A 114,014-nucleotide genomic window follows, 5' to 3' on the forward strand; every position below is an offset into this window, starting at 1 on the left:
AGGTCCTCGACGCTCAACTTCGCGTCGCCCTCGAACTCGAACGCCGTCCACTCCTCGCGGGTCTCCTCGGCCGTCTCGCCCGCGACCGTCGTCGAGCCCGTTTCGTCCGCTTCGTACGTGGAATCTGTCATGGATGGTGTGGGTCGGGAGCCACGGCCGCTCCGACGTTGTGACTTGCCAGCGACCACGGCGGGAGGGGTAATAGAACCAGTGACTCGCGCAGTCCTGGGCGACTACCGGAGGAACGGGACGTGCCGCCAGAGCTTGAGGCCGGCCGCGAGGACCTTCGCCTCGAGGTCGGTGGGGCCGGTGACGGGGTCGAACGGGAGGGTCTTCGAGGTCGAGATGGCTTTCTTCTCGGTGAACCGGACGACGCCGTCCTCGCCGTGCCGGCGACCGAGTCCGGAGTCCTTCATGCCACCCATCGGGGCGTCGTGAGCGGCCCACGAGGTGACGTACCCGTCGTTGATGGAGATCGTGCCGGCGTCGATGTCCCGTGCGATGGCGCGAGCGACGTCGACGTCGCCGGAGAGGATGCACGCGTGCAGGCCGTAGTCGGTGTCGTTGGCCTTCCGGACGGCTTCGGCGTCGCTCGAGACGGGTTCCATCCCGACGACGGGCCCGAACGTCTCCTCGCACGCGGCGGTCGCGTCGTCGGGGAGGTCCGTGAGGACCGTGGGTGCGTAGAAGTACGGGCCGACGTCCGGGAGCGCCTCGCCTCCGGTCTCGACGGTGGCGCCGCGGTCGCGAGCGTCCGCGACGTGGGTCTCGACGCGTTCCAACTGGGAGTCGGAGATGAGCGAGCCGACGGGGACGCCGTACGCGTACTCGGCCCCGGGTTCGAGCGCGGCGACGGCGTCGACGAACCGCCGGGAGAACTCGTCGTAGACGTCCTCGTGGACGTAGAGTCGCTCGGCGCTGATGCAGAGCTGGCCGGCGTTCGTGTAGCACGCACCGATGGCTCGGTCGACCGCGGTGTCGACGTCGACGTCCGGACGGACGTAGACGGGGTTCTTTCCGCCGAGTTCGAGCGAGCAGTCGACGAGCTCCTCGCCGGCTTTCGCCGCGATCTTCCGGCCGACGGCGGTGCTCCCGGTGAACGAGACGTAGTCGACGCGCTCGATGAGCGGGTCGCCGAGCGTCGCGCCGTCGCCGGTGACGACCTGGAAGGCGTCGTGGGGAAGCCCGGCTTCGCGGAGGAGCGCGACCGTTGCGAGCGCCGTGTACGGCGTCTCCTCGGCGGGTTTCAGGACGACGCTGTTCCCGGCGAGGAGCGCGGGGAGCGCGTCGCCGACGGCGAGCGTGAGGGGGTAGTTCCAGGGGGCGACGATGCCGACGACGCCGACGGGGTCGTAGTGGACGCGAGCGGTGGAGAGCAAGGGAAGGGCCGCGCGACGGCGTTCGCTCGCGAGCTGGTCGGCGACGCGCGTCGCGTAGTACCGCGACGTCATCGCGACGTCCATGACCTCCTCGTAGGCGTCGCCGCGGGCCTTCCCGGTCTCGAGTTGCATGAGGTCCAGGAGTTCCTCGCGGCGGTCGAGGACGAGGTCGTGGAAGCGCTCGAGGACGTCGGTGCGCGCGTCGAACCCGCGGTCGGCCCACCGGGACTGGGCTGCGTCCGCGTCAGCGACAGCCGTCGCGACGTCGTCGGGCGTCGATTCCGGAGCAGTGCAGAAGGCGTCGCCGGTGTACGGCGCGACGACCTCGCGGTCACCGCCGTCGTCGCTGGCGGTGACGAGGTCGTTCCAGTGGTCGAAGTCCCGTGGCGTCAATCGCGCGGGCAGCGAACTGGCGTCCGGCAACTCTGGCATGCCTCCACGTGCGAACCGAACCGCCCTAACGGCACCGGTCGGCGCACCCCCGAGATCGACTCAGTCGGCCTTGTCGTTGCCGTCGACGTCTCGCATCCGGTCGCCGTAATCCCACGCGTACGCTCGCTCGACGTCGACGGTGACGTGCACCTCGTCGCGTTCGTCGCGCAACAGCCACTTCGCGAGGCTGGAGTCGCGGTCGCCGAGGTAGTCCTCGACGAGCGTCCGCAGGAGCGCCTTGTCCTCGTCGGGTTCGAGCGTCGCGGTCCCCTGGCCGCGGACGCCGCGGTACGGCGGGTGGTTCGTCGACACCTCGAACGCGACCTCGGGGTCGGCTTCGAGGTACTCGACGACGCGCGCGGACGCCGACGTCGCGAGGTGGAGGGTGGCGTCGTCGGGGTCGTACCCGTACCACAGCGAGAGCATCCAGAGGCCGCCACGCGGCGTGCGCGTCGCGACGCGGACGGGGATGGGGTTGTCGTCGAGGAACGTGTCCATCCAGTCGCGGTCGGGGTCGCCCCGGAGCCGTACCGTCATCGGACGATGGTGACGGGGACGGGTGCGCGTCGGACGACGCCTTCGGCGACGCTGCCGAGGAGGACGCGCGTCACGCCCGAGCGACCGTGGCTCCCCATGACGATGTGGTCGACGTCGTTGTCCTCCGCGTAGTCGTTGATCGCTCGCGTCGGGCGGCCGACGACGGACTCGGTCTCGAGGTTCGCGCCGGCGTCACCGGCTTTCTCGCGGGCGTCCTCGAACAGTCGCTCGGACGCGGCTTGCTCGCTCTCGAACCACTCCTCCCAGAACCCGGGGAGGGTGCCGTCGACGGGACTGGAGTAGCCGGCGTCGACGAGGTCGATGACGTGCAGGAGCGTGATGGTGGCGTCGGGGTACTGGTCGAGTGCGTGTTCGAACGCGTGCTCGGAGCCTTTGGACTCGTCGTACGGAACGAGGACGTGCATGCGTGAACGTGCGCTGGGTGACCGGATAAAGGTGTGTGGCGGTTGTCGTGACGTGGTCACGGTGACCGATCAGACGTCGGCGTCGAGCGCGTGGACGACGCCGTGGACGTCGCGTTCGAGCGTCGGACTCGCCCAGTCCTCGCGGAGCGTCGAGACCAGTTCGGACCGGTCAGTGACGTCGGGCGACGCGAGGGCGTCTTCGACGGCGTCGACCCACTCGGGGAGCAGTTCGGCGTACGCGTCGAGCGCATCCATGGCGTCCTCGCGGACGCCGAAGTGCCCGTAGCAGAGCGCGGTCGGGTCGCGTTCGCGGAGGCGGTCGATGGTGTCGAGGGAGACCTCGAGGTCGAAGTCGGGCGCGGGCGTCGTCGGGAGGAGTGCCCCACCGTAGTGCATGCCGGCGGCGTCGCCGACGAACAGCGCCCCCGAGGCGGGGTCGGCGAGCGCGACCTGGTGGGGGGCGTGTCCTGGTGCGTCGATCACGTCGAGTGCGCGGTCGCCGGCCGGGATGGTGTCGCCGTCGGTGACGGCGACCGTGCGGTCGTCGTCGACGACGGTCGGGGAGCCGTACTGGTCTGCGATCTCGTCGCCGACCGCGCGTCGCGCGCTCGCCGCGAGTCGCTCCAGGCGCTCCGGGTCGGTGAGGTACGGAAGACCGCGTTCGTGCACGTACACGGTCGCGGCCGGGAACCGCGCGGCGAGGTCGCCGACCGCGCCGGCGTGGTCGAGGTGGACGTGCGTGGGGACGATGGCCGCGAGGTCCTGTGCGCCGACGCCGCGTTCGTGGAGTGCGGCCTCGACGACGTCTACGGCGGGTGCTGCGCCCGCGTCGACGAGCACGGGCTCGGGCGCTTCGAGCAGGAACGCGGAGTGTGCCCCGGGCGTCCCGAGCAGTTCGGTGTCGACGACGGTGACGTCAGCGAGCGAGTTGGAAGGCACGGTGATGGGCCGTGCTATGCTCGTCGTGCGCTTGAACGCTCGGGTTGCGACCGCGAGCCGGAGATGAGCGGTCGCTGTGGCGTGGGACGGTCGAGAGGAGCGGGTTCGAGTCGCACGCCCGATGCGTCGGCGTCGGTGGCCGTTCAGATGTGGCCTTCGTCCTTGAGGTTCTCGATGACGTCGTCGACGAAGGACTCGACGTCGTCGTACGGGAAGTCGCCGCCGGGGAGCTTCGTCTGGAGTTCCATGGCTGTCATGGAGAAGTCGCCGGACTCGAAGCGGGTGCCCGGGCCGTTCGGGAGCGCCGGGACGAGGTCCATCGGGCTCGAGATCGGGTAGTCGGCGCCACCGAATGCATCTTCCATCTGTTCGCGAAGGTCTTGCTCGTCTGCCATAACGACTCCACCTTCACGGGGATAAATAGTAAATCTTTGGGTAGTTGGTTGCCGCTGGGAGTGGCTGGGCAACCACTGGACGCGGCGTCGGTCGCGGACCGCCTCGATTACACCGGGATTCGTCTCGGCGTTCGTCGCCCACTTTCAAGTAGGTACGGACGTCGGAGCCACGTGGTCGACGGATCAGAGCGGTCGCCCCGTCGTCGATTCCGTGGACTACGGCGTGAGGCCGTTCCGAAGCGTGAATCTGGACGAGCCGCTGGTCGGAATCGCACGTAGGTGGGGTGACGAACCGCCTCGGTCCGTCACGGTGTGTAGCTACGTCGTCATCCCGTCGCCGTGGGCTCGACGGCGACCTCGTGCACGGCCTCGATGCCGGTGCCGTCCTCGAGCGTGGCGCGAGCCTCGTCGTCGTCGACGGCCTCGGTGACGACGAGCGTCGCGGTGACCTCGACGTCGACCTCGAGCGCGTTCAGGCCGGGCGTGATGCCGGTGACGCGGTCTATCTCGACGCCGTCGAGCGCGTCGAGGCGTCGGAGGACCGTGCGCGCGCCGGTGGTCATGTCGCCGTCGGCGCCGTGGGGGACGCGGACGGTGAGGTGAGCTGTCGTCTCGAATCGGTGCCTGATGGTTTGGGCGACCATAGGCGCCCGTCGCGAGTCGAACGCGCACGACCCGAGTGGGTCGCGGGATGCCGGATAATCCACGGGCGCGGCGTGAGTGGGGGCTTGCATCAGCGGGCTTCGGACCACGGGAGTCCGGCGGCCTCCAGGCCGCCGGTTCCCCGTCAGCTGTCAGCGCGGCCGTTGCGGGTCGGCGTCCCACCCTGCACGGGACGACGGCGCCGCGGCTGATTGTTCGGTGGCGTTGCGACTGTTCGACCCCGGTTCGAGCCCGGGTGCGTGCGACCGCATCGAGCGTCGATGCGACCGCGTTCGGTCGTGCGAGCGGCCGTTCCGCGGTTCGAGGGACGGCGGACCGCGTGCTCGGTGGTGAGTCGGAGCGTGACGAGGAACGCGACGGAGCCTGGCCGTCGACGACGAAGTGGCCGAGAAGAACTCTCGGTCCGAGGCGTCGGCGACGGACGTGGCGTCGCCTCGACGGTGTCAGCGTCGAGCCGGGCTCACGTCACGATCTTCGTCACGTGGCGCCGACGAGAACGGACCGAGCGAAGGAGCGACCCCGTTGGTTCGCCCGCACATCGGACCACTGCTCGTCGGCGCCGTCGACCGGGGAGGCATAGTCACCTTCCCCGGTGACGGCGTTGCCACTCACACCGCGAGTGGTCGCCGACTTCATGTGGTCGATGTACATGGTTGGTGTCGCTCTGGACGCCGACTGAGGGGTCGGCGTCACAGGGTATTCCAACAAAAATGACCGAATGACAAAAAACTATGGGACGGATGCTAACGTGGCTCGTGGTTCGGGTTCGGGGTTCGTTTCGAGCGCTGAACCGAAGCGGGAGTTTAGGACGTGAGGCGGCGTTCGTCTGGACGAATGGAGCGACGAGATGAGGCGCGGAACGGTGGCGGCGCGGTCGCTGGAACCCGCGCGAGCGCCGTGACCGTCGGCATCGTGTTCCTGGGGCTCGCCATCGTCACCGCGCTCCTGGCCGGGTCGTTCTGGGTGGTCGCGACCGAAGGCGGGGAGTCGGGTGACCCGGCGAAGGTCGGCATCTCCGCGAGTCGCTGCACGGTCACCACGGACGATGAGACGACGGGCATCGGGACGGTGACGGTTTCGGTCCGGTACACGGGGAACGGGAGCGTCGACCTCTCGGACGCCACGGTCCGGTACGGCGACGAGACGACGACCGCAACCCTCGCCGTCGGCGCGAACGCGTCCGCGACGACCGCTCGCCTCGTGAACGACACCGGTGCGTTCGACGGGAGCATCGTCGAAGGCGAGACGCTGACGCTCGTGGTCCCCGTCGAGACGGTTCGTGGCGCGCCGCTGGAATCCGGGATGCGTGCCTCCATGGAGCTCGTGGTGGACGGCGGCACGGTCGACGGGGCGAGCGTTCGCGCACCGAACGGACTCAGCGAGGACCAGTCCTACGTCGGTTGTTGACGTGGCATCGCGGCGACAACGCTTTTCGTGATGCATCCGTAAGCAGTCTCCATGACTAACTGGTCCGCGGGCGTCGACGGGGACGGCGGCCGCGGGCAAGCGACCGTGGACGACCACGGAGACGTGGCCGCGACCGACCACGGAATCGGTGTGGGGCGCGACCGCGGAAGGACGACGTTCGCTGGCATGGACGACCGCGGGCAGGTCGGTATCGGTATCATCGTGATGTTCGTCGCGATGATCATCGTCTCCGCCATCGCGGCTGGCGTCATCGTGAACATGGCGGGCATGATGGGAGATCGTGCGGCCGACGCCGGCGAGGAAGCGGTCGGGCAGGTCGTCGGCGGCGTCCAGGTCCAGGACCGGACGTGTACCGTGAGCGCGAACCCGGCGGGCGTCGACGAGGCGTGGGTGCACGTGCGGTTGCGCCCGGGTGGAACGATGGTGAACATGGCGAACACGACGGTCCTGTACACGGACGGGGACGTGCACGCGGAACTCAGTCTCGACAACGAGACGGCTAACGCGTCGCGGTACACGCTCGTGGACGACGGCGAGCACGTCCGCGAGCTGACGAACACGTCGCGGATGGTGCGGATGACGTTAGACGTCGCGGAGATACGCGGGGCGCGACTGAACGGGACGCGCGCCCCATTGGAGAACGGCGGGGAGGCGACGATCACGGTGGCGACGCCCCAGGGGGCGGTGACGAAGGTGCGACTACAGCCGACGGGTATCGCGGCGTCGCAGTCGTACTCGAAGTGCTGACCGAGCGGCCGGTCGCGTTCGGTCGGTTCCGCGGTCGCAGGGCGGACCGCGGGGCGTTTTCCGTGCGCGGTCGTAACGATTCCGTATGAACGCGCCTGACGAGACGACCGCGGAGTCGAACGTGTACGGCGACGCGCTCGCGTCGTGTGGAACGGACCCCGAGACGGGCGTGCAGCGCGACGGCGTCTGTCACGACCTCCCGGAACGAGACCCGGGTCGCCACGAGGTGTGCGCCGTGATGACCGAGCGGTTCCTGGAGTTCACCGAGGTCATGGGGAACGACCTCCGGACGCCACGCCCCGAGTTGTCGTTCCCGGGGCTGGAACCCGGTGACCGATGGTGCGTGTGCTTGCCGCGCTGGCTGGAGGCGCTCGAGGCGCGTGCTGCGCCGCCGGTCGTCCTCGAAGCGACGAACGAGTCGGTGCTCGACGAGGTCAGCCTGGAGACGCTCGAAGCGAACGCCCACGACGAGGAGTGAACGCGCACGACGGAGAGTGAACGTGGACCGGGCACTGCGCGCTCGGGGTCCGGGACCGAAGCGTTCACGCCGTCGGCGCACGCGACTGCTGGTATGCCGACCGTCGACGCGCTCGTGACCTATCCCGTGAAGTCCCTGGACCCGATGCCGGTGGCGACCGCCGACCTCGTCGGCGGCCGCCTCCGGTACGACCGCGAGTTCGCGCTGTTCGACGACGACCGCGAGCTCGTGAACGCGACGCGCGAACCCGCCCTCCACCGCGTCCGCAGTTCCTACGACCCGGAGACGCGCACGCTCACCGTCCGCGAACACGGCGACGCGCCCGAGGACGCGGTGTCGTTCGCGCTCGACAGCGAACGCGGCGACGCGAACGCGTGGTTCAGCGACGTCCTCGACTATCCGGTGGCGCTCGTCCGGGACGCCGGCGGCGGGTTCGTCGACCGCGACTACGCGAAGGGCCCAGCGGTCATCTCCACGGGGACGCTCGAGACCATCGGCGAGTGGTTCGACCTCGACCCGGAGAACGTCCGACGGCGCTTCCGCGCGAACGTCGTCGTCGACGCCGAGCCGTTCTGGGAGGACCACCTCTGGGCGGGCGAGGACGAGGTGGTGGCGTTCCGAATCGGTGACGTCGAGTTCGAGGGCGTCGGGTGCTGTGCGCGTTGCGTCGTCCCGAGCCGCGACCCCGACACCGCCGAGACCATCGAGGACTTCCAGGCGCGATTCGTCGAGAACCGCGAGGCGACGATGCCGGAGTGGGCGAACGCGGACGCGCTCGACCACTACTACCAGGTGATGGCGCTCAGTCGCGTCCACGAGTCCGAGGACGGCGGGGAACTCGCCGTCGGCGACGAACTCGAGGTCCTCGGGACGCGACCGCGCGAGGACGCCGTGGAGGCCTGAGCGCGAGAGCACACGACGGACGACCGGGCTCGGGTAGCGGGAGATGGCGTGACGGACGACCGGACTCGGGTAGCGGGAGATGGCGCGACCGCACGGCTTACGGCCCCCGGCCGGGTACGAGTGGCTGAGACGAACTCGTGCGAGTGCTGCACTACGCTGACGTGGAGGCTGGACTGGACAACCCGGAGCGTGCGGGCCGGCTCGCGACCGTCCTCCGGGAGGAGGGTGGCGAGGACCCTATCGTCACCGACGGTGGGGATACGCTCGCGCCGGGCGTGCTGGCGTTGTCGACGAAGGGCAAGCACGCGCTGGCGTTCCAGGACGCGGTGTCGCCGGCGGTGGCGACGTTCGGGAATCACGACTTCGACCACGGGCGGACGGCGGCCCGCGAGGTGACGTGGGAGTCGCCGGCGCGGTACGTGACGGGGAATGTCATGGAGGGCGGGCAGCCGTTCGGGGACGCAGCGCCGTGGACGATCGTCGACCGGGCGGACGGCGCGCTCGGCGTGGTCGGTGTCACGGACCCTGACGCTTCGGTGCCCGACTCGCTCGCGGTCGAGGACCCCGTGCGTGCGGTGCGAACCGCGGTCGCGGAGCTGCGCGACCACGGCGTCAGGGCGGTGCTCGTGCTCGCGCACGCTGGCGACGACGTCGTTCGGACGCTCGCGCGCCAGCAGGGCGTCGACGCTATCGCGGCCGGGCACGTCCATCGCGTCGGCCGCGAGCGCATCTCGGGTACGCCCATCGTCCGGCCGGGCGTGAACGGCGAGGTGGTGTGGGAGCTCGACTTCGACGGGGAGCGGGTGACGACCGACGACCACGACGTCGAGCGTGCGGTGGTCGACGAGTCGGTCGCGGAGATTCTGCAGGCCGAACGGTACCGCGTCGGCCTCGAGGACACCGTCGGGTACCTCGACGAGCCGCTCGTCCGCGACAGGGCGAAGCGTCTCGTCGGCCGGGAGCGGGCGGGGTCGCTGGTCGCGACCGCGTACAGGGAGGGTGCGAGCGCGGACGTGGGCGTCCTCGATACGCTCGCGATACGCGAGGGGCCGCGGTTGTCGGGGACGGTGTCGCGCGGTGACGTCGTCGGACTCGTCCCGTTCGCGGCACCGCTGTGCCGCATCGAGGTGTCTGGTCGGACGCTCTCGCGGTTGCTGCGGGAGAGCGTGGTGACGGACGACCGCGCGGCCGGCGGGCCGGGCGCGTACGCGTGCTGGCTGCAGGTCGCGGGTGCGACGCTCCGGGTGGCGGGCGACGGCACCGTCGAGTCGGTTCGCGTCGACGGCGAGCCCATCGACGGGAGCCGGAACTACGTCGTCGGGACGAACACGTACGTCCTGAGCAGTGACGAGTTCCCCGCGGTCGACCGCAGCCATCTGCTCGCGCAGGGCGAGGACCAGTACGAGGCGGTCGTCGCACTGTTCGAGGCGGGACGCGTCGCGGGTATCCCCGAGGGCTTCGTCGATTCGGTGTAACTCGCCGGTAACACCAGCGAGTCAGTTCGCATCCTCAGCGACGCTGCGCGCCACGAGTACGGAGTACCGCACGCCCCGGTTCGTCAGTAGTCGCCGTCGGCGACGATGCGCGTGAAGTTCGCGTACACGCGACCGACGTTCACGTCGGCGAAGGAGTGCTCGCCGTCGCTCCACCCGTAGTCCGCGTCCAGCCGCTCGCGGTGCGCGGCGGTGAACTCGGGGTGGAACTGCGTGCTCCACAGCGGCGCCGACTCGTGCCGGGTCGCGAACGCTTCGTAGTAGTCCGTGGTCGCGATGACGTCCAGCTCGGGCGCGGGCTCGACGACCTTGTCGCCGTGCACCGCGGGGACGACCGGCGCGACGCCCTCGAAGAGCGGGTCGTCCGCGAACTCGACGTCGACGAGGCGCGCGGTCGTCTCGTCCGCCTCGACGCGACCGCCGAGCGCTTCGTTGACGAGCTGGTGCCCGAAGCAGACCGCGAGCGTCGGGATCTCCTGTTCGACGAGCGTCTCGACGAGCGCCATCTGCGAGTGCATCCACGGGTACTCGTCGGCCTCGTAGACGCCTGCGGTACTCCCCGTGAGGACGACCGCATCCAGTTCCCGGAGGTCGGGGCGTTCGCCGGCGGCGTAGTCGAGTTCGACCGCGTCGGGGATGGACGCGGCGAGCGCGTCGCAGTGGTACGCGTGCGCTGGGTCGACCTCGTTCCGGCAGACGACGACGCGTGGCGATGCCATTGCGGTCCCTTTGGAGCGCGCCACGAAAGGGATACCGGCGGGAACGCGAGTGGCCGGTCGGCGCTGACAGGTGTCACGCCCTGGGGAGCGTGACGAGGACGCGCGTCCCGTCGTCGGTCGCGTCGAACGCGACGTCCCCGCCGAGGGTGCTGACGCCCCAGTTCACGACGAAGAGGCCGAGGCCGCTGCCGTGTTCCAGGGACGATTCGCGAGCGTCCAGGACGTCGAGTTCGTGGTCGGGGATGCCCGGGCCCGAGTCGGTGATCTCGAACGTGACCGTGCCGCCGTCCGCCGCGGACGGAACGGTGCCGTCCCCGTCGGGGTCACCGGCGATTTCGTCCCCGCGGTTGCTGACGGCGACGGAGACGCGCGGGTCGGCGTCGTCGTGCACGACGCCGTTCTCGACGAGGTTCTCGAAGACGACGCGGAGGACGTCCGGGTCCGCCGTCACCCGACAGTCCCGGGGGACGTCGACATCGACGGTCGCCGCGGGATGCCGGCGCATGACGTCGTCGCGGACGGCTTCGAGGACGGCGTGCGCGTCGACGACCGCGTCGGCCTCGACGGACGCGGACATCGTCGCTTCGACCTCGCGAGCGCGTTCGCCGAGCGCGGACAGTTCGCGGGTCTGGTCGGCCGCGGTCTCGAGGAGGTCGGCGACCGCCGGGTCGTCGCTTGCTTCGGCGGCCGCGTTGACGTTCCCGAGGACGACGGTGAGGTCGTTCCGGAGGTTGTGTCGGAGGACGCGATTGAGGACGCCGACGCGTTGTTCGCGGCGGCGTTCGGCGGTGACGTCCTGGAGGACGACGGTGTACCCGACGACGCCGCCGGCGCCGTCGTCGAGCGGGTTCCGGGTGCGAGCGTACGTCCGCGCGCCCGTGTCGTCGGGGATGCGGACGTGGTCGCCGTCGAACCCGTCGTCGACCGGTTCGAGGTGCCTCGCGAGGTCGGTCGCGAGGACCGCGGTCTCGTCGACGCCGAGCGCGTCGACGGCGGCGGCGTTCAGGCGAACGATGCGGTCGTCCGGGTCGACGACGACGACGGGATTCCCGAGGTCCTCGACCGCGGCGCGTTCGGCGCGCCGGCGGGTCGCGGGCGGGAACTCGAACATGTCCTCGCCGAACAGCGCGTACAGGTCGAGGACGAGGTGCGGGAAGAACGCGATGGCGGTGAGGTTCAGTGGATAGAGCGGGCCGAGTTCGAGGAGCCACGCGAGGAACGCGACCGTCGGCGGGAGTGGCGTGACGGCGATGGCGAGCGCGTGCTTGCGGTAGAGGGGACCGTAGCTGACGACGGTGTCGATGAGGAGGACGACGCCGAGCGTGGCGAACGAGACGACCGCGAGGAACTCGAAGACGACGAACGCGGAGTGCGTGTACTCGAGGACGAGCACGCCGCCGTACTCGACGAGTTCCAGGTTCGTCGGTCCGAACTCGTGGAACGGGTACGTGACGACGACGAGGGATCCGAGCGACTGGAGGGCGACGATCGCCTGGAACGGTCGTGATTGGACGTACCGGGCGCGACCGGTGTAGACGAGCGCGAACCCGAGGTAGGCGACGCCGATCCAGATGGCGGCGAGCCAGTAGAGGACGAGTAGCGGGGTCCGGAGTGGGCTGTCGCCGAGCAGGAGGCCGACGCCGTAGGCGGCACAGAAGAGGGTCTGTGCGGCGATGACGCCCTGGAACCACGTCAGTCCCGGCCGCTCGGGGAGCCGGCGGAGGTACGCGAGCAGGCCGAGGTTCGCCGCGCCGACGACGACGGACGTCCACGCGACGACGAGCCCGAATTGCACGTTCGAAGAGACGTACGGGCGGACCGAATTAAACAGGTTGCGGCAGGAGACGGTCGTCTCGACCGGTCGCCCGGTCGGGCGAGAGCACGCGCGCCTCGTTCAGTCGTGGTGGTGGACCCAGTCCGAGAGGGCGACGAACGCGGTTTCCCCACAACTCCCGCACTCGTCGGGTGCCTCGAACCTATGCTCGGCGGTGTCGACGTGTATCGGCGTGCCGGCGTGCGCGACCTGACAGTGCTCGCAGACGTACATCGTGACTGATTCGGGAACGTGTGCCATGCTGTCCCAATTGTCGGCGTCCGTGATAGTCGTACCGGGGATGGACGCGAGCGACGCACCGGTCCGAGGTCACGCACCGATCGATACCTGCCGCGGTCCGAGGTCGCGCACCGGTCGCGAGGCACCCGCGCAGTTCGACGTTCCGCGTTCAGCCACGGAGGACCGTCCCGAACCCCGCCGCGCCGATGCAGAAGGACACGAGCGCGCCGATCCCCGTGAGCGTGAGGACGCCGTTGAGGGCGGCGGCGACGACGAGCGCGACCACCCAGTCGTCGTCCACGTCGACGAAGCGGTCGGCGATGGCGAGGTACCCGACGACCGCGCCGACGACCCAGGCCAGGTAGAGCACGAACCCGAGGAGGAGCGCGAGCGGGATGCCGAGGACGGTCAAGAACAGGACGACCACGGCGAACATGACGACGAGGAGCGCCACGACCCCGTACGCGAACGAGCCGATGGGGTTACGGGCAACGTCACGCATCCGCGAGCGCGTCCAGTCGGGGGCGAGCACGAGCAGGACCGCGCCGACGATGAGCGTCGAGAGGAAGGTCCCGACCGCACCACCACCGAGTCCGACTGTCGGGTCGACGCCGACTGGGTCGAATCGACCGCCAGCCTGGAGTATCGTGGAAGAGAGTACTGCGAGAGTATCCATAGCTCAATCACGAGCGGCGACGAGAAAAGCCTACCCGAACGGCCGTCGCCCGAGAATGGACGCTCTCTCGCCGGTGAATCCGGCGTTTGGTCGGGCCCAATCGTTTTCATGGGAGGCGGCGTTTCCATGGGTCAGGATGGTCTTCGGCGTCGACCTCCCGTTCTACGACCCGGGGACGTACTGGCTGACGCGGTTCGTCCTCCAGCGCGGACTGGCCGCGGTATACATCGTCGCGTTCGTCGTCGCGCTACGGCAGTTCCGGCCGCTCTGCGGCGAGGACGGCGTGCTCCCCATCGACGACTACGTCGACCGCTTCGCGTTCCGCGAGCGGCCGAGTCTCCTCTACGTCTCGCCGACGGACCGGACCGCCGCGTGGCTGGCGCGCGCCGGCATCGCGCTGAGCGCACTCGCACTGTTTGGCGTCCCCTCGATGCTCGGGACGCCCGTCGCGGTCGCGGTCTGGGTCGCCCTCTGGGCGCTCTACCTGTCGTTCGCGAACGCCGGCCAGTTGTTCTACGGGTACGGGTGGGAGTCGATGCTCTGCGAGGCCGGTGCGCTCGCGGTCTTCCTCGGCGGCTGGGACGTCGCTACCCCCGCCGTCACCGTCTGGCTGTTCCGCTGGCTGCTCTTCCGGAACGTGCTCGGCGCGGGCCTCATCAAGCTCCGCGGCGACGACTGCTGGCGCGACCTCACCTGCATGCACCATCACTACGAGACCCAGCCGATGCCCAACCCCGCGAGCTGGTTCGCCCACCATCTCCCCAACCGCGTCCATCGCGTCGAGGTCGCCGGGAATCACGTCGTCGAACTCGCCGTCCCGCTGCTGTACTTCGCACCGCAACCCGTCTCGGGGCTCGCTGGCGTCGTCACGGTCGCGTTCATGGGGTGGCTGCTCCTCACGGGGAACTTCTCGTGGCTGAACGCACTCACCGTCGTGCTCGCGTTCTCGCTGTTCGCCGACCCACAGCTGGCCGCCGTCGCGGACGGACTCCTGGCGTTCGCGGGCGGACTGGCCGCCGCGGTCGGCGCCGTCGGCGTCCACCTCGCGGTCGCGGTCCCCGAGGTCGCACCTTCGAGCTGGTTCTCGACGCTTGCGTGGGCGTACGCGGTCGTCGTCCTCGCGCTCAGCTACCGTCCGGTCCGGAACGTCCTCTCCTCGGAGCAGCGGATGAACACGAGCTTCGACCCGCTGAACCTCGTGAACACGTACGGCGCGTTCGGCCACGTCACGAAGACGCGGTACGAGCTCGTCGTCCAGGGCACCGCCGACGAGGTCGTGGACGCGGACACCGACTGGGAGACCTACGAGTTCCACGGCAAACCCACGGACGTCTCTCGGCGACCCCGTCAGTGGGCGCCGTACCACCTGCGGCTCGACTGGCAGCTCTGGTTCGCTGCGATGCAGCCGCTCTCGCGGAACCCGTGGTTCCTGCACTTCCTCGCGAAGCTCCTCGACGCCGACGACGGGACCCGCTCGCTCCTTCGGACAGATCCGTTCGACGGCGAGGCGCCCGAGCACGTTCGCGCACTCAGGTACGAGTACCGGTACACGACGCCGGCGGAGCGACGCGAGACCGGGGACTGGTGGCGCCGCGAGCGCGTCGGGACGTACGCTGGACCGATGGCGCGCGACAGCACGCACCTCGAACTGGCGCTTCGGCGTCGCGGCTGGGACTGACCGACCCGCGTTCGCCGGTCGCAGCGGCGTTCGCGGTCAGGCGGCGTCACTCGACGAGCGTCGATGCGAGGCCGAGGACGTACCCAGCGGGACCCCAGGGCGCCCACGACGACGCGAGCGTCGCGACGAACGCGACCAGTGCGGTCGGCAGCCCGCCGGCGGTCGCGAGCACGTACGTGCCGGTGACGAGGATGCCGACGGCGACGATGCCGGCGGTGACGTACGCGACGACGAGCTCGTAGAGCACGGGCCCGAGTCGCTCGGGGACGCCCGTCCGACCGAGGAGGAATCCGGGGAGCGCGACCACGCAGACGAACGCGCCGACGTTGGGAACGCCGACGAAGACGTCCGTCCCCGCGAGCGTCGCCACCGCGAACGTGAGCGCGGCGAGCGCGACTGCGAGCCCGCCGAGGATGCGCGCTCGCGCTTCGAGTACCGGCACGTTGCCCGACAGTCGCCCCGCGCCGAGTAAAATCCCGGGGCTCGGCGATGCACTGGACGGGGTCGACTGGCGAGACCGCTTCGAGCGGTCGGGGTAGGGTGGTGAACGCGCCCGCACGGCAGTCTGTTTCGGTTGGAAATCGCCATACGTATCGGTGGACGGGCGTGAGGTCGGCACGGTTGCTGACTCTGCAATCACCCCCTTGATTTAATACGGATGGCAGGTGACGACTACGATGATGACAGCGATTCAAACAGACGCCCTGACCAAGCGCTTCGGCGAGGACGTCCTCGCCGTCGACGGCCTCGACCTCGAAGTACGGGAAGGCGAGGTGTTCGGGTTCCTCGGCCCGAACGGCGCCGGGAAGTCGACGACGATCAACATGATACTCGGATTCCTCCAGCCCACGTCCGGTTCCGTCTCCGTCCTCGGGATGGACGTGACCCGCGAGTCACTCGCCATCCGCCAGCGCATCGGCCTCCTCCCCGAGGGATACGAGCCGTACGAGAACCTCACCGGACGCGAGCACGTCGAATCGGCAATCCACGCGAAGGGCGCCGACGACGACGCGGACGAACTGCTGGAGCGCGTCGGCCTGGACCCCGACGACGCCCGCCGCGCCGCCAGCGAGTACTCGACGGGCATGGCCAAACGCATGAGTCTCGCCGTCGCGCTCGTCGGCGAGCCCGAACTCATCATCCTCGACGAACCGTCGACGGGCCTGGACCCGGACGGCGTCGCGCTCCTCCGACGCATCATCCAGGAGGAGACCGAGCGTGGCGCAGCCATCTTCTTCTGCAGTCACATCCTCGAGGAGGTCGAGAAGGTCTGCGACCGCGTCGGCATCCTCAACCAGGGGGCACTCGTCGCGCTCGACACCATCGACAACCTCCGGAGCGAGCTCCAGACGGGCGCGACCGTCTCCGCGCAACTCGACGCCGTCCCCGACGGGCTCGACGTCGCGAGCGTCGACGGCGTCCGGGCGGCGAGCGTGACCGACCGGACCGTCGACATCGAGGTTTCGGCCGCGGCCGCGAAGATGGACGCACTCCGGTACCTCGACGACCGTGCGACCGTCGAGGACGTCCGCATCGACGACGCCTCGCTCGAAGCGCTCTTCGACGAGTACACCGGGACTCGCGACGCGACCGCCGCGAACGACGCCACTGGGGGAGACGACGGTGCTGGCGGGGACGCGACCGTCGACCCACCGGCGGCGGCCGACGGAGGTGAGTCCGCGTGAGCTTCGCGACCGTCTTCCGCGACGACTTCAAGAACACGCGGCGCTCGTACGTCGTCCTCGGCGTCATCGCGACCCTCACCGGGTTCGTCTCCCTCATCACGTACTCCGTCGCCGAGTTCCACCACGACGCGTTCCGCGCGCTGTTCGACGTGTCGTTCTTCTTCTTCCTCGTGTTCCCGCTCATCCTCGTTCCGCTCACGTACCTCACGGTGGCCGGCGACCGCGAACGCGGCTCGATCAAGCACACGCTCGGCCTCCCGAACTCGCGCGCCGAGTACGTCCTCGGGAAGTACGTCTCCCGGACCGCGGTCGCTCTCGGTGCGGTGCTCGCATCCGTCCTCGCGGCGATCCTCATCGGCCTCGGGATGTACGACGGGAGCGTCGACGTCGTCCGGTTCGCGACGTTCGCCGCCATCACCGGGCTGTTCGTCGCGTCGATGACCGCCATCTTCGTCGCGTGCTCGACGCTCACCAGTCGTCGCTCCCGCGCGATGTTCGGCGTCATCGGGCTCTACTTCCTCCTCGGCCCGTTCTGGCTCGGGTTCCTCCCCGTGGTCAGCCTCCAGAGCGTCGTCACGACCGTTGCCGACCTCCTCGGGACGACCCTGTCCGACACCACGCGCGGGTACATCACGCTCGCCTCCCCGACGACCGCGTACCTCTCCGGGCTCGAGCCCGTGTACGACGGCGTCATCGGGAGCGGCGACTACCCGCGCGTCACGGCGAACTACGCCATCGAAGGCAGCAGGGAGCTCTACCAGGAGAACTGGTTCAACTACGCGACGATGACCGCGTGGGGCGTCCTCGCGCTCGCGGCGAGCTACGCGAAGTTCCGCGTCGCCGAACTCGGGTGAGTCAGCGGACGACGTCGGCGACCGCGGGCGCACATCCCGCGTTCGGTTCGTAGTACGAGTAGTGGTCCGCGACCTGGTCGGTGACGTCCACGTCCCGGTAGGTCGCGGGGGTGGCGGTCGCGTCGCCGATGCCGCCGTGACCGACCGCGTTCGTGCCGTCGGAGAACCGGTAGAGCCACCCGAGGACGTCGTCGCGGCCGCTGTGGAAGTTCACGAGGTTCGGGGTGGCGGTCGCGATGGCATCGCCGTACCGGCCGTCGGTCTGGACGCTGTCCTGGGGGATGGCGCCGCCGAGGAGCGACACGGTCGCGACGGCGTTCCGGCGTCCCGCGTCGGCGAGCGCGCGCAGTGCCTCGCAGACGACGCGCGCGCCGAGCGAGTGAGCGACGAGGTGGACGGGGCGACCGTCGTCGGCTGCCCACCGACCGAGCCAGTCGGCGAGCGCGGGCCCGTTCGCGTCCGCGGTCCGCTTCGCGGGCGCCCAGTCGCGGTCGGAGTCCCACGTGTAGGATACCACGGGATGCCGGACGCCCTGGTTGCGGAGCGCGGTCCGGGCCGTGTACGCCTGGTTCAGAGCCTCCGCCTCGGGTGCACCGAGGCCGTGGACGTACACGACGAGCGCGTCGGCGTCGCCGTCCACGACCGACCAGTCGCCGCCGCGTTCGGGCGTCGCGTCGTCGACGCCCGCGGTCACGTCGCCCGCGTCGTCGAAGACGCCGCGCGTGGAGAGCCGCGGGTAGACGTCCGGCGCGACGAGGTCGCCGTCGTCGCCCTGGAGCGATCGCTGGACGTACCACGCACCACCGCCGGCCAGTCCGAGCGTGCCGCCGGCGCCGACGAGCAGTCGTCGACGCGTCAGCAGCCGTCGGTCGTCGTCGCTATCGGAGATGTTCGATTCGTACCCGATGCGGCGGTAAAATACCCTCGAACGCGGCGGGTCCTTCGAGCCTCCCGATGCGGCGCCGTCGCGGTCAGTCCGCGTTCGCGGACGTGTCGCGTCCGGACGCGACGCCGCGTTCGTCGGGCGTGAGGTAGCACTGGGGGTCCTCGCCCCAGAGGTCGCCGGTGGCGGCGAGCGCGCGCAGGCGAGAGCCGCCGCGGCAGACGTCGAGGTAGTCGCAGTCCTGGCAGCGCTCGGGGAGGTGCCGTTCGCGCTCGCGGAGCGTCGCCAGCAGCGGGTTGGTGTCGTCGGTCCAGACGTCGCCGAACGCGCGGTCGCGGACGTTCCCGAGGCTATAGTCCTGCCAGAACTGCGTGAGGTGGACGTTCCCCTGGTAGTCGACGTCGGCGACGCGTTCGCCAGCGGGGTCGCCGCCGTTCCGTCGGAGGTACTCGCGGACCGCGCTCGCGTGCGCTTGGTCCATCTCGTCGCGGGCGTACTCGACGAGGAAGCCGGCGTCGGCGTAGTTCCCGACGAGGAGCGTCTCGATGTCCTCGCCGTCGGCGTGGTACTCGCGGGTGAGGTCGCAGACGCGCCGCACGGCCTCGCGCTTCTCGGTGGGTTCGAGGTCGGCGTCGGGGACGCCGCGGCCGCCGTAGTCGAGGTGGTAGAAGCAGAAGCGGTCGACGCCCTCGTCGTACAGGAGGTCGACGACGTCCTCGAGGACCGGCGCGGTGCGTTCGGTGATGGTGTACCGGAGTCCGGTCTTCACGCCGGCGTCCTTGAAGCAGTGGATGCCGCGGATGGCGGCGTCGAACGCGCCATCGGCGCCGCGGAACGCGTCGTTGACCTCGCGGGTGCCATCGACGCTCACGCCGGCGTACTTGAGGCCGGCGTCGCGGAGCGCTTCGGCGCGCTCCTCGGTGACGAGCGTCCCGTTCGTCGACAGGACGGGGCGGATCCCGAGGTCGTCCGCGTACGCGACGAGGTGCTCGAGGTCGGGGCGCGCGAGCGGTTCCCCGCCCGAGAACAGCACGACCGGCACGCCGAAGTCGGCGAGGTCCTCCAGCAGGCGCTCGCCTTCCTCGGTAGAGAGCTCGGCGGGCGCGCAGCCGTCGTCGGCGCCCGCGTAGCAGTGGTCGCAGTACAGGTTGCACTGCTTGGTCGTGTTCCACACCACGACCGGCCGGCGCTGTTTCTCCTCGGAGATCTGTGGTTTGTCCGCCTCGTCCGCCGCGTCGTACCGGAGGCCGTCCCCTTCGGCGTCCAGCCCGCAGAGGAGCTTGCTGACCGAGATCATCTATAGCTCCCGCTGGCGCGGTTCGTCGTACTCGTCGCCATCCTCGACGCCCGAGGCGTCCGTCGGCGCGGCCTCGGCGTCGGCGTCGAGGTCGTGCGTCGAGAACCGCGTGAACTCGCCCGCGGGACACACCCAGACGTCGTCGGCGTACCACGCGAACAACCGCGTCGCACGCTCGTAGGCTTCTTCGGCGTCGTCGGCGGTGACGCTCCCGACGTGCCGGAGCGGCTCCTCGGCGTCGTCGCGCACGAACAATTCGAATGCGGTTCCCTCGTCGGCGCGCGGCCGCTTCGCGACCGTCACGCGCTCGGCTGGCGCTTCCATACCTCGCCCTCTGCACGCCACCCCCACGTACGTCTCGCTCGTTCCCACGACGCTGGAACGCACCCGAAGGTGACCGTCCTCGAACCGACCCGCGTGGCCGCCTCGACGGACCGTTCGGGCCGGGGGCTGGCTCGCTCGTCCGCTCGTCACCTTGCTCCGCGTCAGCCCCGTCGGCTCGCGAACGACCACGAGCCGACCGGAGTTCGACGACGTCGTCGTCCCGCTCTACGCCGCGATGGCTGCGGTGTCGGGTGCGCTGCTCCCCGTCCGCGTGCCGCGTACGTTCGAGCACGACCTGCCGTCGTTCCCGCGAACGGTCGCCGAAGACTCGCAGACGGTCGGTGACTCCGTCTGGCGGACGCTCAGCCGCCCCGGTCGCTCGCTCCGGTGCGTCTGGGAGCGCGTCCGATGGCGCCGAAAGCCGTCGTGCGCTCGGTCTCGACGCGCCGGAACGAACGAACGGGTTCGGTTCGAGAAGTCGGTCGATACGCTCGAGCAACGCTTCCTTACTCGGGTATCCTCGTCATACCAATCGTCGACCGCCGCCAAGACGAGTCCATGGTTGATAGAGTGCTCGTGCCGTTCGACGGCGCTCCGCTCTCGCGGCGGGCGCTCGAGTGGGCGGCCGAGGAGTTCCCGGAGGCGACCATCCATGTCCTCTACGTGGTAGACCAGCAGCGCGACCCGACCGCGTCCGAGGGCTGGGGCGACCACCCCGGCGAGTGGGAGGACTGGCTCGCGGACCGCGAATCGTACGCTGACGAGCTGTTCGAGATGGCGACCGCCATCGCGACGGACCGCGGGGCGACCGTCGAAACGACGGTCCGCATCGGTCGCGTCGTCCGGGAGACGCTCGACGAGGTCGAGGAGTTCGACGCCGACCTCGTGGTCGTCGGCCTGCACGGTCGATCGAGCTTCGTGGACGTCGTCGCTGGCGACGTCGCGGAGGCGATCGTCCACAGGTCGCCGGTTCCCGTGGTCGTCGTCAGGAACCCGCCAGAGACCACCGAGGGATGACCGTCGGGGAGCGTCGAGCGCTCCCGTTCACTCGACGTGGACGCGCGTGACGTGCCCGCCACAGCCACACTGCTTCACGTACTCGTACTCGATGCCTGCTCCAGGGACGTCGCGGTTCGCGTCGTCGAGGGCGGGGTAGAGGTACGTCTCGGGGTGGCCGTGCGCGCGGTGCATGACGAGGTTGACGTGGTGCCCGCTCGCGGTGTGCTCGATGGCGTCGAGCGCGTGCGCGAGGACGAGGTCGGGGTCGTCGGCGTACTGGTCGCGTTCGAGGTTCGCGGACCACGAGCCGTCGTGGTCGCGGTCGGTCACTGGCTCGACGTCGTCGGCACCGCGGCCGCTCTTGGAGTCAGGATCGTCGGCACCGCGGTCGCTCTTGGAGTCAGGATCGTCGGCACCGCGGTCGCTCTTGGAGTCAGGATCGTCGGCACCGCGGTCGCTCTTGGAGTCAGGATCGTCGGCACCGCGGTCGCTCTTGGAGTCAGGATCGTCGGCACCGCGGTCGCTCTTGGAGTCGGGGTCGTCGACGGTGTGCGCTTCGCTCATGGTCGATCCGAGGTGCCGGAGCACCGAGAGGTCGGTCCCGAACACGTTCGTCGGAACGCCCACGGGTGCCGGTCTCGTCTCGTCGACCATGGAACACGTCAGCCTCGACGACCTGGATGCACGCCCGCACGCCGCGGTGTTCGAATCCGGCCCGAAGACGGTTCGGCTCGCGCTCGACGCTGGCGAGAGCGTCCCCGCGCACGCTCACCCCGGGAAGGACGTGCTGTTTCACGTCCTCGACGGCGAGATGGACGTCGTGCTCGACGGCGAATCGACGACCGTCGCCGGCGGCGACGTCCTCCGGTTCGACGGCGAACGCGAGATCCGTCCCGAAGCCGTGACGGACGCGACCGCGCTCGTCGTCCTCGCCCCGTCGACGCCGTGACCGACCGTCCTCGTCTCCGGGCAGGAACCTAGCTCGTGGTGGTTCGTCTCCAGGTGCCACCCGCGTGACCACCGGGACGTCTCGAGCCAGCCAGGTCGCCCACGTGCGGTGACGTCAGTCACGGCCGTCGCGCACCCACGCGACGGTGTCCCGGATGCGGGACTGGAGGACGACGATGGCGACGAGCCAGAGCAAGATCTCGACGAAGAACGATGGACTCCAGAGGTAGTAGAAGAAGAACTCGCCGGGCGGGATGCGCAGCGGTGTCGGGGGCGTGGTGAGCGGCCATCCGAGGAAGAGCGCGTCGTCGGCGCGGCCATTGATCACGACGTGGAACGCGTCGAGCGCGAGGTGCGAACCCCACCCGAGGGCGAACGCGCGCACCGACGGGATGGCGTACGCGAGCGGGGCGACTGCGAGGAGGAACAGCGCGGAGTGACCGACGCTGTGAAAGACGTCGACGACGCCGAGCATGGCCAGCGGTTTGTCGACGAGGTCGGGGAACGCCGCGCCGAGGACGACGACGGGGAGTGACCGCCGCGACCACTCGCCGAGTGCGGCCGCCGCGACGAGGTGCGTACCGAAGAGCATCGAAAGCGCTGGCCGACCGTATGCACGGCGTGGGGATAAGCGCTTGCTGCGGGCGAGGACACCGGACTCCTGCGCCGACAGTCCGACCGCCGTGGGACGGTCGGGCTCGTGACCGATCAGGTGAGGCGTTCGACGATGTCGCCGACCCTGTGGTGGTCGAGGAGCCGGCGCGCGACGAGGACGGCGCCGACGCCGATGGCGACGCCGACGACGGTGTCGCTGAAGTAGTGCGTGCCGAGGTAGATCCGGGAGACGGCGACGAGCACGGCGACGCCACCGACGACGCCGGTCGGGAGGTCGGGAGCGTCGCGAGCGACGAGCGCGTAGACGGTGACCGCGGCCGCGTGCCCCGAGGGGAACGAGTGCGCCGCGAGCCCACGGCCGTCGACCATGCAGACGGGTTGTGGCGGGAACGGTCGCTGTACGAGCGCCATGAGCGAGACGACGACGACCCCGGAGATCAGGAGTGCGACGGCCGCGACGCGGGCTGCTCGCGTCCAGCCCGCCAGGAACGACAGCCCGACGAAGACGAGTGCAGCGAACGCGGACCCGAGGCCGGTAGCGGAGGTCATGACCTTCGTCACGAGTGGGCCGCGGACCGCGAGGACGACGTCGACGACTCCCCGGTCGACCGCGAAGACCGGCTCGAGCGCGGCGGTGAGTACCTGGTCGGTGCCCGCAAGTACCCCCACGGCGTCGTGTGATGCGACGAGGAGTAGGCCGAAGGCGAGAACTGGCATGGCTAGCAGTCCACGGCCAGCGGGCGAGCGCTCATCGCGGTCGTCGGGCGAGCCGTCCTTACGGTCACGGGACACGACTCGTCGAAAGGCCAGCCACCGGAAATAGGCTGGCACTGCGTGGGTGAGATACTTAAGCATGCTATACGAATAGTTAGTGACATGAGCACGAGCACGCGGTCCGGTGTGATAGACACGACGACCCTTTCGCCGCTGCATTACGTCGGCGTGGTGCTGGCGGTCGTGAGCGGCGCCATCCACCTCTGGCTCGGGGTGGCGTTCGCGCCGTCGGGACTCGGCCTGTCCTTCCTGTTCGCCGGGATCGTCTTCCTCGCCGCCGCGGGCGCGGTACTCGTCGACTACCGACGTTCGACGCTCTATCGCCTCGGCGTCCCGTTCGTCGCCGGCCAGATCGTCCTCTGGTACGTCTTCAACTTCGTCGGCGGCGACAAGTCGTTCCCCGCCGACGTCGGCACCCTGGGCGCGCTGGACAAGGTCGCGCAGGTCCTCCTCGTCGTCGTCCTCGTCGCCCTCATCCAGCGGTCCTGACCGACGCCACGGGGCGCAGAGACGAACACCAGCCGACCGGGGAGCCTCGGCGACGGCGAGACTGGGACCGCGACTGTGCGGCGACCCAGTCAGTGGACGGCGTGCGGTCGCGGAATCGAACTGGTAGGTGACTCAATCGGTCGCGGGCGTCTGCGTGGCGTCGGTCGGTGCGTCGGTAGGGGTGTGTTCCGCGGCGTACGCCTCGATGTACTGCATGCGTTCGGGTATCGGCGGGTGGTCGTAGTGGAAGGCCTCGTAGAGCGGGTGCGGGAAGGGATTGGAGAGGTTCTCGCTGGCGAGTGCGGCGAGTGCGCCCACCATGGGTTGGCCGTCGTTCATGACGTCGACGGCGAACGTGTCGGCTTCGCGCTCGTGCGCGAGCGAGAGCTTGTTCGTGAGCGGCGCGAGCAGCTGGTTGAGCGGCCCGACCCAGAGGAGACCGAGGAGGAGGCCGGCGGCGGGCGTGGTCTGGACGCTCCCGGTGACGCCGAACATCGCGTACAGCCACGGTTGCGTGGTGAGCCACCAGAGCGCGGCGAGCGTGAGCGCGATGGGGACGGTACTGGCGAGGAGTTGCTTCCAGATGTGCGAGCGCTTCCAGTGAGCGAGCTCGTGCGCGAGGACGCTCTGGACCTCGCGGACCGACATCTGGTCGACGAGCGTGTCGAAGAGCACGACGCGCTTGGTCTTCCCGAACCCGGAGAAGAACGCGTTCGAGTGCGAGGAGCGCCGGCTGGCGTCCATCTCATAGATCTGCTCGCACTCGAAGCCCGCGCGGTCGAAGACGTCGTCGATGGCGTCCCGGAGCTCGCCGGACTCGATGGGGTCGAAGTCGTAGAACAGCGGCATCACGACCCGCGGCAGGAGGACCTGCATGACGACGGCGAACGCGAGGTAGAGCGCGACGCCGACCGCCCACCAGTACGTCGGGAACGCCGCGATCGCCCAGAGGATGGGGAGCGCGAGCGCGGTGACGAGCACGGCGGTGATGGCGGCGCCGACGAGCTTGTCGCGGACCCAGAGTCGCGGCGTCTGGTTGTTGAACCCGAACAGTTCCTCGACGACGAACGTGTCGAACGCGTCGAAGGGCGCGCCGAACGCCTGGAGCGCGAGCGCGCCGACGACGACGAGGACGACGCCTTCGACGAGCGTCTCGTCGACGAAGGGGACGGCGACGTCGAGCGCGTCGACGGCCGCGACGACGTCCGCGAACGCGCCCGAATAGAGGACGCCCAGGAGCACGACGAGCCCGACGGCGCTCCGGAGGAGCGAGAACCCGGTCTTCGTGCGCTGGTAGTCGACGAGCTCGTCGACGTCGTCGACCGCGAGCCGCTCGTCGACCCACTCCCGGCGTTCGCGGACCTCGCTCGCGCCGTACCGGACGTTCGCGACCGAGAGCCACCCGAAGAAGACGTCGGTGCCGACGACGAGCAGGAGGAACGCGACGTGCAGCGTTAGCATACGTCGCCCGTTGGTCGTCGACGAGTTTCAATGATGTGCTTCGAGCGCAACGACCAGCAGTGGGTCCCCGGGGAGGCAGGGTGGCGCGCTCACTCCTTCGCTTTGAGGTTGTGGACGACGTCGAGTCGTTCCTCGACCGCGGCGGTGGGTTCGAGCCCGTCCGCGATGACGTCCGCGGGCTTGTACGCCATCGGTGCCTCGTCGGCGACGCCCTCGACCACGCTCTCGCTGTAGATGCCGTCCATCGCGGCCGCGAACTCGTCCATCGACACCTCGTCGAACGCCCGGGTGCGACTCATGACGCGCCCGGCGCCGTGAGGCGCGGTCCGATGGTACTCGTCGTTGCCCTTCCCGCGAGCGATGACCGAGCCGTCAGCCATGTTGAACGGCACGAGGAGACGCTGGCCGTCGCGCGCGGGCGTCGCACCCTTCCGGATCGTGAGGTCGCGGAAGTCCACGTAGTTGTGGATGGACTGGAAGCCCTCGACCGGGTCGACCGCCAGCGCGTCGCAGATCCGGTCGACCATGACCTCGCGGTTCCAGCGCGCGTACTGCTGCGCGAACAGCATGTCCACGAGGTAGCCGTGCGCCTCGCGGCCCTCGAGGTAGTCGAGGGCCTCGTTCCGGTCGCCAGCGGCGCCAGCGTCGTCGCTCGCGTCGTCGGCGGCGTCGGGCGCGGTCTCTCCGGGACGGAGTGCGGCGAGGCGGTCGAACGTCTCCTCTATCGCCTTCCCGTCGAAGTCCTCGCGGACCCTCGCCTTCCGGATGGCGGACTCGCCCTTGCCGCCGGTGAGCCACTCGTAGAGGTCGGTGTCGGACGTCTCGCCGGGGTCGAACTTCAGGTACGGGACGAGGTCGTCGTCGATGCCCTCGCGGAGGCCGGCGTGCTCGCGGCGCTCGGTCGCGCGCTCCTGCCAGTACTCCGCGACGGCGAGGCCGAGGTACCGCGACCCGGAGTGAACGACGACCCAGTGGTCGCCCGACTCGCGGCCGCGCGCGAACTCGACGAAGTGGTTCCCGCCGCCGAGCGTCCCGACGCCACGGATGACGTACCCCATGCCCTGTGGTTTCCGGGAGAGCACGCGCTCGCAGAGCGACTCGAAGTAGTCGCCGTCGTAGCCCTCGAAGTCGAACTCCAGCGGGTCGATGCGCTCGCCGAACCGCTCGGCGTAGGCGTCGTCGAACGACTCGAACCGGTCGTTCGCGCGGTCGAACGGGAACTCGTCGACGAGATGGACCGAGTCATCGTACGCGTGGACGTCGCGACCCATCGGGACGGCGTCGCGGACGCGGCGTTCGCGTTCCGCGTCCGCGAGCGGCAGTTCATCGCCGAGGTTCGCGGCCGCCATCCCGCAACCGACGTCGACGCCGACGACGTTCGGGACGACGCGCTCGCCGAGCGGCATCGTGAACCCGACCGGCGCACCGGCGCCCCAGTGCGTGTCCGGCATCACGCGCACTGGCTCGGTGAACGCGGGGTGGTCCACGAGCTCCTGGATCTGCTCGCGGCAGTTCGCCTCGAGCAGCGACTCGTCGTCGACCATGACGCGAGCGGTCGTGTGCTCGCCGTCGATCTCGATGGGCATCGTTCTCGCCCCGTCATTTCGCCGTCGCCGTAAAGAGCGTGTCGTGAGACTGCGACGCGTCCGCACGCGTCCGCTCGACGTCGCGGCTCCCGAGCGTCGCGCGCTGCGGGGCCGTGCCCTCAAGCGTCCCCGGCCCCTACCACGGGCCGTGAGCAGATGGACCGCGGCGGACGTGGCGGCGTACGACGAGCGAGCACCCGCACCCGAGGAGACGCGGACGTTCACCGCCGGCCTGGGGTGCTTCTGGGGACCCGATGCAGCGTTCGGCGCGCTCCCGGGCGTCGTCCGGACGCGCGTCGGGTACGCCGGCGGCACCGACCCGGACCCGACCTACGAGCGGATCGGCGACCACAGCGAGTTCGTGCAGGTCGACTACGACCCCGACGAGACGACGTTCGCGGCGCTCGTCGACGAAGCTATCGGGCTGCACGACCCGACGCGCCAGCCCGCGAAGCGCCAGTACCACCACGTGCTCTTCCACGGGACGGACGCGGAACGGGAAGCCATCGAGGACGCGCTCGGCGCGCTCGAGGTTCCCGCCGTCGAGACGCGCGTCGAGCCACTGGGGTCGTTCACGCTCGCGGAACCGTACCACCAGAAGTTCAACCTCCGCGGGAAGCGCTGGGCGACCGACGCCTTCGAGGACGCCGGTTACGACCGCGCCGCAGTCCGGGAATCGCCGGCGGCAGCGAAGCTCAACGCGGAGCTCGGCGGGCGAGACGTCCCCGAGCTGGGGGCCCTCGGGGGGCGGAGCCGCGGGCGCTCGCCGTAGCGTCCCCGCCAGTCGTCTCCTTCCGTCGAATCCGCCCATATCCGGCGGCCTCTCGGACGTTACCCGCTCCGCCCGCCCCTCAGGCGCGGACCTTCCGCATCCAGTCGTCGATGGCGTCCCGGTACCCGTGCTTGTCGACGGGCGGGAGCGGGTCGAGTGCGTTGAACCCCGAGAGGATGGCGTCGCGAGCGCGCTCCTCGAGGACGTCGGGGACGTGGTCGACGGCCGCGTCGCGCTTGAGCGCGACGAGCTCGTCGACGAGCGCGGGGTCGCCGGCGTCGACGGCGTCGGCGAGCGCGCGAACGTTCGCCTCGACGTCCTCGTTGTCCAGGACGTACTGCGCGCCGAGCAGGCCGCGGTAGACGTACAGGAAGCGCTTCGCGCTCGGGTCGTACCCCTCGGCCTTGTCGGGGTCGAGGTGCTTGTAGTAGTTCGACTTCGCCATCCCGAGGTACGAGTGCGGGACGTTCATCGGGAGGAACTCGCGCACGAGTGCGCGGAGCGCGTCCACCTCCAGGGGCATCCCGTTCATCACGACGGGTGCTTCGAGGACGAGTTCGACGACGTTGAAGTTCGCGTCGACGAGCAGCGACCCGAAGTGCTTCAGCTCGTCGCTCCGCAGGTCGCAGTCCGCGTACGCCTCGAACCCGTCGGTCGTCCCGTGCATGTTCACCGTCACCTCCGGGTCGGGCTCGCGGAGGTACGCGTACTCCTCGGCGGGCACGACGTGCACGCCGCGGACGTCGACGTCGCTGTCCGCGTCCGCGAACCCGAACAGGTGACTGCCGCCGACGGCGTAGAACCGTGGCTGGCGGCGCGTCCCCTTCGCCGCGACGGCGTCGGTGACGTAGTCGCGGATGGCTTCGGCGCTGTACCCGACGTCGAGTTCCTCGAACTGCATGTCCTGTCACCTCGTCGCGACCCCGCTCGCGAGTGCCGTCGATGTGCTGCCCGCGATGCCGTACCCGTCCGGTCGTCGGCGGGCGGCCGACGGTGGTCGCGTCGTCCCGGCGTTCCGGCCGCCGCCACGTCAGTGTGTCGTCGTCTCGGTATCACGGCACACGGAGAGACGCGACCGACTGGTGTTCGGGTTGGGACTGACTACTGGAGCGGTTCGTACGAGAGACGTCGGGGAACGTTACCATTACTCAGGTCGAAGCGGCGAACGAGAACCCTCGAGGACTCCGTATTCCGCCGAGTAATGGCAGTCCGGTAGGCATGGCAGTCAGTTCGGTGGACGTAGCAGTCAGTTCGGTGGGCGTAGAAACTGGATATTGGCGCCTAGGAAAGGCTTAAACCCGTGAGGGCGCTACAATCCTCGGATTCAGGGTATGGGTGAACGGCTCTCTCGAGTCGTCGAGGCACTCGCGGCGTCGGGTGACCCGCGCCTCGACGACGAATACTGGCGGGTAGTGCCCGCGACCGAGGACCGCGGCGCGGTGGTGCTGGTCGGAGTGGTCCACGACCATCCGGCGAGCGCGCACCGCGTTGCGTCCGTCGTCGCGGAAGCCACCCCGGACGTACTGGCGCTCGAGCTCCCGCGTCTCGCGGTCCCGTACTTCGTGAAGCGGACCGCTCGCAGCGGATCGCGTGACGCCGGGTCCATCGAGGCGGGGGACGACCAGGCGGTGGCCGACGGCGGCCAGGCCGTGAACGGCATCGACGAGATGAGTGCCGCCATCGGCGCGGCAACGAACGCGGACGTCGTCGGCGTCGACACGTTCTCGTGGCGGTTCTGGCGAACGTTCCTGGTGAGAGCGACGTCCCCGGAGGTCACTGCGTCCGCGGTGCGCGATGCGATCGAGGGCGTCGGTCGCGTCGTCTGGCGCGCGCTCTCGGTCCGGTTCGGGTCCGAGAGCGGTCGCCCCGACGGCGACGGGAGCGAGTACAGAGTCGACGCCGCGGACGACCCGGTCGACCAGGCGTCCCACGAGCGCTCGCACGTCTCCCGGAGTCGGTCGCTGCTCGGCGCCCTCGAACGACCTGCTGGCGACGTGCTGTTCGACGAGGCGCGCGAGGCCACGATGGCGACGAACGTCGACGCCCTGCGGACGTCGGGGACGGTCGTCGCCGTCGTCGGACTGGCGCACCTCGACGCCGTCGCCGACCAGTTGACGGACGGAGAGCCGACCGTCGACTGACGAGGGAACGTCCAAGCGGGCGGCACCCGAGAAGGGCCGAAGGCGGAGTCCTCGTCCGCCGGCGCGTGCGTCGTGACTCGAGCGCGCGGCGTCGGAGAGAAGTGGTGGGAAGGCGGGGCGGTTGCGCGCGACCGTGGTCGTCGGGCCGTGACGACCGAAGTCGCCGTCAGAACCTGGACTCGAGGTGTATCTCGTCGCCCTGTATCTTGTCGACGTTCTCGTGCTTGAGCGGGTACACCGTCTCGTTCTCGTCCTCCCAGCCGAGTTTGCTCCGGATGGACCCCGAGAGACCGGTGTCGACCCGCACGTGGGCCTCGTCGTCGTGTATCTTGTCGACTGTGCCGACCATGTCGCCGTCGGCCGTCATCACTTTCTTCCCTTCGTCGCTCGATTTGAATGCTCGTACCATTGTAGTATCCGTCGAGCGGGCGAACCCCGTTGGGACGCGCCCTCGACGCTCTAACCGAGGCGAGCGTCCCGCATCAACATACGCCAGTTACCGGAGGACGTCGTCTCGGTACGGACAGCGAACGATAGCAAGGGCAGGTATCGGCTGGCCAGTCGTCGCGTCGCGGCCAGTATCGCCTCGGCGAAGGCTGGGCTGGCGCGAACCGACCGGGTTCGCGTGAACGTCCGCCGACCGTCCGTCGACCACCTCGTCGAGTGCAGACCACGGGGGCGACCCGGGAGGCGTTCGAACGGGTTCGACGGCGCAGCGCTCTACCGGACCGGTGGCAGCGCCGCCGGCGCGCTCGACGCGACCACCCTCTCCGTGTCGACGGTCGTCGCAGCGCTGCTCGCGTGGACCGGACTCGCACTCGGCGTCGCCGCACGGAGCACCTCGACTCGCTGAGAAGGCGGGTTCCATCCGAGGCAGATCGAGGCAGTCGAGCTAGCATCACGATGTTTCGGTGGGCACGTCGTCCTGCACTGAACTGCAGTCGCGGCCCACTGAACTACAGAAACAACGGCACAGACAACTACTATCAGATATATTTATATGACAGTTTCTATTTACCTAGGATGTTGTTCGGCGTGCTCTACGATATCGGCAACGGGGGGTGCGGGCCGAGGCGGACGGCGGGGCCGCAGTCAGTCGTCGTTCGCGACGGCGATGTTGACGTACTGGATGAAGAACTGCATGATGTGCTGTTCTGCTTTCCGGAGGTGCTGTGAAGCCGTCGTCTTGGCGATTCCGAGGTCGTCCGCGATCTCCTGGAGAGTGCTCCCCCGTGGGATATCGAAGTAACCGGCTTCCAGCGCCTTGTTGAGCACCATGCGGCGGCGGGGGGTGATGGTCTCGAACACCTCGCTCCACTCAGTGACGCTCGGGGTGATCTGGCGTTGGAAGCTCGACGAGACGTACTCTATCTTGACGGCGCCGAAGCGCTCCAGCAGACCGACAGCCTCCGAGAGGTCCTCCCGGTTTGTTAACAGGAGATCGAAGCTCTCTTTCCCATTACGTATCTCGCCGAATCCGCCGAGCGGAATGAACCCCTCGTGGAGCAGCAACTGGAGGGGCGTGTACTCGAAGTGTTGACTGCGGATGAAGAGGGTCGCGGAGAGGCGATCGACCCCGCCGATGGAGTACCGCTCGAGGACGTCGACGGACGTCGTCGATTCGTGCTCTCGGATGGTTTCGACGACGTCGTCGTAGTCGCCCTCGGCGACTTCGAGCGCGAGCAACCCGAAGTAGCGGCGGTCGCGGAACGTCGAGGCGAGGAACTCGCCGGAGACGTCGTACGCGGCGAGGCTGCTGGTCCAGTCGTCCTCGTATCGAACGCTGAGTTTCGCGGTCAACATCGGTGTATCGATTGGAAATTCCGGACGAGGTCGTTCATCGGGCGTCAGTCAACATCGTCACCGCGAGGGGATGAGTGTTGCCCGCGTCAGTTCGCGTCGTTCGGACGCTTCGAGGGCGTCGTCGATCTCATCGAGAGCGAACTCGGCGTCGATGAGTTGGTCGTACGGGTAGTCGTCGATGGTGTTCGCGAGGAGTTCCAGCGCGTCGTAGAGGACCCACGGGTCGTACTCGACGGCGGTCGTGATGTCGATGGACTTCCGCGTGAGCTTCCCGGGGTCGAAGTCGACCTCGTGCCCGGGGCGGACGTTCCCCATCTCCAGGTAGCGTCCCCCCTTGCGGAGCAGTTCGATGCCTTCGACGAACGCCTCGGGAACGCCCGCGACTTCGATGGCGACGTCGGCGCCGACCCCGTCGGTGAGCTCCTCGACGCGGGCGCTTCGGGCGTCGACGGTGTCGAGTTCGCGGAAGTCGATGACGTGGTCGGCCCCGAACGCCGCGGCCTGGTCGAGGCGTTCGTCGACGCCGTCGATGACGATGGTCTCCGCGCCGAGTTCATTCGCGACGACCGTCGCGTTGAGGCCCAGGCCGCCTGCGCCCTGGACGACGACGGTATCGTTGTAGTCGACGCCGACCTCCTGGATCCCGAACAGGACCTGTGAGAGCGCGCAATTCGCGGCGGCGGCGACGTTCGGGTGAGCTTCGAGTTCCTCGGGGAGCTTGTAGAAGTGGTTGTCCGGGTAGATGTAGTAGTGCGTCCCCCAGGGCGCGTGGAAGTGCGGCCAGATGTCCGGTGACTTCCCGGTGTGTTCGTAATCGTTGTCGCACGCGTAGAACTCGCCTCGCCGACAATAATCACAGGACTGGCACGTCTGGAAGTAGACCGGGGCGACGAGGTCGCCCGCTTCCACCGGGTTTCCGGCGCTATCGGTCTCGACGTCCTCTCCGAGTTCGCTGATTCGACAGACCGCCTCGTGGCCGAGCACGCAATCCTTGAGCGGATGGTCGCCCTTCCAGACGTGGAGCTCCGACCCACAGACGTTCGAGCGGACCACCTCCGTCACGACGGCGTTCGGGTCGGGTTCCGGGACCGGGTACTCGCGGAATTCGAGGTCCCTGGGTCCGTCCAGGTAGACGAGATGCCCCGTCTCGCGCTCGGCGTTCGTTCCGCTGGAGTCGCTGCTCATTCTGCCTCTGCACGAACGTTCGGGACGCTTTCCGGGATTTCACCGACGTACCCGCGGTAGTCGAGGTAGGCGCGGAAGGCGACGATCTCGTCGTCGTCGTTGAACTCCATCACGTCGCACAGCGGGACGCCGTTCGCTTCCCGACCGACTGCGGTCTCGCCGTCCAGGTACCCCTCGCAAATTACAGTTTTGCCGTCCTGATGGAAGTTCGTCATGTGGTGTTCGCCGCCGGTGAAGAACTCGGCGTTGTCGTCGTAGAACTGGCGGATGTCCGCCAGGCCGCGGACGACACCCGCTCGCGAGGAGTGAACCACCGGGTCGTCACCGTACAGTTCCATGACCTCGTCGGTTCCTGCGTCCGCACTGTCCATCAGTTCGAAGTACCGTTTGGCAACGTCGACGCTCATCAGTCCAGACGAATGCCACGAGGTCACATACTACTTGAGGTGAACATGGTTCCGCGTTTATATGCAACCCGTCCAGCGGCGGGTCGATGCAGTCTGGGACGACGAGCAGAAGGTCCGATACCGGAACCCGTCGAGACGGATTACGTGGGGGAGATGTCGGCGCAGACGTTCTTCACCTGCGTGTACGCGTCGACCGCAGCGAGTCCCTTCTCGCGGCCGAAGCCGCTCTCCTTGAAGCCGCCGAAGGGCGTCTCCTCCCCGCCGGCGAACCACTCGTTGATGTAGACCTGTCCGGCGCGGACGTCGCGGGCGAAGCGATGGGCGCGACCCATGTTCTGGGTGTGGATGCCGGCGACGAGCCCGTAGTCGACGTCGTTCGCGAGCGCGATCGCCTCGGCCTCGGTACTGAACTCGATGACCGAGAGGACCGGACCGAAGATCTCCTCCTGGGCGATGCGCATGTCGTTGTCGACGCCGGTGAACACCGTCGGTTCGACGAAGTACCCGTCGCGGTCGAGTGCCTCGCCGCCGACGAGTGGCTCGCCCGCTTCCGCTCGACCGACGTCGAGGTAGTTCGTGACCTTCTCGAAGTGCTCCTCGGAGACGAGCGGCCCCATGTCGGGGTCGGTCTCGCCGTTGTCGAGCGTCATCGTCTCGATGCGGTCGGTGAGGACGTCGAGGAACTCGTCTTTGACGTCCTCGTGGACGAGGAGTCTCGACCCGGCCGAGCAGACCTGGCCGGCGTTCGCGAAGATTCCCGTCATCGTGCTGTCGACGGCGCTGTCGATGTCCGCGTCCGGCCAGACGACGTTCGGGCTCTTCCCGCCGAGTTCGAGGTGGACGTTCGTGACGTTCTCGATCGCCGTCTGGCCGACCTCGATGCCGGTCGGGACCGAGCCCGTGAAGCTCACGCCGTCGACGTCCGGATGCGCCGAGAGGGCAGCACCCGCTTCGGCGCCGAACCCGGGCACCACGTTGAGGACGCCGTCGGGGATGCCGACCTCGGTGGCGAGCCGACCGATCTCGACGGCGGTCAGCGGCGTCTGCTCGGCGGGTTTGACGACCGCCGTGTTGCCTGTCGCCAGCGCGGGCGCGACGCTCCGACCGAAGATGTTCGTCGGGAGGTTCCACGGGATGATCTGTGCGGTCACGCCGAGCGGTTCGCGGACCGTGTAGTCGACGTAGTCGTCGGTGAGGGGGATGGAGTCGCCGTGGACCTTGTCGGCGACGCCGGCGTAGTACTCGAAGTACCGCGCGCATGTCTCCACGTCGGCGCGAGCGTGCGAGAGGGGTTTCCCGTTGTCGCGCGTCTCCAGCAGGGCCAGGCTCTCCTGCTGGGAGCGGATCTCCTCGGCGAGGTCGTCGAGCAAGCGGCCGCGCTCCTGGGGCGGCGTGGACGACCACTCGTCGAAGGCGTCGTTCGCGGCGGCTACGGCCTGGTCGACGTCCTCGTCGCGCGCTCGTGCGACCGTCGCGAACGCGTCCTCTGTCGCGGGATTGACCGTCTCGAAGCGCTCTCCGGCCGCTGCGGGAACGAGCTCCCCGTCGATGAGGAGGTCGTACGTCCGTCGGTCTGGCTGTGTCTCCATGACTGCTCTAGACGGGCGGCGTCCAATCGGGGTTCTGCTGAACATGTCCCCCTATTCAAGCCACGGGCCGTGGCGCGCGCGTCGACCGGACATGTGTTGGTGAATCCTTAACGTACCGGGGCGTGCACGTGTGGACGAGCATGGAGATCACAGACGTCAACCAGTACCACCTGCGGTACGACATGGCGGACAGTTTCTACCCTGCGTGGAAACCGGGGTTCGAACAGACCGAGCACGAGGTCCTCCTGTTCGAACTGGAGACCGACGCCGGCATCTCGGGCGTCGCGACCGCGTCCGGGTTCGCGGGCCGGATGGACTACCTCGAACTCGCGGAGATGTTCCTGGTGGGCGAGGACCCGCGAGAGGTAGAATCGATCGTCGAGAAACTCGACCCGCTCAACCTGTGGGGGCCGCGGCCGTGGCACTTCGAGGTGGCGCTCTGGGACATCGTCGGCAAGGACGCCGGCAAACCGATCTACGAACTGCTCGGCGGAAGCGGCGACCCCATCCCGGCGTACGCGTCGACCGGTGAACGACAGGGCGTCGACGAGCGCCTGGCGTACGTCGAGGACCGCGTCAGCGAGGGGTTCGACGCGGTAAAGCTCCGCTGTCACGGCGACGACCCGGACCCGGACCTCGAGGTGGCGCGACGGATCCGCGACGCGTACCCCGACCTGACGTTGATGATGGACGCCAACATGGGGTGGAGCGTCCCGATGGTCGACGTGGAGCCGTGGTCGTTCGACGACGCGCTGTCGGTCGCGCGCGAACTCGAGGAGATCGGGAACGTCGGATGGCTCGAGGAACCCCTCGACCGCCGGAACTACGAGGGACTGGCGCGGTTGCGCGAGAAGACCGACGTCCCGATCGCCGGAGGCGAGTTCAACAACGGCGTCCATCACTTCCGGGAGTTCATTAAGCAGGGGTCGCTCGACGTGCTGCAACCGGACGCAGTGCTCGCGACGGGCATCGGCGGCGGGAAGAAGGTCGCCGCGATGGCGGACACGCACGGCCTCGAGTTCGCGCCACACACGTGGAACGACGGCCTCGGGTTCGTCGCGAACCTCCACCTGCTCGCCGCGACGGACGCGCGCTGGTGCGAGTACCCACTCGATCCGCCGGGGTGGACGCCCGAATCCCGGGACTTCCTCCTCGAAGAACCGGTCGTCGCCGAAGACGGCGCGGTCGCCCCGCCAGACGGGCCGGGCCTCGGCGTCGACCTGGACTGGGACCTCATCGAGGAACTGGACGCGTCCTGACGCTCAGGACTGGTCCGGCCAACGCTCGAGGTAACTCATCTTGTCCGTATAGAAGTTGATCATGTCCTGGCCCTGGGCGTGCAGGTCGCCGAAGAACGAATCCTTGCGACCGCCGAAGGAGAAGTACGCCATCGGCGCGGCGGTGCCGAGGTTGACGCCGAGGTTCCCGGCCTCGACCTCGTGCTTGAAGCGGTTGGCCTTGTGGCCACTGTCCGTGAAGAGGCTCGCGGCGTTCCCGAAGTCGCTCCGATTGACGACGTCGACGGCCTCGTCGAAGTCCGCGACGCGAACGAGCCCCATGATGGGTCCGAAGTGCTCCTCCCGAGCGATGGTCATGTCCGGCGTGACCTCCCCGAACAACGTCGGGCCGATGAACGTCCCGTCGTAGTCGTCGACGGTGACGTCGCGGCCGTCGACGAGGAGTTCCGCGCCCTCCTCGACGCCGGCTTCGACGTACCCGCGGACCGTCTCCAGGTGGTCGTCGCTGATGATCGCGCCGATGTCGACGCCGTCATCGAGCCCGTACCCGACGGTCTGCTCGCGGGTCTTCTCGGCCAGGGCCGCGGCGAACTCGTCGTAGACGCTCTCCTCGACGACCATCACGTCGTTCGAGAGGCACCGTTCGCCGGCACACGCACACGCCGACGCGACGGTCTTCTCGGCGGCGTAGTCGATGTCCGCGCTCTCCGTGACGATGATGTGGTTCTTCGCACCGCCCTGTGCCTGGACGCGCTTGCCGTGCTCGGCGGCGGTCTCGTAGATGTGGCGCGCGATCGGCGTGCTCCCGACGAACGAGATGCCCTCGATGCCGTCGTGTTCGAGCATCGCGTTCACCGTGTCGGGGCCGCCGTTGACGAGCTGGACGACGCCGTCCGGGAACCCGGCCTCGTCGACGAGCTCGAAGATGCGCTGCGTGACGAGCGGGTCCTGCTCGCTGGGTTTGAGGATGAAGCTGTTGCCCGTAGCGACGGCGTGCGGAAGGAACCACAGCGAGATCATGACCGGGAAATTGAAGGGCGTGATGCCGACGAACGTCCCGAGGGGCTCTCTGACGGCCGTTTCGTCGATGTTCGGCGCGGCGTTCGGTAGGTTCCCGGCCTGCATCATCGTCGGGATGCCGCACGCGGTCTCGACGTTCTGGATGCCTCGACGGATCTCGCCGCGGGCTTCCGCTCGCGTCTTCCCGTGCTCCATCACGAGGAGTTCCGTGAGTTCCTCGATGTGCTCGTCGAGCAGTTCCTTGAGCCGGAACAACGGCTGAACGCGCTCCTCGACGGCGGTGTGTCGCCATTCCTCGAATGCGTCGTTGCTCGCCTCGACAGCCGTCTCGAGGTCGTCGTCGTCACTGAACGGCAGGTACGCCAGCTCTTCTCTCGTCGCTGGGTTGACGACCGCTTGGCCGTCCGCGCTCGACGGCGTCTGCCACGCCCCGTCCACGTAGTTCTGTACCTCGTCGTTCTCGCTCAACGTTGTAGGGAGCACTGTTATTCACAGAAATCGTGCGTAATCGCATAAGTGTTGCGAATAAATCGGCTATAGAGCCATAAGTAGCCAGGTTCGGATATTTATGGAGATATTTCTGGGCGAACGTTGGACTGACACTGCAGACGGTCGTGTGTGGGTCGTACGGTCCCCGAAGACGACGCGTGACCCGGGAACTCAGCCCTGGTCGAACGTCGCGTCGAGCGACTCGCTCATCTCCTCCTCCGAGAGGTGGCACCCGATGCAGTGACCGCCACCGCCGTCTTCGAGGTCCGGGTCGTCCGTCTCGCACACCTCCCCGATCTTCTGCGGACAGCGGGTGTTGAACGAACACCCGCTCGGGGGATTCCGCGCGTCCGGTACGTCGCCGTCCAGTCGGATGCGGCTCTTCTCCTCGTACGGGTCGAGCGTCGGGATGCTCGACAGCAGCGCCCGCGTGTACGGATGATACGGCGGGTCGAATATCTGGTCGGTCGACCCCGTCTCGATGATCTCGCCGAGGTACATCACGGCCACGCGGTCACAGATCGCCTCGATGACGCTCAGGTCGTGACTGATGAGCAGGTACGACGTCCCGTACTCCTCGCAGAGGTCCTCGAGCAGGTTCAGGATGCTCGCCTGGACGCTCACGTCGAGCGACGACACCGGTTCGTCCAACACGATCAGCGACGGATCCGCCGCGAACGCGCGCGCGATGGCCACGCGCTGCTGTTGCCCGCCGGAGAGCTCGTGCGGCTTCTTGTCGACCACGTCGCTCCCGAGGTTCACCTGATTCAGCAACTCCTCCGCCCGAGTCCGGCGCTCGTCAGCCGCCCTATCGGTGAACAACTTGAGCGGTCGCTCCAGGATCTGGCGGACCGTCCGGTTCGGGTTCAGGCTCGCCTCCGGGTCCTGGAAGATGATCTGGCACGACGACCGGAACTCGTTGAGCTCCTGCTTCGAGAGCGAATCGATGTCCGTCCCATCGTACTCGATGCTCCCGCTCGTCACCGTGTGGAGTTTCAGGAGCGTCCTGCCGAGCGTGCTCTTCCCACAGCCACTCTCGCCGACGAGCCCTACGGCTTCGCCCTCGTGGATGTCGAACGAGACGTCGTTCACGGCCTTGACCGGGTCGTGGTCGCCGATCAGGTTCTTGATGAACCCGCCCTCGTCGTAGTACTTCTGCAGGTGGTTGATGCTGAGGATCGGTTCGCCGGGCGTGCGATCCGACGCCTGCTTCGCCGGGACGTCTATCGGGTTATCGACCACGTCCCTCCAGTGCAGACACCGCGATTCGTGGTCGCGCTCGCCGTCCACCGAGGCCATCTCGATGTCGTCTGTGCGACACTCCTCGGTCGCGAACTCGCATCGGTCCGCGAAGATACACCCGTTCGGGATCGCGTCGAGTTCGGGGATCCGACCCGGAATCGGCTTGACCTCCTTGTCCTTCGCTATCTCCGGCGTCGTCGCCAGCAACGCCTGCGTGTAGGGGTTCGCGGGCGACGTGAACACCTCCTCGACAGGGCCTTTCTCCAGCATCTCGCCGGCGTAGAGGATATTCACGCGGTCGGCGATCTCCGAGATGACGCCCAGGTTGTGCGTGATCAGCAGGATGCCGGCGTCGTATTCGGCTTTGAGGTCCTCGACGAGGTCGAGGAACTTCGCCTGCGTCGTCACGTCCAGCCCGGTCGTCGGCTCGTCGAGGATGAGGAGGTCGGGATTACACGAGAGCCCGATCGCAAGCAGCGCGCGCTGCTGTTGGCCGCCCGAGAGCTCGTGGGGGTACCGGTCGGCGATGCCCGCGGGGTTCGGGAGGTTCACCTGCTCCAGGACGTCGTGCACGCGCCGCGTTCCCTCCTCGTCGGACTCGATGTCCTGGTGGAGGTCGATGGTCTCGCGGATCTGCGCGCCGATGGTCATGCTCGGGTTCAACGAACTCGACGGGTTCTGCGCGACGTGCGCGATGCGATTCCCGCGTATCGACCGGAGCTCTCGCTTCGACGCCGACAGCAGGTCCTCGCCTTCGAACGTGATCGACCCGTCGTCGACCCAGCCGTTCGCGTCCAGATACTGGACGATGGCGAGCGCGAGCGTGCTCTTCCCGCTCCCGCTCTCCCCGGCGAGTCCGACGGTCTCGCCTTTCTCCACGGCGAGCGACACGTCACGTAACGCGTGAATGTTGCCATCAGCGACCTCGAACTTCACGTCGAGGGAGTCGACACTGAGGAGCGTTTCCTGATCGCTGCGTCGGGTCGACGTCTCCATACTCATGAATGATCACCCACTTCGCGCGGGTCCAGCACGTCCCGCAAGCCGTCGCCGATGAGGTTCGTCGCCATCACCGTGAGCAACAGCGCGACGCTCGGCCAGATGAGGAACCACGGCGTCTGGTAGATGTGGTCTCTCGCCGTCGAGATCATGAACCCCCAGTCCGGGTTCGGTGGGCCCGCACCGAGACCGAGGAAGGACAGCGACGTCCCGATCATGATCGCGTACCCGACGCGAACCGACCCCTCGACGACGATCGGGCCGGTGACGTTCGGGAGTATCTCACGGAAGAGGATGTACGGACTCGATTCACCGCGTGCTTTCGCCGCCATGACGTACTCCTCCTCGCTGACCGACAGCGTCGCCGAGCGCGTCACGCGAGCGATGCGTGGTGCGTACACGACGCCAATCGCCATCACGACGTTGAGGATGTTCGAGGGGAGGACGACGAGGATCAGGAGGCCGAGCAGGAGCGTCGGCACGCTCATGATGATGTCCATGATCCGCATCAGTAACTCGTCGACGCGGCCCTTCGCGTACCCGGCAGTCAACCCGATCGGGACCCCTACGAGGAGCGCGAGCGCCGTTGCGCCGAACCCGAGCAAGAGGCTCGTTCGTCCGCCGAGGATGACCCGCGACAGGAGGTCGCGGCCGAGATGGTCGGTACCCAAGAGGAACTGCCCGCCCGGGCCCGCGTACCGGTCGGCGACGTGCGTCGCCGTCGGGTCGTACGGCGCGACGGTCTCCCCGAGGATCGCGACGAGCGCGATCGGGAGGAGTATCGCGAGGCCGAGCCCGATACGGCGATTGCTCAGGACCTTCCCGACGATCGGGGGCAGGTCGAACCCGGTCGATTCGGTCGACGTTGAGGTGTCAGTTGCCATCTATTCGTCCCCCAGACTGATTCGTGGGTCGAGCAGCGTGTAGACGATGTCCGCTGCGAAGTTCGCCATGATGAACGCGATCGTCGGCACCAGGATGCCGGCCTGGATGACCGGGAGGTCCCGGTTGTCTATCGCCTGCACGATGAGCTCGCCGATGCCGGGGAACGCGAAGATCTGTTCGATGATGACGACGCTCCCCATCATCCACCCGAAGTTCAGCGCGAGCACGGTTACAGTCGGCAGCAGGCCGTTGCGCAGTCCGTGCTTGAACAGGACGTTCCGTTCGGCGACGCCCTTGAGTCGCGCCGTCCGGATGTAGTCCGATTCGAGCGTCTCCACCATCGACGACCGCGTCTGCCGGAGCACGTACGCGAGGATGATGGTGTTCATCGCGATAGCTGGCAAGAGGAGGTGATGCAGCCACGGGACGACGCCGTCGCTGAGCGGGACGAACCCGCCCTTTGGGAAGAGGTCGAGTGGTGGCGTCGTCAGGAACAACAACAGTAACGTCGCACTGACGAACGAAGGGATGCTGAGCCCGACGTAGGACCCGCTGGTCACGAGGTGGTCGACCATGGTGTCGCGCTTGGCCGCCGCAACGATGCCAAGTGGGATAGCCGCGACGACCGAGATGAGCATCGCGACGGCCGCCAGCTGGAGCGTCCGCAGCAATCGCGGCCAGACCATCTCCATCACCGGTTGTCCGGAGATGAGACTGTTCCCGAAGTCCCCGGTCACGACCCCGCCGACGAAGTCGACGTACTGCACGGGCAGCGGGCGATCCAGTCCGAGGTCCTCGTTCACCTGCTCGATTGCTGCGTCGGTCGCCTCCGTCCCGAGCACGATGTTCGCGGCGCTCCCGGGGAGCAGGGTCGTCACCCCGAAGACGACCGACACCACGATGAATATCGAGAGAAGCGCGATCGCGGTGCGCTTCACCAGATAGAGATAGTTCATTGCTATTGTCTCTCACTCCCGTTACTTGTCGACAGCGCACTCGCTGAGGAAGTCCTTGATGTACGTGGGGTACAGGTCGTAGTTCTGCACGTAGTCCTTGTAGCCGCCGTAGATCTTCGGATGGAAGGTACCGACCCACGCACCCTCCTGATGGTTGATGCGCTGCATCTCCTTCATCGCCTCCGCCTTCTCCTCCTCGCTCGTCGCCGACGTCGCCCGCGCGAACGCCTCGTCGAACGCGTCGTTGCTCCACTTCGCCTCGTTCCACGGGCCCTCGGAGCGGAGCGCGAGCTGGGGCACCGTGCTCCCGAGCACGCGCGTGGAGTAGTTCGTGATGTACCATTCGCCCTCCGCGTTCCAGTAATCGGACAGCCACGTCTCCTCGGTGAGCCGGTTGATCTCGAACTCGATACCGACCTGCTTCATCTGCTGCTGGAACAACTGCGCGATGACTTCCTTCGACGGGACACCGTCGTCGTAGTGGAACGTCTGCATCTCGAGGCCGTCACCGTAGCCGGCCTCGGACAGCAATTCCTTCGCTTTCTCGACGTTCGCCGTCGTCCCGAAGGTATCGCCGACCTCCAGGTCGTCGTTGTAGTACGTGTGAACGGGCGTGACGCCGGAGTGATGACCGAGGACGCCCTCGGGCGAGACCGCTTTCAGGATCTGTTCGCGGTCGAGCGCGTACTTGATTGCCTTCCGGACCTTCGGATCGTCGAGCGGTTCGACCGTTGTGTTGAGGACGATCGGGTACTGGAGCCCGGACGTCTGCTTGACGAGCGTCGCGCTGTCCGAGACGCGCCCGGCGACGTTCGGCGAGGTCCGACTGACGGCGTCGATACTCCCGTCGGATAGCGAGTTCGCGCGCTGGATGTTGTCCGAGAGGATGTTCCACTTGAGCTCGTCGAAGTACGGCAGCGGTTCGCCGTCGACGCCCTCGATGTGGTAGTCCGAGTTCGCGCTGAACGTGATGTCGTTCTTCTGATTCCAGGTCTCGAGCTGGAGCGGTCCGGTCCCGTAGTCGGTGTCTTCCAGTTTCGCGGGGTCGTCGTCGAGAACGGCCTTCGGGACGACGAAGAACGCCCCGCCGGTCTCCGCGATGCGCTTCGTGAAGTTCAGGTCCGGCTCGTCGAGTGCGACCTCCACCGTCGTCTCGTCGACGACCGAGAGCGAGTTCACGCCGCTCAGGCTCGACGCGGACCCGGAGAACGCCTCGGACGTGAGGAAGTCGTAGGACGCCTTCACGTCAGCAGCGGTCATCGTCTGGCCGTCCATGTTATTGAACGCCACGTCCTCGCGGAGGTTGAACGTCCAGACGGTGTAATCGTCGTTCGCCTCCCAGTCCTTCGCGAGATTGGGCTCGACCTCGAAGGACTGGTTCACGCGCGTCAGCCGGTCGTACATCGCTTCGCCGAGGAGGTAGTCGGCGAGGAACCCGCGGAACGGCGACATCGTCTGGACGCCCTGTTGGGCGCCGACGACGAACGTGCCGCCACGAGGCAGCGAATCCGGGCTCTCTTCGGTCCCGTCGTTCGAGTCGTCGGATTCGATGGTGTCACCGCCGTCGCCATTTCCAGAACCTTCGTTATCGTCCCCGCCGCCCATACATCCGGCGAGTCCGGTGATTCCGAGCGTGCCGAGGGTCGCGCCGAGCTTGAGAACCGACCGCCGGTCCGTCCCAACGGTTGTGTGACTGTCTCTCGATGGCATACGATATCGACACATGGAATCCTTCATAATAAAACCTTGGTGGGTGCAGGAGACCTATTATGAAATAATGGGATTTTCGAACCGATCGACACTGAGGAACTCTCGACCGCGCCCTCGTTCGAGCGACCGCCCGCAAGGGACTGTGTTGACGGCGTAACGTCTCCGCACGGTGCGACGTAGTCGCTACCGTCGCGTCGATGCGACACGGCCGGCGGTACCGTCGGTTCGATGGGACACGGCCGGCGTCGATGTCCCGGGAAAGATTAATTACCGGGCATGCGGTCGTCAGTGACATGCGAACTGCGGCAGTCCTCACCGAGTACGACGCACCGCTGTCCGTCACGGAGGTCGAATCCGTGACGCCGGGTGCGAACGGAATCGTCGTCGAAACAGATGCCTGCGGGATCTGTCGGAGCGACTGGCACGCCTGGAAGGGCCACTGGCCGTCGGTCCCCACGGACGAGCACATCCTCGGGCACGAACCCGCGGGCACGGTGACCGCCGTCGGCGACGACGTGGAAAACTTCGCGGTCGGCGACGACGTCGGGATCCCGTTCAACGTCGCGTGCGGGCATTGCTCCTCCTGCTGGTCCGGCGACTCGCACCTCTGCTCGGACGGCCTGAGCCTGGGGTTCACCGGCGACCTCCCGGGTGCGTTCGCCTCCGAGTTCGCCATCCCGAACGCCGACTTCAACGCCGTACACCTCCCAGACGGCATGACCCCCGTCGAGATGGCTGGCCTCGGCTGTCGGTTCGCGACCGCGTTCCACGGCCTCGCGCATAAGGCGGACGTGCACGCCGGCGACTGGCTCGCCGTGCACGGCTGTGGCGGCATCGGGCTCTCCGCGGTGAACGTCGGCGCGGCCCTCGGCGCGAACGTCGTCGCCGTCGACCTGAACGAGGACGCCCTCGCCCTCGCCGAACAGGTCGGTGCGACCGCGACCGTCGTGGCTGGCGAGACCGACGTCCCGAAGGCGGTACAGGACGTCACGAACGGTGGGGCGGACGTCTCCGTCGACGCACTCGGGATCGCCGAGACGTGCCGGAACTCCATCGACTCGCTCGCCCCACAGGGCCAACACCTCCAGGTCGGGATGACGACCGACGACGAAGCCGGCGAGATATCGCTCCCGGTGGACGCGATGGTCGGCTCGGAACTCGAGTTCGTCGGCGTCAAAGGCATGCCGCCGAGTCGCTACCCGGAACTCTTCAACATGATAGCTGGCGACAAACTCACGCCCGCGGACCTCGTCACGAACGAGGTCACCCTCGGCGACGTCTCGGATCGGCTCGCGTCGATGGACGACTACGGGACGCTCGGGATGGAAGTCGTCACCGAGTTCTGAGCCTCAAGCGGTCGATTCGGACAGTTCCTCGACCAGGTCCCAGTCGAGGTCGATACCGAGACCGGGGCCCGTCGGCGGGACGATGGCGCCGTCTTCAGCGGTGAGTTGCTCTTCGAGAAGGAAGTCTCGCGTGTCGAGCGACCAGCCCGGCGGCTCGATCGGGTACTCGCACCAGCTGGGGTTCGTGCACGCGAGGAGCTGGACGTTCGCGGCGAACCCGATACCGTCGTTCCACGTGTGCGGCGCGAACTGGAGACCGTGCATGTCCGCGAGCCCCGCGATGAGTTTCGTCTTCGAGATACCTGCGCTGAGCATGACGTCGGGCTGGAGGACGTCGAGCGCATCGTGCTCGACGAACTCGCGGAACTGATGGACGCCGTTGTTGAACTCCCCGCCCGCGATGGGGATGTCCGTCTTCTCGCGGAGGCGAGCGAGCGCGTCGTAGTTCCGTTGATTGAACGGTTCCTCGAGCCACCCGATGCTCCCGATCTCCTCGAGTTCGCGCGCGACCGACAGCGCGTCGTCGAACGTCCACGTCCCGCCACCGGGATGCGCGAAACTCCATCCCATGTTGAGGTCGACCATGATCTTGAGGTCGGGGTACGCCTCGCGGACGGCGCGAGCGACTTCGAGGTCGTCGTCCATGTCGTCGGAGTGGAACCGGAGCTTGATCGCCTCGAACCCCTCGTCGACGCGATCGGCGACCCAGTCCAGGCGCTCGTCGACGGGCCGCAGTTCGCCGCTGGAGGCGTACGCCGGGATCGGTTCGCTGTCCCCACCGAGGAGTTCGTAGATCGGTTTCCCGACCTCCTTCCCCTTGATGTCCCAGAACGCGATCTCGAAGTGCCACGGTCGCGGTCCGTACGAGTTCAGCGACGCGAGGTCGTCGAGTCGCTGCTCGATGTGTCTCGGGTCTTCCCCGACCAGGTACTCCCTGGCGAGGTCGAGCGAATCGACGCGAGACGCGTCGCCCGTGACGGACGTGATCCCGCTGATGCCCGCGTCGGTCTCGACCTCGTAGAGCTGTACCTTGTGGACGTGCTGCTCGAATCCCGGATACCAGGAGGGCTCGAACGGCGCGTCCATCTCGTAGTCGATGTGGTATGAGTTGATCCCAGTTATCTCCATGCTATCTGTCGGTTGCTCCAACGAACCAACTCTCGATGCGCCCGCACTTCAGTCTTTTCAGGGGAGGAGAAGCGAAGTCGGTGCGTCGTCGCTCGAATCCGGGACCGGCGACGTTAGCTGTAGTCGTGGTAGACGGTCTTGATCTGCGTGTACTTCAGGACGCCGTACTTGCCGTCGTCGCCGCCCATGCCGGAGTCGTTCCACCCGATGTGGTGACCCTGCCACGCTTCGCCGAGCGTTCGGTTCACGTACGTCTCGCCGTAGTCCAGGTCGTCGACAGTCTGCATCGCGGTCTTGTAGTCCTCGGTGAAGACGTACGAGGAGAGCCCGTATCGCGACCGGTTCGCGTACTCGACGGCCTGGTCGACGGATTCGACGGTTACGATCGGCGTCACCGGCCCGAACACCTCCTGTTCGACGACGTCCATCGACGGGTCGACGTCCCCGAGTACGGTCGGCGCGTACCAGTATCCGGCCTCGAAGTCCTCGCCCGTCGGTGGCTCGCCGCCAGCGAGCAGCGTCGCACCGGCGTCGACGGCGGACTCGACCGACGAGTGCGTCCACTCGCGTTCGCCTGCCGACACCTGCGGTCCCATGTCCGGGTCGCTCTCCGGGGAGCCGAGTTCCAGCGCTTCCGTCGCGGCGACGTACTTCTCGGTGAACTCCTCGGCGACGGCCTCGTGGACGAAGACGCGTTCGGCGCACGTACACACCTGCCCGGCGTTGGTGATGCGAGCAGTGAGGATGTCCTCGACGGCGGCGTCGACGTCGGCGTCGGCCGCGACGATCGCGGGCGCCTTCCCGCCGAGTTCGAGCGAGACCGGCGTGAGGTTCTGCGCCGCGGCTTCCATGATCTCCTTGCCCACGCGCGTGGAGCCGGTCATCGTCACCATGTCCGTCTCGGGTGCCGTCACGAGCGCGTCACCGACCGTGCTGTCTCCGATGACCAGGTTCAGGAGGCCGTCGGGGAGGTCGAGTTCCTCGTCGAGCGCCTCGAACAGCTTGATCGTCGACAGTGGTGTCGTCGAACTGGGTTTCACGACGACGGCGTTCCCGGCGATGAGCGCGGGAAGGATCTTCCGCATCAGGACCGCTATCGGGTAGTTCCACGGGATGATGGCGGCGACGACGCCCATCGGATGGCGTTGTAACTGTATCTGTTCGTCGCGGCTGTCGCTCGGAACGATGTCGCCCTCGATGCGACGCCCCCACCCGGCCGCGTAGTCGGCGAGCGTCAACGTCCCCTCGACCTCGCCGTGGGCCGCGGACCGCGGCTTCCCTTGCTCGGCCATCAGGACGTCACCGATGTCCTCGACGTGGTCCTCGACGACCGCACCGATGTCGCGGATGACTTCCGCACGCTCGATACCCGGCATGGCGCCCCACTCCTCCTGGGCGTCCTGCGCGGCGGAGAGCGCTTCCGCGACGAGCGCTTCGTCGGCGCTCGGGACGGTCGCGATCGTCTCCTCCGTCGCTGGATTCTGTACGTCCACCGCTGGCGTGCCTGTTCGCCACGACCCGTCGATGTAGTGACCGCTCTCGGATACCTCCACGATACCTCCACTTCTGCGAGGGCGAGTATAATACTTCGGGGCCACGCCAATGATGCCGACGACGCTCGTACTTCGACGCGACGCTAATCGTGCCGACGACGCTCTGACGTCGACTGTCCCACCCGAGCAGCGAGACGACCGTTCGCCCAACCACGTCCAGCGAATATGTGAGTGTTTGGCACTCAAAGGAGGACGCGAACATGGCCCGACGTTTATAACCGAACCGACTGCCTGCTGTCGATCAGAGAAGCGAGTCCTGCAGCTGGCGGAGGTGGTAGAGCGGCGAGTCGGTGTCGAGACTGACGTCCGCCGCAGAGATGGGCTGGTCCGTGCTCACCGGTCGTTCGACGGTCGCGCCAGAGAGCAGTTCGAACGGAACGAGGTCCGCTTCGGACGCGACGTCGGCGTTCTGGAGGCGTCCGTATATCGTATCACCGCCACCGCCGACGATCGTCTCGCCCGGTTCCAGGTCACGTTTCGCCGCGGCGACGACCTCGGTCGTCTGCTCGGTCACGACGCCCGTCGGCTCGTCGTGGAGGCCGGCGAGCGCGACGCTGACCATCGTCTCCTGGGGGAGATGATACGGGCGGTGGAAGAGCTGATAGCGTCCGTTCGACGTCGTCTTGATGTTGTACCGCTGGCTCAGGTACGCCTGCGTCGACTCGTTCGTCGCCTCCGTCACGACGAACGCACTCGGGTTCTGGTCGGTCGGCGTGACCGAGTCGATGACGCCCTTCCGGTCGAGTACGCCACCGTCCTCGACTGGTCGGAGCGTCTCGAGCATCCCACCTTTGTCCGTCTCCGGCATGTGGATGCCGTCGTCGTCGGTCGGCAGTCCGAGAGCGTTCGCGGCCGCACAGAGTTCGACCGCCACCTTCGTTCCGTCGAGGAACGTGTTGTACATCCGTGCGTCCGGTTCGCTGTTCTCGATGAACGACTCTGGGAGGTCGTACCGCTGGAGGGAGTCCTCGTGGGTCGCGTGGGGCTTGAACGTCAGCTCCGTGCCCTGTCCCGCGGCCACGATGTCGAGACCCTGGGTTCGCGCCCAGTCGACCATCTCGACGACCTGTGCCGGTTCGTCGCCGTACGCCATCGAGTAGGTTACGCCGCGGTACTCGGCGAAGCGGGCCAGCAGCGGTCCGATGGTCACGTCCACCTCGACGCTGACCATGACGACGTCGTTCCCCGCGTCGATCGCTTCCAACGCGTGGACCGCCGCCGCCTGGGCATCCCCGGTCGTCTCGATGACGACGTCGACTGGCGCACCGGCCGCCAGTCCACCGTCACTCGTTGCGACGCGCTGGTCCGTCGCAAGCGCGCTCGCGATGCCATCCGCGCTCTCCTCGATCGCCACCTCTTCGTCCGGAACGCCGGCTTTCCGGAACGCGTCTTCGGCTTTTCGTCGTTCGATGTCGGCGAGTATCGAGAGCTCGACGCCTGGTGTCTCCTCGATCTGGTAGGCGAGGTGCGATCCGTAAACGCCGGGGCCGATCAGGGTGACCGAGAGCGGATCACCTACTCGCGCCTCTAAGTCAGACACTACGTTCATCCGTGGTTGGTACTGACCGACACGCTAATTAAGTGTTTTGTAAGTCCCGTTAGATGAACGGGTGGCTTCCAGTGACCGTCGACAGTTCGACCGCGAGCCACCGTCTTTCGGCCGTTGCCGGGTCGGTCGAGACGACCGTACGGAAGAACGTAGTGCACGTAATCTGGTAGTTCTCCATCGGAGAATCCGAGGTTCGGTCGACGCGGACCACCGCTCATCTCGAGAAAGAGTGGACAGGGTCACTGGAGAGAGCTTCTATCACCCGGACGGGGGCTCTGGGCATCCCGAACGCGTTCGAGTAACGGAATCGACGGTATGAGCCGGGGCGCACGAGGTAGGGCTGTATGCGGAAACGGACTCGCACCGGACGTGTGCGGAGCATCCTCGTCGAGCGAGCGCCGTTTCTCCATGGAAGAACGAGACATTCGCGGTGGAGGCATCCGCTTTCGAGCGACGAGGTCCCCTCGTTCTCTCGGGGACGGCCGTGGGGCGATATGCTAATTATGCACGCCCCGTATTGTTCGACCATGTCAAATCACCCAGCGGACGACGGGCAAACCGGAATCAAGTCGGTCGATACGTCGCTGGACATCGTCGAGACCCTGACCACGGAGGGTCCGATGACCATCACGGAACTCGCGGAGGTCCTGGATAGATCGCCGAGCAACGTGCTCGCCCACCTCCGGACGCTCGAGCGGCGCGGATTCGCTGTGAAGGAAAACGACCGCTATCGGCCGGGGCTCCGATACTACGAGGTGGGGAACAGCATCAAGGAGAACTATCCGCTGTACGTCCACGGGACCGACCCAGCGGACGAACTGGCGGCGGACACGGGGGAGTACGTCTGGCTGATGGTCGTCGAACAAGGGCTCGGGTACTACCTATACAAGACCGGGGGGGAGGACGCCGTCGAAAGTGGCGCGTACACCACGGGGAGTCGCTGGCGCCTCAACGCGACCGCGAGCGGAAAGGTCGTGCTGGCGCACATGGACGACGACGAACTGGACGAGGTACTGGACGCACACGGCCTTCATTCGATGACGCCGAATACTATCACGGACCGCGACGCGCTGGAGGCGGAACTGGAGACGATCCGCGAGCAGGGGTTCGCGCGAGACCGCGAGGAAGCGGCCGTGGGTATCCGCGGTGTCGCCGCTCCCGTCCGGGGACTGGATGGCGTCATCGGGACCGTCTCCCTCTCTGGACCGGCCAGTCGCATCGAGGGCGAGTACTTCCAGTCGAAGCTCCCGCAGCTCGTCACCGAGACTGCGGACATCATCCGCATCAAGCACAACGGCGCGAGGGCAGTCGATCGGTGAGTGGGCGAGCCGGTCGCGTTCGCTCACCCGGCCATCGGCAGTTGACGTCCCGAAGATGGATTCGGTCTCGTCGCGGAACGGATGGCGTCGGGACTGGCGTGATAGAACACGAGACGGTACGGCCGGTGCTTCGTAGGGGTTGCCCGTTCTGCCGACTGGCAGCGAGGTCGCGAACCCGAGTCCGTGCGAGGCCGCGTCCGATCGATGGCTCGTCCCTGCGGTGGCGCATCCGTCCGATAGACGTCGAGGCGGAACGAGGGAGAGCGGTCGTAACAAGTCTATGGCTGTTATTCCATCTCTCGCGGTCGGGGTTCACTTTACGTGGTGACGGTCGACCAGTCCAAACTCAACTAACAGTGATAGGTTCGTTATTCTCGGTGAGGGGGGGGAGACCGGCGCCGAGAACCTACCGGGTGGTGTTCACCAGCGGCCAGTCCTGCGGGAAGGATGTTTTATTGCCGCATCAAAATACATCGATTGTTCATTATTCACCGCGCATTCGGGCGTTTCTCCCGCGTTCGTGACAGCTCCAGTACCAGTCAACTTCCGTAAGATATCGCGTTGTGGTGTCACGATCGGGTCGCGTCGGGGCCAGAAAGCGGCCGGGCGCTCGTCACCTTTCGTCGTCACCCGAGGCGGTGACGAGGTGCAACGCCACTGGCTCGCAGGTGCTCGTCGCATAGTGAAGCTGCGCTCTGGCGAGAGGCTACAGCACTGCCGACCGTCCGCGACGAAGTGAGTTGGAGGATGAACGAGCGGCGCCGCTATCGTACGAGACCAGGGTGCATCGGAGGAGGGAGAGAAGACGTCGCTTCCGCGAGACTCAGTACTCGGCGTCGGCGACGGTGACGGTCCGGGTCTCGTCGTCCACGAGCAGTCGGTACTCGCCGGCTTCGAGCGTGTGGCCGTCGCCGGGGTGGTAGACGCTGAAGTCGTCTGCGGCGAGCGAGAGCGTCACGGTGCGTTCCTCGCCGGGATCGAGCGTCACGCGCTCGAACGCCTGGAGGCGACGAACGCGAGGGACCCGGGACGCGGTGAGCGCGCTACTGTACACCTGGACGACCTCGGTCCCGGTACGGTCGCCGACGTTCGCGAGCGTGACCGACACCTCGAAGTCGTCGGCGGCGTCGAGTTCGTCCGTCGAGACCGAGACGTCGGCGTACTCGAAGTCGGTGTAGCTGAGGCCGTGCCCGAACTCGAACAGCGGGTCGTACGAATCGGGATGCTCGTCGACGCCGATGGGTGCCGGGTGCGCGAGGTGGTCGAAGTGCTGTGGGAGGTCGCCGGGCGACCGCGGGACAGATATCGGGAGGCGACCGGACGGGTCGTTCGCGCCGAACAGCGTCTCCGCGACCGCGGTCCCGCCCCGAGACCCGGGGTAGTACGCCATGAGGATGGCGGGCAGGTGCTCTGCCATCCAGTCGACGATGAGCGGGCGACCGGTGACGAGCACGCCGACGGTCGGCGTCCCCGTCTCGTGGATCGCCTCGACGAGTTCGCGCTGGGCTTCGGGGAGTCGGAGCTCCGAGCGCGTCGGGAACTCGCCGGTCTTCGACCCGGACTGGACCTCGGGGCCGAACTCGTGGAGGTACCAGTTCTCGCCGACGGCGACGACCGCAACCTCCGCCTCGGCGGCTTTCGCCGCGGCCGCTTCGACGTCTTCCGTCGTCGACATCGACGCGCCCTGCTCGTACGTGACCGACCCCGTGGTGTGGTCGGCGAGCGCGTCGCGGATGCTGTCGCCCGCGACGTGCGCTTCCTCGTCGACGCTCCACCCGCCGACCTGATGGACGAGGTCGTCGGCGTTCGGGCCGGCGACGAACACGTCCTCGTCCCCGGACAGCGGCAGGAGGTCGTCGTTCTGGAGGAGCGTCATCGATTCGCGAGCGCACTCCAGGGCGACGTCCTGGTGGTCGCTCGCGCCGACGGTGTCGGTCGCGTCGTCGGCGTCCACGTACGGGTCCTCGAAGAGACCGAGGCGGAACTTCTGTTCGAGGACGCGACGGACGCTGTCGTCCAGGACGCTCTCGGGGAGGTCGCCGTCCTCGACGAGTGCGAGGAGTTCCTCGACGTGCCCGACGTGCCCGACGGACGCGAGGTCGAGGCCGGCGACCCGCGACTGCTTGACGGCTTCGCGGCGGTCGACGGCGGTGTGGTGTTCGTCTGCGAGCTGGCGGATGCCGTTCCAGTCGGAGACGACGGTGCCGTCGAACCCGAGCTCGTCCCGGAGCAGGTCGATCAGGTAGCGTTCGGAGGCGTGCGCGGGCTCGCCGTTGATGGAGTTGTAGCACGGCATGACCGACTCGACGTCCTCCTCGAGGAGGCGTTCGAACGGCGGGACGAACGTGTTCCGGAGCTTGTACTCGGAGACGTCCACGGGGGAGGCGTCCTCGCCGCGTTCCGGTTCGCTGTAGGCGGGGAAGTGCTTCGCCGTCGCGACGACGTTCTCGTCGCCTTCGATGCCGTCGCCCTGGTAGCCGCGGGCTTTCGCGGCGGCGAGTTCACCGCAGAGGTACGGGCTCTCGCCGAACGTCTCGAACACGCGCCCCCAGCGCGGGTCGCGGCCGACGTCGCACGTCGGCGAGTAGTTCTGGTGGGCGCCGGTGGCTCGAATCTCGCTCGCGGTGATGCTCGCGGCGCGTTCGGCGGCGTCGGGGTCCCAGGTGGCGCCGACGCCGAGCCCGTTCGGGAAGATGGTCGCGTTGGCGACGTAGGCGTGCCCGTGGACTGCGTCGACGTTGAACAGGAGCGGAATCCCGAGCCGGGTCTCCTCGACGGCGTACGCCTGGAGTTCGTTGACCGTCTCGACGACGTCGTCGACGGTCGTGTCGAGGGAGCCACCCCAGCCGAACGTCGCTGCGGCGCCGATGTGGTGGTCGCTGATGGCGGTCTTCACGTCGGCTACGTCGTTGAACTCGCTCAGTGTCCCGGCCCACGTGCCGACCAGCTGGCCGGCTTTCTCCGCCGTGGTCATCCTGTCGAGGAGGTCCTCGACGCGAGTGGCGACGGGGAGGTGGGGCTGTTGGAACTCGTACTCTGTGCTGTCTTGGTGCATTATCCAGTACAAGATGAATCGGTTACTTATGTTTTTCGCCAGGTCGGTCGGTGTGCTGGCGGCGGTTCGGCGTCGACGACCCTGACCGAGCGACGCTGGCGGCGCTACGGGTGGGTCGAGTCTTGCGGTTCTGTCGGCAGGCCGCGTCAACCTTTCGCACTCTCCCAAACTTTTATGTATTGTTGGGTTGGTGGTTTTGGTGGATAATGGCAAGCGACTCAGCCACCAGTTACCGGGACGTCTGCAGCCGTCGCCGGTTCATGAAACTAACGGGGGCGTCAGGCGCGGTCGCCCTCGCTGGATGTAGCACCACGTCGAACGACGATACCGACGGCGAGGACACCGACGGGAGCGGTGACGGGTCCGACGGCACCGACGACTCCGGGGGGAGCGTCACCGTCCAGGACAAGACGCTCGTCGGCGCGACGAACGAAGGCGTGCCGAAGAACATGCACTACAACCCCCACAACACCCAGAAGTACGCCGCCTGGTCGGGGGAGATGGTGTTCGACAAGTTCGCGCAGTACCACTTCGGGAAGGGCGAGTTCATCCTCTACGCGCTCGACGACTGGCAGGTCGAATCGGAGTCGGCGACGCTCACGATCAGAGAGGACCTGACGTGGCACAACGGCGACGACGTCACCAGCCAGGACCTCGTCACGCAGTTCAAGATCGGGAAGAAGACCGGGGAGAGCCTCTGGGACTTCACCGAGAGCGTCGAAGCGACCGGCGACAAGACGGTCGAGCTCAGTTTCTCCGAGGAGACCAACCCGACCATCGTCAAGCACACGCTCGCGCCGATGCGCGTCGACACCAAGCACAGCGTGTACAAGGAGTACCTCGACAAGGAAGCGAGCGCGGTCCAGAGCTTCAGTTACGACGAGAACGTCCAGGGAACGGGCCCGTTCAAGTACACGGGCGACGCCGACAAACAGCAGGTGACGCTGAAGCGGTTCGCGGACCACCCCGACGCTGACAACGTGAACTTCGAGGAGTACCAGTACATCCACATGCCGGACAACCCCCAGATGCACGCCGGGTTGCTCGGCGGAAAGCTGGACGTCGCGATGAGCCTGTTCACGCCGCCGAAGGTCGTCGCGAACCTCCCGGACGCCGTCAACGAGGCACGCGTCCCCGCGAAGTGGGGGTACGGGCTCCTCCCGAACCACGACGACCCCGTCATGGGGAAGCGCGAGGTCCGGCAGGCGCTCATGCACGTCATCAACCGCGACCAGGTCCGCGACAACGCGGGGCCGCGGACGAAGTCCACGCCGAAGGTCCCCTGCGGTATCGCAGTCGGCGACCAGGACCGCTGGCTCGGCGACGAGATGGATACCTACGAGACGTACGGGCAGGCCGAGACGCAGTCGAAGAAGGCCGCGTCGCTCCTAGAGTCCGTCGGCTACACGAAGGAAGACGGGAAGTGGAAGGACGAGAACGGCGACGTCATCTCCATCCCGATCAAGCAGTTCGCGGGCTGGGGCGACTGGGTGACTGCGAGTCAGACGATCGCCGACCAGCTCAGTTCGTTCGGGTTCGACGCGTCCGTCACCACCGTCCCGACCGGCCAGATGTGGGGGCAGATCACGGACGGCGACTTCCGGCTCGCGACCGCGTTCTGGCTGCCCGGCGGCCCGCGGTCCGCGTTCCCGTTCTACCCGCTGCGTCATCAGGTCAAGCTCACGACGTGGCAGCGCGGCCACAACTATCCGGAAGGCGAGATCGAGGTGCCCGCCCGCAAGGGCTCGGGCACGACGAGTATGAACCCTGCTTCGAAGGTGGAGAAGCTCCCGGCCGCCACCGACGAGTCCACCGCGCAGGAGCTCGTCCGGCAGGCCGCCTGGCACAACAACCAGGACCTCCCGATGCTCTCGCTCCTCGAGAAACGCGAGCAGTCATTCGTCACCGAGGACGAATGGGACGTCCCCGACGACGGCGCCTCGAACTACAAGGTCAAGTGGCCGTGCCACTGGCTGCCGCGGCAGGGGAACCTCCAGGCGAAGTAGATGCAGACCAGCACCAAACGTTAATAATCACAAAGAGAGATTCGATATCGTATGTCCCACTATCTCGCCAAGCGGACGGCGCGCGTGCTCTTCACGGTCTATCTGGTGGCGACGTTCACGTTCGGTATGATACGACTGCTCCCTGGCGGCCCACTGACGACGCTGCGAGTGAAGCTCGCCAGACAGGGGATGGACCCCGATCAGATCAACGCGTACATCGAGAACTACCAGAACATCAGGCCGGACGCCACGCTACTCGAACAGTACCAGAGCTACATGCTGTCGGTCGCCGGCGGCGACCTCGGTCGGTCGATCTCGCTCGACGAACCGGTGACGAACATCCTCGCGGAGGCGGTTCCGTGGACGGTGTTCGTCGTCGTCGTCTCGACGGTCCTCATGTTCGCGTTCGCGGTCCTGTTCGGCGCGATGATGGCGTACTGGGAGGGAAGCCGGTTCGATCAGGCGTTGACCGGCGTCTCCATCCTCTCCGCGTCCGTCCCGTTCTACGTGCTCGCGCTCCTGCTCGTGTACTTCCTCGGGTACCAGTACCAGGTCCTGCCGACCGGCGGGACGACCGGGCTGGCGGTCGAGAAGGAGTTGAGCGTGCCGTTCGTGATGAGTGCGCTCGAGCACGCTATCCTCCCCGTGGCGTCGTTCACCATCACGGGGATGGGCGTGCAGGCGCTCGCGATGCGCGGGAACAGCATCCAGGTGCTCGGCGAGGACTACGTCCGCGTCGCGCGACTCCGCGGGCTCGCCGACCGCCGTATCGCCACGCGGTACGTCGGGCGCAACGCCATCCTCCCGATGTACACTGGCTTCCTGCTCCTGCTCGGCTTCAACCTCGGTGGGACCATCATCCTGGAACGCATCTTCTCGTATCCGGGACTCGGATTCTACATGTTCAAGGCACTGAAAGCACGGGACTATCCGCTGATGATGGGGACGTTCCTCGTCATCACGGTCGCGCTCGTGGTCGGGGCATACGTCGCGGACCTGACGTACAGCAAGGTCGACCCACGCATCTCTTCGGGGGGGAGCAATGAAGCCTACTGAAACCGACTCGCAGGTCGGCGGGGTCGACTGGTCGAGTTCGAACGCGGCTGCGACCGACCTCTCGAGACTCGACCGCTACCGCGACCTCTACCAGGAGCGCGTGTACAAGCCGGCGGTGGTCGCGTGGAGCGACTGGCGGACGCGCTTCGGCCTGCTCATCGTCGGTTTCTACGTGGTCGTCGCACTGATTGCGGCGCTCGGCCTCTACCCGTCGCCGGAGACGAACCAGGCGCCACGGTACCTCCTGCCGCTGGAGAACATGGACTACGTGCTCGGGACGACCGCGACCGGGACGGACCTGCTCGCGCTCCTCGTGCACGCCACGCCCGAGATGATGTTGATGATTACGAGCGGCGCCATCTGGGCGACCGGCGTCGCGGTCGTCCTCGGGACCGTCGCGGGATTCAAAGGCGGGACGACCGACCGCGTGCTGATGGCGATCGCGGACTTCGTGATGGCGATCCCGGGCCTGCCGCTCATCATGATTCTCGCCATCGCGTTCACGCCCGAGAACCCGCTCGTGCTCGGCGTGCTCATCACGCTGAACTACTGGGCGGGCCTCGGGCGGTCCATCCGCTCGCAGGTGCTCACCATCCGCGAGCAGAACTACGTCGAGGCGTCGCGGACGATGGGGACGCCCACGCATCGCATCATCCGGAAGGACATCATCCCGAACCTGATGCCGTACGTCACCGTGAACTTCGTGACGGCCGCACGGTACGTCATCTTCGCGTCGGTCGGGCTGTACTTCCTCGGCGTCCTCCCCATCGGGGCGGAGAACTGGGGGATCACGATGTACCTCGCGTACTCGACCGCGGGCGCGCTGTACACCATCGAGGCCGCGCACTGGCTGATCGCGCCGATGCTCGCCATCCTCTTCCTCTCGCTCGGGCTCATCCTGCTCGGGCAGGGGATGGATCGCGTGTTCAATCCGCGCGTCAGGACGCGCCTCGCCGGGGAATCGGAGTCGACTGCCGGCAGCGAAGCGGAGGACTCGAACGCCTCCACGGAGATACTCTAACATGACTGCGAGCCACTCTTCGACGGCGACGTCAGCCGTCGACGCGAGCGACACGATCCTCGAGCTCCGGAACGCCAGCGTCACGTACGACGACGGCGAGTCCTACGTGCTCGACGACGTCAGTATCGACATCGAACGGAACGAGATAATCGGTATCGTCGGGGAGAGCGGGAGCGGGAAGTCGATGCTCGCGTCCGCGCTCCTGGACGCCATCCCCGACCCCGGGTTGTTGTCCGGTGAGGTGTCGTACTACCCGGAGGGAGGGGAGCGCGTCGACGTCCTCGACCTTGACGGGGCGTCGTTGAAGGAGCTCCGTTGGGAGGAGGTCTCGATGGTGTTCCAGGGTGCGATGAGTTCGTTCAATCCGACGATGAAGGTCCGCGGGCACTTCGAGGAGACCCTGGACGCGCACGACGCGGACCGAACGGCGGGGATGGCGCGCGCCCGGGAGCTCCTGGAGGACCTCTACCTCGACCCCCAGCGCGTGCTGGATTCGTACCCGCACGAACTCAGTGGGGGGATGCAGCAGCGCGCGCTCATCGCGCTGTCGCTCGTGCTCGAACCGGACGTGCTCGTGATGGACGAGCCGACGGCGGCGCTCGACCTCCTGATGCAGCGCTCGATCCTCGTGCTCCTGGAGAAGCTCCAGGAGAAGTACGACCTGACGATGGTGTTCATCACGCACGACCTGCCGCTGGTCGCGTCGCTCGCGGACCGGCTCGCGGTGATGTACGCGTTCGAGCTCGTGGAGGTCGGGCCGACCGAGGAGATTCTCGGGCACGCGTCGCATCCGTACACGCGAGCGCTCCTGAACGCGACGCCGAACCTGGACGCGCCCCTGGAGGAGATGGAGGCCATCGAGGGGTCGAGTCCGGCACCGGTCAACGTGCCCGAGGGGTGTTCGTTCCGGCCGCGGTGTCCGCTCGCGGACGAGTCCTGTCGCGTCGACGCGCCCGAGCATTCGACGGTCGTCGACGACCACTCGGTCGCGTGTCACCACTGGGAGGACAGCGCCGGCGAGATCCCGTTGAACTACGCGCCCGACGGTGGCACGTCCGCTGACGTGGACGCCGACGGTGGGACCCCGGATGGAATGGACGCGGACGGCAGCCGTGGAGGGGGGGAACGATGAGTGACCCGCTGCTCAGGCTGTCGGACGTCGAGGTGCACTTCGAGAAGGAGCAGAGCATCTGGGACTTCTACCAGGACCCCGACGTCGTGCACGCGGTCGACGGGGTCTCGTTGGACATCGAGGAGAACGACGTGCTCGCGCTCGTCGGCGAGTCCGGCTGCGGGAAGACGACGCTCGGGAAGACCGCGATCGGCCTCCAGCAACCGACGGGTGGGTCCGTGGAGTTCCGCGGGCAGGACATCTGGGAGGCGAAGGCGGGACGCGGCGACGTCCCCTTCGAGGAGATCCGGCAGTCCCTCCAGATAATCCACCAGGACCCGGGGAGTTCGCTGAACCCGAACCAGCGGCTCGTCGAGATCCTCTCGGAGCCGCTCCGGCACGTTCACCCCGACATGGGGAGTGGCGAGCGCCGGGAACGCATCTTCTCGCTCCTGGAGCGCGTCGGAATGTCGCCGGCCGCGGACTTCGGCGACCGCTACCCGCACCAGTTGAGTGGCGGCGAGAAGCAGCGCGTGGCGTTGTGTCGCGCACTCCTGATGAACCCGGACGTCATCCTGGCGGACGAGGCCATCAGTGCGCTCGACGTCTCGCTGCGCGTCGAGATGATGGACCTGATGCTCGACCTCCAGGACGTGTTCGACACGACGTACGTGTTCATCAGTCACGACCTCTCGAACGCGCGGTACTTCACGGAGCACGGCGACGGCCGCATCGGCGTGATGTACCTCGGGGAGCTCGTCGAGCTCGGAACGGCGGAGGAACTCATCGAGGACCCCCGGCATCCGTACACGAACGTGCTCCGGTGGGCGACGCCGGAGCTGTCGCTCGACGCGACGGAGGCGGTCGACCCGCCGATGCGGAAGATAGACATCCCGGACCCCGTGAATCCACCCTCTGGGTGTCGGTTCCACACGCGCTGTCCGAAGGCGCGCGAGGCCTGCAAAGGGGGGACGCCGACGCGCGAGCCCGTCGACGGAGGTGGCCAGGAGGTGGCGTGCTTCCGCGAGCAACCCGAGCACGCGTACTGGGAGAGTGACCCGATAGAGGACTAGGTGTCGCCGCGCGCTTTGCGGTCTGGCGGCCGGTTGCGGTATCGTATCGAGCGCGAGACGGTCGCGTTGCGAACCGAGCGGGGTGGGAGTTGACGTCGGGGCCGCGTGCCATCGGTCTGAGGGCCGATGGCCGCATCGAGCCTCTGTCATGCCCACCACCACACCGAACCCGACGACAACGTTCTTACCACCCCGCTACCACGTCGACGTATGGTCGATACCGGTCCGCTCTTCGAGACGCTCTGTGCGTACCAGGACGTGATGCGTGGACTGGTCGCGCTCCTGGTCGTGATGACGGTCCTGCTCGTGTTCTCGCTGCCGTTCCTCGAGCCGGGAACGGGCCCGTACGCGATCGCGATCGTGGACATCGGGCTCCTCGTCGGTGCGTTCGTGCTCGTCGGCGGCACGTCGCTCGTGTGTGCACGGCGCGAGCCCTGAGTGAGGGTCGTCGGGAGAAGGAGTCCCGGGTCGTGACGTCACTGGGTCGCGAGCGTGACGTAGCCGTCGAAGTTCAGCGCGACCTGTTGGGCGACGTCGCCGAACAGCGCTTTTCCGGCCGGCGAGCGACGCGAGCCGAGGACGAACGCGTGGTCGCAGCCGTGTTCGTCGCCGACGTCGAGGAGCGCCTGTCCGGGGTCGTCGGTGGCGCGAGCGACGATGGTGACGTCGACGTCGTCGGGGACGTCGTCCGCGACGAACGAGCGGACGTCGGCGACGGCGCGGTCGAGCACCGAGCCGGTGTCGTAACTGGTGTTCTCGAGGTGGCCGATGGTCTCGAGCATCTGGGTGTCGTCTTCGAACTGTTCGTGCGTGATGGTCGTGAGCAGGACGAGGTCCGCGTCGGCGCCGAGGGCGTGTTCGACGGCTTCGGCGAGTAGGTCCAGGTGGTCCACGGTCTGCTCGACGAGTACGAGTCCTCGCTCCATTCGACTCAACAAAGCACTCGGTGTCGAGTTAAAACCATCGCCGGGCTGTCGGCGCAGCCAGTTGGACCGCTCGCGCGGTCGGCGCGGTCGGCTCGGGCTCCTCAGTTGTCGCGTCAGTTCGGTTCGAGGAAGTCGGCGGTCTCGGCGGCGAGCGAGCGGACGTCCGCGTCGGGGTCCTCGGCGGCGACCTGGCGGAGGTGGTCGATGGTTTCGTCGTCGCCGAGGAACCCGAGCGCGCGGATGGCGCGACCGCGCAGCATCGGGTGGTCGTGGTCGAGGAGGTCGAGGAGGACCGCGGTGGTGTCGCGGGCGGCGTCCGGGTCGGCTTCGGCGACGGTCGCGATGGCGTCGACGAACGCGGCGGCGACGATGGTCGGTGCGGCGTACGTGACGTCGGCGATCCGGCCGAGGTGTGGGGCGACGGCCTCGGGGTGGGCTTCCGCGACCGCGACGACGACGTTCGCGACGGTCTCGCGGCTCGCCTGCTCGCGTTTCAGTTCGGCGTCGTCGTGCTGTGACATCGCGGCCCGGACCTCGTCGTCGACGGGTGCGGTGTCCGCTGTGCTGGAGACCGCGTCGAGTTCCTGCGTTGGTGCGTCGAGCGCGTCGACGACGGCGTCGACGTGGGCGACGAGGAGCGCCGGCCGTTCGACGGCGAGCGTCCCGAGGAGTTTCGCCCCGTACGCCCGTGCGGTGGAGACGTCGTGCTGGTAGAGCGCGACCAGTTCGTCGACGGCGTCTCCGAACGCGTCCGGGGCCGCCTCCGCGACGGGGACGAGCGCCGCCGCCGCTTTCTGTACGACGACGACGCTCTCGTCGTCGAGTGCGTCGACGAGGACGTCCACGAACGGCCCCATCGCGGCCGGGTCGTCGACGGCTGCCTGGACGCAGACGTCGGTGGCGTGCTGGCGGACGAGCGGGTCGCCCGATTCGAGCGCTCGCTCGACGCTCGTGACGGAGAGGTCGGTGACGCTGGCCGTCTCGGGGTCGACGTCGGCGAGCGGCCCTGACTCGAGAACCATGGTATGGAAGATTCAGTTCTTCCTACAAGAGCGTTGTGGTGGGGACGCGCGTCGCGCTGCAGCGGTGCACGGCAACTGCCCGGATGACGACGCCATCGATTACGGCGACCGGTCATGGTACCGTGGAGGACGGGAGCTGACCGTCGGCGGTCGTCGCGCATCGACACGTCCGGGGTACTTTTTTGTAGTATCATGGTCGATTAGGAACGATGCGATTCGATAGCGCTCGCGGTATCGAGCGACGCGAGTTCGTCAAGGCGGCCGTGGCCATCGGCGGAACGAGCGCGCTCGCGGCCTGCATGGACCGCGAGCGAGGCGACGAGTCCACGACGTCGACGAGTGGAGACCAGTCCGAGAGCGCCGAGTTCCCGCAGGGCGACCCGTCGGTCGTGCCGGACGGACAGCACCGCTGGGGCGACCACCTCGTTCGCGACGCGCACGGGAACACCGTGCTCCCCCAGCACCAGTTGCTCCTCGGCCTCTCCTACGAGAGCGAGACGGAACCCACGGTCGCGGAGCGCGAGCAGGTCACGGCGGCGTTCGAGACGCTCGACCACGCGTTCCGCTGGGGGACCGGAACGCGCACGGGCGCAGCAATCAACGACGGGTTGCTCTACACGCTCGGGTACGCGCCGCGGTACTTCGAGCGGTTCGGGGCGGTGCCCGACCAGCTCGACCCGCCCGAGGACGTGCTCGACGCGGTCGGCGAGGACCCCGCGAAGGCGAACGGTCACGACGCGCTCCTCGTGTTGACGAGCGACTTCGGGTCGATCGTGCTCGCCGCCGAAGCAGCGCTCTTCGGGGAGACGGAGACGGTCAACGGCGTGCGCGTCGACGCGTCGCTCGACGGCGTGTTCGCTCGCGTCGACCGACGGACCGGCGTCGTCGGGAAGGGACTGCCGGCGGAGAAGCTCGAAAACGACGACGTCCCCGAGGAGGCGCCGCTCTCGATGGGGTTCAAGTCCGGGTTCCGGGACAGCCTCCCCGCGGAGGACCGCGTCACGCTCCAGGAAGGGCCGTTCGCCGGCGGAACCACCCAGGCCGTCTCGCGGCTCCGTATCGACCTCGATAGCTGGTACGAGCAGTCCCACGGCGAGCGGACCGCGGAGATGTTCTGTCCCGCTCACGACCCCGACGACGTCGGCGAGACCGGGTCGAAGCTCGGCGGCGATAGCGGCATCACGGAGGACGACGTCGACGCCATCGACGCGCACGCCGACGAGCACGGGACCGTCGGGCACTCCCAGAAGCTCGCTCGCGCCCGGGACGACGACTTCGAGACCGTCATCCTGCGGCGCTCGGAGGGCGTCGCGACGGACGCCGTCGACGACACCGAGTTCAACTTCTCGTCGGTCCAGCAGACCGTCGCGGACTTCGTCGACACGCGCACGGCGATGAACGTCGACGAGTACGACGTGGACGTTCCCGCCGAACGGCACGGCATCGTCGACTACCTCGAGACGCGCTCGCGAGGCACGTACCTGATTCCGTCTCGGGACGACCTCGCACTCCCGGTGCATCGATGAGGGTCCGAACGTTCCTCGCGGGCCGCGCCCGGATCGTCGCCGTGGCGGTCGTCGTCGCCGCCGTCGTCGGTGGTCTCGCGGTCGCATCGGGCGCGCTCGGGTTCGACGCCGAGGCCCCGAGCCCCGAGATCGAGTTCCGGGCGGCGACCGACGACGCCGGCATCGACTACACCGACGACGCGAGCGGTATCGGGAACGGGAACGCGGGCGTGTTCGCCGCTGACGTCGACGACGACGGCTGGACGGACGTCCTCGCACTCGGCGGGGACCGGCCGGTGCTCTACGAGAACGAGAACGGGACGTTCGCGCGCTCGGAGCGACTGCCGGCCCTCCAGCGAGCGTTCCGGAGTGCGGTGTTCTTCGATTACGACGGCGACGGCTGGACGGACCTCCTCCTGCTCGCAGAGGACGCGCCACCCGTCGCGCTCCACAACGACGAGGGGTCCTTCGAGCGGACCGACCTCGGCATCGGGAACCTCACGTATCCACAGGGCGCGACCGTCGCGGACTACGACGGCGACGGCGACCTCGACCTGTTCGTGTACCAGTCCGGTGACTGGGCGAACGGGAAGCCCGAGGGGTACTTCGACGACACCGGGCACGTTGCGGACGACAACGGGAACCCGAACGTGCTGTTCGAGAACGTCGCCCCGAGCGAACCGTCGGAGTCGAGTCGCCGATTCGAGCGCGTCGAGTCGACCGGCATCACTGGCGACACGTGGAGTCTCGCGGCGAGCTTCGTCGACCTGACCGGCGATGGCCACCCGGACGTCCACGTCGCGAACGACTACAACAACGACACCGTCTACGTGAACCAGGGCGACGGGACGTTCGAACGACGACTGCTCGGCGGCGCGACAGCGCGGAACGGGATGGCGTCGGAGGTCGCGGACGTGAACGGCGACGGCCGCCCGGACGTGTTCGTGTCGAACATCTACCTCCCGATATCGAAGGAGAACATGTCCGCGGAGCGTTACGAGCGCTACGAGCGCCTGTTCGAGTTCGTCATCCACTCCGGGCGAACGAAGGGGAACACGCTACTGGTCAACCGGGGCGACGGCCGGTTCGAGGACCGCGCCGACGCGTACGGCGTCCGTCGGGGCGGGTGGGGGTGGGCGGCGAGCCTCACCGACTTCGACAACGACGGCGACCGGGACCTCTGGCAGGCCACCCAGCACGTGCTCCGTATCGACCCCGAGGACCCGCACTACACGTACGCGATGGTCTGGGAGCGCGACGGGTCGTCGTTCCAGTCCAGGGACGCGAGCGAGCGCGGCGTCGCCGAACGGAACGGCCGCGGGATGGTGAGTCTCGACTACGACAACGACGGCGACCGGGACGTCGTCGCCGCGACGTACGGCGGGCCCGTCACGGTCTACGAGAACACCGTCGTGGACGGGAACAGCGTCGCGTTCGAGGTCGTCGACGGCGAGGGCGCGACGGCGCTCGGCGCGGTCGTCACCGTCTCCGCGAACGGCGACGAGACGGTCGTCCGGCAGACCGCGAACGTCGACTACCTCTCGCAGGAACCGCGGGTCGAACACGTCGGGCTCGGAGCGGCGAGCACGGTGACCATCACCGTCGAATGGCCGGACGGGACGACGCGGACGTTCGAGGACGTGCCCGTGAACGCGCGCCTCCGCATCGCGACGGACGGCGTCACCGTGGTCTCGACGTACGACCACGGTTCGTAGCAGCCGGTTCGTAGCGGTCGCCCGCACTCGCCCGCCGTCTCTCTTCTATCGCGCTCGCCATCGACGAGCCAGCGCCTGTAGGGGCCCCGCTTCGCGAACGGCCGTCTGCCCAGCAAGAGTCAGCAGTCCATTTTGTTCGACCCAACAAAGAGATCCGGGCACGATACGGACGGCTCCGGTCGGTCGATTCCAGTACGAGGTATCTCCATTCCGGTACGACCAGTCTGCGTATACGTTCGTCGCGGATGGCGGTGCTCGTGATATTGAGGGAACGGAATGACTATGGTTCCCACCGCACAAGCGGGACCATGGAATCGGAGGAAATGCAGGACGCGCTCGAACGCGCCGGTCTGACCTCGTACCAGGCCGACGCCTATCTCACACTCCTGGACCTCGGGATCGCTCCCGCGGTCGACGTCGCCAAGCGATCGTCCGTTCCGATGTCCCAGATATACAAGGTCCTCGACGACCTCGAGGACGAAGGGTACGTCGAGACCATCGACCGCGAGCAACTGCACGCGCGGCCACGCGACCCGGTGGACGTCCTCAACAACCTCCGGAGCTACAGCGAGGTCCTGAAGGATACGGCCGACGAGATAGAGGACCGATGGAAGGAACCGCATCAGACCGACCACCAGATGAGCGTCGTCAAGCACCAGTCGACGATACACGACCGCGTCCGCTCCTCCATCGCCGAAGCCGACCACGCCATCGAGCTCGCCGCGACGATCGACCAGGTCGAGTCGCTCCTCCCCGCGCTCCGGGACGCGCACGACGACGGCATCATCGTTCGACTATCGGTGTACAATCAGTCCGCGTCGACGAACGTCCTGGACGAACTCGACCTCGAGGACGCGGTGCTCGAGGTCCGCGAGTGCGAGATACCGGGGCCGTTCCTCGCCGTCGTCGACAGGCGACACACGTACTTCGCGCCGAACGACCGGAGCCGCGACCCCTACGGCGTCATCGTCAACGACGACATCCTCTCGTTCATCTTCCACTGGTACTTCCAGACGTGCCTCTGGGCGGTCCAACCGCAGGTTCACACCACGCGCGACGGGCCGCTCCCGTACATCAGCATCGAGGAGTTCATCCAGGACTTCGTCGAGTTGTACTGGGACGGCGTCGGCATCCACGTCGTCGCACACGGCTGGGACAACAACGAGGAGCGGATGCGGACGGTCAGTGGCCCGGTGACGAACATCTCCTACACGGGTTCGGAGTTCGACACGGAGACGCCGTCGCTCGAACAGCTCGCCGGGTTCGCGACGGTGGAGCTCCAGACCGAGCACGGCTCGTACTCCATCGGGGGGTGGGGCGCGGTCTTCGAGGACATGGAGGTGCACGAGCTCGTCGTCGCGGACCTGCACCTGCCGAATCCGGTCGAGCGCGACCCGGTCGACGAAGTCGAGTCGGGTGGTTCCGGACCGCGGTCGGCCGACGCGGAATCGCCGTCTACGGACGGAACTGGATCGGGACGTGCCGAGGGTTCGGGGACGACGCCCTCGGAGGGTTCGTGAACGAACTGACGCCAAATAGGAATAACACCACTAATCTCGTTATTCCGTCTGTCGGGGCGACGCCGATGACTCGCAGTCACAGCCGCCTCGCCGGAGGAGTTCGACGACGCCGTACTGCGCCTGACAGTCTCGACAGAGGACGTTCACCTCGACGAAGAGATGGAAGTCCCCGAGCGTGATGCGGTCGGCGCGCCGGAGGCCGGCGAGGTCCGACTCGACGACCGACTGGACGCGTGACAGCAGTCGCTCGACCGTCTCCGTCGTGTTCTCGACTCGCTTCTCGGGCGACGTCGACTGGTGCTCCGCGCCACGAACGTCCTTGAGGTACGAGCGGATGGCCTGATACGTGACGAAGTCCGCCTCGAGCTGGTCGACGTCCACGCCCTCGCGCTCCAGCCGACCCCTGGCCTCGACGCGACCGCCCGCACTCGCCTCCTCGTCGGTGAGCAGCCGATAGAGGTTGTCGACCTCACCGTCGATGACGGACGCTCCCGCCGACCGTAACGCCAACTCGAGTAACCTGGTGTTGAACGCGTCCGCGAGGTCCCGGAGGCTCGTTCGCTCCCCGCGCTCGCCCGTCCACCTCGCCTCCAGTTCCGCCCCGTACCCCGGGTCGAAGTCGTACGACTCCAGGAGCCGCCCCACCTTCGTCGACGGCGTCCCCTCGTCCTCGTCGTCCGTCTCGTCCATACGGAACCGTACGCGAGCGACCGCATAAAACCGTTCGTCCACGGCTCGACGTCGACCCGTCGACACTCGACGGTCGACCCGGCGTATCGGGGACGCTGCCGGTCCCGTCGAAGACGCGGCCCACCTCCAAGGTCGCGGTCTCGCAGACTGCGGGTGCAACGTTTTTATGCTCTCGTGAACACCGTGCGTACATGAAAGCGAACGTAGCGTCGGGTGCGACTGCACGCGTCTCCGTGTCGAACGTCGGTGGCATCGACGAGACCGCCGTCGACCTCCCGCCCGGCGTCACCGTACTCAGCGGGAAGAACGCCACGAACCGGACGTCGTTCCTCCAATCGATAATGGCGGCGATGGGAAGTCGTCGAGCGACACTGAAAGGCGACGCCGACGCCGGGTCGGTCGAGCTCGACTTCGACGGCGTGACGGCGACGCGGACGCTCGAACGAGCGGACGGCACCGTCACCTACAGCGGCGAGCCGTACCTCGACGACCCGACGGTCGCGGACCTGTTCGCGTTCCTGTTGGAGAACAACGAGGCACGGCAGGCGGTCGCGCGCGGCGACGACCTCCTCGACATCATCATGCGGCCCGTCGACGTCGACGAGCTCACGCGCGAGATCGAGCGTCTCGAAGCCGAGAAGGCCGATATCAACGACGAACTCGCGGACCTCGACTCGCGGAAGCGCGAATTCCCAGACCTCGAGGCGCGCCGCGATGACCTCCGCGAGGAGATCGCGGACGTGGAGGACGCGCTCGAAGCGAAAGAAGCCGAGATCGACGCGTCGAACCGGAACCTGGAGGAGAGTCGCGAGGACCAGCAGCGGTTACAGGAGAAGCTGGAGGCGCTCAGCGACACGCGCAGCGAGTTGGAGTCCATCCGGCGCGACATCGACACGAAGACCGAGAGCGTGTCGTCGCTCAAACAACAGCGTCGCGAGTTGGAGGCGGTGCTCGACGAACTGCCGGACGCGCCGATGGACGAGCACGCGGCGTTGGAGGACGAGCTCGCGGCGTTACGCGAGCAGAAACGTCGATTGAACGGGGAGGTGTCGGAGTTACAGAGCGTCATCCAGTTCAACGAGGACATGCTCTCGGAGGCGAACGACGACCTCCTGGCTGCGCTCGCGGGCGACCACACCGACGCAGGCGACGAGTCGGTCACGGACCAGTTGCTCGGGTCGGAGTCGTCGAACGTGGCGTGTTGGACGTGCGGGACGACCGTCGACCGCGAGCAGATAGAGTCGACGCTCGCGACGCTCCGAGAGACGCGGGAGGCGAAGATGAACGACGTCTCGGCGGTGGAAGAGGACCTCGAGGAGGTCCAGTCCGCTCGGCGGGAAGCCAAGCGCAAGCAGGAGAACCGCGAGCAAGCGCGCGCGAAGATCGACGATATCGACGCGGAGATCGACCGTCACCAGTCCGCGATCGAGTCGCTGCAGGGCGAGCGAGACGAGTTACAGGCCGAGATCGAGTCGCTACAGGCCGCCGTCGACGACTTGGAGTCCGCGGAGTTCGGGGACGTCCTGGCGCTCCATCGGGAGGCGAACGAACTCGAGTTCGAACTGCAGCAACTGGAGGCGGACCTGGAGTCGGTGACGGACGAGATCGAGACGATAGCGGCGGAACTGGAGCGTGCGGACGACCTCAGGGAGCGACGGGAGGAACTGCTCGACGAGTTGACCGAGGTTCGGACGCGGATCGACCGGCTCGAAGCGGACGCCGTGGAGGCGTTCAACGAACACATGGACGCGATACTGGACGTCCTCGGGTACGAGAACCTCGAGCGCATCTGGATCGAGCGATTGGAGCGAACGGTCCGGGAAGGGCGAGAGAAGGTGGGGCGGACGGTCTTCGAGTTGCACGTCGTCCGAACGACCGAGAACGGGACGGCGTACGAGGACACCATCGACCACCTCAGCGAGAGCGAGCGCGAGGTGACGGGGCTCATCTTCGCGCTCGCCGGCTATCTCGTCCACGACGTCCACGAGACGGTCCCGTTCATGCTGCTGGACTCGCTCGAAGCCATCGACTCGGACCGGATCGCGGCGCTCGTCGAGTACTTCTCGGCGTTCCCGGAGTACCTCGTCGTGGCGCTCCTCCCGGAGGACGCGCAGGCGCTCGACGACGACTACAGTCGCGTCACCGAGATCTGAATCGGCTGCAGGTCGGTTGCCGTTTCCCGAACCCGCCACGCTCGTGGGAGTACCCGGTTCGTTTTACCGTCTCGGGCCCGTATCTCTCGCATAGTTCGATGCCTCACGACCGCATTCACGCTCGCGAACCGACGCATCACGTCGACCGATGGACGCGTGGTATCATCCGAACCATCGAGGAACGCGATGGGCACTGCGTCGTCGCCGTCGAACCCGAGAACGGAGGAGACCGGGGCGTGGTCGAACTGGTCGTCACGCTCGCGGTCCGCGACCTCTTCCTCGGGCGCCTCGACGTCGAGGACGACGAATCACCCATCGGTGAGACGGTATGGTTCCGCGAGCACGGCGGGACATGAAAGAACGCCGGCCGTCAGGTTCACCGCTCACCGAACGTCGATGCTGACGCGCACGACGGGACGGTGTAGGGAGTTATCTGACAGATTTATATATATGACTGCCAGGTTATGTTAATGGGCTGTTTGGCTGGCGGTCCGCTGTGAGTATCGTCGTTCGCATCGAGGTGTCTGGGTGCTACCGTTCAGAGACCGAACGGGCCTAAACCGAAGTGGGACGGGGAGAATCCCTGAAGTCTGCAGCGTCAGATCTCTTGAACGACGGTGTGCTGGACGTCCACAGCCGCTGCGTCCTCCGGAAGGAGTGCGACCACGAGGTAGTCCGGGTAATCAGCGAAGTACTCGACGAGCCGACCGATGCGCTCGGCGTCGATCGCTTCGAGCGAGTCCAGGAGCATCACGGGGACGGACTCGTGAACGTCGTGCACGAGGTACCCGGCGAGCGCGAAGACGAGTCCGACGACCTCGCGTTCGCTCTCGCTGAGCGTGTCGACCGTTCCCTCGTACGCCGCCCCGTCGTCGGTCTCCCGGACGATGTGGAGTTCGAAGTAGCTCTCGAGCGCCTTCCGACGGCCGTCGCGCGTCTCCCGCGTCTGCCGCTCTATCCACACGCGAGCGAGGTTCTCGTACTCCAGTACCTCGAGCACCTCCGCCATGTGCTCGTTGAACGCGTCGACGGCATCGTCCTCGAGCCGGTCGATGCGATTCCGGAGGTCCTGGAGCTCCGAGACCACTTGCTCGCGTCGCTCCGCGTACTCCTCGCGCTCCTCCAGGAGCGACTCCACCTCCGCAAGGTCCTCCTCGACCGACGCCAACTGGCGGTTGCGTTGCTCGAGCTCCAGCTCCACCTTGTTCGCCTCCTTGTGGAGGTCGAGGAGCTCGCTGTAGTCCGACGACTGCTGCGCTTCCACGGCGTCCTCGAGCTCCGAGATCTCGTCGTGGAGGGCCGTCTTCCGGTCCTCCAGGTCCGAGATCCGCGCTCGCTTCCGGTCGATCGCCGCGTCGATCTCCGCGAGGCGCTCGTTCAGGTCCTCCAGTTCCTGCTCGGCGGCCTCGAGCGACGAAACCCGGTCCTGGAGGTCGTCGATCTCCGATTCGAGGGACTGTCGCTCGCCGAACTTGTCCTGACGGTACGACCGCAGGCGTTCGAGCGTCTCCTCGATGTCCTCCTCCGCGACGTCCGACCCGCACGTCCAGCAGACCACCGTCTCCGCCGCGACGAGCTGGTCGGTGAGCGGCCCGTCGGCCTCGGCTTCGGTCTCGTCGTCGTCCCTGAGGACGCTCGCGATCTCCGTGTCGGTACCTTCGAGCATGTTCTCGTTGAACTGGATGATGCTCTGCAGTTCACTCATCTGTGACGTCACCCGACGCTGTCGGTCACGGAGGTCCTTGAGTTCGCTCCGGAGCGATGCGACGTCCGTGTCGGGGTCGACGGCGATCGCTTCGCGCTGCTCGCGTTTCGCCTCCCGCTCGGACTCCAGGGACTCTATCGTCTCGTTCAACGTCTCCAGTTCGAACCGGAGCTCTTCGAGTTCGGAGCGCTTGTCCGTGAGCGAGTCGAGGTCGCGTTCGACGGCGCCGTTCGATTCCTGCTCGGCCTCCAGGTCCGCGTCCGTCGCCTCGATCTCCGCTTCGAGCTCCGCGAGTCGCTCCTCGGCGTCCGCGATCTGGGATTCGAGTTCTGTCTTGCGGGTTCGTAACTCGGCTTCCTCCCGTTCTCGCTCGTCGATGTGTTCGAGTTGCTCGTCGATCTGGCGTTTGGTCGCCTGCAGTCGCTCGATCTCGGCTTCGATCTCGACGGTGTCGATCGGTCGTGTGATTATCTCGTGGAGGTTGTCGCCGCGTGCGACCGCCTGCCGTGCCTCGTTGTCCTCGTGGAGGAACGCGAACAGGTCCGCGAGTTCCGGGTCGTCGAGGTACCCGTCGTCGAGCGCGGTGACGGCTCCGTTCCGGCGTTCGAACCGACGTTCGACGACGGTGTCCTCGACCTCGAGTTCGACGCGGCCAGCGTCGGAGTCACCTTTGAGCGTGTACTGGTCGCTTCCCATCGACGCCATCACGGCTTTCAGGAACGACGTCCTGTTGGTGGCGTTCCGGCCTTCGAGGACCGTGACGCCGGGGTCGAGTCGAACGCTGGTGGTGTCGATGCCGCCGACGTTCTCGACTGACAGCGATAAGGGCGTGGCGAGTGATTCAGTCGATTCCATGCCACCATGTTTTCAATTCTATACTAAGGGTCTTGCTGTTCGTTCAGTCGAGCGGACACGTACGCTCGACGAGTGCTGGTGTACTGCAGGCCGTCGCCAGGGGTCCTGGTGGCGCGTTTCAGGGACAGTTACAGCCGTCGGTGAGTGCGGTATCGAAGTCCGCGGAGAACCCGCATTCTCGACAGAGGACCTGGATGTCCACGAGGACGTCGGGGTCTCCGAGGTCCGTCGTCCCCGTGTTCTGGAGCGTCTCGATCGTCGACTCGGTGACGAGCGTCGTGCGTCGCTGGAGCGCGTACACCGTGTCTCGCGCTTTCTCGCGGCGTTCCTCGGGCGTGGGGTCGGGACTGGCTGACGCGTCGAGACACGACGTGAGGTGCCGGTACATCGTCTGATGGGAGATGAGCGTCGATCGGAGTTCGTCCGGGTCGACGCCGTGACGTTCGAGTTCCCGCTGGGTCTCGATGACGTCGGCTTCGGAGAGGTCGTCGGTCTTGAGCGCGTCGTATATCGGGAGACGGTTCCAGGTGGTGCTGGAGCCTTCGAGACGGTCGACGCGGGCGTCGATGAGGGCTTCGTTGAACGAGCGGGTCAGCTCGCGCACGCTCGTCCCGTCCTGCCACGCGGCGACGAGGGACTCGTCGTCCATCTCGAGGTCGAACTCGTCTCTGGTACGGGTGACCTTGCACGAGCAGGCGGCGTCGTCGGTCATGTCCATGCATCTTCGTTACAAGTTTAAGGCCGTAACGGATTGTCGCGTCGACACACGCCGCGAACCGAGAGTTTCTCGTGGATATTCTGCCAATTATGAGTATTTATACTATCTTTGTCATAGTCTTGCCGGCGTGGTGGCTGCTGGTCAGAACGCGGTCCCCCGACGCTGAAGGAGCGACATTGGAGTTCGGCCTACTGGCGGATGCGACGACGTCTGGGACCCCCTGGAGGGTGCTGTCCGGCGAATCGACGACCGACCTTCCAAGGTGCGGGTTCCCCCTGGGTCGTCCCCGGATCCGTGTTCGTGACTCCCTTCCGGGATGCCGTGCCCCACGCGATCTTCGAACCGAAGAAAGGCCACCGAGCCATCCGCCACGGACGCACGCATTGACGAGAATCCGTCGGGCCCGCGATTCCGGAGCGAGGTCCTGAAAGGCGGTTTCACACGCATCGACGCCAGTAGCCCCGACACCAGTAGCCTCGACGCCAGTAGCTTCGACGCCAGTAGCCCCGACACCAGTAGCCTCGACGCCAGTAGCTTCGACGCCAGTAGCTTCGACGCCAGTAGCCCCGACACCAGTAGCCTCGACGCCAGTAGCTTCGACGCCAGTAGCCCCGACACCGGTGGCCTCGACGCCAGTAGCGCCGGCAACCATCTTGGCGTTCGTGGGCGATCGAACTTCTTCCGGTACGACCGGCAGTGACGGCCGTGGACTACCGGGCGGCGAGTAGTCCACTCAGAAGGCCACGACAGGTTTCTGTCAGAAACGATTCATAGCTACGGAGTCGAGATGTTTCAGCGCGCGACTGCTGTGCGGTTCGAACGCTGACGACCCGGTGAGTTCCTGTCGGCGGTCGACAGTCAGAGTTCGATGGTGGCGAGGTCGGATTCGAGGGCGTCGACCTCGGCGTTGTACGCGTCGACGAAGCCGTGGAACTGGGGGGCGTACTCCCGGAGGTCGTCCGCGGACGGCGGCGAGTACTGCGAGAGGACGTACACGCCGTTCGAGCCGTTCACGCGGAGGTAGGAAGCGCCGTCCTCGTCCCACTTGAGTTCCCAGCGGGTGCCGTCGACGCGCGCGGTGAACGTCCCGTAGTCGCCGCCCTCGTACCGGCGGAGTTCCGCGGCGATCCGGTCGCAGACCTCGCGGATGCGGTCGAGGACGCGGTCGCGTTCCGCGACGACCGTGTCCGTTGACGCGACCGCGGGGAAGTCCGTGGAGACGTCGTCGAGGATGCCCGACACGGAGTCGACGTACTCGGCGAACCCGTCGACGAGCGCGTCGTAATCCCGGAGTGCGGTCGCGAGCCCCTCGGGTTCCGGGTCGCGTTTCGTGGAGACGACGTAGACGTCGCTCCCGCTATCGGGCGCGTACTTGAGATAGTCGAGGTCCCCGCCCTCGTACTTCACCGTCCACTCGCCGTGTTCGCCGTCGGTGGACCAGTCGCCGTAGTCCCCGCCCTCCAGGCGCGCGAGCTGGTACGCGAGGCGGCCGGCGTGGTCGCGGACGGCGGCGACGAGTTCGTCGCGCTGGTCGGTTATCGTCGACGCGTCCGTCGGGTCCGCAGGCGGCCACGTTGTCACGTCCGACACGGGGCGCGCGACCGGCATAAGACGACCGGTCGTCGCCGCAACGATCGACGTCGTCGAGGAGCGCACGCGAGAATCGGGATGGCGCTGTCGCTCGCGGAGATGGCGGCGCTGTCGCTCGCGAGTATTGAAGATGGAGCAGTTGGGGGCGAGGTATCCTACGTCTCTCCCCCGCCGGCTCCGACGGGTCTTACTCGGCGGGATGGCTTAACCCCGTCGTCTCGCGTTCCAGGGTGGAATCGGACGTCTCAGAGCCCGAGTCCGGTGCTGTATTCGAGCGTGCCGTACGCGTCACCCATCGTGTCCGAAGAGAGGTGTTGGTCGCGGACGCGACCGTCGAGGTCCGTCATCTCGAAGAGGTACTCGTTGTAACTCCAGTGAGACTCCATGCGGCCGCCGAGGAGGGGGCGGTCGATGTAGTTCCGGGCGTGACCGTACGTCGACGCGGTGAACTCGACGAAGTTGCCGTCGTCGTTCGACACCTCGACGACGAAGTCGGGGTGAGCGTCGCCGTCGGCGTGGTCGGCGTCGGGCGCGACCGTGGCGGTGTCGGCCTCGAGGACGGGTTCGATCGAGATGTCGTCGAACCGGACGACGTCGCCCCCGTCTGCGGGACTGAAGAACCCCGAGGTACGGAACGGGATGGTGGCGCGTTCGAGCGCGTCGGACTCGTAGAAGTCGTAGCCCTCGCGGAGGACGTGCGGGCCGAGGAACGGGATTATCGCGGAGAACGCCGCCCCGTTCGGGAACACCGCCCACACCCACTTCCAGGGGTACAGCGGGACGTTGAAGCACACGCGCTGGAAGTAACACGAGCCTTCGAGCGTCTCGGTGCCCGCTGGCAGGTCGAACTCGCCCTCGAAGTGCATCTGGCGGAACGCGACGACGTCCGCGCCACCCAGGGGGGTGTCCATGTCCATCGACTGCACGGGCGCCGTGGTCGCCGAGTCCAGGTCGCCCGACGCTTCGAACGAGACGCTGCCCTTCTCGCCGGCGAACTCGGCTTCCAGGCCGAGCGGTCGGTCCTCGGAGGCGCGGATGGCGCTCCCGCGACGCTCGCCGTCCTCGGTCTCGGTCCACGCTTCGATGCTGCCGTCGGCGGAGAGCGTCGCTCGCGCCGGCTGGTTCACGATGCGTTCGTCGATGCGTTCGTCGTCGCCGTCCCAGCCGACGGAGATGACGTCGAACTCGTCGACGCCGCCCTCGATCTCGCGGTCGAGGTCCATCCCGGGGAGCGTGACGTCGTTCACGCGGAGTTGGTCGCCGACGCGCGCCGCGATGGAGAACATCATCTGACGCGGCCCGAACCCGTCCTCGCCCTCGGGGAAGAGGATGAAGAACCACCACGAGGACGACGTCGGGTTCTGTTGAGCGGGCAGTTGCGTCCAGATGCGGTCGAACACGCGTTCCTGGCGTGTCGTCGGCTCGGGCGTCGAGTCCGCTTGCGGTGGCGAGGGGGAGTCGGCCATCGGTCGTGCTCGCACTCGGAGTTGCGCCCCCAAGGAGTCGTCGGTCCGTCGCGGCGACGACCGACGGGACGTGGGGTCGGCGTCCGGTCGGCGAGAGCGGCCCCGTCGTTCTCAGTCGATGGGGACGGACGACCGGGTTATTTCACTGGTCGGCGAACGTGTACGTACGAACATGTACGAGACCATCGTGGTGCCGACGGACGGGAGCGAGTACGCGGAGCGAGCGGCCGAGCACGCGGCCGCGGTGGCGGTGGCGTTCGACGCGACGGTGCACGTCGTGTCGGTCGTCGACGAGGACGCGGCGTCGAGCGTCTTCGAGCGCGGGGAGGTGGACGACGAGACCCGCGAGCGCCTCCGCGAGGAGGGCGAGCGCGCGATCCGGACGACGCGGTCGGCGCTCGACGGCGTCGAGCGCGTGGAGTCGGCGCTCGTGGAGGGGCACGCGACGGAGTCCATCGTCGGGTACGCCGACGAGGTCGACGCGGACCTGCTCGTGATGGGGACGCACGGGCGGACGGGCGTGGACCGGTACGTCGCGGGGAGCGTCACGGAGCGCGTACTCCGCCGGACGCACGTGCCGGTGCTGACGGTGCGGGACCTCGAGGCGGCGCGCTCGCTCGAGGAGTACGAGAACGTGCTCGTGCCGACGGACGGGAGCGAGGACGCGGACGTGGCGGTCGAGCACGCGCTCGCGCTCGCCGCGGTCGGTGGTGCGACCGTGCACGCGGTGAACGTCGTCGACGTGTCGTCGCTCGCCGCGTCGGCGGGCGAAGCGCCCGCGACGGAGCTCCTGGAACGCTTCGAGGAGGCGGGCGAGGAAGCGACGAACGACGTCGCGAAGCGCGCTCGCGACGCGGGGCTGGCGGCTGAGACCGCGGTCCTGAAGGGGTCGCCGGGGCACGCGCTCCTCGAGTACGTCGAGGACGAGGCCATCGACCTGGTCGCGATGGGGACGACGGGCCGCACGGGCCTGGACCGCTACCTCCTCGGGAGTACGGCCGAGCGCGTCGTCCGGCACGCCGACGCGCCGGTGCTCGCGGTGAACGCGCGCAACGGCGACGACTGAGACGGTCGTTCGCGCCGGCCGCCGGGTCGCTCGCGCTGGCGTCCCAGTCGCTCGCGCCGCCACCTCGGTCGCTCGCTTTCGCGTCATCGCGCAGTGACTTTCGCTCGTTCTCACGGACGTGGAACCGAGAGGAAGCTATACGATTCGTCCGAGCGTCTGTGCTGGTATGTACGAGAACATCCTCCTGCCGACCGACAGCAGCGCCGGCGTCGCGGACGCCGTCGAGCACGCCATCGACCTCGCGAGCCAGTACGACGCGACCCTGCACGTGCTCTACGTCGTCGACGCCGACACCGTCGGGTCGTATCCCGGCGACGAGTACGTGCACGAAGACGAGGGCCTCGAGCACGCGCTCGAGGAGGCCGGGGGCGACGCCGTCGACGCCATCGCCGAGCGTGCGCGAGCGGCGGACGTGGCCGTCGAGACGGTGCTCCGGCACGGCGTTCCGCACGAGGAGATCCTAGCGTACGCCGACGAGGTCGACGTCGACGTGACGATAGTCGGGACGAAGCAGCGCTCGGGCGAGTACCGGCGGCTCCTCGGGAGCGTCGCGGAGCGGGTAGCGCGGATGAGCGACCGGCCGGTCACCATCGTGAAGAGCGAAGTCGACGAGAGCTAGGCGCCTGGTCGACGCGAGCGAACCCGCGTCACGCGGGGTCGGCGACGACGGCGTCGATGGTGCCGGCCTGCGTCGGGACGAAGACGGCGCCGTAGGCGACGACCGGTGACCCGTCGACCCAGTCCCCCAGCTCGAACGACCACTCGACGCTCCCGCTGTCGACGTCGATGGCGAGGAGGCGACGGCCGCGAGTGCCGACGTACGCGACGCCGTCCGCGAGAGCGGGAGCGCCGTGGACCGCGCCCTCGGCCTCGAAGCGCCAGGTTTCGTCGCCGGACGCGGCGTCGAGGCCGCGGACGACCCCGGCGTCGTCGGCTGCAACGAGGGTGCCGTCGCTCCCGAGCGCGGGGGCTCCGCGGACCCGACCCGGACCGCTCGCGGTCCACGCTTCTTCGCCGTCCGCGGCGTGCCGGGCGACGACTCCTTCGTCCGTCCCGACGACGACGAGCGTCGGCGACGGCGACGTGACGACGGCCGGCGCGGTGGCCGCGTCGCCGACGTCCGTCCGCCATCGAACGTCGCCATCGGGCTCGCCGAGCGAGACGAGGTCGCCGTCGGTCGTCGTTGCGAACACGCGACCGTCGAAGACCGCTGGACTCGTGGCGACGCGTGCGCCGACGTCGCGCTCCCAGCGGACGGCGCCGTTCGCCGTGAGCGCGACGACGCGCGACCCGGCGCCGACGAACGCGCCACCGACCGGCTTCTCGTCCTGGGTATCAGAATCGCTGAGCGTTCCGTAGCCGAAGTCGCCGACGGGTCCGTCCAGGTCGACGCGCCAGCGCGGTTGCGGACTCGGCGCGTCCACGTGCACGGTCGTCGTCGTCCGGTCGGGTCTCGTCATCGGGTCCGTCGGCGGGTCGGCGTGCTCGTGCGGTGGGGTTCCCGCGACCTCCCCGCTCCAGCTGCCCGCGAGGATGGTGTCACCCGCGGAGACCGGTGCGCCCGGCGTCGGCCCGCCGAGCTCGACGTGCCAGAGGTGACTCTCGCCCTTCCTCGCGTCGTACCCGCTGACGGCGTCGTGGCGACTCCCGCAGTAGAGCGCGCCGTCGCCGACTATCGGCGACGGGAGCGACGCGGGACGTTCGAACGCGCGCCAGCGTCGGTCGCCGGTCGTCGCGTCGACCGCCTCGACGACGCCGCTGTGCGTGCCGACGACGACCTGACCGTCCCCGTATTGGACCTGCGCGTCGGGCTGCCCGCGGGTTCCCGTTCGCCACGCGACGGTGCCGTCGGGGTCGACCGCGACGACCGACCCGTTCGCGTCCGCATCACTCGATTCGGCGTCCCTGCTCCCGACGTAGAGTCGACCGTCGCCGACCGCGGGCGTGGTCTCCGCGTCGACGTCGACGTGCGCGCGAACGCCGTCCGCGTCGACGGCGTAGAGACCGTCGCCGAGCGTTCCAACCCAGACCCGGTCCGCGAACGCGGTCGGTATCGAACTGATCCACGGCGTCGCCTCGCTGTCGAGCTGGACCGCCCAGCGTTCGCCGCCGTCAGCGACGGCGTGCGCGGAGAGGCGGCCGTCGATGGTGCCGACGTACGCCACCTCGCCGTCGACGCCCGCGCCGATGGAGACCGTTCCGGGGACGCTCGTCCGCCAGACCTCGTTCCCGTCCGTCGCGTCGAGCGCGAGGACCGGGCTGGCGTCGTCGTCCCCCGTCCGCGACCCACGAGACGTGAGGACGACGGTACCGTCGGCGAACGCGGGTCGATGACAGCGCCGCGGGACGCTCGCTCGCCACCGCTCCGTTCCGTCCGCGAGCGAGAACGCGTACGCACTCCCGCGGGGGTGAGCGAGGTAGACGACGTCGTCGACGACCGCGAACGGCGTCGCGTCGTTCGCGTGCGGCGGGAACAGCCCCTCCTGCGTCGAGCGTTCCCAGCGGCGGTCGCCGTTCGCGTCGTACGCCGTGACCCGTCCGTCGAGCGTCCCGACGACGACGGTGCCGTCCGCGGCGACGACGGGAGCGGCGACGAAGTCCTCGTCGTGGCGGTCCCGCCAGCGGACACCGCCGTCGTGGTCGTACGCGACGACGGTCCCGTTCCGCTGGGTGATGACCGGGCCGTCCGGGCCGCTCGCGGCCGTGAGTTCGGTGTCGAGTCGGACGCCGCTCTGCCACTGGAGCGCCGGCGGCCCCTGCGGTCCCGACGCCTCGACCGCGCCCGTGTTCCGGGCGTCCGCGTGGACGGTCGGCCAGGGACCGCGAAGCGGCGGGGCTGCCGGTCCGGACGGCGGGTCGTCGGTCGGCCGTTCCGTGCTCGTCTCGACACCGGCGTCGGTGCTCGACTCCGTCGAACTCGTCGGCGAGCGCGTGGTGCTACAGCCCGCGACCGCCGCGAGCGCGAGCGCGCCGCCGGTCCGGAGGAGGCCGCGCCGCGACGGCGACCGGGCACCGTCGCTCGTCGCCGCGTCGTCGTCCTGGGAGGGCATCGGGCCGTAATCGTGACGAGTTCAGGATAAGTCTTCTGTGAACCGGTACCTGAGTGGTCGTCGTTCAGTCCACGCGTACGCCGCAAGCGGGGGCGTCGACGCCTGAGAGCGCGCCGTCCCAGTCCCCGGGGGCCATGCCCGGAGCTACGACCGCGTCGCCGGTATCGGGTTCCCAGAACGCGTTCGTCGCCCCATCGCACCCGGGGCGTCGAGTCCGAGGCCTCGAGTCCGGTCGCGTCAGTCCTCGAGGGTCGCTGCGAGGTCGCGAGGGCGGGTCGCGGTCTCGACGAAGTGCTTGACGATGCGTTCCTCGGCGCGATGCAGCGTCTCGCTGCACGTCGACTTCGCGATACCGACCGCGTCCGCGAGTTCGGTGAGCGTCGTGCCGCGAGGCGTGTCGTAGTAGCCGCGTTCGACGGCCTCGCTGACGAGGCGCCACTGGCGCTCCGTGAGCGGTGATTCGGGTGCGTCGACGCGTTCGCGGAGCTCCTCGACCTCGAAGGAGATGCCGAACGCGTCGAGTTTCGTGACGAGCTCCGAGAGCGTCTCTCGGGTCGTGGTGATCTCCCAGGTGGCGTCGCCGTCATGGATGTCGAACGGCATCTCCACGGGGAGGCCGCTGCCGCGCGCGGCGAACAGCAGCATCGGTTCACCCGTCCGGAACTGGACCATCGCGGTGTTCCCGTGGTGTTCGAGGAGTTCCACGGACTCCAGGGTGTCGTGGTCGGTCATGTCCTCGACGACGGCGAGCAGGTCGTCGCTCGTTATCTCGGCGACGCCGACGCCGGCGTCGTCGTCGGTGACGGCGGCGACGATCGTCACCTCCGCCTCGGGGTAGCGTCGTGATATCTCGCCGATCCAGACGTGCTCCGGGATGGAGAGCGTGAGACGTGCTTCGGGCATCTGTGAACGTGTTCGGCTACGAACACCACGACCCTGTCGGTTTGTCCGAACATGTTCGGCTCGTTCCCGGCGGACTGGATGGCGGAGGCGACGTGAACGCCGAACCGCGCCGTCGCTCGCGGTCAGCGCGCCGACCAGATGTCGGTGTAGTCCGTGCCGTCGTCGGCCTCGATGGCGTCGTACGCGAACCCGCGCTCGTCGAGCTTCGGGAACAGGTGCTGTTGGATGCGGTCGTTCACCTGCACGAGCACCGCGTGGTCGTCGAGGGCCGCGGGCCGTTCGAGCGTCTCCGTGAGCGGTTCCGGTGGCGGAAGCTCCCTGACGTCGAGGGACTCGCGGTCGCGGTCCGGCGGCACGTCGACGTCAGCAAGCAACCCGTCCGTCTGCGGGAGTTCTCCCGTGGGCATACGTCGTCGTTCACGCGCCATCCTCCCGAACCGTCCCCCGAACGCGGTCGTCGTCACTCCCCGGTACGACGACGCACGCTTTTTGCCACGGTGGCCGTATCACGCCACGTGACCGACCTCGACGACTTCGACCACGAGCGACACATGCGCGAGGCGTTCGAACTGGCGCGCGAGGCCGCCGGCCGCGGCGACGAGCCCTTCGGAAGCGTGCTCGTCCGCGACGACGCGGTCGTGATGCGGGAGTCCAATCGCATCAACACCGACGACGACGTCCGCCGACACCCCGAACTCCACCTCGCACATCGCGCGTGCCGCGAGCTGGACGCGAGCGAACGCGCGGAGACGGTGATGTACACGAGCACCGAACCGTGCCCCATGTGCGCCGGCGGTATGCGAAGCGCCGGGTTCGCGCGCGTCGTCTACAGCGTCGCGGGCGACGAGATCGGCGACTTCACCGGCGAGGGCTCGCCGATCCGCGCCGCGACCATCCTCGGTGACCGGACGAGCGTTCACGGACCCGTCCTGCACGGCGAGGGCCGCGCGGTACACGAGGCCTTCGACTGGTAGCACCGCGTCCCCACGAGACGACGACTCGGTAGCTCCGGCACCGCAAACAGCGGGAGTCGTCGTCGTTCCCGTTCACTCCGCGGTCTCCGCTGCGGGGTCGAAGAGGTGTTCCGTCCCCCAGTCGCGCATCGCGTACACGACCGAATCGAGGGACGCGCCGAGGGAGGTCAGCGAGTACCGGACGCGCACCGGTTTCTCGCTGATTACCTCTCGGGTCACGAGCGCGTGGTTCTCCAGGTCGTCGAGGCTCTCCGAGAGCACCTTGCTGGAGATACCGTCGACGCGACCCTCGAGTTCGTTGAATCCCGCCGGTCCACCCTCCATGAGTCGATGGAGGATGACCGGATGCCACTTCTTCCCGACGAGCGTCGCCGTCGTCGTTATCGGACACCAGTCCTCGCCAGCGCACGACACGGGGACCCGTTCGAGCTCGTCGTCACCGGTCTCACGGCCGCTCTCCCCATCGCTCATGCGCACCGGTTCGAGCGGAACCACGAAAACAGTTACTCGACCGTACCTGGTTACGCGACGTTACCTCGGAGCGGAGCGAGTGGTTCGCCGGTCGTCGACTTCACGACGTTTGAACAAGCGATTCACTTTTGCCCCTTCGCGCGCAAAGCAAAGGTGGTACTCCGAGTCGCCCGTGTTCGCGCGACTGGCACCCCACTCCCGTCGCGCAACCGGTCGGAGTGCCAAGCCTGCCGAGGCACCGACTCCACCCCGTCGGTGCCTCACCCCACCCCATCCACCCCCGGCGTCCATCTGTCGGACGCCATCTACGGCCGCGCCGGCGTCTCGCCGACGCGGCACACCCCACCCCACTTTCGTTCGGTTATCCACGACGCACCGAGGAGTCACGTCAACGACGACCACCGGGTTCGTGCGCCGTAGGGGAACGCGTACTGGGTCGTTCCCAGGGCGCTGGAACGACCATGGCGTCTACGTTCCACCCACACCGACGTTCACGTGGGGCGGCGGACGACGTTCTGTCGCCTGGTCAGCGACCCCGGTCGTCGGTCGTGTCGGGAGCGCCGCCGGCGACCGGGAGGACGGTCGAACGACTGCGTCGTCCGCCACCCCATCTCGCGGGTAACGTCCGTTCCGGGGACGTCGCCCTCGTTCCACTGAACCGTGGTGGGGGATGCGGAACGAAGCGAAGCGTCGATCGGAACGCTGTCGAACGAACGACTCCGTCCCACGCCGACGCGTCGAACTGACGCGTCTCTCTCTTTCGGTTCGAACGCGGAATCAGGTCCCTCGGAACACGAACCGAGCGGCGAACGCCGTCCAGCAGTCGGTCGAATCAGCGCGTACCGCGTGTGGCGTGGGCGGTGGACGAGCGGGTCGTCACTCGGTGGCGTCGGCGACGCGGGATGCGACGAACGCCCTGAATCGGTCGGGGTCGACGTCGCACTCGACGGCGGGCTTGAACCCGCCGAGGTGCGTGCCGTGCGCGCCGCCGCGAGCCGGGTCGAGGACCCGCGCGACGTCGTCGGCCATGTAGTAGTTCGGGCCGACGCGGTGGTCGCTCAGGCGGACGGCGCGGTCGAGGAGGCCACCGGGTTCGCGCCCGGGGACGACGACGACCGACTCGGGCCTGTCCGTGAACTCGGGGTCGTGGTAGTAGAGGCTGCCGTGAGCCGCGTAGCGTCTGGCGTGCGCGTTCTCCGGGTGCGATTCGAGGACGGCCGCGACCGCGTCGTCGGACATCCCCGGGTCGAGGACGGTCGGCGGTTCGGCGACGGTGAAGTACCCGAAGCAGTACCGGTGTTTCAGGTCGTTCTCGGGACCGCGGAAGCCGCCGTAGAAAGCGACGACGTCGCCGGTGTCGAGGTCCGCGAGCGCGGCGACGTACGGTGGGCGGTGTTCGCCGTAGGTGAGCGCGTCGAGGTTCGGGTCGCGATGGACCGCGTGGGCTTCGACGTCGGCCGCGTCCGTCACCCAGTCGCCGGTGCTGCCGGGGCGGATGCCGTCGAGCATCGACGCGAGCGAGCCGTCGCCGTGGCGTCGCGCGAGCGAGCCGTAGGTCGCCGTCTCGGTCGTGTCGCCCTTCTCCGGGATGGGGACGTACTCGAACCGGCCGGTGTCGTCGACGCGCGGGACGGGCCGGACGTTCCCGGTGTCCGCGCCGACGCCACAGAGGACCACCGTCATGCGACCACCGACGCGCTCGGCGTACTTATCGCCGCGGACCTCGCCGCGACGGGCGCGGGGGGGAGGTGGCACGTCGTCGCTGATAGAGTATTGGGAATGGAAGACAATACTATAGCGCTGGAGCACCGAGGTGAGGTATGCGCGCCGTCATCGCCACCGACCTCTCCGACGCCATGGACACCGCCATCGAATCACGGGTGTGCCTCGAATGCCTCGCTCGCTACGGCATCGACGCCATCGACCTCATCACCGTCACCAGCCCGAACGTCACCACCGGGATGCCCGGGAGCGACGTCGGGAGTCAGACCAAACGAGCGCTCGAACGACAGCAGCGAACGCTCGAGGCCGAAGGGTTCGACGTGGACGTCCACGTCGTCCGCGGCACCCCGCACCGCCGCATCAACGGGCTCGCCGAACGCGTCCACGCGGACCTCGTCATCGCCGGATCGCGCGGCCAGAGTCCGCTCCAGGAGCGCTTCATCGGCGGCACCGCGCGCGACCTCGTCCGGACCACCGTCCGCCCGCTCCTCCTCGAACGCATCCGGCGCGAGACGCCGAGCGAACACGAGAGCGCCGGCGACCACGGCGCCGACGACGTCGAGTACGAGGTCGCGCACGAGCACCTCTTCCGGCGCGTGCTCTACGCGACCGACTTCTCGGAGAACGCCGAGCGCGCGTTCGAGCAGTTCCGAAACCTCAAGCACGCCACCCAGGAGGCGACGCTCCTGCACGTCACGCCCCCGGACCGACGCGAGGACGCCGACGCGATAGCCGACGCCGAAGCGCGCCTCGAAGCCCTCGCGGACGAACTCCGCGAGAAGGGCATCGACGAGGTCACGACGATTGTTCGCTCCGGCGAGACCACCGCGGAGATACTCGCCGCCGAACAGGAGGTCGAGCCCACGACCGTCCTCGTCGGGTCGCGCGGCCGGAGCCGCATCCGCCGGTTGCTCGTCGGGTCGACTACCGAGGCGATCGCTCGCCGCAGTAACTGCAACGTCCTCGTCGTGCCGCCGGCCGGGACGCGCTGACCGCGAGCGCGCTCGACGAACGGCGTCGCGCGACCGAGACGGCGTCAGCGTTCGACGACGCGCATCGGCATCCCGTCCTTCGGATGCGCGGTCAGCGACGGCAGCAACTCCAGGCCGTCGCCCTCGTACACGAGGTCGTAGTCACGGACGACTCGCGCCAGGATGAGTTGTGCCTCCAGCATCGCGAGGTGCTTGCCGATGCAGTGCCGTGGGCCGCCGCCGAACGGGAAGTACGCGAACCGCGGCCGCTCCTCGCTGCGCGACGGCGAGAACCGCTCGGGGTCGAACGTCTCGGGCGACTCCCAGTACCGCTCGGACCGATGCACGGCGTACTGCGGGAGCATGATGGCGACGTCCTCCGGGACCTCGTACCCGCACAGCTCCACGCGCTCGGTCGGCGCGCGGAACATCGTGAACACGGGCGGGTAGAGCCGCATCGCCTCCTGTATCACCCACTCGACGAACTCGAACTCGCGGACGTGGCCCATCCCGGCGTCGTCGTCGCCGACGACGTCCTCGACCTCCGCGCGAACGCGCGCCGCCGCTTCCGGGTGCTCAGAGAGCAGGTACATCGTGTACGTGAGCGTCAACGCGGTGGTGTCGTGACCCGCGAGCAGCATCGTCATCAGTTCGTCGCGCAACTGCTCGCTGGACTGCTCGCCGCGGTCCTGCGCGCGCCGGAGCACCGACAGGAAGTCCATCGGACCGTCGTCCTCGGTCCCCTCCGTCCCTCGTCGCGCGGAGAGGACGTCGTCGAGGACGCCGTCGAGCGTCGCGACCGCGCGGTCGTACTCGGCGTCGTCGGGCGCCGGCACCCACTCGGGCATCGCGAACCGGAGCGGGTCCGGCTCGAACCGTCGACCGAGCGGCACCATCTGCTCGCGTATCGTCTCGACGGTCGCGTCGTCGACGCGAACGCCCATCATGAGGTCGAGGATGACGTCGAGCGTCACGCGCGTCATCTCCGCCTCCACGTCCACGTGGTCGCCGTCCGACCAGTCCGCGACCATGTCGTCGGCGTGCTCCGTGATGCGTCCCGCCATCCCGGACAGGCGATCCATCGCGAACGCTGGACTCGCGAGTCGACGTTGCTCGCGCCACGTCTCCCCCTCGCTCAGCAGGAGTCCGTCGCCGAGCAGGTCGCCGAGCGCATCGTCCTGGAAGTCCGGCTTCCGGAACCGGTCGGCCTCGGAGACGAGCACGCGCTCGATGGCCGTCGGGTCCGTCACCATGTACGTCTCCATCGGCCCCATGTCGAACGCGGCGATCCCGCGATAACTCTGCTCGAGCGCCGTCACGAACGCGAACGGGTCGTTCGCGTACCGGCGCGCGTCACCGAACAACGGCTCGCCGCGCGGCCCAGGCGGTGTGCTAGCCATACCCGTCAATCAGGACTCGACGGACAAGTACCGCTCGCCGCCACGGTTGCCCAACGTGGCCACTGGAGGACCACGAGCAAACGGCTGACTGACCAGGGATCGATGACGAGTAGGGGTCTACGAACCGCGCGGTGAACGACGTGCGTCGAACGGAAGAGGAGGACTGTCAGGCGGTGTTGCGACCGGCGAGGACGAGGTCGCCGAGGTAGCCGCCGAGGGCGCTCAGGAACGTCACGTACGCGAGGGAGACGAGGAGCGAGCCGGCGAAGACGAGGGCGATGAGCCCGGTCAGGCCGCTTCCGGTGCCGAGGAGCGTCCACGTGATGGCGGCGTAGATGACGAGCACGGGGATGGTGGCGAGGACGCCGGCGAGTGCACCCGTCCGCACCGCCGTGCCCGCGTCTCCGGCGCGCAGGTAGCCCGCGACACCGCCGCCGAGGACGGGCGAGAACGGGACGAACGCCGCGGCGACCGTGACGAGCGCGCCGAGGATGGCGGTTCCCGTCGTGCTCGCGGAGAGTTCGCCGGTCGACTCGAAGCGGCGGCGAGCGCGCGACTGGAGCGCGACGAACGCGATACCGCCCGCGACGAGGAGGACACCCGTGAGGGCGACGCCGACGCCGCCGCCGGAGAGGACGGCGAACGTCGCGTCGACGAGTTCGGCGTCAGTCATGTCGGTCGACGTGAGGCGGCCGTCCGCGACCCACGACGCGATCGTGCTGCGGTCCGCGAGCGTCGTGGTCAGCGTCCCAGCGGCGACGAACGCCGCGCCGACCAGCACGAGGAACCCGGCGACGAGCCAGTCGACGGTTCGACTCAGGGGCTTGCGAGTGCGTTCGCCGGTGCCGTACGAGTCTGTTCGAATCTGAGAGGACATATCACTATTACAGACAACTCGTCGAGACATAAGCTAGCACTGACAATTGCTAGCAGGAACGTCTCTTCCCGTCCTCACGTCGGTCGTAGTCGTCCGTACCCGTCGGCGACTGGATAGTTCGTGCCGCCGACGGCGACTCAGGGCGCTTCGAGCGCGTAGAGCGTGCCGTCGTCGGCGTGCGCGTACCCGGTCTGCCCGTCGGTCGCGACGCGGACGTCGTCGCCGCCCAGTGACGCGCGCCACAGTTCCGGGTCGTCCCAGCCGACGTCGAACCCGACGACGGTGCCGTCGCCGAGGGCGACGACGAACCGGTCGTGCGCGCTCGCGGTCCGCGCCGGCGGCGAGTCGAGGTCAACCGTCCGGTCGACGGTGCCATCCGCCGGGTCGAGGACGCGAACCGACCCCGTGCCGTCGTCGGCTCCCGGCCGCGTCCGCGTCGCGACCACCAGGGACCGGTTCTGCGCGTGGAACCCGACGACGGTGCCGGCGCTCGCGTACTCGCGACGCCACGCCCGCTCGCCACGCTCCCGGCCGAGCGCGACGACGCGCTGGGCCTCGCTGCTCCCGACGTAGACGCGGTCGTTCCGGACGTACGGCCCGGCCGTCGACGACTCCCAGTCGTCGAGGGGATGCTGCCACGCGGTCGCCCCGTCCCCGGGCGAGAGCCCGAGCACGCTGTCGGTGTCGGCGAACGCGACGACGTCGTCGGTCGCCGCGAGCTGGTCGTCCGGGGCGTAGAGCACCGAGAACCCGGTCCCCGCGCGCTCGTCGACCTCCCAGCGCACCGAGCCGTCGGCGGCGTCGATGGCGGCGAGCGTTCCGTTCGCCGCGTACACGGTTTCGCCGGTCGCAGCGATGGCGGACGCGAGGTTCCGGACGTTGGCGGTCCACGCGCGCTCGCCGTCCGCGGCCGCGAACGCGGTCACGCGTCCGGCGTCGCCGTCCGTCCGCGTCCCGACGTACACGCGGTCGGCGTCGGCCGCGAGGCCGGTCGGCCGCCCGACGTCCACGCGCCACTGCCGCTCGCCGCTGTCGCGGTGGAACGCCTCGACGCGACCGCCGTCGCCGTCGTCTGTCTGTCCGAGCGTCGCGACGACGTCCGACGCGACGACCGGCGACGCCCGACCGACGCCCGTGGTCGTCGACGCACGCCACACCGCCGCCTCGGGGCCCGAACCTCCGAACCCGAGGCAGCCGGCGAGGCCGGTCGTCGCGACCGCCGTGGCGGCCGTCGCGGTCGCTCGCAACATCGCGCGTCTGGAGGGCATACCCGTCGCTGCGCCCGCCCCGGTGAAGTGTCTTCTGCAGGCGGCCGCGCTAGCGACCGGGCAACCCGACGCCCTCCGCGAGCAGGCGATGCGAGCGTAGCGCGTCCTCGTGGTCGGGGATCGAGTGCTGTATCATGACCTCGTCGACGCCGACGCGGTCGGCGAGCCCCTCGAGGATTCCAGCGAGCGTCTCCGGGCTCCCGGAGACCGCGCGCGGCCACTCGTCGTCGTCGAGCGTCGCAGGGGTCGGCGCCGGGACGCCACCGAGCTCGTCGATGGCGGCCTCGACGCTCGAGACGGCGGTCGGGCGGCCCTGCTTCAGGCGCTCGTACGTCGCCTCCGCGACCGCGCGCAGTCGAGCGGCCTCCTCGTCGGTCGGCGCGCAGACCGCGTTCACCGCGACCATCCCGGTCGGTTCGTCGACGCCCAGGTCGAACGGTGAGGGCTGGAAGCCCTCGCGGTACGCGTCGAACGCGTGCTCGGCGAACACCGGCCGGATGAACGCCGCGAAGCAGTACGGCAGCCCGAGCTCGCCCGCGATCTCCGCGCTCGAGGGACTCGACCCGAGCACCCACGGCGTCGGCGGGCCCTCGCCCGACCGCGGAAGGGTGACGTCGGCGTACTCGTGGTCGTCCGGGTAGGCGTCCGCGAGGTGGTTCGCGACCGCCTCGACGCGCGCCCGCTGGTCGCCGTCGGGGTCGTCGAGGTGGCGTTCCGTGCCGAGCGCCTGGTCGACCGCCGGCGACTCGTTCGCGCGACCGAGCCCGAGGTCGACCCGCCCGGGTGCGAGCCCGTCCAGCGCGGCGAACGACTCCGCGACCTCGAACGGACTGTAGTGATTCAGGAGCACCGCACCCGAGCCGAGGCGTATCGACTCGGTCTCCGCCGCGAGATGCCCCAGGAGCACCTCCGGCGTCGTCCCCGCGAGCGACTCTCGACTGTGGTGCTCGGCCACCCAGAACCGCTCGAACCCGAGTCGCTCCGCCTGCTGCGCTGCCTCGACGGTGTTCGCGAACGCGTCCGTCGCCGTCCCACCCTCGGGCACCGGCGACAGGTCGACGATAGAGAGGTCCATGCCCGGGACTCGGCGACCGGGTCGGATAACGATTCGGTCGCCGTGACCTCGGACGCATCGCGGTCACTCCAGCGCGACGAGTTCGGTTGGTCCCTCCTTGCGCCCCCAGACGGGAACGAACAGGGCGCCGTCCGCGACAGCGACCGACGCCGCCTTGCGCTCGTCGAGGTCGTACGTCCACCGGCGCGGTTCGATGCGCGAGCCACCACGCCCGATTCCACCGCCGAGCTTGTACGCAGTGACCGCGCCCTCACCGCCGACGTAGACGGTGTCGCCCGCAGCCGCGGGTGCGGCCCCGTGATCGCCGTCCAGTCGCCAATCGCGCTCGCCGGTTCGATCGTCCAGCCGGCTTATGCCAGCCATGTCCGACCCGAACACGCCGTCGCCAGCGACCGCGAACGCCCGCTCCGGGCCTGGGCCGTCCTCGGCGTGCCAGCGCGGCCGGCCGGCGTGCGCGCCGTCCATCAGTCGAAGGACGCCACCGCCGAACGTTGCAACGTATGGGCCGTCCCCGTCCGCGAGGGAGAGCGCCGTCACCTTCCCCGGGACTCGCTTGCGCCAGAGACCGCGCCCGTCGTGGAGCCGGTATACCTCCCCGCCCGCAGTCCCCACTACCACGCCATGGAACACGTCCGCGACGAGTCGCGTCACGCCGCCGAACACCTGCATGCGCCACTCCACCGTTCCGTCGAGCGCGACGCGATACACGGTCCCGGCGTCGTCGCCGACGTAGAGACCGTCCCACTCGCGAATGGGCGCCACCGGCGCTATCACGTGCTCGTCTGTCGCGAGACGCCAGCGCTCGGTTCCGTCGTTCGCATCGAGCGCGACGAGTCCCGGTTCGCCCGTGACGTACACCACTCCGTCGTGGACCGCGGGCGACCGGAACCACTCGCTGCCCGACTCGTCGGTCGAGTACTGCCAGCGTTGTTTCCCATCGGTCGCGTCGAGCGCGAGCAGTCCCGCCATCGTCGGGAGGTAGACCGTGCCGTCGACGATCACTGGCCGGTCGGTCGGCGACGACGTCTCGACCGCGAAGCGCTCGCTCGGGTTCGAGCGTGGCGCGGCCGCGTCCGGCGCGTAGCTCGACGCCTCGGGCCCGTAGTCCGGCATCGGCCAGTCAGCGTTCGCGTCCGTGCCTGGACTCGGCGCACCCGAGCCGTCGACGTCGTCGAGACAGCCCGCGGTCGTCGCCGCGAGGACCGCACCGCTCGTCGCGAGGAGGTCGCGTCTGGAGGGCATCGCTGGCAGGGTCGCCCGCCCGATACAAGTGTCTTGTTCTTGGTAGCTCGACGGGACGGACGGTGTTCGTATCGTGGCCGTTCCCCTGCTTTGGACGGCGGTAGAATAAAGAACGACCCCACTGTGATTTGGTAGCATGCAAGAGACCGCCGGCCCGGGCGAGGTCGCTGGCTCGCACCTGACGTTGAGCATCTGGCACCCGGACTGCTGGACGCTCCGAGTGACCGAGGAGGCCGACGGCGGGATGTTCGGGCACGGCGTCTACGAGCTCGAAGGATCCGTGAAGGGCCGGTTCACCGTCTACGCTGACTCCGAGGACGAACTCGACGACCTCGTCGCGGCTATCGACGAGTCGCCGCTCACGGAGTCCATCTGGGAGCTCGACTACCGGCACGACTTCGACGACGGCATCCAGTCGCCGGGGAACACCTCGCGGAGCATCCTCGTGATGTACAACGGGAGTCGGAGCATCAACGACGCGCTCGTCTCGAACGGCTTCATCCCAGACAAGGCCGTGTGGATCCACGACGGCCGCGAGTACTGGAACGTCGTCATCGAAGCGGACCGGAACTCCATCCAGGAGCGACTGGACGCCGTCCGCGACGAAATGGACGCCGACATCGAGGTCCGACACATCACGTCGGACAACCGCCAGACCGGCGGCGTCCTCCGGAGCGGCATCCTCTCGGAGCGCCAGCGCGAGGTGTTCGAGCTCGCACGAGAGCGCGGGTACTACGAGTGGCCGCGCGAGGTGAGCGCGACCGAGCTCGCCGAGGAGCTCGGCGTGACGAAGGCGACGACGCTCGAGCACCTCCGGAAGGCCGAGTCGAAGGTCATCGGGTCGCTCCGCTAGCCCCCTGTCATTCTAGAGGCCGCCTTGAGGGTGGGACGGTCGTTCCAGTCGGCATGGACCGAGCGACCGCCGAACCCGACGTCAGGTCGGTACCGGGCCCGAACGCGCGAGAGTGGGTCGACTACCATCACCAGTTCGCCGCACCGAGCACGTACGTCTACGAGTTCGTGTGGGACGTCACGGCCGACGCCGTCGGGCCGTTCTGTACGGACGTGGACGGGAACGTCCTCATGGACTTCACGAGTCACGTCGCCGCCTCGCCGCTCGGGTACAACCACCCGCGGATCGTCGACGCCCTGGAGTCGCTGGGTGTGGTGTCGCCGGGGAAGATAGCCGGGCAGGACTTCTACGCGAGCCTCGGCGGCCGCGACCCCGAGTCGAGCCTCCCGGGGCCCTCGCAGTTGATGGACCGACTGACCGACCTGACCGCGCACTACGACATGGACACCGTCTTCCTCTCGAACTCGGGTGCGGAGGCGGTGGAGAACGCCATCAAGATCAGCTACCAGAACGGCGGTCATCGTGGTGTGACCTTCGAGGGCGCGTTCCACGGGCGGACGCTCGGTGCACTCAGCTTGAACCGTTCGAAGACCTCCCACCGGAAGGGGTATCCGTCGGTCGGGGACGTCCTCTCGGTGCCGTACTGTTCGTGTCGCGGGGAATGCGAGTGCGGCTGGCGGACGAACGGCCCGGGCGGGAACGTCCTCGCGGACAAACTCCACCCGGAGCGCGGGAACCTCGACCCGGCGGAGGTCGCGTTCCTCGTGCTCGAACCCGTCCAGGGCGAGGGCGGGTACCGCGTCCCGAACGACGACTTCGTCTCCGACCTCGCCGCCGTCCGCGAGCGCTACGGCGTGACCGTCGTCAGCGACGAGATCCAGGCCGGGCTCGGCCGCACCGGCGAGATGTGGGGCATCGACCACCTCGAGCTCGACCCGGACGTCGTCACGAGCGCGAAGGGGCTGCGCGTCGGCGCAACCATCGCGCGGTCCGACGTCTTCCCGGACGAGACCGGACGACTGTCCTCGACGTGGGGTGCGGGCGACGTCGTCGCCGCGCTCGAAGGCGCCACCACGGTCGACGTCATCCGCGAGGAGAACCTGCTCGCGAACGCCGTCGAGCGCGGCCGGCAAGTACGCGAACTGCTCGCCGACGCGAACCCCGACCCCGTCGTGGACGTCCGCGGTCGCGGCCTCATGCTCGGCGTCGAGTTCGACTCCAAGGCCCGCCAACAGACGGTGGTCGCCGAGTGCTTCGAGCGCGGCCTGCTCGTCCTCGGGTGCGGGCACCGCACCGTCCGCCTCCTCCCGCCCCTCGACGTCACCGACCGCGAGATCGCACTCGGCGTCGACGTCTTCCTCGACGCCATCGACGCCGCGAGCTGACGGCACCCGGCACGTCGCTCTACCTATTCACGCACCACGTCGCTCCAATCATTCACGCGCCACGTCGCTCCAATCATTCACGCGCCACGTCGCTCCAATCATTCACGCGCCACGTCGCTCGGTTTCCATCGTTCTCCCGCCGGACTGCGCTCCCCTGCCATGCTAGAGGCGGGGATTAGGGATGCACCAGCGGACCATCATCCATACCTCGCGTCACGTCCGTTGGCCGCGTCGACGCCACGTCCGTGTGACCGCGGCGACGCTGGACGCCGCCCCGGGCGTGTCGCGAACCGAGAATTCGCATGAACGACGAATCCCCCTCGACGCACGACGCTTCACGCACTGCGACGCGACTCGTGGACGACGTCGACCGCGAGGAGACGGTCGCACTCCTCCAGTCCCTCGTCCGCATCGAGAGCCCGTACTTCCACGAGGACGACGTCACGCGGTTCGTCCACGAGTGGCTCGACGACCGCGCGTGCGACCCCGAATACCATCAGGTCAGCGAACCCGACGTCACGGGCTACGAGGGTCGGAACGTGCTGGCGCGGGTCGAGGGCGAGGACCCGGACGCGCCGACGCTCATGCTGAACGGGCACGTCGACACGGTCGAGCTCGTCGACGAGTGGACCGAGGACCCGCTCTCGGGGCGCATCGAGGACGGTCGCCTCTACGGGCAGGGCGCGGCGGACATGAAGGCCGGTGTCGCCGCGGCGATGGTCGCGTTCGCGACGATAGCGAACGCGGACGTGGCCCTCGCGGGCGACCTCGTGCTCGCCGCGGTCGTCGACGAGGAAGGCCCCTACGGGCTCGGCACCGACCAGTTGGTGCTCGACGGCGTCCTCGACGACTGCGACATGGCGGTCGTCACCGAACCCGGTCCGATCCTCGGCACGGGCGGGCACTCGAACCCCGCGCTGTACGTCGGCGCACGCGGCCGGTTCCTCTACGACATCGAGGTCTCGGGCACCGCAGCGCACGCGTCGGCCCCCGAGAGCGGGCGGAACGCGGTCGTCGCCGCCGGCGACCTCGCGAGCGCACTCGCTGACATGCCCGTCGGCTCGCACCCGGTGCTCGGCGAGGGGTCGGTCTGTCCGCTCTGCATCGACGGCGGCGGCGAGACGCTCTCCGTGCCCGAGTCCTGCCGGTTGCTCGTGGACCGGCACGTCGTTCCCGGAGAGACCGCGGAGTCCGTGCTCGCCGACGCCGAAGCGGTCGTCGACGACCTCGACCTCGACGCCGACGTCGACGTCTCCCTCCGCGAGACCCCGCATCCCGACGCCAGGTACGGCCCGTACCTCTTCGAGGACGACGAACCGCTCGTCGAGGGACTCTCGACGGGGACGCGCGTCGTCACCGGCGAATCACCGTCGATCGGGTACTGTCGGAGCGTCGGCGACTTCAACTACATCGGGCATCGCGCCGCCGTCCCGACCGTCATCCTCGGCCCGGACGGCGACAACATCCACGGCGCCGGCGAATGGGTGGACGTCGACGAGACCGTCGACGTCGCGCGCATCCTCGTCGCGAGCGCCGTCGAACTCCTCGCGCAGTGACCTCGCACTCGCTGGCCGTGGACGGCCCGGTGCCGACCGTCACCGTCGACCTCCGGGCGGTCCGCGAGAACGTGCGCGCGATCGCCGAGCGCTTCGACGGGCGTCTCCTCGGCGTCACGAAGGCCGTCTCCGGCGACCCCGCGGTCGCCGCGGCGATGCTGGACGCTGGCGTCGACGGCATCGCCGACTCTCGGCTCCTGAACCTCGCTCGCGTCGGCGAAGACGCGTGCAAGGACCACGAGGCCGTCGAGCGGACGCTGCTCGTCTCGCCGTCGCTCGGCGACCTCGACCGCGTCGTGCACTACGCAGAACGATCGCTCCACACCGAGTTCTCCGTCCTGGAGGCGCTCGCGGCCGTCGCCCGCGACCACGCGCTCGTTCACGACGTCGTCGTCATGGTCGACACCGGTGACCGACGCGAGGGCGTCCTCCCCGCGGACGCGCTCCCGTTCCTCGAACGCGCCATCGCGCTCGACGGCGTTCGCGTGGTCGGCGTCGGCACGAACGCCGGTTGCTTCGGGGGCGTGCTCCCGACGCGCGAGTCGATGCGCGAGTTCGTCTCGGTCGTCGAGACCGCCGAGCGCGAACTCGGGCGGGAGTTCCCGATAGTCTCCGGCGGAAGCACCGTCACGCTCCCGCTCGTCGAGGCCGGAACGCTCCCCGGTCGCGTGAACGAACTCCGCGTCGGCGAAGGCATCCTCCTCGGTACCGACGTCTCCCGCGACCGCACCGTCCCCTACCTCCGCCAGGACGCGTTCACGCTCCGCGCCGAGGTCATCGAATGCAAGCGGAAACCGTCCACGCCGGACGGCGAGACCGGGCACGCCGTCGACGGCTCCCAGCCCACGTTCGAGGACCGCGGCCTCCGGGAGCGCGCCATCGTCTCCATCGGCAAGCAGGACACCGTTCCGGACGAACTCCGCCCGCTCGACCCCGGCGTGGAGGTCCTCGGGGCGAGCAGCGACCACCTCGTCTGCGACGTCACCGACGCCACCCCGCCGGTCGGCGTCGGCGACGTCCTCGAGTTCAGGATGGGGTACCAGGCGCTCCTCCAGTCGTTCACCTCCGAATACGTCGGTCGCGAGGTCGTCGAGTGATGACGCACACCACCTCCGGAGACGGCAGGCGCGTCGTCGTCGTCGGTGCTGGCATCGCCGGGGCGTGCGTCGCCGACCACCTCGCTCGTGAGACCGAGTGCGACGTCGTCGTCCTCGACCGAGCAGCCGACTCGGGGACGGAGACGACGGCGAAGTCCGGCGGGTTCGTTGGCTTCTGGGGCCACGAATCGCCCGCGTGCGTCCCCCTCCTCGGGTACGGGATGCGGTACTATCAGCGACTGCTCTCGGGGACCGACCCGCCCGCACGGTTCGTTCACGGGGGACGTCTCAGAGTCGCGACGACCGCCGCCGGCGACGCCGACGTCCGAGCGGACTTCGCGGACGCGTTCGGACGGTCGACCGACGGCGAGACGACGACCGAGTGCCTTGGTGCGCCCGTCCAGTATCTCCCCGGTGATCGACTCGGCGAGACGCTCGTCCTTCCCGGGCTCGATACAGGAGCGGTAACCGGTGCGCTCTACAGTCCGGGCGTTGGACACATCGACGACCCCGGTTCGCTCTCGAGAGGCGTCCTCGATCGAGCGACGAGCAACGGCGCGACGGTTCGAACGAACGCGACCGTGACGGGACTCTCGACTCCGACTGGCGAGGCGACAACCGTCCACGTCGAGGGCGACGCCGTGGACCAGCAAGCCGATGCGGTCGTGGCCGCCGCCGGCCCCTGGAATCGCCCGCTTCTCGAATCCGCGGGCGTGTCCCTCCCGGTACGGAACACGCGCGGCCCGATGCTCGCGCTCGACGGCGAGCACCACGGCCTCCCGGCGCTCTTCCACGAGGAGTCCGGCGTCTACACGAGACAGAACCGAGACGGCACGCGCTACGTCGGGCACTTCCCCGGCCAGTACGACGCGGCGAGCGTCCTCGACCCGGACGACGTCCCCACGACCGTGAGCAGTTCGCGGCGAGCCTCGTGCCTCGACGCGGTCGCGGACCTCTGTCCGGCGATGCGGGACGCGGCGGTCGTCGACGACTGGGTCGGCGTCCGCCAGGTGACGCCCGACGGCGACCCGATCGTCGACGAGGCCGACGTCGACGGCCTCTCGGTCGTCGCTTTCAACGCGAACGGTATCCAGTACGCACCGGCCGCCGGCCGCATCATCGCCGACCAGATCACCGGTCGCGAACCCTCGCTCCCCGACGCAGGCGTCGCGTTCGACCGCTTCGAAGACAGCCAGTTCGAACGGCAGTGACCCCGTGGCAGTCCGAGACGCGGTCTCCTCGCCGTGCACGTCGACTGGGACGACGTGAGCCGCGCGCTCGCGCACGCCCGTCCTCCCGGCTCGGCGACGACCGACCCGGCGCAACCCATTTGCGGATTCCGCGCCTAGCCGGCTTCGTGGAAGACGTACTCACCGACCTGGACCGCGCGAAGGTCGACGCGGGCGACGACGACGCGTTCTACGGCCAGCCGCGGTTCGTCACGCACGCCGACGACGGGTTCCTCGACCGGCTCACCGAGCTGTACGGGACCGTTTCGACGGACGGCGACCGCGTCTTCGACGCGATGAGCAGCTGGGTGTCCCACCTGCCGGCGTTCGACTACGAGCGCGTCGTCGGCCACGGCCTCAACGCCGCGGAGCTCGAGGCCAACGACGCGCTCGACGAGTGGTTCGTCCAGAACCTCAACGACGACCAGGTGCTCGGGCTCGACGACGACGCGTTCGACCTCGTCACCTGTGCGCTCTCGGTGCAGTACCTCCAGTATCCCGGTGCGGTCTTCCGCGAGTTCGCGCGCGTCCTCGCGCCCGACGGCGTCCTCGTCGTCAGCTTCACGAACCGGATGTTCCCGACGAAAGCCGTCCGCGCGTGGCGTCAGGCGAGCATGGACGAGCGCGTCGACCTCGTCGAATCCTACTGTCGCGCCGCGGGCCTCACCGTCACGGACGTCGTGCGCGAACGACCCGAGACCGACCCGTTCTACGCCGTCGTCGCACGACGCGCGGACTGACCGACGGACCGCCCGTCCGTCGCGGTTCTCCAAAGAGGGGAGTTCCCGTCGTCGCCGTCAGTTCGGCATCGCGTACCGCCGGATGCCGAGGACGGCGAGCGGGATGGCGATGGTGACGACGAGCATGACGGTCGCGAGCGCGTCGATCTTCGGACTGATGCTCGTGCGGAGCATCGAGAAGATGACGACCGGGACCGTCGTCGTCGTGCGCTTCACCCAGAACTGCGTCGCCGTGAACTCGCCGAACGAGATGACGAACACGATGACCATCGCGGTGATGATCGACGGCGAGATCAGTGGGAGCGTGACCTCGCGGAACGTCGTCACGCGGTCCGCGCCGAGGGTCTGGGCCGCCTCCTCCAGGGTCTCGTCGAACAGGTAGAGCTGGCTCCTGATGATGAGGAACGCGTACGGCAACCCGAGGAGCGTGTGCATGACGATGAGCCACATGAGCGACCGGCCGATACCAATCTGACTGAAGAAGATGGTCGCGGCGACCCCGACGATGATCGGTGGGACGAGCAGCGGCGACAGGAGGACGATGACGAGCGCGTCCTGCATCCGGAAGTTCTTCCGGACGAACCCCATCGCGGTGAGCGTCCCGATGAGTCCGGCGCCGAACGCGGCGGCGACGCCGACCTGGAGGCTGTTCCAGAGTGCGCGCAACATCAGTTCGTCCGCGAACAGCTCGGTGTACCACCGGAGGCTCAGCGACTCCGGCGGGAAGTTCCCGAGCCGCGACGGGTTGAACGAGTTGACGACGATGACGAGGAGCGGCAGCAGCATCAGAACGTAGACGACGACCGTGACGAGCCTGATGAGGTTCCACTTCGTCCGCGACGCGAACGTGATACCGAAGTACCCGCGTTCCGCGTCGACGTCCGTCTCGCCCTTCGTCACGTGGTCCTGTTCCGTCGCCATGTCAGGTCGCCCCCGTCTCGAGCGCTTCCTCCAGGTCGACGCGGCGCGTGAACAGGTACAGCAGGAACGCGATGATCGCGAAGTAGATCATCGAGAGCGCCGCGGCGAACGGCCAGTTGAAGTCGTTGATGAACACGCCCTCGATGATGGGCGCGATCATCCGCGTGGTCGGGCCGCCGAGGAGCGTCGGCGCGAGGAACGCGCCCGCGGAGATGATGAACACGAACAGGATGCCGGAGACGATACCCGGGAGCGACTGCGGGAGCGTTATCTCGCGGAACGCCCGGAAGTCCGTCGCACCGAGGGTCTTCGCGGCGTGAATCTGGTCCTCCTCGATGGTGCTCACGGACACGTACACGGGCAGTATCATGAACGGGAGCAGGCTCACGGTGAGGCCGAGTATCATGCTGACGTTCGAGTACATGACGTCGAGCGGTTGCGCGATGACGCCGACGTCCATCAGGAGCGTGTTCAGGACGCCGTTGTTCGACAGGACGATGATCCACGCGTACGTCCGGATGATGAACGGCACCCAGTACTGGAGGACGACGAGCCCGAGCAGCACCCACTTCCAGTCGGTCTTCGACCGCCCGAGGAAGTACCCGACCGTGTACCCGGCGGGGAGTGCGATGAGCGTCACGACGACGCCGTACATGAGCGACTCGAGGATGATGCTCTGGTAGACGCCGGCGTTCACGAACCGCTCGTAGTTCGCGGTCGTGAACTCGTAGATGACGTTCCCGAAGTCCCCGGGTATCGCGAAGCTGATGACGAGGATGATCGTCATCGGGAGGAAGAGGAGTCCGAGCACCCACGCGATACCGATCCCCGGCGAGATGAGGAACTGCACCCAGTCGTTCTCCATCACGCGGTCCTTCATCGCCGGAAGGCGCGCTCGCTCGGTGCTCATGACCGCCCCGTCGACGCCGGCAGGCACGTGACGTTCTCCGGCTCGACGTACATCGACACGCGGTCGCCGAGCTCGTGGAACGTCTCCGTGCTGTTGTCCGCGATGTGACTCACCTGGAGCGTCTGGTCGAGCTCCGGCACGTGGATGTAGTAGTTCACGTCCCGGCCGCGGTAGTCGACGGACTCGATGGTGCCGTCGATGACGTTCGCCGTCGGCGCGGTCCCGTCGACGAGCTTCAGCTTCTCGTCGCGGAGGAACAGCGCGACGTCGTCGCCTTCCGCGAGCGACTCGTCGTTCCCGACGACGAGCTCGACGCCCCCGTCGAGTTCGGCGATGGCGTCACCGTTCCGCCGACGGAACGTCCCCGGGAGCTCCGTGGACCGCCCGAGGAAGTCGGCGACGAACCGCGTCTGTGGCTCGCGGTACACCGTCTCCGGTTCCTCGTACTGCTCGAGGCGGCCGTCGTTCATCACGGCGAGCTTGTCGCCGAGCGACAGCGCCTCGTTCTGGTTGTGCGTGACGTACACCGTCGTCACGCCCGTCTCGTCCTGGATGCGTCGGAGTTCGCTCCGGATGCTCGTCCGCAGGTTCTTGTCGAGGTTCGACAGCGGTTCGTCCATCAGGACGAGGTCCGGGTCGAACGCGATCGCTCGCGCGACCGCGATGCGCTGTTGCTCGCCGCCACTGCACTCCTTCGGGTACTTCTCCTCGTACCCTTCGAGGTTCACCATCCGCAGCATCTCCTCGACGCGTTCGCGTTGCTCCTCGTCGCTCGCCCCCCGCATCTTCAGGCCGAAGGCGACGTTCTCGAACACCGTCTTGTGCGGGAACAGCGCGTAATCCTGGAAGACGAGACCGATGTTCCGTCGGTACGGCGGCAGGTCCGTGATGTCGTTGCCTTCCAGTCGGATCTCGCCGCTCGTCGGCGTCTCCAGGCCCGTGATCGAGCGGAGGATCGTCGACTTCCCGCATCCGCTCGGCCCGACGATGGTCACGAACTGTCCCTCCTCGATGGATAGCGACACGTCGTCGACCGCGACGAGGTCGCCGAACTCCTTCCTGACGTCGTCTAATTCGAGAAATGCCATGATTGTGTGCAGAGACTACGGTGGGGTCGTCAGTTCCCGCGGACCTTCTCCCAGCGCTGGGACCACTCGTCGTTGTGCTCGTTGATGTACTCCACGTCCGGGAACTTCAGGCCCTTCCCGCCCTTCGGGTCGTAGTCGTAGAGGTTCTTGATCTTCTCCGACGTCACGGACGTCGACGGCGGCAGCCCGAGTTTCTCCGTGACGGGTTTGAGGATCTCGTCGCGCAGCAGGAAGTCGATGAACTTCAGCGCCGTCTCGCGGCGCTCCTCGCTGATTCCCTTCACGAGCGCGTGGTTCTGCGTGTACCCGTACGCGCCCTCCTTCGGGATGGTGTACCCGAGGTGGTCGTTCCCGTCGTTCACGGACCCGAAGATGACGTTCCCCCAGGCTTCGCCGACCCAGGCGTCCTTCGACGCGAACAGGCGCGCTTGCTCGTCGCCGCTCGTCCAGTTCGTCACGACGAGGTCCTGCTGTTCGGCGACGCGCTCCCAGATCTTCTCGATGTTCTCCTCGTACGAGCCGTTCTTCCCGATTTCGTTCGGGTCCATCCCCATCTCGAGTGCGGTGGTGAACACGCGGATGAACCCGAAGCCCTCGGGCGCGACGTGCCCGTCGTACTCGTCGTTCCACATCACGCTCCACGAGTTCGGGCTGTCGAGTTCCTCCTTGTTGTACGCCATGCCGACGGTCCCGTACGCGTGCGGGATGGCGTGCAGCTTCTCGCCGGGGTCGAACACCGGGTTCTTCAGTGGGTCGAGGACGTTCGACCCGAAGTTCGGGACCTCCTCGGGGTCGATGGGCTCCCAGACGTCGTCCTTCGTGCCGTTGTAGAGCGTGAACGGCGGGACGCTCGCGAGGTCGACCTCCGCCTGCCCCGCCTTGAGTTTCGCGTACCCGCTCTGCTGACTGCTCCGGAGGCTCACCTCGACGCTCGCGCCGTACTCCTCCTCGAACGGCCCGAAGGCCTCCGACTTCAGGGCTTCGAGCATCGTCCCGCCCTCCATCTGGAGGACGATCTGGTCCGCGAGGTCGTTCCCGCCGCCGAACATGTTGATGCAGCCCGCCGTCGACGCGAGCCCCGCGCTCGCTGCAGCGCCGAGGAACTGGCGCCGACTCGGTCTGGTGCGTCCGGACGTCCCGCTTGAGCAATCATCCCGTGCCATGTGACACCAATCCAAATTTCGGAGTATAACGATGTGACCTCTCATGAGAGGGCCACCGCGTCCGCGACCCGTCACGAATCCACCAGCCCGGACGGAACACCGAGCCCGGACAGACCATCGACCAGACGGACGCTACCGGCAGCCTGTCACAGCGAGCCGGACGCTCCACCGGCACGCCCGGAGACGCGGCCGCCGGCTCCCCGAGTTCCTCGATGGGATGCCCCCGTCGATCAGAAGCCAGTCCCGCTCGAACCCCCGAGACCCGGAATCAGGGGATCAGCAGTCCACCGGACGATGGCTGGAGCACGATGAAGTGGTTCCGTTCCACCTGGAGGCCCTCGCCGACGAACAGCCGCCACGCGTACTGCCCGGACTCCAGGTCCAGGGCGGTGAGGTCGACCTCGAAGACGTCGTCTTCGGGCGACTGCGTCCCCTCCTGCGTCGCGACGGGGTCGAAGTAGCTCTCGCCCACGTACAGCGCCACGTTCCACGACTCGTTGGTCGACGGCTGCCGCGTGACGTACAGCGTCTCCCGCGTCTGTTCGACCCCCCAGTGGTAGCGGATGCCGTAGACGAAGCCGCCGGTCGTCCCGATGCGCGTTCCGTCCTCGAGCAGTTCGATCACGTACTCGCCGAACGCTTGCGTCCGGAACAGGTCGGTGTCGCCTCGCCACGCACCCGCCAGCATGACGTCGTCCTGTTGGCCGACCGGTCCCAGTTCGATGGCCGACGGCGGTACGCCCTCGGCTTCGGCGTCGATGCTCCAGGTCGACACGCTGAACCGGTCGCTGTCGGCGTCCAGTTCGAACGTCGCTGCCTTGTCGAGCGTGACGTTCCGAACGCGGAGCGACCGATTCGTGCCGCCGCCGAACGCGACGCCGTCGTCCGGTATCGATGCGAAGTGAAGGTCCTGCGAGGTGTGGGTGCCGCCGCCGTCCGCTGGCCCCCAGCTGCTCCCGGAGCCGCCGCCGTGTTCGAGTAACTCCGGCGTACGATCGGCGGTCTGCTCGACGGCGACGGCCTCATCCGCAGCGAATCCGCCAGCGTACTCGAGCGCCTCGGACTCGGTCGCAAAGAGGCCGTCGGACTCCTCGCTGGTGGCCGTGGTGTCCGGTTCGCTCCCGGTCCGTCGTGTCGTCGTCCCAGTCGCCGTCCCAGTCGGCGTCGTCTCCCCACCGCTGTCCAGTCTGAGACAGCCAGCGACGGTCGACGCGGAGAGTGCAGCAACGAAATGTCGGCGGTTCATACGGACACCTTCCAGTCGACCCTTATGAACGTTCGCCGTCGCGGAACGAGCTACGTCGTCCGGAGCGCCATCAGGTGGTACTTCCAGTCCTCGTTGGTCCGGTACATCACGTAGACGTCGCCGTCGACGACCGCGGGCGTCATCGGAACTTCTGGCGTCGGAATCGACCACTGCGGGTCGCCCGTGTTCGCATCGACGGCCGCCAGACCCGGGTCGTTCCCCGTCGAACCGACGACGACCGTCTCGCCGACCCGAACCGGTGACCCCCTCTGGGACCGAGCGCCTCGCCCGGTGTATCGCCAGCGGCCGGTGCCGTCGGTGCCGAGACAGAAGAGGCCGTCCGACGTCCTGTACGTGACCGTGTCGTCCGCCGCGATCACCGAACAGTCGGTGCCGTTCAGCGTCTCGTACGTCCATCGCGTCCCCCCAGATTCGGGGTCGAGCGCGAACAGCGACGGCGCGCCCCGGGTGTCGTTCGTCGTCGCGTAGACCGCGTTGTCCGTGACGGTGGGCGCCCCAGCGACCTGCGCGTCGATGGCGCGCCACAGCACCTCGCCAGTGCTCGCGTCGAGTGCCTGGACGCCCGCCGCAGCCCGCTCGTCCCCGGCGACGTAGACGCGGCCGTTCCCCACGGCGCACGACCCGAGGCCGCGTTCGTCGAGTCTCGTCTCCCAGCGCGTCGTCCGGGAAGCGGTGTCGAGAGCCCAGACGACGCTCTCACCGTCGGTGTCACCGAGCCACGACGTCCCGTAGAGCGTCCCGTCCTCGTGCCGAACGGGACCCATGTTTCCCACGCCCGCCGCGGGTTTCACGCGCCACCGTTCTCGCCCCGTCTCCGCGTCGAACGCGAAGACGTGCCCGCCTTCCGTGCCGATATCGGCGGTGAAGTACACCGTCCCGTCGACGACGAGGGGATTCCGGACGTTGATGACGTCCGACAGCGACGACTCGGTCGTCCACGCCTGCTCGCCGGTCGTGCGGTCGAACGCACGAAGCCCCTCTCGTCCCTCCCCACCGGCGAAGACGTGCGAGTCCGAGAGCACGACCGCCGTCGAGACCGGGGCCACGTCCTCCTGTCGCCACGCGACGCAGGCAGCGGACGTCCCCACCGATTCCTCGGGGACGTACCCCGTGCTGGCAGCGTCGGTCTGTGGCCGGCCCCAGTCGTCCGTGGCCGCTCCCGAGAGCGACCGGTCGGCCGGACACGCCAGGTCCGCAAGCGTCGCCCGGGACGCCTCCGTCGACTCCTCGGTCTCGGTGGCCGTCGCCGACTCCGTCGCCGCTCGGGTCGCCGACTCGCGCTCCGTCGACGCTGCAGTGTCGGTCCCCCCGTCGTCCAACCGCAGACACCCCGTCAAGCCGACCCCCAGCCCAGTCGCCGTCAACATCGCCCGTCGCTTCATGGAGAAGCCCACCGAAGGACGCGGTATAGGAGTTTTGGGCAACCCGCTCGACGTCCGGGAGCGGGCAGGCTCTCGAAGCCGTCGACGCTCAGTCCTCGCCGTAGCTACCGATGCTGGCGTCGGCGTGCCCGTGGACGGCGTCGCGGACGTCCTCGCGGGTCCAGTCGAGCGGCCCGACGACGTCGGCGACGGCGCGCACGACCTGGGTGGCGTAGTGGTCGGTGTCGTACCGGTCGACGTCCTCGCTGGCGAGGCGGACGCGCTCTCTGGTCGTCTTGTCGGCGTCGACGACGACGTACGCGACGTCGCGGCCGGGGCCGGCGGGGACGCCCCGTTCGCGGGCCCGGTCGAGCGCGGCGGTGGCGTCCGTGTACCGCTGGTAGGCGTCGGCGGGTTTGCTGGTGCGGCGGCGCGCGACGAGACGGTCGGGGTCGACGCCGCCCCGGCGGAGGCGGTCGACGGCCTCGCGCGCTCGCTCGGCGACCGCCTGTGGGTCGTCGGTCGCGTCGAGCACGCGCAGGCACTCGCGCTGGACGTCGGCGACGAACTCGGGGGTGTTCCGGCGACGCGCGGCGACGCCGCGGAGCTTGAACGCATCGCCGAACGCGTCCGCGTCACCCGCTGGGACCGCGTCGGGGGCGTCCGCGCGCTTCGCGACGTACTTCGTGAGCGCCCCACCCTCCTCGTCCGCGAGCGGGCAGAACGCCACCCAGTCGTAGCGGGCCTCGTGTTCGAGGCAGATGCCGACGTCGTCGGTTATCTCGCTCGCGAGCGCGGAGAGCGGTTCGCGGTCGGCGTCGTCGACGTCGGGCGCAGGCGTCACCCAGATGGAGTCGACGATACCGTGGAGGACGCGCCACCCGCCCGCCTCGAGTCGTTCCTTCGCGGAGAGCAGTATCTCGCGAGCGTACGCGTTGATGGCCTCGTGGCACTCGATGCGGCCGAACTTCGCGTTCGAGAACGCCTGGTAGCCGAAACAGGAGACGAGGATCCACTTCAGCGCCGACGACCGCCCTTCGAGTGCCGCGATCCGGTCGCGGTCGGGGTCGTCGCTCGCGCGCTCGGCGGCAATCTGGGCCTTGTACTCGTCGCGGTCGTCGACGATGGGCTGGAGGACCTCGGGAAGGTAGCCGTCGCGGTCGCAGACCGCGTACCCGAGGCCGGGGACGTCCTCGCGGTGGCGGTGGCACGCACAGCGGATGGTGTCCGGGGAGACGTTCCGCGTGCAGATGATATTCGGGTAGAGACTCGAGAAGTCGAGCTCGTGGACGTCCTCGTGGCGGCCGACGGCGGGCGAGAGCGTGAGGCCGCCGCGGTCGGCGTCGTGCAGCGTTCGCATCGACGCGAACTCCTCGTGACGCCACGCGTGCCACGGGACGACGACGTCGCGCTCGCGAGCTTCGCGTATCTGGATGGCGGTGAGGACGTTCCCGATGCTCGCCCACGCGGCCTCCTGGAGGGGTTTGTGCGAGCGCGCGACGAGGTCGAGGACGCCGTCGACGCTCGTCTCGTTCACGAAGAACGTGTTCGACAGGTCGACGATGGCACGCCCCGGAACGGCGTACCGCGCCGGCGAGTGCCCGACCTGGCCGTAGCTCGTGAACGTCGACTCGCCCGCGAGCTCGCGGTACCCCGGGCGACGGCCGAGCGCGTACTCGTCCGCCGAGTCGTCGGTCGCCGCCGCGGGCCCGCTAGCGTGCTCTGCCGCCGCGAAGAGCCGCGGGACGAGCTTCGCGGTGTCGAGCACGAGCACGTCCGGGTCCGCGGCCGCGATCCGGGACTCGACGGCGGCCGCGACCGCCGCGGGGTCGCCAGAGACGCGGTCGCCGTTGACGACGAGCGCCTCGTACGCGTCGCTCCCGCGCTCGCCCTCGGGGACCTCGACCCCGAACGTCGTGGGGTCGCGCGCCGGCGTCGGGTCCGTGGGCGTAGGCGCGAACTCGCCGTCGTCGTTCCGCACGCGACGACTGGAGCCGGCGCCGCCCGCGACCCGCCCGCCACCCTCGCCGAGCGCGTCCAGATGATACCGGAATCCCGGGGAGAGGTCGACGTCGTAGCACGCGAAGTCCCCCGTCGGCGCGACCTCGTGCGCCTGCCGTGCGAGCGACCGCACGCGGTCGACGTGCGTCGCGTCCACCGCCAGCAGCCGCTCGGGCGGCCGCCCGAAGTACGTGCGCTTGTGGACGAACGACGTCCCGAGCACGTCCGGGTGCGCCTCGTAGTGCGCGCGCAGGTCCACGAACCGCCCGCGGTCGGCCGCGCCGTCGCGCAGCCGGCCGTCGCCGTCGCGACGCCCGCGGACGCCCACGTAGAACCGCGGCGCGTACGCTCGCGTCACCGCGGACGCACCACCGTCGGGGTCGAGCGTCCACGCGCGAACGCGGCCGTCGTCCCGGAAGTCCGTGACGAACGCCACGCCTACGCACCCCCCTCGCCGTCGTCCGCGCCGTCCAGCATCTCGCCGTCGTCACCCGAGCAGTCGACGTCGGGTACCTCCGCGTCGCCGAGGCGGTTCGCGAGCGCGGTCACCGCCGGCGGGTAGTCCGCCGCATCGAGCTGGTGGTCGAGCGCCGCCGCGTCAACCGCCGCCTCGACGTCGTCCACGCGACCCTCGATGCGCTCGATTCGTCCGTCGATCCGGTTCAGGCGGCCATCGATTCGGTCCAGGCGGTCCGCGACCGCCGCGAGCTCGTCCGCCAGCCCCTCGCGCTCGCGCTCGGCGTCGTCGTGCCGGCGCTCCTGTTCGAGCGCGATACCGATGAGCGCCGCGACGAGCGGGTTCCGGTGGTTGCGAGCGCCGGCGGCGTCGGCGTGCCCGCGAGCGTACCCGAACAGGCGGTCGAAGCGCTCGCGGTCCCGGCGGCGGAGCGCTCTCCGGTACGGCGACCAGCGGTCCTCGATGGCCGACAGCGCATCGCGGTACGTCGGGTTCGTTCGTCCCATCACGCACCACCCCCGCGAGCGCGGCGAACGGTCGGGCGGGCGAACGCACGGCTGACTGTCGAGCGAGCGATGCGAGACGGCGAGTGGAGGCGGTCATCGATGCGGGACGAATGCTGCATACGCGACGAGACGACCACCAGGCACGTAACGCGAGGCGTGTCGTTTCCGGAAACTTCCGGAAAGCACGATTCCGGCGGCGGCGCCGTCGCTACGGGGCTCTACGTCCAGTTCCGGGGTTTCCGGAAACGGTGCGTCGACGACCGAACGCCGGCCCTACTCGTCGGATGCCTCGGCGTCGTCGGTCGCGTCCGCGGCGTCGTCGGACGCGTCCCCGTCGGCCGCGGTCATCGCCTCGCCGAACGCTCGCACGCGCTGTTCGTGCTCCGGGGAGGTCTCCGTCTCGCGGGCGCTCGCCAGTTGCGCGTTCACGACGCGGTTCTGTTCCGCGCCCCAGACCTCCGGGGGCTGCTCGCGGACGTACGCGACCCAGCGTTTGACGTCCTCGAGCCGCGACGCTCGGTTCGCGCGATGCTTCGCGTCGAGCGCGTCAGATCGACTGGAGTCGCTCATACTCGTCTGTCACCCCGAGTCGCTCGCTCCACGTTTCGAGGTGCGTCGCCCTAAGGCTTTCCTCGAACAGCGCGTACAGGTGCGCCGCGTCCTCGAAGTCCTTCTGCGCGCCGAGCCGGAGCTTGTACGCGATCTGGAGTTCGAGCGGGCCGACGGGTATCGTCGCGTCGCCGACGTGCGCGTCGATGGCGTTCGACAGCGACGCCCGGTCGAACTCGTCCGTCGGGAACTTGACCTCCAGGTGCGGGGTCATCTGGCCGTCCGGCGCGACCCAGATGTTCGTCCCGACGTCGAGGTTCCCGTGGAGGTCGTCGAGCGGCGCCGCCGGCCCCCAGTAGCCCTCGTCCTCGAGGGTCGCGACGAGCTCCTCGGCCTCGTCGGTGGACAGCGGTTCGACGAGGACGTCGATGTCGTCGGTCGCGCGCGCTCGTCCGGTGAGGATGGCGACGTACCCGGCGACGAACGCGTGCTCGACGTCGAGTCGCGAGAGGACCGTCGAGAAGGCGATCGCGAGGTCGTCGAGGTCGTTCGGTGGTCGCTCGACCACGAGTTCGCCCTCGCGCAGTGTCACGCCGCCCATACGTCGCCTTGCGCGGGCAACGGTATAAAGAACGGTCCCGTCGTCGATGCCAGCGCGCGGTGCGTTCAACGGCCGTGCTGCCAGGGTGAGAGCAGGTGTTCGTGGGCGGTGCCGTGACCGCGTGCGCCGTCGGCGAGGCCGCCGTCGGCGTCGCCGAACCGGGTCGTGGCCGCGCTCGGACCGGGTGCGCTGGCGGCGTCGGCGTTCGCGGCCGGCGTCGCGCCGGCGGGTTCGACGCCGGCGGCGCTGGCGCGCTGGTGGAGGACGGTCCGCCAGTACGAGAGCGTCGTCTGGAGGGTGCCGTCGGCTTGCGGGTAGACGAGCGTCTCGGCGTCGTCGCCGACGAACCGCGGCCCCTGCGCGGTCCGCTCGCAGCGCAGACGGTGGTCGGCGGTACGGTCGACGATGTCCGCGAACGCGTCGGCGCTGGTGGCGTCGACGGTGCCGGCGCCGGCAGCGGTCGCGTCCCGGTCGCCGGTGCGCGTGAGGAGGACGGGCGCGTCGTAGGTGTCGGCGTACCGGCGGAGGCGGGCGAGCGTTCGCGCGAGCAGCTGGTGGGCGTGCTCGCGGGGGAGGTCGTCGGCGTCGCGATAGCGACCGTCGACGACGGGGGCGACGAGGAGCGCGGGCGCGTCCACGGCGTCGTCGCGAGCGACGAGGTCGGTTGCGGCGTCGGGAACGTCCGCGACGGCGGCGTGATGCTGGTAGGGCGTGAACCCGCGGGCGACGTGGACGCGTTCGAGGAGCCGCCACGTCGGCGCGACCCTGGCGAGCGTCGTAGTGCGCGCGCACCCGGCGGTGTCCACCCAGAGCGCGGGGCCGTCGTGCGTGAGGAGGTGGTCGAGCGCGAGCGACTGGAGGACGGGGACGCCGCGGCCGTCGACGTCCAGGAGCGTGACGCCGTCGTCGAGCGACGGCAGCACGGGGTCGAGCTGGTCGTCGGCGGCGAGCGCGCGCTCGTTCCGGTCCGCGCCGCGCTCGGGCTGGGTCGGCGCGTCCTGCTGGGTCGAGTCCTGCATGGTTGAGGGAACGACCGCGGTCGGGTTAACGCGAGGCGTGTCGTTTCCGGAAACTTCCGGAAAGCGGCAGTCCCCGGTTCGTCGGCTGTCAGCGCCCGCGAGGAACGCGAATGGACGTTTCCGGAAAGCGCCCGCGGGCGCCGGCGGCGGCGATGACGACGGGACAAGATACCTAAGCGAGGCCGCGGAACCGTCACCCATGCGTCACGTTCCGGACCCGAACGCGGACGACGTGAAGACGCTCATGCCGATAGCTGCGGTCCTCCTGCTCGTCGCCGCCGTCGGCGGGTTCCTCCTCGTCGGGAGCGGCGGCCCGGTCGCGGTGACGGCGACCGCCGAACCCCGCGACGCACCACTGAATCCACCGGCGGAGACGTACGAGGTCTCCGAGTTCGAGGCTGGTCATCCGGTCCGCGAGGCGGCGGTCGCGGCGCACGACCGGAACGCGTCCGTCACGGTCAACGGCACGATCACCGACCGGTCGAGGGTGAACGTCGGCAGCGGCGTCGACTCGTCGACGCTCTACGTCCGCGTCGACGGCGACATCGTCACCGTCGAGGTTCGGAAACGCGGCTAGTGCGCGAGCGCCACTGATGCGAGGGGACCCCGACCATGGTCGCCCCAGAAGACTCTTTGAGTGAGACTCGCTGACTAGGGTATGACCGATGGGGGCAGGGTGGACGTCGACGTCCTCTTCCTGGACCTCGCGGGGACGTCGGACGACGGGGTCGTGCTCCCGGACGAGGTACGCGAGACGTTCTCGGTACGCCGAGTCTCGACGGTGACGACGGCGGCGGACGTCCTCGCCGAGCGCGCGGTCGCGTGCGTGGTCGTCGCCGGAGCGGGGTCGACGGTCGCGGACGCGGTCACGGAGCTCACCGCCGCCGACGGTTCGCCGGCGGTGCTCGCCGCGGTCGAGGAGGCGATCGACGACGTCGCGGTGGACGCGCTCGAGGCAGGCGCCGACGACCTCGTCCCGGTCGAGAACGTCGACGGCGAGAACGACGACGGGAGGAGAGACGACGTCAGGGTGCGCGTGGTGAAGAATCGCGTCGAGAACGCGGTGCGGCGGCGTCGGAACGCGCGGCAGGCGTCGGTGACCTACGAGAGCCGGGACGCCCTGTTGGACGAGGCGAGCGTCCCCGTGCTGTTGGTCGGGAACGACGGACGGGTCGTGCACGCCACCGGTGGCGCAGCGACGTACCTCGGGTACGGGGACGCGCCAGCGATGGTCGGCGAGCGAGTGGAGTCGTTCGTCCATCCGGCGGACCGCGAACGCGCGATGGTCGGCCTGTACGACGTCCTCGAGGGCGGAACGTCGACGGCGGAGGTCGAGTTACGGTTGCTGACCGCGGACGGAGAGATACGGCACGCGGCCGTGACGACGTCGCCAGCGTACTACGACGACGAACTGGTGGCGCAGACGGTCGCGAAGGACGTGACGGACCGCCACGACCCGGTCCGGGCGCTCACGCGACGTGGCGCGGTGCTTCCAGCCGCGCTCGACGGCCTCGAGGACCTCCTGTTCGTCGCGGACGCGGAATGGCGCATCCAGTTCGGGAACGAGCACCTGCGAGAACTCCTGGGGTACGACGAGGCGACCGTCCAGTCGCTCGACCCGGCGTCGCTGTTCCCGTCCACGGACCGGGACGCTGCAGTTGCGGCGCTCGAGACGGCGCTCGACGGGAACGCGGTGGCGTTCGAGACGCGCGTGTCGACGGCGACCGGTGGAACGATCGACTGCGAGTTCCGGCTACGGCCGGTCGAGAACGACGACGGCGACGTCGTCGGCGTCGTCGGCGTCGGCCAGGACGTCGGCGAGCGAGTGCGTCGCGAACGAGCGCTCCGGACGCTGAACACGGTCGGGTCGGACCTGAAGACGAGGGAGACGCCGACGGAGGCGAGCGAGCGCACGGTCGCCGCAGCGACCGAGGTGCTCGACATGGAGTTCTGCGGCGTGAGCCTCCTCGAGGACGACGATTACCTGGATGTCGTCGCGGCGTCGGACGAACTGGAGGAGACGTGGACGATGCGGATGTCGGTCGACGACGGCGTCGCCGGGTTGACCTACCGGACCGGCGAATCGTTCCACGTGGACGACCTCGACGCGTTCGAGGACGCGGACCCGAAGGGCGCGTTCCAGAGCGTCATCTCCGTCCCGGTCGGCGAATACGGCGTGTTCCAGGCGGTCGCGAACGCACCGAGCGCGTTCGACGAGACGGACCTGGAGCTCGCGGAATTGCTCGCCGGCCACCTGACGACGGCGCTGTCACGCATCGACCGCGTCGCGCAGCTCCGCGAGCAGAACGAGCGGCTGTCGGAGTTCGCGAACGTCGTCAGTCACGACCTCCGGAACCCGCTGACGCTCATGCAGGCGGAACTCGAGATGGCCGAGGAGCGCGGGGACCCGGAGGACTTCGAGCGCGTCCGCGACGCCATCACGCGGATGGACGCACTCATCGACGACCTCCTCACGCTCGCGCGCGCCGGCGAAGGCGTGGCTGCGCTCGAGCCGGTGGCCGTCGCGACCGCGGTGACCGAAGCGTGGGCGCCGGTCTCGTCGACGGAGGCGTCGGTGACGGTCGGTGACGTGCCGACGGTCGACGCCGACCCGACCCGGTTCCGGCAGCTCCTCGAGAACCTGTTCCGGAACGCCGTCGAGCATGGCTCGACGAGCAACCGGACGGAGTCCGGTGACGCCGTCGAGCATGGCTCGACGAGCAACCAGACGGAGTCCGGTGACGCCGTCGAACACGCCGACGCTGGCGTCTCGGTGACGGTCGACGCGCTCGCGGACGACGACGGGTTCTACGTCGCCGACGACGGCCCAGGTATCCCGCCGGAGAAGCGCGAGCGCGTGTTCGAGTCCGGGTACACGACGGCCACGGACGGCACCGGATTCGGGCTCCGCATCGTCGCGGACGTCGCGGACGCGCACGACTGGTCGGTGTCGGTGACCGAGAGCGCCGACGGCGGCGCTCGCTTCGAGTTCCGGACCTGACGCTCAGTACACTCGCCAAAACCACCCTGACAACCGAGTGTGAGACAGGCCCTCCGAGCGACTCGACGACCACGAAGACCGAAGCGTCAGGACCCGAGTCCGAGTGCCAGAACGTGAGCTACCGCAGAGTCTCCGAGCCGTAGGTGTAGCCGAGCGCGACGGCGAGCAGATACGCGGCGAGAAGGAACGAGACGGTCGCGGCGACAGCCAGCGCGGCCGTCACCGGATTGGAACCGACGACGCCGGCGGAAACCCCGGAGAGAAGCGCGATACCCGACGAGAGGAACAGGAACCCAGGAACACCGAACGTGGTAAACGGATGCTCGAACGCGAGCGGCTTGACGGCGCTCAGGGCGACAGAGAGCCCGTGGCGGACGGGCGGTTTCGTGTTCGGGTTCTCGACGGCGTACGTGGTGCAAGTCGGGACTTCCACGATAGAGTACCCGCGTTCGCGTGCGTGCCGGAGAATATCCGCACTTGCTCCCATGTGATTACCGATAGAGTCATCCGCTGCAAGCGACCGGATCGCCCGAGGGCAGTACGCGCGGAAGCCGCTTTGCGTGTCGGAGACCCAGGAGTCCCTGGACAGCCGTTTTGTTGAGAGATTGATGAGGATGTTCAGAACGCGGATGCCGAAAGAGCGGACCTGAGGGATGTTCGTGGGGTCGTCACCCACGAACCGACTGCCGATGACGATGTCTGTGCGGTCACGCTCGCACAGCCGAGCGAGTACCGGGACGTCGCTCGAATCGTGTTGCCCGTCGGCGTCGAGTACGACGAGCGTCTCCGCGTTCGCCGCTCGTGCAGCCTCGAATATCGTCTGCAGACTCGCACCGTACCCTCTGTTCTCGGGGTGTGTGAGGACGTGCGCGCCAGCGTCCACCGCATCACGTGCAGTGTCGTCGTCGCTCCCGTCGTCAACCACGAGAACCGCATCGGCGTGCGGTTCGGTCTCCCTGACGACCGCACCGATCGTCGCCGCTTCGTTGAACGCCGGAATCGCCACGAGCACTGACCCGTCGAACCCGAAGGAACGGACACTCGACTTCGTCGCGGGTACCATCATCGGCGTGTGCACCTCGTCCGGTGACGAACCGTTCGTACTCGGGTCGGTCCCCGAAGACCGGTATAGCGAATCGATCTCCGTCGCGTGGGTTTCCGAGACACCCGACTGCAGGTCAGCGGTCGAATCGGAGTTCGAATTCGTTCCGTAATCCCTCATGGCGGACCGGTGAGAGCAGTACGGTCGTGAAACTGGCAACTGATCGTGGTTTGATGAGGATAGTCGGGGATGGCCATCGTACGACGTCTTCCTCACTGGGAAGCGAGATTGTAACTCGGCTATTATGTACTACGGAGCCACTGTATGTTGCTTGATGGTGTTCTCCTAAGAAAGCAGTAGTATTCGACAACTGGATAGTACAGAAAATCAAATCGAGAATATCTCTCGGAGTTGATGTTAGTACGTAGAAAAGAGAGATGGGTAAGTGACACTTGGAGACGAGTTCAGCGACCACGGGCTGCCCGGATACGCCGTGGTCACCTGAATCAGTCTCTATCGACGGCGGAGTCCGTAACCGTCGTTCAGCAAACCAGTTTCGGAGTCGGCGCTGTCCCGGGCCTGCCAAAGCCGAACCCGGTCGACGTCCATCGACTCGCCCCACGGGACCGACGTATCTGCGGTCCCGATATTGTTGATATTCAGCGACAACATCGCATAGAATGGCGCAGCGCGAGCCATCGCACGGAGCATCGTCCCGTCGGTCCAAACGCGGACGGGAAGTCCGTCGACGTAGTGGACAATCCTGTCGCGACGCCATTCGACACCGTAGTGGTGGAAGGTCTCGGAGACGTCTCCGCCTGGCGTGTATGGGAACCCGGCGTTCTGGTGGGTCGAATCGTCCCCGGGAATC

General features: G+C 68.1%; 103 protein-coding genes and 2 pseudogenes (1 of these 105 running past the window's edge). 41 read left to right on the forward strand and 64 right to left on the reverse strand.

The annotated features are described in order from the left end of the window. Positions 1-233: 233 nt before the first annotated feature. The 6 genes from LI336_RS08360 to LI336_RS08385 all read right to left on the reverse strand — a co-directional run bounded on the left by LI336_RS08360 (position 234) and on the right by LI336_RS08385 (position 4,751). The gene (locus LI336_RS08360; RefSeq protein ID WP_227132667.1) at positions 234-1,811 is read right to left on the reverse strand and encodes a succinic semialdehyde dehydrogenase; all 1,578 of its coding nucleotides are present in this window, start codon (positions 1,809-1,811) and stop codon (positions 234-236) included. A 60-nt stretch (positions 1,812-1,871) separates the two neighbouring features. After that, complete coding sequence (locus tag LI336_RS08365) at positions 1,872-2,348, reverse strand: pyridoxamine 5'-phosphate oxidase family protein (protein WP_227132668.1); 477 nt, start codon at positions 2,346-2,348, stop codon at positions 1,872-1,874. After that, complete coding sequence (locus tag LI336_RS08370; RefSeq protein ID WP_227132669.1) at positions 2,345-2,773, reverse strand: universal stress protein; 429 nt, start codon at positions 2,771-2,773, stop codon at positions 2,345-2,347. The genes LI336_RS08365 and LI336_RS08370 overlap by 4 nt, the downstream gene beginning before the upstream one ends. Before the next feature lie 69 nt (positions 2,774-2,842). Continuing rightward, the gene (locus LI336_RS08375; RefSeq protein WP_227132670.1) at positions 2,843-3,712 is read right to left on the reverse strand and encodes an MBL fold metallo-hydrolase; all 870 of its coding nucleotides are present in this window, start codon (positions 3,710-3,712) and stop codon (positions 2,843-2,845) included. Between the two features lie 143 nt (positions 3,713-3,855). Then, positions 3,856-4,107, reverse strand: coding sequence for an MTH865 family protein (locus LI336_RS08380; RefSeq protein WP_166041777.1), 252 nt, complete (start codon positions 4,105-4,107; stop codon positions 3,856-3,858). 326 nt (positions 4,108-4,433) lie between these two features. Beyond that, positions 4,434-4,751: a hypothetical protein gene (locus LI336_RS08385; protein ID WP_227132671.1), complete on the reverse strand. Its 318-nt coding sequence runs from the start codon at positions 4,749-4,751 to the stop codon at positions 4,434-4,436. A gap of 853 nt (positions 4,752-5,604) precedes the next feature. Between LI336_RS08385 and LI336_RS08390 the strand changes: the two genes are divergently transcribed. The 5 genes from LI336_RS08390 to LI336_RS08410 all read left to right on the forward strand — a co-directional run bounded on the left by LI336_RS08390 (position 5,605) and on the right by LI336_RS08410 (position 9,801). Next, a complete protein-coding gene (locus tag LI336_RS08390; protein WP_227132672.1) occupies positions 5,605-6,177 on the forward strand; it encodes a hypothetical protein in 573 nt (190 codons plus the stop codon). A gap of 51 nt (positions 6,178-6,228) precedes the next feature. After that, a complete protein-coding gene (locus LI336_RS08395) occupies positions 6,229-6,945 on the forward strand; it encodes a hypothetical protein (protein WP_227132673.1) in 717 nt (238 codons plus the stop codon). An 85-nt stretch (positions 6,946-7,030) separates the two neighbouring features. Continuing rightward, complete coding sequence (locus LI336_RS08400) at positions 7,031-7,423, forward strand: DUF2237 family protein (protein WP_227132674.1); 393 nt, start codon at positions 7,031-7,033, stop codon at positions 7,421-7,423. Positions 7,424-7,516: 93 nt separating this feature from the next. Then, positions 7,517-8,326 (forward strand): MOSC domain-containing protein, encoded by an 810-nt coding sequence (locus LI336_RS08405; protein WP_227132675.1) that lies wholly within the window; start codon positions 7,517-7,519, stop codon positions 8,324-8,326. A 137-nt stretch (positions 8,327-8,463) separates the two neighbouring features. Beyond that, the gene (locus tag LI336_RS08410) at positions 8,464-9,801 is read left to right on the forward strand and encodes a bifunctional metallophosphatase/5'-nucleotidase (protein WP_227132676.1); all 1,338 of its coding nucleotides are present in this window, start codon (positions 8,464-8,466) and stop codon (positions 9,799-9,801) included. An 83-nt stretch (positions 9,802-9,884) separates the two neighbouring features. Here the strand turns inward: LI336_RS08410 and LI336_RS08415 are convergent, their stop codons facing one another. The 4 genes from LI336_RS08415 to LI336_RS08430 form a co-directional block, all read right to left on the reverse strand. Beyond that, on the reverse strand, positions 9,885-10,538 hold the full coding sequence (locus tag LI336_RS08415) for a type 1 glutamine amidotransferase (protein ID WP_227132677.1): 654 nt from the start codon (positions 10,536-10,538) through the stop codon (positions 9,885-9,887). Positions 10,539-10,611: 73 nt separating this feature from the next. After that, the gene (locus LI336_RS08420; RefSeq protein ID WP_227132678.1) at positions 10,612-12,333 is read right to left on the reverse strand and encodes a sensor histidine kinase; all 1,722 of its coding nucleotides are present in this window, start codon (positions 12,331-12,333) and stop codon (positions 10,612-10,614) included. Positions 12,334-12,432: 99 nt separating this feature from the next. Beyond that, entirely contained in the window at positions 12,433-12,612 is a 180-nt protein-coding gene (locus LI336_RS08425) for a hypothetical protein (RefSeq protein WP_227132679.1), read from the reverse strand. A 148-nt stretch (positions 12,613-12,760) separates the two neighbouring features. Beyond that, positions 12,761-13,267, reverse strand: a complete 507-nt coding sequence (locus LI336_RS08430) for a DUF8173 domain-containing protein (RefSeq protein WP_227132680.1) — start codon at positions 13,265-13,267, stop codon at positions 12,761-12,763. 136 nt (positions 13,268-13,403) lie between these two features. Here LI336_RS08430 and LI336_RS08435 point away from each other — a divergent pair, with 136 nt between their 5' ends. After that, complete coding sequence (locus LI336_RS08435) at positions 13,404-14,945, forward strand: lipase maturation factor family protein (protein ID WP_227132681.1); 1,542 nt, start codon at positions 13,404-13,406, stop codon at positions 14,943-14,945. Between the two features lie 46 nt (positions 14,946-14,991). On the opposite strand, the gene LI336_RS08440 is transcribed toward LI336_RS08435, so the two are convergent. Then, complete coding sequence (locus LI336_RS08440) at positions 14,992-15,387, reverse strand: hypothetical protein (protein ID WP_227132682.1); 396 nt, start codon at positions 15,385-15,387, stop codon at positions 14,992-14,994. Positions 15,388-15,622: 235 nt separating this feature from the next. Between LI336_RS08440 and LI336_RS08445 the strand changes: the two genes are divergently transcribed. Together LI336_RS08445 and LI336_RS08450 are read left to right on the forward strand one after the other, a co-directional pair. Next, entirely contained in the window at positions 15,623-16,630 is a 1,008-nt protein-coding gene (locus tag LI336_RS08445) for an ABC transporter ATP-binding protein (RefSeq protein WP_368408363.1), read from the forward strand. Further along, positions 16,627-17,484, forward strand: a complete 858-nt coding sequence (locus LI336_RS08450; RefSeq protein WP_227132683.1) for an ABC transporter permease — start codon at positions 16,627-16,629, stop codon at positions 17,482-17,484. The genes LI336_RS08445 and LI336_RS08450 overlap by 4 nt, the downstream gene beginning before the upstream one ends. 1 nt (position 17,485) lies before the next feature. Here the strand turns inward: LI336_RS08450 and LI336_RS08455 are convergent, their stop codons facing one another. From LI336_RS08455 to LI336_RS08465, 3 genes are all read right to left on the reverse strand, one after another. Continuing rightward, the gene (locus LI336_RS08455) at positions 17,486-18,178 is read right to left on the reverse strand and encodes a DUF726 domain-containing protein (protein ID WP_227132684.1); all 693 of its coding nucleotides are present in this window, start codon (positions 18,176-18,178) and stop codon (positions 17,486-17,488) included. Positions 18,179-18,455: 277 nt separating this feature from the next. Continuing rightward, the gene (locus tag LI336_RS08460; RefSeq protein WP_227132685.1) at positions 18,456-19,664 is read right to left on the reverse strand and encodes a TIGR04347 family pseudo-SAM/SPASM protein; all 1,209 of its coding nucleotides are present in this window, start codon (positions 19,662-19,664) and stop codon (positions 18,456-18,458) included. Continuing rightward, entirely contained in the window at positions 19,665-19,988 is a 324-nt protein-coding gene (locus LI336_RS08465) for an Htur_1727 family rSAM-partnered candidate RiPP (RefSeq protein WP_227132686.1), read from the reverse strand. It lies immediately after the preceding gene. Between the two features lie 558 nt (positions 19,989-20,546). Between LI336_RS08465 and LI336_RS08470 the strand changes: the two genes are divergently transcribed. Beyond that, positions 20,547-21,005, forward strand: coding sequence for a universal stress protein (locus LI336_RS08470; protein ID WP_227132687.1), 459 nt, complete (start codon positions 20,547-20,549; stop codon positions 21,003-21,005). A 27-nt stretch (positions 21,006-21,032) separates the two neighbouring features. Here LI336_RS08470 and LI336_RS08475 read toward each other — a convergent pair. After that, positions 21,033-21,332: pseudogene (locus LI336_RS08475) on the reverse strand (CGCGG family putative rSAM-modified RiPP protein); the annotation flags it as partial. Between the two features lie 307 nt (positions 21,333-21,639). Between LI336_RS08475 and LI336_RS08480 the strand changes: the two are divergent. Then, positions 21,640-21,936, forward strand: a complete 297-nt coding sequence (locus LI336_RS08480; protein WP_227132688.1) for a cupin domain-containing protein — start codon at positions 21,640-21,642, stop codon at positions 21,934-21,936. Between the two features lie 114 nt (positions 21,937-22,050). On the opposite strand, the gene LI336_RS08485 is transcribed toward LI336_RS08480, so the two are convergent. Both LI336_RS08485 and LI336_RS08490 read right to left on the reverse strand, forming a co-directional pair. Further along, a complete protein-coding gene (locus LI336_RS08485; protein ID WP_227132689.1) occupies positions 22,051-22,527 on the reverse strand; it encodes a metal-dependent hydrolase in 477 nt (158 codons plus the stop codon). A gap of 116 nt (positions 22,528-22,643) precedes the next feature. Next, positions 22,644-23,267, reverse strand: a complete 624-nt coding sequence (locus tag LI336_RS08490) for a phosphatase PAP2 family protein (RefSeq protein ID WP_227132690.1) — start codon at positions 23,265-23,267, stop codon at positions 22,644-22,646. A gap of 159 nt (positions 23,268-23,426) precedes the next feature. On the opposite strand from LI336_RS08490, the gene LI336_RS08495 reads away from it, so the two are divergent. Continuing rightward, entirely contained in the window at positions 23,427-23,813 is a 387-nt protein-coding gene (locus tag LI336_RS08495) for a DUF7475 family protein (RefSeq protein ID WP_227132691.1), read from the forward strand. Positions 23,814-23,945: 132 nt separating this feature from the next. On the opposite strand, the gene LI336_RS08500 is transcribed toward LI336_RS08495, so the two are convergent. Together LI336_RS08500 and LI336_RS08505 are read right to left on the reverse strand one after the other, a co-directional pair. After that, on the reverse strand, positions 23,946-25,274 hold the full coding sequence (locus LI336_RS08500) for a M48 family metallopeptidase (RefSeq protein WP_227132692.1): 1,329 nt from the start codon (positions 25,272-25,274) through the stop codon (positions 23,946-23,948). 89 nt (positions 25,275-25,363) lie between these two features. Then, positions 25,364-26,860 (reverse strand): RtcB family protein, encoded by a 1,497-nt coding sequence (locus LI336_RS08505; protein WP_227132693.1) that lies wholly within the window; start codon positions 26,858-26,860, stop codon positions 25,364-25,366. 148 nt (positions 26,861-27,008) lie between these two features. On the opposite strand from LI336_RS08505, the gene LI336_RS08510 reads away from it, so the two are divergent. Beyond that, complete coding sequence (locus tag LI336_RS08510) at positions 27,009-27,632, forward strand: peptide-methionine (S)-S-oxide reductase (RefSeq protein ID WP_227132694.1); 624 nt, start codon at positions 27,009-27,011, stop codon at positions 27,630-27,632. 79 nt (positions 27,633-27,711) lie between these two features. Here LI336_RS08510 and LI336_RS08515 read toward each other — a convergent pair whose 3' ends face one another. Next, positions 27,712-28,533, reverse strand: a complete 822-nt coding sequence (locus LI336_RS08515; protein WP_227132695.1) for a nucleotidyltransferase domain-containing protein — start codon at positions 28,531-28,533, stop codon at positions 27,712-27,714. Between the two features lie 430 nt (positions 28,534-28,963). Between LI336_RS08515 and LI336_RS08520 the strand changes: the two genes are divergently transcribed. Further along, positions 28,964-29,773, forward strand: coding sequence for a TraB/GumN family protein (locus tag LI336_RS08520; RefSeq protein ID WP_227132696.1), 810 nt, complete (start codon positions 28,964-28,966; stop codon positions 29,771-29,773). A gap of 166 nt (positions 29,774-29,939) precedes the next feature. Here LI336_RS08520 and LI336_RS08525 read toward each other — a convergent pair whose 3' ends face one another. Continuing rightward, a complete protein-coding gene (locus tag LI336_RS08525; protein WP_497007370.1) occupies positions 29,940-30,182 on the reverse strand; it encodes a DUF8593 domain-containing protein in 243 nt (80 codons plus the stop codon). Between the two features lie 216 nt (positions 30,183-30,398). Between LI336_RS08525 and LI336_RS08530 the strand changes: the two genes are divergently transcribed. Next, a complete protein-coding gene (locus tag LI336_RS08530) occupies positions 30,399-30,626 on the forward strand; it encodes a hypothetical protein (protein WP_227132698.1) in 228 nt (75 codons plus the stop codon). A gap of 239 nt (positions 30,627-30,865) precedes the next feature. Here the strand turns inward: LI336_RS08530 and LI336_RS08535 are convergent, their stop codons facing one another. The 4 genes from LI336_RS08535 to LI336_RS08550 all read right to left on the reverse strand — a co-directional run bounded on the left by LI336_RS08535 (position 30,866) and on the right by LI336_RS08550 (position 34,757). Then, positions 30,866-31,576: a helix-turn-helix domain-containing protein gene (locus tag LI336_RS08535; protein ID WP_227132699.1), complete on the reverse strand. Its 711-nt coding sequence runs from the start codon at positions 31,574-31,576 to the stop codon at positions 30,866-30,868. 57 nt (positions 31,577-31,633) lie between these two features. Beyond that, positions 31,634-32,761 carry a zinc-binding dehydrogenase gene (locus LI336_RS08540; RefSeq protein WP_227132700.1) on the reverse strand — a complete coding sequence of 376 codons (1,128 nt, stop codon included), beginning with the start codon at positions 32,759-32,761 and terminating at the stop codon, positions 31,634-31,636. Further along, positions 32,758-33,168, reverse strand: coding sequence for a nuclear transport factor 2 family protein (locus tag LI336_RS08545; RefSeq protein ID WP_227132701.1), 411 nt, complete (start codon positions 33,166-33,168; stop codon positions 32,758-32,760). Before LI336_RS08545 ends, LI336_RS08540 begins: the two co-directional genes overlap by 4 nt. A gap of 140 nt (positions 33,169-33,308) precedes the next feature. Beyond that, positions 33,309-34,757 (reverse strand): aldehyde dehydrogenase family protein, encoded by a 1,449-nt coding sequence (locus LI336_RS08550; protein ID WP_227132702.1) that lies wholly within the window; start codon positions 34,755-34,757, stop codon positions 33,309-33,311. A gap of 140 nt (positions 34,758-34,897) precedes the next feature. Between LI336_RS08550 and LI336_RS08555 the strand changes: the two genes are divergently transcribed. Continuing rightward, positions 34,898-36,016: a mandelate racemase/muconate lactonizing enzyme family protein gene (locus tag LI336_RS08555; RefSeq protein ID WP_227132703.1), complete on the forward strand. Its 1,119-nt coding sequence runs from the start codon at positions 34,898-34,900 to the stop codon at positions 36,014-36,016. Between the two features lie 3 nt (positions 36,017-36,019). On the opposite strand, the gene LI336_RS08560 is transcribed toward LI336_RS08555, so the two are convergent. The 5 genes from LI336_RS08560 to LI336_RS08580 all read right to left on the reverse strand — a co-directional run bounded on the left by LI336_RS08560 (position 36,020) and on the right by LI336_RS08580 (position 43,296). Further along, positions 36,020-37,498 (reverse strand): CoA-acylating methylmalonate-semialdehyde dehydrogenase, encoded by a 1,479-nt coding sequence (locus LI336_RS08560; protein ID WP_227132704.1) that lies wholly within the window; start codon positions 37,496-37,498, stop codon positions 36,020-36,022. Between the two features lie 177 nt (positions 37,499-37,675). Next, positions 37,676-39,748: a dipeptide ABC transporter ATP-binding protein gene (locus LI336_RS08565; protein ID WP_227132705.1), complete on the reverse strand. Its 2,073-nt coding sequence runs from the start codon at positions 39,746-39,748 to the stop codon at positions 37,676-37,678. Continuing rightward, complete coding sequence (locus tag LI336_RS08570; protein WP_227132706.1) at positions 39,745-40,629, reverse strand: ABC transporter permease; 885 nt, start codon at positions 40,627-40,629, stop codon at positions 39,745-39,747. Before LI336_RS08570 ends, LI336_RS08565 begins: the two co-directional genes overlap by 4 nt. After that, on the reverse strand, positions 40,630-41,586 hold the full coding sequence (locus LI336_RS08575) for an ABC transporter permease (protein WP_227132707.1): 957 nt from the start codon (positions 41,584-41,586) through the stop codon (positions 40,630-40,632). 21 nt (positions 41,587-41,607) lie between these two features. Next, entirely contained in the window at positions 41,608-43,296 is a 1,689-nt protein-coding gene (locus LI336_RS08580; protein WP_227132708.1) for an ABC transporter substrate-binding protein, read from the reverse strand. Positions 43,297-43,589: 293 nt separating this feature from the next. Between LI336_RS08580 and LI336_RS08585 the strand changes: the two genes are divergently transcribed. Continuing rightward, complete coding sequence (locus tag LI336_RS08585; protein ID WP_227132709.1) at positions 43,590-44,642, forward strand: alcohol dehydrogenase catalytic domain-containing protein; 1,053 nt, start codon at positions 43,590-43,592, stop codon at positions 44,640-44,642. Positions 44,643-44,645: 3 nt separating this feature from the next. Here LI336_RS08585 and LI336_RS08590 read toward each other — a convergent pair whose 3' ends face one another. From LI336_RS08590 to LI336_RS08600, 3 genes are all read right to left on the reverse strand, one after another. Beyond that, positions 44,646-45,791, reverse strand: a complete 1,146-nt coding sequence (locus tag LI336_RS08590) for a mandelate racemase/muconate lactonizing enzyme family protein (RefSeq protein WP_227132710.1) — start codon at positions 45,789-45,791, stop codon at positions 44,646-44,648. 92 nt (positions 45,792-45,883) lie between these two features. Next, positions 45,884-47,323, reverse strand: coding sequence for an aldehyde dehydrogenase (aldA, locus tag LI336_RS08595; RefSeq protein WP_227132711.1), 1,440 nt, complete (start codon positions 47,321-47,323; stop codon positions 45,884-45,886). 241 nt (positions 47,324-47,564) lie between these two features. Further along, a complete protein-coding gene (locus LI336_RS08600) occupies positions 47,565-48,872 on the reverse strand; it encodes an SAF domain-containing protein (protein ID WP_227132712.1) in 1,308 nt (435 codons plus the stop codon). A gap of 527 nt (positions 48,873-49,399) precedes the next feature. On the opposite strand from LI336_RS08600, the gene LI336_RS08605 reads away from it, so the two are divergent. Further along, positions 49,400-50,191, forward strand: a complete 792-nt coding sequence (locus LI336_RS08605) for an IclR family transcriptional regulator (protein ID WP_227132713.1) — start codon at positions 49,400-49,402, stop codon at positions 50,189-50,191. 823 nt (positions 50,192-51,014) lie between these two features. Here the strand turns inward: LI336_RS08605 and LI336_RS08610 are convergent. Beyond that, the gene (locus LI336_RS08610) at positions 51,015-53,246 is read right to left on the reverse strand and encodes a glycoside hydrolase family 3 N-terminal domain-containing protein (RefSeq protein ID WP_227132714.1); all 2,232 of its coding nucleotides are present in this window, start codon (positions 53,244-53,246) and stop codon (positions 51,015-51,017) included. A 206-nt stretch (positions 53,247-53,452) separates the two neighbouring features. On the opposite strand from LI336_RS08610, the gene LI336_RS08615 reads away from it, so the two are divergent. From LI336_RS08615 to LI336_RS08640, 6 genes are all read left to right on the forward strand, one after another. Further along, a complete protein-coding gene (locus LI336_RS08615; RefSeq protein WP_227132715.1) occupies positions 53,453-55,252 on the forward strand; it encodes an ABC transporter substrate-binding protein in 1,800 nt (599 codons plus the stop codon). Positions 55,253-55,303: 51 nt separating this feature from the next. Then, the gene (locus LI336_RS08620; RefSeq protein WP_227132716.1) at positions 55,304-56,308 is read left to right on the forward strand and encodes an ABC transporter permease; all 1,005 of its coding nucleotides are present in this window, start codon (positions 55,304-55,306) and stop codon (positions 56,306-56,308) included. Next, entirely contained in the window at positions 56,295-57,329 is a 1,035-nt protein-coding gene (locus tag LI336_RS08625) for an ABC transporter permease (protein ID WP_227132717.1), read from the forward strand. The genes LI336_RS08620 and LI336_RS08625 overlap by 14 nt, the downstream gene beginning before the upstream one ends. 1 nt (position 57,330) lies before the next feature. Then, positions 57,331-58,461, forward strand: coding sequence for an ABC transporter ATP-binding protein (locus LI336_RS08630; RefSeq protein WP_227132718.1), 1,131 nt, complete (start codon positions 57,331-57,333; stop codon positions 58,459-58,461). Next, on the forward strand, positions 58,458-59,513 hold the full coding sequence (locus LI336_RS08635; RefSeq protein WP_227132719.1) for an oligopeptide/dipeptide ABC transporter ATP-binding protein: 1,056 nt from the start codon (positions 58,458-58,460) through the stop codon (positions 59,511-59,513). Before LI336_RS08630 ends, LI336_RS08635 begins: the two co-directional genes overlap by 4 nt. Before the next feature lie 210 nt (positions 59,514-59,723). Further along, complete coding sequence (locus LI336_RS08640) at positions 59,724-59,951, forward strand: hypothetical protein (protein ID WP_227132720.1); 228 nt, start codon at positions 59,724-59,726, stop codon at positions 59,949-59,951. Positions 59,952-59,989: 38 nt separating this feature from the next. Here the strand turns inward: LI336_RS08640 and LI336_RS08645 are convergent, their stop codons facing one another. Beyond that, positions 59,990-60,439 carry a universal stress protein gene (locus LI336_RS08645; protein ID WP_227132721.1) on the reverse strand — a complete coding sequence of 150 codons (450 nt, stop codon included), beginning with the start codon at positions 60,437-60,439 and terminating at the stop codon, positions 59,990-59,992. A gap of 113 nt (positions 60,440-60,552) precedes the next feature. After that, complete coding sequence (locus LI336_RS08650; protein WP_227132722.1) at positions 60,553-61,461, reverse strand: HEAT repeat domain-containing protein; 909 nt, start codon at positions 61,459-61,461, stop codon at positions 60,553-60,555. Positions 61,462-61,670: 209 nt separating this feature from the next. On the opposite strand from LI336_RS08650, the gene LI336_RS08655 reads away from it, so the two are divergent. From LI336_RS08655 to LI336_RS08665, 3 genes are all read left to right on the forward strand, one after another. Beyond that, positions 61,671-62,987: a DUF7405 family protein gene (locus LI336_RS08655; protein WP_227132723.1), complete on the forward strand. Its 1,317-nt coding sequence runs from the start codon at positions 61,671-61,673 to the stop codon at positions 62,985-62,987. Beyond that, positions 62,984-64,681 carry a CRTAC1 family protein gene (locus tag LI336_RS08660; RefSeq protein WP_227132724.1) on the forward strand — a complete coding sequence of 566 codons (1,698 nt, stop codon included), beginning with the start codon at positions 62,984-62,986 and terminating at the stop codon, positions 64,679-64,681. The genes LI336_RS08655 and LI336_RS08660 overlap by 4 nt, the downstream gene beginning before the upstream one ends. Before the next feature lie 308 nt (positions 64,682-64,989). Further along, a complete protein-coding gene (locus LI336_RS08665) occupies positions 64,990-66,201 on the forward strand; it encodes a TrmB family transcriptional regulator (protein ID WP_227132725.1) in 1,212 nt (403 codons plus the stop codon). Positions 66,202-66,240: 39 nt separating this feature from the next. Here the strand turns inward: LI336_RS08665 and rdfA (LI336_RS08670) are convergent, their stop codons facing one another. Continuing rightward, a complete protein-coding gene (gene rdfA, locus LI336_RS08670; protein WP_227132726.1) occupies positions 66,241-66,891 on the reverse strand; it encodes a rod-determining factor RdfA in 651 nt (216 codons plus the stop codon). 191 nt (positions 66,892-67,082) lie between these two features. Here rdfA (LI336_RS08670) and LI336_RS08675 point away from each other — a divergent pair, with 191 nt between their 5' ends. Further along, a complete protein-coding gene (locus LI336_RS08675; protein ID WP_227132727.1) occupies positions 67,083-69,044 on the forward strand; it encodes an archaea-specific SMC-related protein in 1,962 nt (653 codons plus the stop codon). Between the two features lie 98 nt (positions 69,045-69,142). Next, complete coding sequence (locus tag LI336_RS08680; protein ID WP_227132728.1) at positions 69,143-69,400, forward strand: DUF7861 family protein; 258 nt, start codon at positions 69,143-69,145, stop codon at positions 69,398-69,400. A gap of 242 nt (positions 69,401-69,642) precedes the next feature. On the opposite strand, the gene LI336_RS08685 is transcribed toward LI336_RS08680, so the two are convergent. Both LI336_RS08685 and rdfA (LI336_RS08690) read right to left on the reverse strand, forming a co-directional pair. Beyond that, positions 69,643-71,604: an archaea-specific SMC-related protein gene (locus LI336_RS08685; RefSeq protein WP_227132729.1), complete on the reverse strand. Its 1,962-nt coding sequence runs from the start codon at positions 71,602-71,604 to the stop codon at positions 69,643-69,645. 118 nt (positions 71,605-71,722) lie between these two features. Next, complete coding sequence (gene rdfA, locus LI336_RS08690) at positions 71,723-72,322, reverse strand: rod-determining factor RdfA (protein WP_227132730.1); 600 nt, start codon at positions 72,320-72,322, stop codon at positions 71,723-71,725. A 316-nt stretch (positions 72,323-72,638) separates the two neighbouring features. On the opposite strand from rdfA (LI336_RS08690), the gene LI336_RS08695 reads away from it, so the two are divergent. Next, positions 72,639-73,022 carry a hypothetical protein gene (locus tag LI336_RS08695; protein WP_227133215.1) on the forward strand — a complete coding sequence of 128 codons (384 nt, stop codon included), beginning with the start codon at positions 72,639-72,641 and terminating at the stop codon, positions 73,020-73,022. A 158-nt stretch (positions 73,023-73,180) separates the two neighbouring features. On the opposite strand, the gene LI336_RS08700 is transcribed toward LI336_RS08695, so the two are convergent. Together LI336_RS08700 and LI336_RS08705 are read right to left on the reverse strand one after the other, a co-directional pair. Beyond that, positions 73,181-73,903, reverse strand: coding sequence for a profilin-fold protein (locus tag LI336_RS08700; protein WP_227132731.1), 723 nt, complete (start codon positions 73,901-73,903; stop codon positions 73,181-73,183). Positions 73,904-74,157: 254 nt separating this feature from the next. Next, a complete protein-coding gene (locus tag LI336_RS08705; RefSeq protein ID WP_227132732.1) occupies positions 74,158-75,378 on the reverse strand; it encodes a hypothetical protein in 1,221 nt (406 codons plus the stop codon). A gap of 172 nt (positions 75,379-75,550) precedes the next feature. Here LI336_RS08705 and LI336_RS08710 point away from each other — a divergent pair, with 172 nt between their 5' ends. Together LI336_RS08710 and LI336_RS08715 are read left to right on the forward strand one after the other, a co-directional pair. Continuing rightward, a complete protein-coding gene (locus LI336_RS08710; RefSeq protein WP_227132733.1) occupies positions 75,551-76,444 on the forward strand; it encodes a universal stress protein in 894 nt (297 codons plus the stop codon). Between the two features lie 166 nt (positions 76,445-76,610). Next, on the forward strand, positions 76,611-77,063 hold the full coding sequence (locus tag LI336_RS08715; RefSeq protein ID WP_227132734.1) for a universal stress protein: 453 nt from the start codon (positions 76,611-76,613) through the stop codon (positions 77,061-77,063). Positions 77,064-77,091: 28 nt separating this feature from the next. On the opposite strand, the gene LI336_RS08720 is transcribed toward LI336_RS08715, so the two are convergent. The 3 genes from LI336_RS08720 to LI336_RS08730 all read right to left on the reverse strand — a co-directional run bounded on the left by LI336_RS08720 (position 77,092) and on the right by LI336_RS08730 (position 80,804). Further along, positions 77,092-79,494, reverse strand: a complete 2,403-nt coding sequence (locus LI336_RS08720) for an outer membrane protein assembly factor BamB family protein (RefSeq protein ID WP_227132735.1) — start codon at positions 79,492-79,494, stop codon at positions 77,092-77,094. 237 nt (positions 79,495-79,731) lie between these two features. Next, positions 79,732-80,397 carry a helix-turn-helix domain-containing protein gene (locus LI336_RS08725; RefSeq protein WP_227132736.1) on the reverse strand — a complete coding sequence of 222 codons (666 nt, stop codon included), beginning with the start codon at positions 80,395-80,397 and terminating at the stop codon, positions 79,732-79,734. A 122-nt stretch (positions 80,398-80,519) separates the two neighbouring features. Beyond that, positions 80,520-80,804, reverse strand: a complete 285-nt coding sequence (locus LI336_RS08730) for a DUF2249 domain-containing protein (protein ID WP_227132737.1) — start codon at positions 80,802-80,804, stop codon at positions 80,520-80,522. Positions 80,805-80,912: 108 nt separating this feature from the next. On the opposite strand from LI336_RS08730, the gene LI336_RS08735 reads away from it, so the two are divergent. After that, positions 80,913-81,371 carry a nucleoside deaminase gene (locus LI336_RS08735; RefSeq protein WP_227132738.1) on the forward strand — a complete coding sequence of 153 codons (459 nt, stop codon included), beginning with the start codon at positions 80,913-80,915 and terminating at the stop codon, positions 81,369-81,371. A gap of 72 nt (positions 81,372-81,443) precedes the next feature. On the opposite strand, the gene LI336_RS08740 is transcribed toward LI336_RS08735, so the two are convergent. Together LI336_RS08740 and LI336_RS08745 are read right to left on the reverse strand one after the other, a co-directional pair. After that, on the reverse strand, positions 81,444-81,842 hold the full coding sequence (locus LI336_RS08740; RefSeq protein WP_227132739.1) for a winged helix-turn-helix transcriptional regulator: 399 nt from the start codon (positions 81,840-81,842) through the stop codon (positions 81,444-81,446). Positions 81,843-82,718: 876 nt separating this feature from the next. Further along, positions 82,719-83,525 carry an Nmad3 family putative nucleotide modification protein gene (locus tag LI336_RS08745; protein ID WP_227132740.1) on the reverse strand — a complete coding sequence of 269 codons (807 nt, stop codon included), beginning with the start codon at positions 83,523-83,525 and terminating at the stop codon, positions 82,719-82,721. A 137-nt stretch (positions 83,526-83,662) separates the two neighbouring features. On the opposite strand from LI336_RS08745, the gene LI336_RS08750 reads away from it, so the two are divergent. Then, a complete protein-coding gene (locus tag LI336_RS08750; RefSeq protein WP_227132741.1) occupies positions 83,663-84,556 on the forward strand; it encodes a universal stress protein in 894 nt (297 codons plus the stop codon). Between the two features lie 44 nt (positions 84,557-84,600). On the opposite strand, the gene LI336_RS08755 is transcribed toward LI336_RS08750, so the two are convergent. From LI336_RS08755 to LI336_RS08775, 5 genes are all read right to left on the reverse strand, one after another. Further along, entirely contained in the window at positions 84,601-85,935 is a 1,335-nt protein-coding gene (locus LI336_RS08755; RefSeq protein ID WP_227132742.1) for a cytochrome P450, read from the reverse strand. A 166-nt stretch (positions 85,936-86,101) separates the two neighbouring features. Further along, entirely contained in the window at positions 86,102-86,812 is a 711-nt protein-coding gene (locus LI336_RS08760; RefSeq protein WP_227132743.1) for a DUF5518 domain-containing protein, read from the reverse strand. Positions 86,813-86,949: 137 nt separating this feature from the next. Beyond that, positions 86,950-88,080: an outer membrane protein assembly factor BamB family protein gene (locus LI336_RS08765; RefSeq protein WP_227132744.1), complete on the reverse strand. Its 1,131-nt coding sequence runs from the start codon at positions 88,078-88,080 to the stop codon at positions 86,950-86,952. A gap of 49 nt (positions 88,081-88,129) precedes the next feature. Next, on the reverse strand, positions 88,130-89,155 hold the full coding sequence (locus LI336_RS08770) for an LLM class flavin-dependent oxidoreductase (protein WP_227132745.1): 1,026 nt from the start codon (positions 89,153-89,155) through the stop codon (positions 88,130-88,132). Positions 89,156-89,218: 63 nt separating this feature from the next. Next, a complete protein-coding gene (locus LI336_RS08775) occupies positions 89,219-90,397 on the reverse strand; it encodes an outer membrane protein assembly factor BamB family protein (RefSeq protein WP_227132746.1) in 1,179 nt (392 codons plus the stop codon). Positions 90,398-90,533: 136 nt separating this feature from the next. Here LI336_RS08775 and LI336_RS08780 point away from each other — a divergent pair, with 136 nt between their 5' ends. The 6 genes from LI336_RS08780 (at position 90,534) to LI336_RS08805 (ending at position 97,257) form a co-directional block, all read left to right on the forward strand. Next, positions 90,534-91,250 carry a helix-turn-helix domain-containing protein gene (locus LI336_RS08780; RefSeq protein ID WP_227132747.1) on the forward strand — a complete coding sequence of 239 codons (717 nt, stop codon included), beginning with the start codon at positions 90,534-90,536 and terminating at the stop codon, positions 91,248-91,250. A gap of 53 nt (positions 91,251-91,303) precedes the next feature. After that, positions 91,304-92,635, forward strand: coding sequence for an aminotransferase class III-fold pyridoxal phosphate-dependent enzyme (locus tag LI336_RS08785; protein WP_227132748.1), 1,332 nt, complete (start codon positions 91,304-91,306; stop codon positions 92,633-92,635). Between the two features lie 302 nt (positions 92,636-92,937). After that, positions 92,938-94,191, forward strand: a complete 1,254-nt coding sequence (locus LI336_RS08790; protein ID WP_227132749.1) for a M20 family metallopeptidase — start codon at positions 92,938-92,940, stop codon at positions 94,189-94,191. Next, the gene (locus tag LI336_RS08795) at positions 94,188-95,288 is read left to right on the forward strand and encodes an alanine/ornithine racemase family PLP-dependent enzyme (protein WP_227132750.1); all 1,101 of its coding nucleotides are present in this window, start codon (positions 94,188-94,190) and stop codon (positions 95,286-95,288) included. Before LI336_RS08790 ends, LI336_RS08795 begins: the two co-directional genes overlap by 4 nt. Then, on the forward strand, positions 95,288-96,499 hold the full coding sequence (locus LI336_RS08800) for an NAD(P)/FAD-dependent oxidoreductase (protein WP_227132751.1): 1,212 nt from the start codon (positions 95,288-95,290) through the stop codon (positions 96,497-96,499). Before LI336_RS08795 ends, LI336_RS08800 begins: the two co-directional genes overlap by 1 nt. Positions 96,500-96,645: 146 nt before the next feature. Beyond that, positions 96,646-97,257 (forward strand): class I SAM-dependent methyltransferase, encoded by a 612-nt coding sequence (locus LI336_RS08805; RefSeq protein ID WP_227132752.1) that lies wholly within the window; start codon positions 96,646-96,648, stop codon positions 97,255-97,257. A 57-nt stretch (positions 97,258-97,314) separates the two neighbouring features. Here the strand turns inward: LI336_RS08805 and LI336_RS08810 are convergent, their stop codons facing one another. From LI336_RS08810 to LI336_RS08860, 11 genes and pseudogenes are all read right to left on the reverse strand, one after another. Then, entirely contained in the window at positions 97,315-98,178 is an 864-nt protein-coding gene (locus LI336_RS08810) for an ABC transporter permease (protein ID WP_227132753.1), read from the reverse strand. A 1-nt stretch (position 98,179) separates the two neighbouring features. Beyond that, positions 98,180-99,115, reverse strand: coding sequence for an ABC transporter permease (locus LI336_RS08815; RefSeq protein WP_227132754.1), 936 nt, complete (start codon positions 99,113-99,115; stop codon positions 98,180-98,182). Then, a complete protein-coding gene (locus tag LI336_RS08820) occupies positions 99,085-100,176 on the reverse strand; it encodes an ABC transporter ATP-binding protein (protein ID WP_227132755.1) in 1,092 nt (363 codons plus the stop codon). Before LI336_RS08820 ends, LI336_RS08815 begins: the two co-directional genes overlap by 31 nt. Positions 100,177-100,205: 29 nt before the next feature. Continuing rightward, positions 100,206-101,339, reverse strand: a complete 1,134-nt coding sequence (locus LI336_RS08825; RefSeq protein WP_227132756.1) for an ABC transporter substrate-binding protein — start codon at positions 101,337-101,339, stop codon at positions 100,206-100,208. 268 nt (positions 101,340-101,607) lie between these two features. Beyond that, on the reverse strand, positions 101,608-102,585 hold the full coding sequence (locus LI336_RS08830) for a hypothetical protein (RefSeq protein WP_227132757.1): 978 nt from the start codon (positions 102,583-102,585) through the stop codon (positions 101,608-101,610). 50 nt (positions 102,586-102,635) lie between these two features. Then, positions 102,636-103,988 (reverse strand): outer membrane protein assembly factor BamB family protein, encoded by a 1,353-nt coding sequence (locus tag LI336_RS08835; RefSeq protein WP_227132758.1) that lies wholly within the window; start codon positions 103,986-103,988, stop codon positions 102,636-102,638. A gap of 88 nt (positions 103,989-104,076) precedes the next feature. After that, positions 104,077-106,404 carry a type B DNA-directed DNA polymerase gene (locus LI336_RS08840; protein ID WP_227132759.1) on the reverse strand — a complete coding sequence of 776 codons (2,328 nt, stop codon included), beginning with the start codon at positions 106,402-106,404 and terminating at the stop codon, positions 104,077-104,079. A 251-nt stretch (positions 106,405-106,655) separates the two neighbouring features. Then, positions 106,656-106,931 (reverse strand): annotated as a pseudogene (locus LI336_RS08845) (DUF8156 family protein); the annotation flags it as partial. A gap of 273 nt (positions 106,932-107,204) precedes the next feature. Next, positions 107,205-107,501 (reverse strand): DUF8150 family protein, encoded by a 297-nt coding sequence (locus tag LI336_RS08850; protein WP_227132760.1) that lies wholly within the window; start codon positions 107,499-107,501, stop codon positions 107,205-107,207. Then, positions 107,479-108,081: a hypothetical protein gene (locus LI336_RS08855; RefSeq protein WP_227132761.1), complete on the reverse strand. Its 603-nt coding sequence runs from the start codon at positions 108,079-108,081 to the stop codon at positions 107,479-107,481. Before LI336_RS08855 ends, LI336_RS08850 begins: the two co-directional genes overlap by 23 nt. 65 nt (positions 108,082-108,146) lie before the next feature. Further along, positions 108,147-109,100, reverse strand: coding sequence for a hypothetical protein (locus LI336_RS08860; protein ID WP_227132762.1), 954 nt, complete (start codon positions 109,098-109,100; stop codon positions 108,147-108,149). Between the two features lie 199 nt (positions 109,101-109,299). On the opposite strand from LI336_RS08860, the gene LI336_RS08865 reads away from it, so the two are divergent. After that, a complete protein-coding gene (locus tag LI336_RS08865) occupies positions 109,300-109,677 on the forward strand; it encodes a hypothetical protein (RefSeq protein WP_227132763.1) in 378 nt (125 codons plus the stop codon). An 81-nt stretch (positions 109,678-109,758) separates the two neighbouring features. Next, positions 109,759-112,101 (forward strand): PAS domain-containing sensor histidine kinase, encoded by a 2,343-nt coding sequence (locus LI336_RS08870; protein WP_227132764.1) that lies wholly within the window; start codon positions 109,759-109,761, stop codon positions 112,099-112,101. Positions 112,102-112,219: 118 nt separating this feature from the next. On the opposite strand, the gene LI336_RS08875 is transcribed toward LI336_RS08870, so the two are convergent. After that, on the reverse strand, positions 112,220-113,167 hold the full coding sequence (locus LI336_RS08875; RefSeq protein WP_227132765.1) for a glycosyltransferase family 2 protein: 948 nt from the start codon (positions 113,165-113,167) through the stop codon (positions 112,220-112,222). Positions 113,168-113,656: 489 nt separating this feature from the next. Beyond that, a protein-coding gene (locus LI336_RS08880) for a glycoside hydrolase family 16 protein (RefSeq protein WP_227132766.1) crosses the window boundary here: on the reverse strand, positions 113,657-114,014 show its final stretch. It continues 515 nt past the right edge of the window; the window shows 358 of its 873 coding nt (coding positions 516-873); the start codon falls outside the window, past its right edge; its stop codon occupies positions 113,657-113,659.

It is taken from the genome of Halorubellus salinus, from assembly GCF_020567525.1.
GTDB classification, from domain to species: domain Archaea; phylum Halobacteriota; class Halobacteria; order Halobacteriales; family Natrialbaceae; genus Halorubellus; species Halorubellus salinus.

Coding starts and splice junctions, on each gene's coding strand:
- LI336_RS08725 (WP_227132736.1), bottom strand. CDS start 80,397: ATGCCCGAAGCACGTCTCACGCTCTCCATCCCGGAGCACGTCTGGATC.
- LI336_RS08755 (WP_227132742.1), bottom strand. CDS start 85,935: ATGGCTAGCACACCGCCTGGGCCGCGCGGCGAGCCGTTGTTCGGTGAC.
- LI336_RS08580 (WP_227132708.1), bottom strand. CDS start 43,296: ATGCCATCGAGAGACAGTCACACAACCGTTGGGACGGACCGGCGGTCG.
- LI336_RS08555 (WP_227132703.1), top strand. CDS start 34,898: ATGGAGATCACAGACGTCAACCAGTACCACCTGCGGTACGACATGGCG.
- LI336_RS08520 (WP_227132696.1), top strand. CDS start 28,964: ATGGGTGAACGGCTCTCTCGAGTCGTCGAGGCACTCGCGGCGTCGGGT.
- LI336_RS08540 (WP_227132700.1), bottom strand. CDS start 32,761: ATGAGCAGCGACTCCAGCGGAACGAACGCCGAGCGCGAGACGGGGCAT.
- LI336_RS08445 (WP_368408363.1), top strand. CDS start 15,623: ATGATGACAGCGATTCAAACAGACGCCCTGACCAAGCGCTTCGGCGAG.
- LI336_RS08825 (WP_227132756.1), bottom strand. CDS start 101,339: ATGGCACGGGATGATTGCTCAAGCGGGACGTCCGGACGCACCAGACCG.
- LI336_RS08855 (WP_227132761.1), bottom strand. CDS start 108,081: ATGGGCGGCGTGACACTGCGCGAGGGCGAACTCGTGGTCGAGCGACCA.
- LI336_RS08770 (WP_227132745.1), bottom strand. CDS start 89,155: ATGGACCTCTCTATCGTCGACCTGTCGCCGGTGCCCGAGGGTGGGACG.
- LI336_RS08710 (WP_227132733.1), top strand. CDS start 75,551: ATGTACGAGACCATCGTGGTGCCGACGGACGGGAGCGAGTACGCGGAG.
- LI336_RS08365 (WP_227132668.1), bottom strand. CDS start 2,348: ATGACGGTACGGCTCCGGGGCGACCCCGACCGCGACTGGATGGACACG.
- LI336_RS08525 (WP_497007370.1), bottom strand. CDS start 30,182: ATGGTACGAGCATTCAAATCGAGCGACGAAGGGAAGAAAGTGATGACG.
- LI336_RS08810 (WP_227132753.1), bottom strand. CDS start 98,178: ATGGCGACGGAACAGGACCACGTGACGAAGGGCGAGACGGACGTCGAC.
- LI336_RS08630 (WP_227132718.1), top strand. CDS start 57,331: ATGACTGCGAGCCACTCTTCGACGGCGACGTCAGCCGTCGACGCGAGC.
- LI336_RS08370 (WP_227132669.1), bottom strand. CDS start 2,773: ATGCACGTCCTCGTTCCGTACGACGAGTCCAAAGGCTCCGAGCACGCG.
- LI336_RS08820 (WP_227132755.1), bottom strand. CDS start 100,176: ATGGCATTTCTCGAATTAGACGACGTCAGGAAGGAGTTCGGCGACCTC.
- LI336_RS08470 (WP_227132687.1), top strand. CDS start 20,547: ATGGTTGATAGAGTGCTCGTGCCGTTCGACGGCGCTCCGCTCTCGCGG.
- LI336_RS08800 (WP_227132751.1), top strand. CDS start 95,288: ATGACGCACACCACCTCCGGAGACGGCAGGCGCGTCGTCGTCGTCGGT.
- LI336_RS08460 (WP_227132685.1), bottom strand. CDS start 19,664: ATGATCTCGGTCAGCAAGCTCCTCTGCGGGCTGGACGCCGAAGGGGAC.
- LI336_RS08660 (WP_227132724.1), top strand. CDS start 62,984: ATGAGGGTCCGAACGTTCCTCGCGGGCCGCGCCCGGATCGTCGCCGTG.
- LI336_RS08400 (WP_227132674.1), top strand. CDS start 7,031: ATGAACGCGCCTGACGAGACGACCGCGGAGTCGAACGTGTACGGCGAC.
- LI336_RS08550 (WP_227132702.1), bottom strand. CDS start 34,757: ATGGAGACACAGCCAGACCGACGGACGTACGACCTCCTCATCGACGGG.
- LI336_RS08650 (WP_227132722.1), bottom strand. CDS start 61,461: ATGGTTCTCGAGTCAGGGCCGCTCGCCGACGTCGACCCCGAGACGGCC.
- LI336_RS08500 (WP_227132692.1), bottom strand. CDS start 25,274: ATGCTAACGCTGCACGTCGCGTTCCTCCTGCTCGTCGTCGGCACCGAC.
- LI336_RS08740 (WP_227132739.1), bottom strand. CDS start 81,842: ATGAGCGATGGGGAGAGCGGCCGTGAGACCGGTGACGACGAGCTCGAA.
- LI336_RS08605 (WP_227132713.1), top strand. CDS start 49,400: ATGTCAAATCACCCAGCGGACGACGGGCAAACCGGAATCAAGTCGGTC.
- LI336_RS08585 (WP_227132709.1), top strand. CDS start 43,590: ATGCGAACTGCGGCAGTCCTCACCGAGTACGACGCACCGCTGTCCGTC.
- LI336_RS08515 (WP_227132695.1), bottom strand. CDS start 28,533: ATGCAGTTCGAGGAACTCGACGTCGGGTACAGCGCCGAAGCCATCCGC.
- LI336_RS08745 (WP_227132740.1), bottom strand. CDS start 83,525: ATGACGGTGGTCCTCTGTGGCGTCGGCGCGGACACCGGGAACGTCCGG.
- LI336_RS08625 (WP_227132717.1), top strand. CDS start 56,295: ATGAAGCCTACTGAAACCGACTCGCAGGTCGGCGGGGTCGACTGGTCG.
- LI336_RS08750 (WP_227132741.1), top strand. CDS start 83,663: ATGCGCGCCGTCATCGCCACCGACCTCTCCGACGCCATGGACACCGCC.
- LI336_RS08570 (WP_227132706.1), bottom strand. CDS start 40,629: ATGGCAACTGACACCTCAACGTCGACCGAATCGACCGGGTTCGACCTG.
- LI336_RS08730 (WP_227132737.1), bottom strand. CDS start 80,804: ATGCCCACGGGAGAACTCCCGCAGACGGACGGGTTGCTTGCTGACGTC.
- LI336_RS08490 (WP_227132690.1), bottom strand. CDS start 23,267: ATGCCAGTTCTCGCCTTCGGCCTACTCCTCGTCGCATCACACGACGCC.
- LI336_RS08865 (WP_227132763.1), top strand. CDS start 109,300: ATGCGTCACGTTCCGGACCCGAACGCGGACGACGTGAAGACGCTCATG.
- LI336_RS08360 (WP_227132667.1), bottom strand. CDS start 1,811: ATGCCAGAGTTGCCGGACGCCAGTTCGCTGCCCGCGCGATTGACGCCA.
- LI336_RS08620 (WP_227132716.1), top strand. CDS start 55,304: ATGTCCCACTATCTCGCCAAGCGGACGGCGCGCGTGCTCTTCACGGTC.
- LI336_RS08790 (WP_227132749.1), top strand. CDS start 92,938: ATGAACGACGAATCCCCCTCGACGCACGACGCTTCACGCACTGCGACG.
- LI336_RS08830 (WP_227132757.1), bottom strand. CDS start 102,585: ATGAACCGCCGACATTTCGTTGCTGCACTCTCCGCGTCGACCGTCGCT.
- LI336_RS08435 (WP_227132681.1), top strand. CDS start 13,404: ATGGTCTTCGGCGTCGACCTCCCGTTCTACGACCCGGGGACGTACTGG.
- LI336_RS08850 (WP_227132760.1), bottom strand. CDS start 107,501: ATGAGCGACTCCAGTCGATCTGACGCGCTCGACGCGAAGCATCGCGCG.
- LI336_RS08480 (WP_227132688.1), top strand. CDS start 21,640: ATGGAACACGTCAGCCTCGACGACCTGGATGCACGCCCGCACGCCGCG.
- rdfA (WP_227132730.1), bottom strand. CDS start 72,322: ATGGACATGACCGACGACGCCGCCTGCTCGTGCAAGGTCACCCGTACC.
- LI336_RS08780 (WP_227132747.1), top strand. CDS start 90,534: ATGCAAGAGACCGCCGGCCCGGGCGAGGTCGCTGGCTCGCACCTGACG.
- LI336_RS08775 (WP_227132746.1), bottom strand. CDS start 90,397: ATGCCCTCCAGACGCGACCTCCTCGCGACGAGCGGTGCGGTCCTCGCG.
- LI336_RS08680 (WP_227132728.1), top strand. CDS start 69,143: ATGCCTCACGACCGCATTCACGCTCGCGAACCGACGCATCACGTCGAC.
- LI336_RS08685 (WP_227132729.1), bottom strand. CDS start 71,604: ATGGAATCGACTGAATCACTCGCCACGCCCTTATCGCTGTCAGTCGAG.
- LI336_RS08430 (WP_227132680.1), bottom strand. CDS start 13,267: ATGGATACTCTCGCAGTACTCTCTTCCACGATACTCCAGGCTGGCGGT.
- LI336_RS08720 (WP_227132735.1), bottom strand. CDS start 79,494: ATGCCCTCCCAGGACGACGACGCGGCGACGAGCGACGGTGCCCGGTCG.
- LI336_RS08835 (WP_227132758.1), bottom strand. CDS start 103,988: ATGAAGCGACGGGCGATGTTGACGGCGACTGGGCTGGGGGTCGGCTTG.
- LI336_RS08505 (WP_227132693.1), bottom strand. CDS start 26,860: ATGCCCATCGAGATCGACGGCGAGCACACGACCGCTCGCGTCATGGTC.
- LI336_RS08640 (WP_227132720.1), top strand. CDS start 59,724: ATGGTCGATACCGGTCCGCTCTTCGAGACGCTCTGTGCGTACCAGGAC.
- LI336_RS08860 (WP_227132762.1), bottom strand. CDS start 109,100: ATGCAGGACTCGACCCAGCAGGACGCGCCGACCCAGCCCGAGCGCGGC.
- LI336_RS08390 (WP_227132672.1), top strand. CDS start 5,605: ATGGAGCGACGAGATGAGGCGCGGAACGGTGGCGGCGCGGTCGCTGGA.
- LI336_RS08655 (WP_227132723.1), top strand. CDS start 61,671: ATGCGATTCGATAGCGCTCGCGGTATCGAGCGACGCGAGTTCGTCAAG.
- LI336_RS08635 (WP_227132719.1), top strand. CDS start 58,458: ATGAGTGACCCGCTGCTCAGGCTGTCGGACGTCGAGGTGCACTTCGAG.
- LI336_RS08870 (WP_227132764.1), top strand. CDS start 109,759: ATGACCGATGGGGGCAGGGTGGACGTCGACGTCCTCTTCCTGGACCTC.
- LI336_RS08380 (WP_166041777.1), bottom strand. CDS start 4,107: ATGGCAGACGAGCAAGACCTTCGCGAACAGATGGAAGATGCATTCGGT.
- LI336_RS08545 (WP_227132701.1), bottom strand. CDS start 33,168: ATGAGCGTCGACGTTGCCAAACGGTACTTCGAACTGATGGACAGTGCG.
- LI336_RS08415 (WP_227132677.1), bottom strand. CDS start 10,538: ATGGCATCGCCACGCGTCGTCGTCTGCCGGAACGAGGTCGACCCAGCG.
- LI336_RS08665 (WP_227132725.1), top strand. CDS start 64,990: ATGGAATCGGAGGAAATGCAGGACGCGCTCGAACGCGCCGGTCTGACC.
- LI336_RS08395 (WP_227132673.1), top strand. CDS start 6,229: ATGACTAACTGGTCCGCGGGCGTCGACGGGGACGGCGGCCGCGGGCAA.
- LI336_RS08705 (WP_227132732.1), bottom strand. CDS start 75,378: ATGGCCGACTCCCCCTCGCCACCGCAAGCGGACTCGACGCCCGAGCCG.
- LI336_RS08645 (WP_227132721.1), bottom strand. CDS start 60,439: ATGGAGCGAGGACTCGTACTCGTCGAGCAGACCGTGGACCACCTGGAC.
- LI336_RS08675 (WP_227132727.1), top strand. CDS start 67,083: ATGAAAGCGAACGTAGCGTCGGGTGCGACTGCACGCGTCTCCGTGTCG.
- LI336_RS08760 (WP_227132743.1), bottom strand. CDS start 86,812: ATGTCCTCTCAGATTCGAACAGACTCGTACGGCACCGGCGAACGCACT.
- LI336_RS08385 (WP_227132671.1), bottom strand. CDS start 4,751: ATGGTCGCCCAAACCATCAGGCACCGATTCGAGACGACAGCTCACCTC.
- LI336_RS08715 (WP_227132734.1), top strand. CDS start 76,611: ATGTACGAGAACATCCTCCTGCCGACCGACAGCAGCGCCGGCGTCGCG.
- LI336_RS08405 (WP_227132675.1), top strand. CDS start 7,517: ATGCCGACCGTCGACGCGCTCGTGACCTATCCCGTGAAGTCCCTGGAC.
- LI336_RS08495 (WP_227132691.1), top strand. CDS start 23,427: ATGAGCACGAGCACGCGGTCCGGTGTGATAGACACGACGACCCTTTCG.
- LI336_RS08425 (WP_227132679.1), bottom strand. CDS start 12,612: ATGGCACACGTTCCCGAATCAGTCACGATGTACGTCTGCGAGCACTGT.
- LI336_RS08535 (WP_227132699.1), bottom strand. CDS start 31,576: ATGTTGACCGCGAAACTCAGCGTTCGATACGAGGACGACTGGACCAGC.
- LI336_RS08575 (WP_227132707.1), bottom strand. CDS start 41,586: ATGAACTATCTCTATCTGGTGAAGCGCACCGCGATCGCGCTTCTCTCG.
- LI336_RS08765 (WP_227132744.1), bottom strand. CDS start 88,080: ATGCCCTCCAGACGCGCGATGTTGCGAGCGACCGCGACGGCCGCCACG.
- LI336_RS08610 (WP_227132714.1), bottom strand. CDS start 53,246: ATGCACCAAGACAGCACAGAGTACGAGTTCCAACAGCCCCACCTCCCC.
- LI336_RS08785 (WP_227132748.1), top strand. CDS start 91,304: ATGGACCGAGCGACCGCCGAACCCGACGTCAGGTCGGTACCGGGCCCG.
- rdfA (WP_227132726.1), bottom strand. CDS start 66,891: ATGGACGAGACGGACGACGAGGACGAGGGGACGCCGTCGACGAAGGTG.
- LI336_RS08565 (WP_227132705.1), bottom strand. CDS start 39,748: ATGAGTATGGAGACGTCGACCCGACGCAGCGATCAGGAAACGCTCCTC.
- LI336_RS08485 (WP_227132689.1), bottom strand. CDS start 22,527: ATGCTCTTCGGTACGCACCTCGTCGCGGCGGCCGCACTCGGCGAGTGG.
- LI336_RS08695 (WP_227133215.1), top strand. CDS start 72,639: ATGCCGTGCCCCACGCGATCTTCGAACCGAAGAAAGGCCACCGAGCCA.
- LI336_RS08465 (WP_227132686.1), bottom strand. CDS start 19,988: ATGGAAGCGCCAGCCGAGCGCGTGACGGTCGCGAAGCGGCCGCGCGCC.
- LI336_RS08600 (WP_227132712.1), bottom strand. CDS start 48,872: ATGAACGTAGTGTCTGACTTAGAGGCGCGAGTAGGTGATCCGCTCTCG.
- LI336_RS08875 (WP_227132765.1), bottom strand. CDS start 113,167: ATGATGGTACCCGCGACGAAGTCGAGTGTCCGTTCCTTCGGGTTCGAC.
- LI336_RS08615 (WP_227132715.1), top strand. CDS start 53,453: ATGGCAAGCGACTCAGCCACCAGTTACCGGGACGTCTGCAGCCGTCGC.